The sequence below is a fragment of the Bacillus cereus group sp. BfR-BA-01347 genome (assembly GCF_022663835.1).
Classification (GTDB): Bacteria; Bacillota; Bacilli; order Bacillales; family Bacillaceae_G; genus Bacillus_A; species Bacillus_A thuringiensis_K.
In genome coordinates this window covers 1-115343 of the sequence record NZ_JAKUGG010000013.1, presented here as the reverse complement: position 1 = coordinate 115343, position 115343 = coordinate 1, and the positions used below count along the sequence as shown (strand labels likewise).

Genomic DNA, 115343 nt, shown 5'->3' with positions numbered 1-115343 from the left:
GAACCACTCTTTATATGCGGACTTCTCACCATTCTCTAGTACGTCTTGAAATTTCTCGAAAAAGTATCCACTATGATTAAACACAGCATCGAGCATTACTTTTATACCGTGCTTATGACATTCTTCAACGAGCTCTTTAAAAGTTTCTTTCGTCCCAAATTGTGGGTCAATTTCCATATAGTCAATTGTGTCATATTTATGGTTTGAATGAGCTTTGAAAATAGGTGTGAAATATATTCCGGAAATGCCAAGGTTAACAAGGTAATTAAGGTTTTGAATAACACCAGCAAAATCTCCGCCGAAAAAATTAGTTGTAGTTGGATTCGCACTTCCCCAAGGAAGGGTGTTTTCTGGATTCAGCGTACTATCGCCATTAGCGAATCGTTCAGGAAAAATCTGATACCAAATGGTGTCTTTAATCCAAGATGGTGCTTTGAATACATCATCTGCATGAATAAATGGAAAACAGAAAAAGTTACCAACATCATCATTTGGAATGCTAGAAAAAAATCCTCGCTCTGCATAAATAAGAGTGTCTGTTTCAGATTTTAATTCAAATCCATAACGTAAGCGCTTAAATTTCGGTTCGATTGCAATGGACCAATAATCAAATAATGCAGTAGAACCCGTTTTTTTCATGGGTGTACTTGATGATATCCATTTCCCGTCTTTCCATTCGTAAGGATCACCGTAAATAAGATCGGCGCATTGAACATCATCTCTCTTAGTACGTACTCGGATGTGAATTGTTTGTTCATCATAAGCGTATGCATAATTATCTTTCGGCCTATGATAAATGGCTTCTTTAAACATATAGAAAATCCCCCTTCAATATCTCTATACATAGTATTCCCTTAAGTGTAATAATAAAGCCTATATTGCAAACGATTGCCTTTCTCATAGCTTTAATATTGCTTATAAGAGTAGTATTCATTTCATATAAAGTCAATGTATAAAGAGTATAATGACATAATTTTTAAATTAATATTTGCAAAATGAATAAAAGAATGTATAATGATAGACAAATAGCGCAAACGTTTTCATAGATTGAGATATTGTTTGCGCTTCAATTAAACTATTAAATGCAAACGTTTTCAGTTACTGAGGTACATAGACAATTTAGGGAGGTTTTTGGGATGAAGAAAGCATTATCATTATTAACGGTTTCAGCATTATCTATTGGTATGTTATCTGCATGTGGACCGAAAGATTCAGGGAAAAAAGAGGAAAGTAAAGCGAAAAAAGATTATGATCTTCTTGTTTGGGAAGATGATAAAAAGGGTGTTGGTTTAGAAGCAGCAGTGAAAAGCTTTGAGGAAAAATATAAAGTAAAAGTAAAAGTTGTTGAAATGCAAATGACAGATCAAGTGAAGAAGTTACGCCTTGATGGGCCAGCGGGGACTGGACCAGATGTTGTAACATTGCCACACGATCAAATCGGAAATGCAGTAACAGAAGGTTTACTTTCTGAAGTGAAAGCAGATGATGCTGTAAAGAGTAAATTTACTGATTCATCAATAAAAGCACAGACATATAACGGAAAATTATATGGTTTACCAAAAGCAATTGAGACGCCAGTCTTTATTTACAATAAAAAACTAATGCCAAAAGCGCCAGAAACGATGGACGAGCTGTTTAACTTCTCAAAAGAATTTACGAAAGATGGCAAGTACGGATTTTTAGCATTAGGAGATAACTTCTACTTTGCTAATGCATTCATGGCAGGTATGGGCGGTTATGTATTTGGTGAAAAAGATGGAAAGCCAAATGCAAGTGATGTTGGATTAAATAATAGCGGAGCAGTACAAGGTGCTGAATATCTTCAAAAATGGTACAAAGAAAAATTATTCCCGAAAGGTATTATCGGTGAATCAGGTGGGCCTGCTGCTGATGGGTTATTCAATGAAGGAAAAGCAGCATCTATCATGAATGGCCCATGGGCGTTCCAAGCAATGGAAAAGAACGGAATTGATTATGGCGTTGCTCCAATGCCGAAATTACCAAATGGTCAACCAATGAAAACGTTCGTTGGGGTTAAAGGGTGGCATGTAACTAGTTTCTCTAAACAAAATGATTTAGCTACAAAATTCACTGAGTGGGTAACAAATGAAGAAAACGCAAAAATTCGATTTGAAAAAACAAAAGAAATTCCTCCAGTAAAATCAGTAATGGAAGATCCAATTATTAAAGATAACGAAGCTGCAAAAGCAGTTGCAACGCAATCTGAAAATGGAATTCCAATGCCAAACATTCCAGAAATGCAAGAAGTTTGGAAACCAGCTGGAGATGCGCTTCAATTAGTTGTTACAGATAAAGAGGCACCAAAAGCGGCGCTTGATAGTGCAGTGAAACAAATTAAAGGTAATATTGAGGCAAATCATAACAAGAAAAAATAAGGTGAAATTCGTGCCTCTAATATGAGAGGCACGAATTCTCTCCCTTCCATGTAGGAAGAAAAAAGGGGGAAGGAACATGCAAACATCTATGGAACCAGCAAATGGGTTGAATCATTCTAAGCATAGGAAAATGGCAACCATGTTATCAATCATTCCAGGCGTGGGCCAAATGTATAATAAACAATTTGTAAAAGGTCTTATTTTTCTAGTATTAACAGGTTCATTTATTGTAGCCTTTGCTGATTTATTAAATATGGGATTATGGGGTATTGTAACGCTTGGTACAGAAGTTCCACGTGACCATTCTGTCTTTCTATTAGTAGAAGGAATCTTGGCCCTTATCGTTATCGCTTTTGGACTCGGCATATATGCATTTAACTTATATGATGCATACCAAAATGGAAAGAAACGTGATATCGGAACACCGTTAAATTCTGTAAAAGAGCAATACCGTAATTTGTTAGATCAAGGTTTTCCTTATTTAATGGTTTCACCAGGTTTTCTACTACTTATCTTTGTTGTCGTATTTCCAATCATCTTCGTAGTTTTAATTGGATTTACAAACTATGATTTATATCATTCTCCTCCAGCTAAATTAGTAGATTGGGTGGGCTTTAAAAACTTTATTGATATTTTCACTTTACCGATGTGGAGAGAGACATTTGTAAGTGTATTCTCTTGGACTGTCATTTGGACATTCGTTGCAACAACATTACAAGTTGCGCTTGGTATTTTCTTAGCGATTATCGTAAATCAGCCCGGTATTAAAGGAAAGGCGATTATTCGAACAATCTTTATTTTACCGTGGGCTGTTCCAGCATTCGTATCTATTCTTGTGTTCTCTGGTATGTTTAATGAAACATTCGGAGCGATTAACAATCAAGTATTAGCTTTATTCGGAATTGAAAAGATTGCTTGGATGACAGATCCATTTTGGGCGAAGATTGCTTTAATTATGATTCAAACGTGGCTTGGGTTCCCGTTTATCTTTGCGATGACAACAGGTATACTGCAATCGATTCCGGGAGAATTATATGAAGCGGCTACAGTAGATGGAGCGACAGCTTGGCAACAGTTTCGTAAAATTACATTGCCACTAGTGTTATACGCAACAGCGCCAATATTAATTACGCAATATACGTTTAACTTTAATAACTTTAGTATCATCTATCTATTTAACGGTGGAGGTCCTGCTGTAGCTGGACAAGACGCAGGTGGAACGGATATTTTAATTTCATGGATTTATAAGTTAACGATGACTTCAGCGCAGTACGGAAAAGCAGCAGCTCTTACAATGATATTATCGTTAATCGTTATTACAGTTGCGTTATGGCAATTTAAGAGAACAAAATCATTCCAAGAAGAGGATATGATGTAAATGAATATTAAAAGACAGAAGATGTTACGTCTCTCATTAAGTTATTTAGTTATTTTCGTAATGTGTGCCATCATTTTCTATCCGTTATTATGGATTATTGGCTCATCGTTTAATCCGGGTGATAGTTTATCTGGATCAAGTATTATTCCACAAAATGCAACGTTAGATCATTATCGTAAGTTATTAGATCTAGAGAATAGTAATTACTTACTATGGTATAAAAACACATTAAAAGTAAGTGTTTTAACGATGATTTTCTCAGTGTTAGCAATTAGCTTTACTGCTTATGCATTTTCGAGATATCGTTTTGTTGGAAGAAAAAATGGTTTATTAACATTTTTAATTCTGCAAATGATTCCAAACTTTGCAGCGTTAATTGCTCTATACGTATTAGCTCAATTAACAGGATTAATTGATACACATCTTGCATTAATTTTAATTTATGTAGGCGGGGCCATTCCGATGAATACATGGCTTATGAAAGGGTATTTTGATACGATTCCGAAAGAACTGGATGAATCAGCTCGTATGGATGGAGCAGGACATTTTCGTATTTTTTGGCAAATCATTATGCCACTTGCAAAGCCAATCGTAGCGGTTGTAGCGTTATTTACTTTCATTGGTCCGTTTACAGATTTCATTTTAGCGAGTATTATTTTGCGAACACCAGAAAATTATACTTTAGCAGTTGGATTATATGAAATGGTTGCGAAAAAATTCGGTAATGAATTTACAACGTTTGCAGCGGGTTCTGTGTTAATTGCAATCCCAATTTCAATTTTATTCCTATCACTACAAAAATACTTTATTTCTGGTTTAACAGCTGGAGGTACAAAAGGATGAAAAATGGGACATTACGTCCCATTTCTCTTTTCATCTCCCTATAAATAAGTTTATAGGGAGATGAAAAGAGATTTGACATCACATGTGAAAAGAAGTGAAATAAATAGTATATTATAGTATAGGAAAAAATAGCTATATCCCTTACAATACATGAAGAGGGAGAATAGGATTAGTTTTGCAAGATATAAGAAATGAAAGTTTATGACTTGCAATGAGTGCGAGATAAAATATATGAAAAATGGCAGAGAAATGAGAGGAGGGGATTTTTATGACAGTTACAATTAAAGATGTGGCGAAGCAAGCGAATGTTGCACCATCAACAGTTTCTCGTGTAATTGCTGATAATCCAAGTATAAGTGAAAAGACAAAGCGCCGTGTTAGGAAAGTGATGAGTGAATTAGGGTATCATCCCAATTTAAATGCGAGAAATCTTGCGAACCAAACGACGAAGACACTTGGTCTTGTTATGCCAAGTTCTGCAAGTAAAGCTTTTCAAAATCCATTTTTCCCAGAAGTTATAAGAGGGATTAGTTCATTTGCACACGTAGAAGGTTATGCGCTTTACATGTCGACAGGTGAAACGGAAGAAGAAATTTTTAATGGTGTCGTAAAGATGGTACAGGGACGCCAAATTGGTGGCATTATTCTTTTATATTCAAGAGAGAATGATCGGATTATTCAATATTTACATGAACAAAATTTCCCGTTTGTTTTAATAGGAAAACCATATGATCGAAAAGATGAAATTACATATGTAGATAATGACAATTATACAGCTGCAAGAGAAGTGGCAGAATATTTAATTTCATTAGGGCATAAGCAAATCGCGTTCATTGGTGGTGGATCAGATTTACTTGTAACGAGAGATCGTTTAGCTGGTATGAGTGATGCCTTGAAATTAGCAGACATTGTATTACCAAAAGAATATATTTTACATTTTGATTTTTCGAGGGAAAGTGGTCAACAAGCCGTTGAGGAATTAATGGGACTGCAGGAACCGCCGACGGCAATTATGGCAACGGATGACTTAATTGGACTTGGTGTGTTAAGTGCTCTTTCTAAAAAAGGATTCGTTGTACCGAAGGATGTTTCTATTGTAAGCTTTAATAATGCTTTATTATCAGAAATTGCAAGCCCTCCACTTTCAACAGTTGATGTGAATATTTATCAGCTAGGATATGAGGCAGCAAAAGCATTAGTTGATAAAGTAGAGAATGCAGAATCCACTGCAAAGTGTATCATTATTCCTCATAAATTACTAAAACGTCAAACTTGTGATCATTATGCATAAAAAAAGCTAAGAGTTTAACTCTTAGCTTTTTTCTTTAAAAAGGCTTCTAATCGGTCGCAGCCTTCTTTTAAAGTTTCGATACTATACGCATAGGACAAGCGAAGGTAGCCTTCACCGTATTCAGAGAATGCTGTTCCAGGAACTACAGCTAGTCCTGCTTCTTTAACAAGATTAAGTGCAAAATCAAATGATGAAGATGTCAAATGACCAACATATGGGAATAAATAAAATGCACCTGTTGGCTTTTCAACTGTTAATCCCATTTGAGTGAGTCTATTATATACGTAATCACGGCGTTTTTTATATTGGTGGCGCATCATTTTAGGTGCGTCTTTAGCCGCTGTTAATGCTTCAATTGCAGCGTATTGAGCGATTGAAGTAGCGCACGTTACGTTGTACTGATGAACTTTTAATATGTGTCCTGCTAAATAGCTTGGTGCAAATAAAAGTCCAACACGCCAGCCGGTCATAGAATGTGATTTAGATAAACCGTTAATGACAATTGTCTTTTCACGCATTTCTGGGAAATGGGCGATAGATGTATGCTTTTGTTCATATACAAGCTCGCTATAAATTTCATCTGAAAGGACGAAAATATTTTTATCTTTTAAAACATCTACAATATCTTTTAATTCTTCGGTGGATAAAGTTACACCAGTTGGGTTAGAAGGATACGGTAGTACGATACATCTTGTTTTTTCTGTAATAGCATTTTTAAGCGCTTCAGCTGTTAAACGAAATCCACTTTCACGAACATCTACAAAAATAGGCGTTGCACCGCATAATCGAATAATAGGTTCGTAGCCTGGATAAATAGGAGCAGGTAAAATTACTTCTGTTCCTGGCTCTAAAATCGTTCGGAATGCAACATCAATTGCTTCGCTAGCACCGATTGTAACGATGGTTTCGTTTTCAGGTGAATAATGTAAATCGTAGTTATCTTTTACGAAGTTACAAGCTGCCTTGCGTAATTCTAGTAAACCAGCGTTATGTGTATAGCTTGTATAGTTTTCTGTAATAGCCCGTTTAGCCGCTTCTTTCACGAGAGAAGGTGTAGGGAAATCGGGTTGTCCAATTGTTAAAGAAATCAAATTATCATAGTTTTGAATCATGTTAGAGAATTGACGGATTCCAGAAATTTGGATGTCCTTCACTCTAGGGTTAATGAATTGTTCCATTGTATCTCCCTTTCTTCCGTTTGAAAATTAAGTTCATTTTATCATATTTTCTATGATTACGCTTTGTATATGTTATTTAGAAAGAGAGAGAAAAGAGAAAAAAAGCCGCTATAAGCGACTTTTTAATATCCGTATTCCCAATCTATTTCATCTTCATTCCAGAGTACAGAGGATACCTTGCCAAGGTGAACAACTGATTCGTTCACAGCACATGTGCAGTTTTCTTCTCCCGCTTTATGCTGTAACTCTTCATATACTGATTTTTCAACATTTTCTAGAACAACCAAATTTTCTTCTTTTAAAACAAGCGTAGTACCCGCCATATTTATCTTCCTCCTACTAAAGTAATGATCACTTATTTGTAAACATAGATAGTATGGATTATATGCTGTATTTTGCTATAGTTGTCCGTCTAAAAAAGTATTTTTATATTTTCTTTGTAATCCGTATTCATTGTATACTGCATGAAGGAAATTTGGTACAGGGTTTACAATCATTTCGAAAATCTGTAACAATTATTATGAGCTGTTAACAAAGAATTAACAAATATGTTAAGAAAAATCAAAATTTTAAAACAAATACACCTATAAAATGATATAATCATATCAAAATACATATAGGGGATGAGAGGTTATGGAGCTTATCCGTGATTTGTTGATTCAAATTGCCATCATAATTTTGCCACTATTTTTATATGAAGCGATTCGTTTAAATCGCTATCAAGAAATGCCTCCGAAGCCAAATCGTTACTTTATTATGTTTTTATCTAGCGTTACGCTCATTCTCTCCATGACATACTCTATTTGTTTTGGCAATGTGTGTGGGTATAACTTTCACCCCATTCCAATTGTCAGTGGTTTTTTATATGGTGGGATTGTTGGTTTAATCCCAGCGGTTATTTTTGTTGCATATGAATGGTTACTAAAGGGAATGAGCTTTCTTCCAGTTTTAGAAGTAATATTTCTATTGATAGTTCCGCTATTTTTATCAAAGAAATGGTCTCTTTTTTCAAAGGATAAGAAATTAATTTTAGCATTTATGATTTCATCATTTTATGTGCTTGTTTCTTTAGTATTAGGCATGATTAATGTTCTTTTGGAAACAGGATTTACACCGTATATTTCGCAAATATATAGCGGATTTATATTTGCCTCGCTTATCATGGTCATGACAATGGTATTTCAGGTGTATTTAACTGAATATTTAAATGAAAATGCATTGCTACGTACAGAGATGCAAAAATCAGAAAAACTTAATATTGTAAGTGAATTAGCAGCAAGTGTGGCACATGAAGTTCGCAATCCCCTTACTGTTGTTCGTGGATTTATCCAATTGCTAGAAAGCACGGAAGATGTGAAGAATAAGGATTATATGCGTCTCGTATTAGCTGAATTGGATCGGGCGGAACAAATTATTTCAGATTACTTAAATTTAGCAAGGCCGCAAATTGAGAAAAAAGAACACATTTGTTTATCAGCCCAATTAATAGAAATGACCACTCTTATGTCGTCATTTGCAGCGATGCAAGGTGTATATTTACAAGTTGAAATTTCAGAAAGTCTTTATACGATTGGTGATAAGACAAAATTGAAGCAAGCTATTATGAATGTTGTTAAAAATGGTATTGAAGCAATTCAAGGAAATAAAGGATATTTAAAAGTAACAGCTATTCAAAAAGACGAAACAATCATAATAAGAGTTAAAGATAGTGGTGTTGGTATGACGAAAGAACAGTTAGCAAGGCTGGGGCAACCATATTATTCTTTAAAAGAAAAAGGAACAGGATTAGGGCTTATGGTAACATTTAGTATTTTACAAGCGCATAATGGTACATTGGAATATAAGAGTGAGAGCGGAAAAGGCACTGAAGCAATTATTATATTACCAGCTGTACAAAATAAGGAATAAAAGTTACCGATGGAAGGTAACTTTTTATTTTATATTGTTTATTCGTTTGTTTTTTCTTGTTTTGCTCGGCTAAATAAACTTTTAAATGATTGAAAGAAGCTTTGCTCTTTTGAGGCAGCAACCATTCTTTTTGTTTCTTGAATTTCTCGAATAACTTGCATAAGCTGTGCATCACGGTTACTATCCTTGTTATAAATTTGACTAACAAGTTTATTCATTTTTTCTTCCTGTTTGGATTCTCGTTTATACATATGATTCATTAATAAGTCCATCTTTTCTTTTTGCAATGCATCTGTTTGAGCGGCGTGATCGACTAACTCTTGAAGCATTTTTTCTTGAGAGCCTTCTTTTACATAAACTTGTTGCATCAATTCGTCTAGTTTCTCATCCTTTAAACGATTTTGTGTAATTAGAGTAGAATTTTGATGAATAATTGCTTCATTTAATTGAGCGAGCATTTCAAGTTTTAACATGAACTCCTCAAAGTTACGCCCATCTTCTTTTTCTTTCGGTTGTATTTCTTGTTTATCTTGTATAACTGGTACAGGTGGGGCCTCTTTTTCTTTTAAAATAATTGGTATCGTTTCTGAAATATCTTCTTGCAGTGTAGCAGCTCTTTCATGAATAGATTTCAATAGTTTTAAATCATCCAGCTTATAAATACGAGCATCAGCTGTTTTGGAAATCATATAACCATGTTCCTCTAACAGTTGACTATATTTGCGAACTATATGTTTTGGGATGCCTGTTTTATTCGTGACATCTTTCGTTTTATAGGTAGCTTCCATAATATTTCCTCCCCAAAAAGTATCGTATATATCATTTCAATCTTTTATGAGGACTTCCTTTGAAAAAGAATGTCGGAAGGTTATTAGTTTTCTACAGCATTAGTGAAAAGATGAAGAAAAATGAGAGTTTTTGGCGGAATAGCGAAGAAGAGCTGCAATAATGTCTGAAAACATATACAGAAGAAGTTTGTTATAATAACGGAGGAAAAGAAACTGGTAGAAACATGGAGGTATACATGAAGCAATTAAAAGGTATTATCATTTCAATTATCGCAATTCTGTCTATTTTAGTAGCAGTTTATGAAGTACTTGTGCCAGAGGAAACAAGTGTAAAGAAAACGAATACGTATGATCAAGTGTTAGAATTTCCGAAAGAACGTTATCCAGAGACAGGAAAACATATTACGGATGCTATAAAAGAAGGGCATTCAGAAGTTTGTACAATCGATCGTGGTGGTGCTGCAGATAGAAGGAAATTGTCGTTAGCACCATATCCATCAAAAAAAGGGTATGATCGTGATGAATGGCCAATGGCGATGTGCAAGGAAGGCGGAAAAGGAGCACATATTGAATATATAAGTCCGGCGGATAACCGCGGAGCAGGCTCTTGGGTAGGGAATAAGTTAGATAAATACCCAGATGGTACGCGAGTAAAATTTGAAGTGAAGTAGTAGTTGTATATTTCATAATGAAGGAGAAGGGGAACTATGGAGTTAACGATTTCTTATTCGCAATTAATGTTGATGAACTATGACGGTGAGCAGCCTTATGTAGATTGGACTGATGAAGATTTTGAAAGAGGTTATGCTAAGGCAGATGGAACTGTTATTTTTGAAGCGCTTTCTGATTATACTTGTGAAGTGAAAGTGACCCCAGGGAAACATATTGAAAAAGAAGAAGTAGTTAGAACGATTACGGTTCCTTTTACAGTTGAAAATGAAAGTATCGTTATAACGAGTATTCTTTCTAATAAATTTCAAATACCTATTCCAAATGGTGAGTATACAGTTGTATTACAAGCAATTCCTCTTGAAGAGCCAACGGATGATGAATTATATAAAATACAATACGAATTCTTTTTTGAAAGTAAAGAATAAAAAATGGGTTATCCTGAGAAAAGGATAACCCATTTTTGTTATGCGTTTGTTTTTAAAAGGGAACGAGCATCTTTCGCTGCTTGCACCATATGTTCTAAAGCTGGAATAACTTCTTCTGTTCTTCTCGTTTTTAAACCACAATCAGGATTAATCCAGAAATATTTAGGATCACATACTTGTAAAGATTGTTCTACGATTTTATACATTTCATCTTTACTCGGTACACGTGGGCTATGAATATCATATACACCTAGGCCGATGCCTTTTTCATATGTTGTATGTTTTAAAGTATCAATAAATTCTCCGTGACTTCTTGATGTTTCGATAGAAATTACATCTGCATCTAATGCGCGAATCGCGTCAACAATATCTTCGAAGTTACTGTAACACATATGAGTATGAATTTGTGTTTCATTTGCTACAGAAGAAGTTGCTAAAAGGAAGGATTGTACTGCCCATGTAATATAAGCATCCCAATCTTTTTCTTTTAGTGGCATTCCTTCACGAAGTGCGGGCTCATCGACTTGGATTACTCTAATTCCGGAAGATTCAAGTAGTTCAATTTCGTGACGAAGAGCTAGTGCAATTTGATACGAAACTTCTTTTCTTGGAATATCATTTCGAACGAAGGACCAATTTAAAATTGTAACAGGTCCGGTTAACATTCCTTTTACAACTTTCTCCGTTAAGCTTTGTGCATAAACTGTTTCCTTAATAGTCATGCCGTTAATAAAGGCTACATCACCATAAATAACAGGTGGTTTTACGCAGCGGGAACCGTAAGATTGTACCCAACCGTTTTTAGTGAATGAGAAACCAGCAAGGCGCTCACCAAAATATTCGACCATGTCAGTTCTTTCAAATTCACCATGTACAAGGACATCAAGACCAATTTCTTCTTGGTAACGAATCCATTTTTCTGTCTCTTTTTCAATAAATTGTTCATATTGTTCATTTGAAATAACGCCGTTACGCCATTCTTTTCGCGTTTGACGAACTTCAGTTGTTTGCGGGAAGCTACCAATGGTCGTTGTTGGTAATAGCGGTAACTCCAGGGCAACTTGCTGTAATTCGTATCGTTTTTTAAATGGAAGAGGGCGTGAAAAATCTTCTTCTTTTAGTGCTGTTCGTGCTGCTTTGACATCTTCTCGGTTACGTGCAGCAGATGAACGAATTGTATGATGTACGTTTCGATATGTTTCCAGCTCATTACTAATGCTTTCTGTACCTTGAGTGAGAGCGGAATGAATAAGAACTAACTCTTCTAATTTTTGATTTGCAAATGCTAACGCATCAAACAGCTCAGTCGATAAGTGAGTTTCTTCTGTTTTATCGATTGGTGTATGCAATAAGCTACAAGAAGGCTGAACGATGATATCTTTCGTTTGGACTTGTTTTTGTAACGTTGTAAATAGCTCAAGGACTTCATCAAGGTCAGCTCTCCAAATGTTACGGCCATCTATACAACCGACAGCTAAAGTTTTATCAGCTGGGAATCCATATTTTGAAATAGCATTTAAATTACCTTCTTTACCATGAATGAAATCTAATCCAATACCGGATACCGGGAATGTAATAATTTCTTCATAGTTTTCTTCTACGCTATCAAAATATGTTTGTAAAAGAAGAGTCGCATTTGGAACTTCTTTACGAATAGCTTCATAAATTTCTTTTGCTTGTTGAACTTCTTCTTTCGTTAAAGAAGCAAAAATCGGTTCATCAACTTGAATGGCTGGTGCACCAGCTGCATGTAGTTCTGAAAGCAGTTGTACGTATGGTGCAACTAACTGTTTTAAAATAGTAGCAAATTGCTCTTGTGTATAGCCTTTAGCTAATTTCAAAAAAGTATATGGTCCTAAAATAACAGGTTTGCCATCTACGCCTAATTCTTGTTTTGCCTCTTCGTATAAGCGAAGTGGACGATTATCTTTTAAAGAGATTTGTAATCCCTCTTCATATTCAGGAACGATATAATGATAGTTTGTGTTAAACCATTTTGTCATTTCGGAAGCTACGTGATCTTTAGAGCCACGCGCCATTGCGAAATATACATCAAGGTAAGATGTAAACTCAGAAAAACGTGATGGGATAAATCCTAGCATATAAGCGGTATCCAAAACGTGATCGTAATATGTAAAGTCGCCAATTGGAATGAGTTCAATCCCTTTTTCTTGCTGTACTTTTACGTGTTGAAGGCGGATTTCTTTCATTGTTGTTAAAAATTGTTCTTCATTGATTTTATTGGACCAAAAAGCTTCTAATGTTTTTTTCCACTCTCGTTGTAATCCGATACGTGGATAACCTAAGTTACTTGTTTGAATTGCCATTTCAAATTCCTCCCTAATTAAAAGTAAGCACTTCCGTTTACTAGGAAATACCTATAACAAAAAGTATAAAGGCATAGAAAATAAGCCTTCCTTTTTGTTTTAACACCTCATCATCATCCGTGAATCTATCAGTGTTGTTAAAACAGGCAGGTCTCCTGACTTATGCTTCATATAATTTCTTTCACCTTCCCGTTTTCACAGTGGCACTAAAAAGAAATCTCAGCATTTACAGTGGCGGGACCGTGTTGGAGTTTCACCAAGCTTCCCTTTTAAACACGAAACGAAACTTTCGTGTACCTATTTTCCTTTTGAAAGGAATTTAACAAGCGATATGATATTGAAACAAATTCTAACACAATTTTTGGAATTTTGTCTACTGTTTTAAAATAAGAAAATTCAAAAGTTTTTATTTCTTATTATTATGACTTTTTATTCTGGATTAACTAATAATATTACAGTATAAAAAGAGAAATTGAGCTATGAAAGAAGTAGGATGTCTTCTTTCATAGCTCAATTTTCATCTATAGCAACTTCTGAAAGTCGGCCTGCTATAGCATCTTTAAGGAGGGTGTTTAGCCATTGTAATTCAACTGTAATATGCTCAATTACACTTTGCAGAATATATAGTTGTGCACGTGAAACCTTTCCTTTATTACAATCATATATCGTTTGCATAGTATGTAAATATTGAAGAGTATCGTTTTTCTTTTTTTCTAAAATAGGAACTAATTCGTGATCATTGCTAAAGTGAGCGAAAGATAAGGCTGAATAAATAGGTTTATATATTTGGTTTTTGGCTTCGAATTGTTTTAATAGTAAAGTGTGAAATAGTTTTTTACCTTCTTCTGTTATATGAAAAATCGTTTTGTCAGGTCGATTTGTGTCTTTAATTACATTTGTAATATGAATTGCGCCTTGCTTTTCTAATTGCTCGAAGGCGTAATAAAGTGATCCTTTAGCATATTTAATGTAACAATCCATTTGTCGTTCTTTCATAATATGCTGCACTTCATATGGATGTTTATCTCCTTCGAGTAGCAAGCCGAGAATGACTAATTTCATGCTCATGCTGTCTCAACTCCTGTATATAAAAACTTTATCCCGCATTAACTGCCCGTAAAAGCCCGATTGGTGAGGGCTAATAATCAGTGGGGGGATGCCCCCACTGATTAAAGTTTCACTTTATACATATTATAAACGGCATATCCTTTTTCATAAAGGGATATGCCGCTTCTTTTTTATATTAACTAACTTGCTTTTGTTTTTCTTTCTTTTTAGGACCTGTAAAGAGGCGTTCATTTCCCATAAGTAAAATACAAATAATACTTAGTACAGCCGGGATGAGTGCCCAGAAGAATGTGTTCGCAATAGATGTAGCGAGAGCTTCTTTAATACCCGCTAATATTTCAGCAGGAATTTTGGCGGTAGCGCCTGGTGATAATAAGAAACTTGTGTCTCCGCCTTTTGGAGCTAATTTTGCTAGTTCAGGGGGGAATACAGAGTTTAGTTTATCTGTAAAAATATGATTTTGAATTGTACCGAAAATCGTTACACCAAGAGTCATACCGAGTGATCGGAAGAATGAGTTTGTTGATGTCGCCGAACCACGGTCCCGCATTTCCAACTTGTGAATAGAGGACATACTTAATACTGAGAATGAGAAGCCAACACCAAGCCCAGCGAGAATCATAAATAGTGTTACGAGTAAACGAGGTGTCTCCATTGTTAAAGTACTTAATAAATAAATACCAAGAACGAAGAAGACACCAGATACCATCATAATGTTACGATAGCTTGTTCGAGAAGCTAATTGTCCTCCTGTTTGACTTCCAATTACAGAACCGACCATCATTGGTGTTAAAATTAATCCAGCATTAGAGGCGGAACCTCCAAGAACGCCTTGAATGAAGATTGGAATATAAACTGTACAGATAATAAAAGCGGCACCATAGAAAAAGGCAACTCCTTGACTAGCTGCGAATAAAGGTTTTTTAAATAGATGGAACGAAATAATAGGCTCGGTTGCTTTTCGTTCTACAAAGAAGAAAATAATAAGCGTAATAACTACTGTTGTAAATAAGCCAATAATTACAGTGGAATTCCAGGCATATTCCTTACCACCAAGTTCTAATGCAAACATTAAGCAAACAATACTTATGACAAGTGTAATAGCACCAGCCCAATCAATTTTTTGTTTTCTAAATTCTAGAGACTCACTGTAGTATTTAGTAATGAAGAAAAAGGAGATAAGTCCTAATGGAATATTGATATAGAAGACCCAATGCCAACTTATATAGTCTGTAATATAAGCACCTAATAAAGGACCGAATACACTAGATGTCCCGAAAACAGCACCGAATAGTCCTGTCATCTTCCCGCGTTTTTCTGGTGGGAAGATATCATACATAATTGTGAAGGCGATAGGCATAAGGGCACCACCACCGATACCTTGAATAGCTCTATAAATACTTAATTGCTCAATACTTGAAGCTGTTCCGCAAAGCGCAGAACCGAATAAGAAAAAAATGAGGCCCCCAATATAAAAACGTTTCCGTCCGTACATATCAGAAAGTTTCCCGAAGATAGGCATCCCTGCCATTGTTGCTACCATATAAGCTGATGTGACCCAAACGAACTTATCAAATCCTCCTAGGTCTCCAACAATTGTTGCCATTGCGGTTGCAACGATTGTATTATCCATTGCGGCCATTAATATACCAAGCAGTAAACCAGCAACAACAAATTTTGTCTTGTTGGTGTCTTTTTTTAATGGTTGAGTTTCCAAATATAACCCTCCTTTAGAAATAAGTAAACTATATTAAGTTTTGAGTGCAGTGGATAAAAATTTAAATGTATAGTTGATTTTAATTTCTTTTCCATAAGTGCACTAATATGCCATAAAGAATATTATAGTCAAATTTGACTATAAGGCAAACTTTTTCTTCCGCCAAAATATTCTTTCATATGAGTGGAGAGCAAGTGAGCCATACTGAATATTGCCATAAAGTAAATTGTAAAAAATTTTCATTAAGAACACCTTCTGTTAATAGATGAAAAATGGTTTTTTCTTCATATTGTCGAATAGGATAAAAGGAAGAGAAATATTAAACATTGCTTGTAGCAAACTTTAGTAATCTGGGGAATTCATTGTGTGTATGGTACATCTGAAATGAGGTGAATATATATTATGAAAATATGGGGAAGAATTTCGGATACAGGAAAGTATTCAATACCGCTACAACCAGTATTGTGGATTGACGGATCGAAAAAGGAAAACGAACCTCCTCAAATAGCCGTTACATTACAAATTGGTAGTATGTATACAGAACAATTTTCGTATGAATTGACCTATGATGTAAACGACATACTTATTATGCGAATTGAAGTGGAAAATAAAGGGTTAGAAATGATTTCGAGAGTTGTTGTAAGTCATATGATTCGAGATTACTTTGCTTATATTCCTAATTCTTTAAAAGTTGATAAGGGGATAAGTGAGTTTTTATTCCAGCTTGTAAGATGGCGAATTGATGATTTGTTACCAAATGAGAAGGTGGAACTACGTTGTAAAATAAAAGCTAATAAAGATAAAGCTCTTAAACAAGTATTCTTTCAGGCTACATATACATTTCAAGACAAAGAGGTATCATATGGCCCATTGCAAACAAATGAAGTTGTTGTGCGTCAATGATAAAAAGGAACCTGTACAAAAGGTTCCTTTTTTAGTGAAGGTTGTGTTTTTTGAGTATTTTCTTTTGCTCCACTCCTTTTTTTCCTACATAGTTATTTTTGTAGCCAAAGTATAGAATAAATAAAAATGAAACAACATTAACAATAGCGTCGATTTGATCGTTTGTAATAAAGTGTATGCCGAAAGAGGTAAATAATAATTTTAATGATAATAGAAAACCAGCTAGTAAACGCATAGCATCTGATAGATTCTCTTTTTGTAGCATATAGATTACTCCTTTCTATAAAAGTTATATATTATATATATGAAATAGAGTAGAAAAGGTATACAAGCTTAAGCGGAAATGTACATTGGATATGTACATTTTTTATTTTGTAGAAAAACATTATTGATATAGAAACATATATTGGTATAAAAGGGGGAAAAGTATGAAACATAAAGGGAAAATTAGTGGATTATTGCTTGGTAATACTGTGGCAGTTACAGAATGGATTGCACTTCAGGATGTAATTGCAAAACTAGATTCACGATCATTTTATACCGTCTTTATTATTTATATATTGCAAATGATACTAAGTTATTATTTTGGACATTGGTACGATAAAAGAGCGAGCGAGCGTATGGATGTGGAAGTAGGAGGAATGGCAAGCAACGATTTTGTTGTTGATTTTTTTGGGAAAGTAGCTGCTTTATCTGAAAGAGACTCTCGTAATATTACAGTGTACATTCTTTCTGTAAAAGAATGGGAAGGATTAAAAGACACGTTGCAAGAAAAAAAATTGGGAGTGTTAGTACAAAAATTAGAGAATACCATTGTAAAGACAATTCGGAAGGGCGATGTTGTTACAAAGTGGGATGAAAATAAGTATGTTATTGTAGCAATTGATAATGGTCATGAAACATCAACAATAACAAAACGATTAATGAAAAATATTGAAAGTGAAATAGAAGGGGATTTACTCAGTGTCACTCTTTTATTTGGAGCAGCTAGCTATCCAGTAGAAGGAAAAACGTTTGAAGAACTGTTGAGAAAGTCGCAAAATCAATTGTACCAGTATAGAAATTTGCAAGAAAATGAGTGAAGCTTTGATTTGAAGATATATGATAGGAAGATGTTTTGTTTGTAACATTTTTTTGACTTTTATTACAAAAAAACGCCACGTTTGTAATAAAAGTCTTTAAAAATATATGAAATAAGCATATAATTATGATGGTAATGCCAATGCAATTTGCACAGTGTGTTTTATTTTAAAAGTGTAGAGGAAAGCAAGCTCTACACTTTTCCTTTTTAGGAAATGAAAAGAATATTTGTAAGTTGTTGCGAGACATCGATTGTACTGTGTAAAATGAACAAAGAGATTAATTGATAGAAAGCTGGAAAGGGAATGATAGACGTGAGAGCGGAGTAATCACCTTTTATCAGGTGAATTATTATAGTCTTATTAAGACTGAGGTGAAATTCCGTGGACATTAAAGTAATACATAGTGTGAACAGGCCTTAAAAAACACGAAGTAGTATACTTAAAGATGGATATGGAATTGCTAAATAATTCAAAAAGAAGAATGTAATATCAAGTAATAATTTGTACAAACAATATTAATGATCTTCGTAAAAAAGATGCGAGTGTATAGAACAATTACATATTTTATAACTTTTTTATATTACACGATGGTCGTTTATAAGTAGGAGGAAGAGATGTTGAAATATAGTAAATTAGCAATTGTAACTGCATTATCAATGATTTTATTAGCCGGTTGTTTCGGTCCGAAACCAGAAGAAGAATTATATGTAGCGTTTGAAAACGCTGCTAAACAAGAAAAAACAATGTTTGAAGATGCAAAAAAACTTGAGACTTTAGAGAAAGAAGGACAAGAATTATATAACCAAATTGTGCAAGAAGGAAAAGATAATAATCAAACTGTTAAAGAAAAACTGAATCAAGCAGTGAAAAATACAACTGAACGAGAAAAAGTGCTTACAAAAGAAAAAGAAGTTTTAAATAAAGCGCAAGAAGAAGTGAAGTCAGCTGATAAGTATGTAAAGAAAATTGAAGATAAGAAATTGAAAGATCAAGCTGATAAAGTGAAAAGCACGTATGAGAAACGCCACGATTCATTTAATAAAATGTATGACAGCTATGACAAATCTTTAAAACAAGAAAAAGAGTTATATACAATGTTACAAGATAAAGGTACTAAATTAAAAGATATTAGTGAAAAAGTAAAAGTAGTAAATCAGTCTTATAAGGATATTGAGTCAGAAAAAGATAAATTTAATGAATTCACAAAGTCTTATAATACAGAAAAAGTAGCTTTTTATAAACAAGCAAATATTAAAATTAAAGAAGAGAAAAAATAAAACAGTTTGGCCAAGTGTAGGCCAAACTGTTTTATTTTTTTGTATAAGTACGACTATACCATGGAACAGGTTCACTTAATTTTTTTTCTTGTTTTAATGCTTCAGGACCAATATAATCTTGAAGTGTTTTTTTTGCTACTGTTAATGATAAGGTTGTTTTCGGATTTCGATAGGAGGATTCAAGATGACCAAGATGCGGTAGAATTCGAAAATCTTCTTTCGTAGGAGGGATGTGGAAAAAATAATCGCCTAAACGTATAAGGACATCAGATTGTTGTTGGCTAAAACGTGGGTTTCTAGAAAAATGTAATCCTTCTTTAATTGCTTTTTTTTCAGCAATCAAACGTTCTAAAGCTGTCTTTTTTAACCAGTATAAATATTTAGGATTAGTAGCTGCTTTAGCATGACGATTCACAACGAAAATAGATTGAGCTAGTCGATTAATAGAATGTTGATTTTGTAATTGAGATTGTGGTTGTGAAGGTTTCATATTGAATCTCCTTTCAATTTTTCATTATTATACCATAAATAAAATAGGTATTTATTATACGCAAAAAGTGATTGTATATATTTTCAATATTAAAGCAATATTGTTACAAAAAACAACTATTTTGTATAATAGTAATAGAATATGTTTTTGAAATTTGATAATGAAAGAGTGAGAAGTTTGAAAGAAATATTAAAACAACAGTATGCCATTATAGATATTGGATCTAATACAATGCGTTTAGTTATTTATGAAAAGCAAAATGGAGGTTATTATAAAGAGATTGAAAATACGAAAGTTGTTGCGAGGTTAAGGAATTACTTAATTGATGGTGTGTTGAATGAAGAGGGAATAGAAGTATTATTACAGACATTATTTCAATTTCAAGAAAGTACAAGATTCCATCAGTTGCATCATGTACTTTGTGTTGCAACAGCAACAATTAGACAGTCGGAGAATCAAGAGGAAATTAAAAAGCTTGTTGAAGGACAAACAGACTTTACTCTTAGAGTATTATCAGAGTATGAGGAAGCGCGTTACGGATACTTGGCGGTTATGAATTCTACATCGTTTTCAGAAGGAATAACGGTAGATATTGGTGGGGGAAGTACGGAAGTTACATACTTTAGAAATAGAGAGATTTTAGAGTACCATAGTTTTCCTTTTGGGGCACTTTCTTTAAAGCAACAATTTATTAAAGGTGATATTCCTATTAAAGATGAGTTAGAGGGAATGCAACAGTATTTAGAGTCTCAATTTCGAACGTTACCATGGTTAATCAATAAGAAATTGCCTCTTATTGCAATTGGTGGTAGTGCTAGGAACTTAGTAAAAATCCATCAAAATTTAATATGTTATCCTATAGCAGGATTACATTTATACAAGATGAAAGAAGAAGATATTGAAAGTGTAAAAGAGGAATTAGAAAAATTGTCGTTCATAGAACTTCAGAAATTGGAAGGATTGGCAAAAGATCGAGCAGATACGATTATTCCAGCGGTTGAAGTATTTCATACACTTGTTAATGTTATAGAGGCACCGGCATTTGTATTAAGTAGAAAAGGGTTAAGAGAAGGTGTTTTCTATGAAGAGTTGACAAAAGATTTGGGGATTTCATATTATCCGAACGTAGTTGAAGAAAGTTTGCATTTACTATCATATGAATACGAAATGGACATGGAATTTGTTATTCAACTTATTAAACATGGAAGACTAATTTGCAAACAACTTGAGGAAATAGGGCTTATTTCTATGTCAGTAAAAGACTGGGAAGTGTTCCATCAAGCAGCGAAAGTATTTAATATAGGCAAATATATAGACGAAGAAGCGAGTCGTTTACATACGTTTTATTTATTAGCGAATAAGACAATTGATGGCATGATGCATAAAGATAGAGTGAGGTTAGCACTTATTGCATCTTATAAATCAAAAATGCTATTTAAACAACATTTATCTCCATTTGAAGGTTGGTTTGATAAAAGTGAACAAAAAAAAATCCGCCTATTAGGAGCTGTTTTACAATTTTCAGCTGCTTTAAATGTAAGGCAACGATCGCTTGTTGATACCATATCTATAACAGAAAGCGAAGAGGGATTAACGTTTAAAGTTTTATGTGAACAGTCTGCATTAGCAGAAAAAGTGCAAGCTGAAAAACAAAAAAAACAGTTAGAAAGAGTATTAAAAACGAATATTAATTTATTATTTGAATTAAAACATTAGGTTGTACGGATGTCTTTACGAAAAATTTACACTTTGTAATATTGTAACTTGATAAAATGAAATTAACTAAATTATAGTAAAAAAGTTTCAAGGGGAAGTGTGAAGAGAATGGAATTATCGAAGGGGAATGCAGTAGATTTAAATGATACAGCTTATTACAATAATCGAGAGTTAAGCTGGCTAGCATTTAATGAACGTGTACTACAAGAAGCGCAAGATGGAAATAATCCACTTTTGGAAAGATTGAAATTCATTAGTATTTTTAGTTCGAATTTAGATGAATTCTTTATGGTACGTGTAGCGGGATTAAAGGATCAAGTGAGTGCTGGATTTAATCAGCCAGAAAATAAAGCTGGCTTAACACCAAAAAAGCAATTAAATAAAATTGCGATAAAAGCCCATGCACTAATGACAGTACAATATGATACATTTAAAAATTATGTATTACCAGCGCTTGAGTTAGAGGGAATTGAACGTTTAACATTCAATGATTTGACGAAAGAGCAGCGAGAATTTATAGAAGAGTATTTTGACGAGCAAATTTTCCCGGTGTTAACTCCTGTAGCTATTGATGCATATCGCCCATTTCCAATGTTATTAAACAAAAGTTTGAATTTGGCTACTCTTTTATATGATGAGAAGCAAGCGGAAGAAGAAAACAGGACGAAGTTAGGGATTGTACAAGTTCCTTCATTACTTGAGCGCTTCATAATTTTACCGAGCGAAGGGCAAAAGCATAAATTTATTTTATTAGAAGACGTAATTAGTAGCTTTACTCATAAATTATTTACGGGATATACAGTATCATCTGTTACTCGTTTCCGTATTACACGCAATGCAGATTTAACGATTCATGAAGAAGGTGCGAGAGATTTATTAAAGGTAATTGAAAAAGAATTAAAAAAGCGTAAGTGGGGGGCTGCTGTTCGTTTAGAAGTTGGGAAAGAACACATTGATGAAAGAGTATTAGCGTTATTATATGAGGTTCTGGAAGTAAAAGATGAAGATGTATATATAATGGATGGTCCATTAGATTTAACATGTTTGTTTTCTTTATATAAAAAACTAGCTCCTTTATATGAACATCTTGTATATCCGGCTCTTATTCCGCAACCGCCTCAAGATTTAGGTGATGAAGAAGATGTATTTGAAAAAGCAATTGAGCATGATATTTTATTACATCATCCTTTTGAATCATTTCAGCCGGTAGTTGATTTTGTCCGTGATGCGGCAGACGATCCGAATGTACTTGCGATTAAACAAACGTTATATCGTGTAAGTGGTGATTCACCGATTATTCAGGCGTTAAAAATAGCGGCTGAAAAGGGAAAACAAGTGACGGTATTAGTTGAATTAAAGGCAAGGTTTGATGAAGAAAACAATGTTCATTGGGCTAAAGAATTGGAACAGGCAGGCTGTCATGTTATTTACGGTGTAAGTCACTTGAAAACTCATAGTAAAATTACGTTAGTTGTAAGAAGAAAAAACGGAAAAATCGAAAGGTTCGTACATCTCGGAACTGGAAATTATAATGATGCAACAGCGAAGTTATATACTGATTTTGGATATATTACATCAAGAAAAGATTTTGGGGTTGATGCAACCAATTTCTTTAATTATTTAAGTGGTTATACAACAAAGCCACATTTTCATCATTTATCGGTTGCTCCATTTGATATAAGAGAGCAGTTTATGGATTTAATAGATGAAGAAATCCGTTATCATAGACAATATGGAAATGGATATATTATCGCTAAGATGAATTCATTAACAGATAAACCGTTAATAAAAAAAATGTACGAAGCATCGCAAGCTGGAGTAAAGGTAGAGCTCATTGTTCGAGGAACATGTTGTTTAAGACCTGGTATTCCAAATGTAAGTGAAAATATTCGTGTAGTTAGTGTTGTGGGAAGATATTTAGAACATAGCCGTATTTATTATTTCCATCATAATGGAGAGGAGAAAATATATTTATCTTCAGCTGATTGGATGACGCGAAATATGGAGAAGCGAGTGGAAATATCTTTCCCGATATTAGATATTGAAATGAAGGCACGAATTAAGGCGATTTTACAGCTTACATTAGCTGATAATGTGAAGACACGTGAACAAAATAAAGATGGTGATTACTATTATGTTATTAATGGTAGTACAGAAGAAATTGATAGCCAAGTGAAGTTGTTTAAGATGGCGTATCAAAATACAGACGCTGAATAATGAAAAAAGTAAAAACCTCTTATGTCCATAAGAGGTTTTTACTTTTTTCTACTCATATGCTCCAAAAATGGAAGGATGGGTAGAAACAATAGTTTTATTATAAGCGTGTAATGAGGTGGCTCGTTGAGAGAATAACATTTGAAAGAATCGTTATTTTAACTTAGTAATAGTATGGTTGCTGACATGGTCCACCGTAACAAGGATAAGGTGCTGGCGGCGGGAAAGGTGGTGGATAAGGTGGATAAAATGGTCGAGGGCCGAAAGCTAATGCTCCGCCGAGCAATCCACCAGCAATTCCAGCTAGAAAGGGAACGCCAAAAAACGGGAAGAAGCGTGAGTCGCCTACTGGACCAATAGGTGCTGAACGGACTGGAATTGGTTGATAATATGGATACATGAACATACCTCCTTTATTGGACTCACTTTTATCATATGGTAAACAAAACGTGGATGAGCGCGTACAAGAAAGGATATGTAAGAAAATAGGCGAATTATTACGAATGTTGGAGTGTAAAAATTGTGATTTCAGGTTTTGACATAAAACGAAATGGAACACGTGTTCTTCCGAGGCCTCGATTGACATAGAGGGTTAAATCCTGCATCGTATAGAAGCCTTCAATATAGTCTTTGGCGAGTGATGGTGTAATAATAGCTCCTAAAAAAGGGATTTGTACTTGTCCGCCATGGCTATGACCAGAAAGTTGCAAGTTGATTGGATATTTGGAAATTTGCGGTGCGATATCTGGCTCGTGAACAAGAACGATGTTATAAGTATTTTGCCGTGCATGTTGTAATGTTTTCTCTATTTTTGGTTTGCCTAGTAGTATATCATCGAGACCGAAAATAGAAATTTCACTATTATCCATTAGACGAATTCTTTTTTCACTATTGAGCAATAGTTCAAATTCTGATTCACGCATGATGTGCTCATAGTATTCAGTTCCATATCCACCGTGATCATGGTTACCATAAATAGCGAATTTACCAAAGGGGGCTTGTATATTTTTTAAAATGGATGCGACGAAAGGAGTGTCAGTATACGTTTGATAATTATCAATGAGATCTCCAGTAAAAAGGACAATATCTGGATTTACAGCATTAATTTTAGAAACAACTTGAGATAAATGCTGGAGCGAGAAATAGTATCCGAGATGTAAATCGCTGAATTGAAGAATTTTCATACCATGAAAACTTTTTGGGATGAGTTGTGATTTTAATGTGTGCTGTGTAAAAGAAATGAAATGGGGCTCTATATATTTAGCATAGTAGTATCCGATGCTACTGGTTATAAATGAATAGAGACAAGTACGCATACCAATTTTCAAAAAAGTTCTTCTTGTAATGTGCTTCATAAAAATATGAGTATACCTCAAGGTTTTTATTCCATTTATAGGCTACTCAAATCTCCTTTCAGTTTATTTAAAAATATACTTTACATAATAAAAAATTAGTATAGATTACGAAAAAAAATGAATGAAAAGAAAGTTCTTTACGTTAAAATATCAGAAAACTTTAAAAATATAAAGATTTCTATTAAATAAAGTGATAAAATGAATATGTATTCATTTTTTGGAGGGGATGTATGTGAAAGAAAAGGTAGTTATTATAACAGGTGGATCGAGTGGAATGGGAAAAGGAATGGCGACTCGTTTTACAAAAGAAGGGGCACGAGTTGTTATTACAGGACGTACGAAGGAAAAACTAGAGGAAACGAAGTTGGAAATTGAACAATTTCCAGGGCAAGTATTACCTGTACAAATGGATGTAAGAAATACGGATGACATTCAGAAAATGATTGAACAGATTGATGAGAAGTTTGGTCGAATTGATGTTTTAATAAATAATGCAGCTGGAAACTTTATTTGTCCAGCAGAAGATTTATCCGTGAATGGTTGGAATTCAGTCATTAATATTGTATTAAACGGTACATTTTACTGTAGCCATGCTGTTGGAAAATATTGGATTGAAAAAGGGGTAAAAGGGAATATCATTAACATGGTAGCAACATATGCATGGGATGCTGGTCCAGGAGTTATTCATTCGGCTGCAGCGAAGGCAGGAGTATTAGCGATGACGAAGACGCTCGCTGTTGAGTGGGGACGTAAATATGGAATACGAGTTAACGCTATCGCGCCAGGACCAATTGAACGTACGGGCGGTGCTGATAAATTATGGATTTCAGAAGAAATGGCTAAGCGTACGATACAAAGTGTTCCGCTTGGAAGGCTGGGTACGCCAGAAGAAATTGCTGGTCTAGCTTATTATTTATGTTCAGATGAAGCTGCGTACATAAATGGAACTTGCATGACAATGGATGGAGGACAACATTTACATCAATATCCATTTTAAAAGGGATAAAAAAATGAATGTTTGATTCATTTTTTATGGTTAAATGTGACGGAATTGTGACATATGAAAGAAAAGTGTTTACAAGAGGTCATATATACGTTATATTTAAGACCTCTTTTTTCTTCATAGTAGAATTGCTAATTCCCCTTAGCATTTTACCCCTCTAATCCCTTCAGGAAAACTGAAGGGATTTTTTATTATTTTTCCGTAAATATCATGTTATAATTTTTGAAAAGTAAAGGGAGGGAAGCACGTTGATAGATGCATTAGATGTAATGAGTAACTTGGATAAAGTCCTTCCTTATTATCAAGCTATTTTTAGTGCTGATGAGCATACTGTAATTGGATACGAAGTAGTAGGACGTATTCAAACAGAAGAGGGCATACAAAGTTTAGCTTCTTTCTTTCACGATGATTCAATTCCAAGTGAATTTCAACTGGAAGCGGATAATATTATAGTAGAAAAAGCTTTAAATCGTTATTTAGAAAGCGATCAAAAATTATTATTATTTATACATCGGAATGCTAATGTATTAATGAATGATGATGATGAAAGCTTGCTTCAACTTTTATTGAGGTATGAAGAACAAGGTTTAAATTTAAAACAAATTGTTTTAGAGATTACAGAGCATGAATGTAAAGAAGATATAGAGCAATTTAATCATTTGCTTATGTATTATCGTACATATGGTATTCAAATTTCAATTAATAAAGTCGGAACGGGCACAAGTAATTTAGAGCGTATTAGCGTGTTAGCACCTGATATTTTAAAAGTAGATTTAACGAACTTAAGGCAAACAGCACTTTTACAATCTTATCAAGATATTTTATATTCTTTATCATTACTTGCTAGAAGAATTGGTGCAACTTTGTTATATGAAGAAATAGATGCTTTTTATCAACTGCAATATGCTTGGAAGAACGGCGGAAGATATTATCAAGGTAATTATTTGAAAGAATGTTTACCTGATTTTATTGAAACGAATGTTTTGAAAGAGCGACTTGGTAATGAATGTCATCAGTTTATTCAGCATGAAAAGAAGAAGTTACAAAAAATTTATAATTTAACAGAGATGTTACGCGATCGCATTGGCGATGTTTTATCAAAACAAAAAAAGAATGAAGATATAAATGATTGGTTATTACAATTTAGTCAAAGTGTATCACAGTGTAGTTTTCGTATATTTATTTGTAATGAAGATGGTTTCCAGCAATCAGGAAATGTTATGAAAAAAGATGGAGAATGGATTGTGATGCCGGATTATTATATGAAGAACTGGAGTTGGCGTCCGTATTTTCTCGAGAATATCATGAAAATGCGTTTTGAGAATAAGGCGAGGCTTTCAGATTTATATGCAGATATTGAAACGGGAGAAATGGTACGAACATTTTCTTTCCCGATTGATGATGACAACTTTTTATTTATAGATTTATCTTATGAATATTTATATGAAGAAGATGTTTTATTTTAATGCACGAAGAGATTCGTGCATTTTTTGTTTGTTTTTATCATAAATTGGTAATAGTGAAAATGGTGATGAAAATGCTGTCTATCGTTGTAAAGATTTTACGAACGAAACCTGTCCTTTCTTTGCATAATCATTGTTACAATGAATACTACAAAGACAAGTTCTTTTAAAAGGAAGGTGAAAAAATGAGGAAATATGGAATATGGCTTGTTCTATTTGTATGTGTTGCCTTTCTAGTTGGTTATAGTGTTACGACTGTTTTAGGAAAAGAGGAAGTGGAAGTCGATCGGAAAGAAGTATTTACAACGATACAAAAAGGCTATGAAACCCAATTTTCAATTCGTGGGAAGAATTTGCCGATGAATAAGATGATAGAGATGTTATCACCGTATTTTACAGATAATTTCCTTCAAGTATTTACAGATGAAAATAGCAGAAGTGATAAACAAAGTGGTGAATATTTACTTCCGGCAAAAGAAGCACCGTTTTCTTTTAATTCAGAAACGAAAATGTCGTATGATGAAGAACATAAAAATTTATATGTATATGAGCGGACAAAAAGTGGACAATATCAAATTGTAACATTGAAAAGGGATCAAGATAAATGGAAGTTAGCAGGATATCATGAAAGTCAGGAACTTTTAACTGAAATAAAAAGGTTGCAACAATTATAAAGTGAAACTTTTAATCAGTGGGAGGGATTACTCTTCCATCTAACTTCTTTGCTGTAGCTAAATTTTGGGTGGGAGTTTTATTACCTACAAATAGCGGGATAAGAATAGGAATAGGTATTTACCTATTCCTATTCTATATTGAGTAGTTTTTGTAACTTTTCAATTTGAAAACCTGCAACTACTTCGCCATCAATTACGACTGTTGGAGTTGAATAAGAATCATAGTCGTTTAAAAGACGATTGCGAGCAGCAGCGTCTTTTTTTACGTCAAATTCTTCATATGCAACGTTATTATGCTTCAAAAATTCTTTTACAATAACACATGGCGGACAATCGGGTTGTGTATAAACCTCAATTTTTTTCATTGTAATTCCTCCTTTTTTCTGTTTTTTATTATATTCTTCCAATATAAAAACCGCAATAAAGAAGGGGAAATATGTTCTTTCTGTTTTTTCCTTCGCATTTCGACAAATTTTTAGTTGAGTTTCTGGCCAATAACCTTTATCCTAGAGTGTGGAACATTTTTTCTGTTATGACGGATAGAATGAGTATAGCTGTAAAACCTATTGGTAGGAAGATCAGAGAAAGGAGAGATTTCATGTCTCTACTCCAAGGAATTTTAACTCGACTTGTTAGTCTACAAGAACAAGCTGAAAGCGGTGAAGTAGCACAACGCTATTTTGAAGTGAACGGTGAGCGCAAATGTAGCGTGAAATTTTTCGATAAAAGTGAAATGTATGAGTTAGAAGTGTATCAACAAGGTGAAAAACCTCAAGTGTATCAATTCGATAATATCGACATGGTTGCAATTGAGATTTACGATATCATTTCTTGATACATATAAAAAAGGTACTGCCACATGGCAGTACCTTTTTTAGTTCTATTACTTTCCGGCGTAATGTATAGAAGTTTTTTATTTTTCCTACAATGGTATTAAAATGAAAATTTAATCCGTGCAAGTTTGCTTATCCATGTGGATAATTAGTCCCGTCAACCGGCTGAATATGTGAAGCTAAATTTCTCACAATCGCTGGGTTCTGCAAATAGCGGGGGAAATATAACTAGGAGGTTATCGTATGGAACGTTTACCAGTTGTGATTTGTCCTAATTGTCAAAGTTCTGCTGAGATTATTCATGTATTAACGGCTCAATCTAATCAAAATGTAATTTATACGTGCCAAGTTTGTCACTTTATAATTCGAAATATTGAAACGAATAAAGGATAGGAAGTTATAATTTTAGTTTTTGTCCCATACAATGAGAATACAAAAAGTCTGTCTAATTGAAAGGACGTGACTCTATGGACGGTGCACATAAATTTTACAATGTTTCAGAGAGACATTTAAATTTCGATATGGTTTTTAACCGTATTTGTAGTTTCATTGAAAAGGATCCACGAAATTTATATCGATTATCCATTGGGACAGACTCGCAAGCCCATCAAAAGGATACGAGGTTTATTACAGCAATCCATATTCATCGTGTTGGAAAAGGTGCCTGGGGTTGTTTACACCATAGATCAGTAAAAGATAAGCCAACAACCTTACGTGAGAAAATATATTTAGAAACACAGTTTAGTCAAGAAATCGCATGTCTATTTACGCCTACTCATATACAAACAATATGGGAGTTATTGCACCCTTATGCTCAAGATGGGGCTGGATTCATAATGGAAATTCATTTAGACATTGGGAATGATGGTTTAACAAAAGAATTTATTTTAGATATGACAGAAAAAATTCGAGCGATGGGATTAACTGCAAAAATTAAGCCGGATGCTTATGCGGCATTTAGCTATGCAAATCGATATACGAAATGATTTTTTGTCTATTTACGATTGCTACATATCTTTTAGTAAAAACTGAATATTACATCTATTAAATAGGTTGAATTTTTTATATAATAAGAGTAACGATGCGAGTGTAAGGAGAGGGGTATATGCAAAGGGAAGTTGTTTTAACGAAGGAAGAAGAAAGTTTGCTACTAGATATTTTATTTCAGCAAAATTATGCAAGTGAAATTTTAGCTGTGGAACTTACAGATATTGAGAATGGTTTGAAACAGACAGATGTGATGCAATATAAAAAAATCACAAGGTTATTTTACAGATTAAAAAATAAAGGGTATTAAGCGCTACCGGAATGGTAGTCTTTTTTTTGTACTGTATGCTAAAATAGCTGTGTGATTGTATTTTTATTAAAATAAATTTAGGACAAAATAATAATATGAAAACGCTGTCATAAAATGTGAATAGAGTTGTGAACATAAGCAGGAAAAAGGGAAAATGGGGGATGTAATATGATTAGTATTCCGAAAGACGAATTTCAACAAATTCTTGTGAAGGATTTAATGATTTCATCGGAAAAAGTAGCTCATGTCCAAATTGGAAATAGTTTAGAACATGCTTTACTCGTTCTTGTGAAATCTGGATATTCGGCGATACCTGTCTTAGATCCAATGTATAAACTACATGGTTTGATTAGTACTGCCATGATATTAGATGGTATGTTAGGATTAGAGCGTATTGAGTTTGAAAGACTTGATGATATGAAAGTAGAGCAGGTGATGAAGGAAGATATACCTGTTCTTAAATTAGAAGATTCATTTGCAAAAGCTTTAGAAATGACAATTGATCATCCTTTTATTTGTGCTGTTAATGAAGAAGGCTATTTTGAGGGGATTTTAACACGTCGGGCTATTTTAAAATTGTTGAATAAGAAAGTAAGGCAACATAATCGATAACGTGAGAAAAGTGACTTCATAGAAACGAAGAAGTCACTTTTTTTTCGTGCATATCACTTGTGTATGTATTATATTTAAAAAGACATAAAACATAAGGAAGTTTGCGCTCGGAAATTGTATTTTCTGAATGAAAGCATTCGGCTAAATTAAGGATGAAAAGCTTATTGAAATAAGGTGTATGGAAGCTAAGGAAAGAGGGAGAAAGTTGCAAATTGATGATTTTCAAATGATGGTTGTGTTAGCTCAGGAATCAAATATGAGAAAAGCGGCGGAACGTTTATTTGTTTCCCAACCTGCGCTGAGTCAACGATTACAATCTATGGAGAAACAATGGGGAATGAAGTTTTTTATTCGCTCACAAAAAGGATTGACAATTACACCTGAAGGGGAAAAAGTAGCAAATTATGCTAAAGAAATGTTGCAAAGGGAAGAAGATATAAAAAGTGAGCTAGCTGTTTTTAGAACGGAAACTCATGGAACGTTAAAAATAGCTGTTGCATCAGTTATTGGTCAATATTGGCTCCCTCCTGTTTTGAAAAAGTTTGTGCATAAATATCCTTCTGTAAAGATATCGCTGTTTACTGGATGGAGTAGTGAAGTGCAAAAGCAGTTTTATGAAGGAGACGTTCATGTTGCTATACTGAGGGGAACACAAGAATATAAAGGTCAGAAGCAACAATTATTTGAAGATGAACTGTATTTAGTTGATAAAGAAATAAAAGATATTTCGATGTTAAAAGAAACAAATAGGCCGTTCATTCAATTTAAAAGTGATTCGACTTATTATGGACAAATACAAAATTGGTGGTATGGTTTATTTTCTAATCCGCCTAAGCGAACGATTGTAGTTGACCAAATTGAAACATGTAAACAACTTGTTTTAAATGGTATAGGTTATGCCCTTTTACCTTCTACTGTTTTAAAGGAAGTACAGGAAAATATGTATAAAACACCTGTTCAACTGACGAGAGAAACATGGTTGTTAACAAGTGACTCGGCAAGGCAGTTGAAACAAGTACAAGCATTTTTAGAAATTATAGAAGAAATTCAAAGAGAAAAATAAGATTATTATCTTGCTACTCGCTCTTTCGTTTGGTAGAGTAACATTATAAATGGATTTAGGAGGCAACAAGAATGAAAATGATGGACGCTAACGAAATTATTTCGTTTATTCAAAAAAGTGAAAAGAAAACTCCTGTAAAGGTATACATAAAAGGGGATTTAAAAGAAGTAACATTCCCTGAAACAGTACAAGCATTTGTGAATAAAAAATCAGGTGTATTATTCGGAGAATGGTCTGAAATTAAGACAATTCTTGATGAGAATAATAAGCACATCGTTGACTACGTTGTAGAAAACGATCGTCGTAATTCTGCAATCCCAATGCTTGATTTAAAAGGTATTAAAGCTCGCATCGAGCCAGGTGCTATTATTCGTGACCATGTTGAAATTGGTGACAACGCTGTAATTATGATGAATGCAACAATTAACATTGGTGCTGTAATTGGTGAAGGTTCTATGATCGACATGAACGCAGTACTTGGTGGACGTGCAACAGTCGGTAAAAACTGTCACGTAGGTGCAGGTGCTGTACTTGCAGGTGTTATTGAGCCACCTTCTGCAAAACCAGTTATCGTTGAAGATGATGTAGTAATCGGTGCAAACGTAGTTGTTTTAGAGGGTGTTACAGTAGGTAAAGGTGCAGTTGTGGCAGCGGGAGCTGTTGTAACAGAAGATGTGCCTCCATACACAGTTGTTGCAGGTACTCCAGCACGTGTAATTAAAGAAATTGATGAGAAGACAAAAGCAAAAACAGAAATTAAACAAGAGCTTCGTCAATTAAACCCAGAGAAATAAAAAGTAAAAAAGCGTAAGAGCGTAAATGGGCTCTTACGCTTTTTATAGATAGAGGTGCAAAAATGACAGTAAGCAAATTTGTCCAAATTCGTAGAGATCTACATAGAATTCCAGAAATCGGATTTAAGGAATGGAAAACGCAACAGTATATTTTAGATTATATAGGAACACTTTCTCATGAATTTGTGGAAGTGAAGACATGGAAAACGGGTGTAATCGTTAAAGTAAATGGAAAAAAACCCGAAAAAATAATAGGTTATCGTGCAGATATAGACGGTTTACCAATTACAGAGGAAACTGGATACGAGTTTGCTTCTATTCATGAAGGAATGATGCATGCATGTGGCCATGATGTACATACAGCGATCGGTTTAGGCCTTCTAACGAAAGCTGTGAGCGAAAGAATAGATGATGACCTTGTATTTCTATTCCAGCCAGCAGAAGAAGGACCAGGCGGTGCTCTTCCTATGTTAGAAAGTGAAGAGTTAAAAGAATGGAAACCAAATATAATTCTTGGTCTTCATATTGCACCAGAATACGCTGTAGGGACAATTGCAACGAAAGAAGGACTGTTATTTGCCAATACTTCAGAATTATATATTGATTTAAAAGGAAAAGGTGGCCATGCTGCCTATCCGCATACTGCAAATGACATGATTGTTGCAGCGAGTCATCTTGTTACACAGCTTCAATCTGTTATTAGTCGCAATGTAAATCCTCTTGATAGTGCAGTAATTACAATCGGGAAAATTACAGGTGGTACGGTTCAAAATATTATTGCAGAAAAATCTCGTTTAGAAGGAACGATTCGAACATTATCAGTGGAATCAATGAAGCGTGTGAAAAGCAGAATTGAGGCAATTGTTGCAGGTATCGAAGCTTCTTTCCAGTGTGAGGCGATTATAGATTACGGAGCAATGTATCATCAAGTATATAACCATGAAGAGTTAACGAGAGAGTTTATGCAATTTGTACATAAACAAACTGATATGAATGTTATTACATGTACTGAGGCAATGACAGGTGAAGATTTTGGTTATATGCTTCGAGAAATCCCTGGATTTATGTTTTGGCTTGGAGTAAATTCAGAATATGGTTTACATCATGCAAAATTAAAACCAGACGAAGAAGTGATTGAAAAGGCAATTACATTTCTAAGCCAATATGTAAAGTGGAAAGGGAATAGAAAATAAAACTTCCGCTTTCATGAAGGTTCCAAAAAACTTTTTGTTTTGAGGTGTAAGTAACGCTCGTATAGATTGATTTTAGACATTTACATACAAATAAAAGAATTAAAGTTAATTGTACTGTTTTAATAATGAGCAGGGGGTTTTAGCCACTGCTCATTATTAATTATCTGACTAACTTATATATGTTTACTTTTAGTATGAAAAGTGTGTAAAATCAATGTGAAACATAGAAAAAAGGGTGGGGAATTACGTGCAAATTAGCAGTGCGATTTTATGTTTCGTCTTATATGCGTATGTTATTATTGCGGCGGTTTATTTTGGGATAAGTTTTTATGCCTATCGTCTAGTAGATAATAATGAATATGACGAAACATACAAATGGGTAAAGAGATATTTATCACCTGTACTAGAAATTATGAATGGGTTTGTGCTCTTTTTATTTATTGGATTAATTGCTTTCTCAACGAGTTTAGTAGGGAATAAAACTACGTTATTTGTATTGGGTATCATTATTTTTATGTTGTTAGGAATAAGGATTGGTAATACGGTCTTTTGGAATGAAAGAAAAGTAGATGGTTGGACGGGAATGTTAATTCCGTGCATGTTAGCTGCAATCGTGACAAATATAGAGCATGAATATTATCAATTACATTTTTGGCTCATTATCGTTTTAACAATTCTTTCTGTTTTGTATATAAGCACAGTAGTACTAACATATATTGCACATGAAAAAGGAGACGTTAAAGGCACTCGTTTCTTTAGAGGACGGGCATTATTTTGGAGTGTGCCGACGATGGCAGTTATCGCGCTTATTGCGATATTAGTAAATGGATATCAATTTTTTAATTGGCAACTATTTTTAGAAAACTGGTGGATCTTTATCTTTTCATTTATTGCTTTTTTAGGTGCAACGCATTATTTATTCCATCAACATCATTACATATGGGCATTATTATTTGCCTTCACACAGCTTCTATTTGCCTTTTTTGGTCAAGAAACATTATTATTCGTTTTTGAAACATTTAGTTCGTTTGGAAATATATTTGTATTTGCTATGTTACTTGTTGGTATCGCTTTTTACTTGCAACAATATTTTTATATACAAAAACAAAAATAAGAGCTAATTACAGTTTTTGTGACGCATATAAAGTGTGTTACACTGAAAATAAATAGTACTTGAAGTTATTGGAGGAATTCCTGTGGGTGAGAAAGAAAAAGAATTTGCTGTCATTGGACTTGGTCGCTTTGGTGGAAGTATTTGCCGAGAACTAGCTCAATTAGGTATGGAAGTAATGGCAATCGATTCAGATGAGGATAAAATTAATGAATTTGCAAATATAGCTTCGCATGCTGTAATTGCAGATTCAACAGATGAGATGGTATTAAAAAGCCTCGGTATTCGAAATTTTGATCACGTAGTCGTTGCTATTGGAGATAATTTAAATTCAAGTATTTTAACGACTTTGATTTTGAAAGAGCTGGGTGTAAAAAATATTACTGTAAAAGCTCAAAATGATTATCATGAAAAAGTGTTAAGTAAAATAGGTGCAGATCATATTGTGCATCCAGAACGTGATATGGGAAAAAGGATTGCTAATAATATTGCATCAAGCAATGTGTTAGACTACCTTGAGCTTTCAGATGAGCATAGTATTGTAGAGATTATTGCGAATAAAAAAATTGATGGGCACTCTTTAATTGAATTAGACATTCGTGCGAAGTTTGGATTGAATATTGTAGCAATTAAACGAGGTAAAGAAGTTATCGTATCCCCTCGAGCTACGGAGAGTATTCAAGCAGGAGATATATTAATTGTCATTGGTCATGACGATGAAGTGGATCGATTTAAACACTTTTTAAGATAAGAGAAAAGAAAAGGACAATGCCTTCATGGCATTGTCCTTTTTCTTATATTTCCATAATGATTGGTAAAATCATTGGACGGCGTTTCGTTTTCTCATATAGGAATGGAGCTAATGTGTCTGTAATTTCATTTTTAATTTCAGACCATTGTGTTGTTTTACGCTCCATTACTTTTTCTAAATGAGTTGTAATTAATGTTTGTGCATCATTGATTAAATCGCTGCTTTCACGCATGTAAACGAAACCGCGTGAGATGATATCAGGTCCTGCTGCAACTTTAAATTCTTTCATATCAATGCTTACAACTACAATTACAAGTCCTTCTTCAGAAAGGATACGACGATCTCGTAATACGATATTGCCAATATCTCCAATACCGTTTCCATCAATGTAGACCGAACCAGATGGGATTTTTCCAGCTACGCTAGCTTCATCCGAACGTAAAGCAAGAACATCGCCATTATCCATAATGAAGCAATTTTCTTCAGGGATGCCACAATCATTTGCTATGTTCATGTGCATACGTTGCATACGATATTCACCATGAATTGGCATGAAGTACTTCGGTTTAATTAGACGTAACATTAACTTTTGTTCTTCTTGTCCACCGTGTCCACTTGTATGGATATTTGAAAGTTTACCGTGAATTACATCAGCGCCAGCGCGGTACAACATGTTAATTGTACGACTTACGCTAATTGTATTTCCTGGAATTGGTGAAGAAGAGAAAACAACTGTATCTCCAGGAATAATTTGAATTTGGCGGTGTGTACCGTTTGCAATACGTGAAAGTGCTGCCATCGGTTCACCTTGACTACCTGTACATAAAATAACAACTTTATTAGCTGGTAAGCGGTTTAGTTGAGATGCATCTATGAATGTATCTTTCGGGCAACGAATATAACCAAGGTTTTGTCCAATTTCAATCGCTGCTTCCATACTTCGACCAAACACAGCTACTTTACGGTTGTTTTCAACAGCAGCTTCAACAACTTGTTGTAAGCGGTGAATATTTGATGCAAAGGTTGCGAATATAATCCGTCCTTCTACTTTACGGAAAATGTCTTGAATGCTATCACCAACGCGACGCTCAGACATAGTAAAGTTTGGAACTTCACTGTTCGTACTATCAGATAATAGACATAATACGCCATCTTTACCGATTTCAGCCATTTTCGTTAAATCAGCTGGTTCACCAACTGGTGTGAAGTCAAATTTGAAGTCACCTGTATGAACAACTTGACCTTGAGGTGTTTTCACAACAACGCCGTATGAATCTGGAATACTGTGAGTTGTACGGAAGAAGGATACAGACGTTTTTTTGAATTTAATAACGTCATCTTCTTGAATCTCGTAAAGTTTTGCTTTACGAAGTAAGCCGTGTTCTTCTAATTTGTTTTTGATGAGCGCAATTGCTAATTTTCCACCGTAAATTGGAATGTTCACTTGACGTAATAGGTAAGGGATTCCACCGATATGATCTTCGTGACCATGTGTAATGAATAACCCTTTAATTTTATCTTCGTTTCGCACAAAATAAGTGTAGTCTGGTATTACATAATCGATTCCGAGAAGTTCGTCCTCTGGAAATTTAATTCCAGCATCAATTATAATAATTTCATCCTGAAATTGAACAGCGTATGTATTTTTACCGATTTCACCAAGCCCACCGAGAGCAAATACAGCAACTTGGTCGTTTTTTAGAAATTTCATATCGCTATACGATTTCCGCTAATGTTAAATCAGCGTTTTCTTTTTCATATTCAAGATGAGCGCCAGTAACAGACTGAACAAACTCGATATTATATGCGAACTTATTTAATTTTGTACGAACATCCTTTTCAGACGTAGCCTCTAAATATAAAACTTTTGTATTTTCACGTACTGGAACCTCAGTTAATTTTTCTTGATAAAATACTTTAAAAATCATTTGGAAAACCTCTCCTTGTCTATGTTTTGCATTATCTGTTACTTATTATAAAGCAAACAGTCACGATTTTCATGTTTTTTCGAATGAGAATGAAGAAAAAGCCCTAAATGGGCATAATTTAAGCGATTGTCTTTTTACGGACTAGACCGTTTAAATAACGCTTGAGCTTTTTCTTCAGCTTCTTCAGCATGATTACTCCTTCCTTTCCTTATTTTAAACATGCCTATTACTAGTGAAAACTCTATCTCTGATATAAGAGATAGGACAAAAGTGAATGGTGAATCTTGTCCTTTCCCATACAGTGAAAGTTATTCTATAGTAACGATTAGTAGCCGTTAGTTATAGGTATAGTATGAGGAAGAATGGAAAAGAAAATTCATCCGAACAAGTATCCACATGTTTTACTAATATATATGCAAAGTTTACAAATAAGGTCAGAAAGGGAACGCTTTCTTCACAGATGTTTAATATGTTATACTTTTTTTTAGAATTTGAAAAGTGATATTCAAAATAGGAATATAGAGTGCCAGAAAGGATTTTGACAAATGAATGATAAAATTGTCTTTTTTGATATTGATGGAACGTTATTAGATCATGATAAAAAAATTCCACAATCTACACGAGATGCAGTAAAACAGTTACAAGAGAAAGGTGTACATGTAGCAATTGCGACAGGGCGCGCGCCATTTATGTTCGAAGATATTCGCAAGGAACTTGATATACATAATTATGTTAGTTTTAATGGACAATATGTTGTCTTTGAAGATGAGGTAATATTTGATAATCCGTTACATCCAGATGCTTTACATAAGTTTACTCAGTTTGCAAAACAAGAAGGATATCCACTTGTATACCTTGACCATCAAAATATGAGAGCATCAGTGGAATATCATGATTATGTGAAAGAAGGCTTCGGAAGCTTAAACTTTGAGCATCCAGCATATGAGCCTAATTTTTATGAGGAACGTAATATTTATCAAACACTACTTTTTTGTGAAGTAAATGAAGAGGAAAAGTTTATTAATCATTATCCAGATTTTCATTTTATTCGTTGGCATGCATATTCAATGGACATCATTCCTAATGGTGGTTCTAAGGCAAAAGGAATTGAGAAATATATTGAAAAGTTAGGTTTTAATCGTGATCAAGTGTATGCATTCGGAGATGGCTTAAATGATTTAGAAATGATCGAAGCCGTTGGCACAGGTATTGTGATGGGAAATGGCCATGAAGACTTAAAAAAACTTGCAAATCATGTGACAAAGGATGTTAGTGAAGACGGTATATATCATGGACTAAAGTGGGCTGGATTGCTGTAAGTGAATATGGAACCCATTTCATAATAAAAAGGCGGAAGTTAACTTCCGCCTTTTTATTATCGCTCTAGAGGTTTGGAATCATCAGGAGCGGCAAAAGGATTTTCTTTATTAATATGGTCATAGAACATAACTCCATTTAAATGGTCAATCTCGTGCTGGAATACGATTGCTGGTAAACCTTTTAAACGTAATTTTACTTCTTCTCCGTTAATAGAAGTTGCTTTTACTGTAATTCTTGTATAACGAGGAACATAACCAGGTACTTCGCGGTCTACAGATAGACAGCCTTCACCACCCTGTAAATATGTACGTTCAACAGAATGGCTAATGATTTTTGGATTGAATAATGCATGGCTATATAATGTACCGTCCGCATCGGTTACATGAACTGCAATCATTTTTTTTGAAACACCGATTTGCGGAGCCGCTAATCCGATTCCAGGGCGTAAACTATATTTTTCAGCCATTTCAGGATCTTGGCTATTTATTACGAATTCAATCATTTCTTTTAAGGTAGTTGTATCTTCTTCGCTTGCCGGTAATGACACCTCTTCTGCAACGTTGCGCAAAATAGGATCTCCTTCGCGAATAACATCTTTCATTGTAAGCATATGTAATCTCTCCTTTCCTCTTTAGTCTACCAAAGGAGATGGAAAAAGTCATCGGCAAGAAAGGGAAGGCATTTTGGAAATCGTTCTATTATAGAGTATTTATGTATGTGATAAAAAGAAAAAGACGGCAAAGCCGTCTTTTTCTTTCCATAGTTGTTTCGTTTTACATTAGCGAATGCAAGCAGCACCAACGATAATTAAAAGAATAAACAACACAACGATTAAGGCGAAGCCGCGTCCAGACCCGCCACAAGAACCGCCATAACCGTAGGAAGGATATGAACAAGTTGGATAGCAATATGAGTATCCGTACATGAGATGACCTCCTTTATCATTTCCCGCTAATACTGCGGTTACTATAATGTATGGAAGAGAGGGTGGAAATGTATAGGTATTTACCTAAAAAAGGAAGAGTAGTTTGTATATTTTTGTTACGAAGAGAGAAAAACTAAAGAGAATTAAATCGTTTACATATTATTCTAAGAGAAAAAATAAGTGAAAAAGGGAATAATATAACAGTAGGTCAATGCTTACTAATACAGATGTAAAAAATAAAAACACGTTTGTGTAGTAGAAACCTGCATATTATTTATAAAAAAACGTATTCAAAGTAATTGACATCGTAATTAGAATAGTTGTAAACTAAAAAACGTGATCAAGATTGTATTAATATGTTTCTGAAAAAACATTAGTACAGATTGTTAGGTACACAAAATTATTCTCAACCGACAGACAAACATGTTGGTTTACATCGTTGCGCTTTTTAAACTGGAAAATAGCCAGTGAAAGCGTTTCAGAATATGGTTCAAGAGAGGAAGAGGTGAACGGAATGGGTACTAAAACAAAAAAGACCCTATTTAATGTTGATGAGCAAATGAAAGCTATCGCAGCTCAATTTGAAACATTACAAATTTTAAATGAAAACGGTGAAGTTGTGAATGAAGCAGCTATGCCTGAATTATCTGATGATCAATTAAAAGAATTAATGCGTCGTATGGTGTATACTCGCGTATTAGATCAACGTTCTATTTCTTTAAACCGTCAAGGACGTTTAGGTTTCTACGCACCTACAGCTGGACAAGAAGCTTCTCAATTAGCAAGTCATTTCGCACTTGAAGCAGAAGATTTCATCTTACCAGGATACCGTGATGTACCACAATTAGTATGGCACGGATTACCATTATACCAAGCATTCTTATTCTCTCGTGGACACTTCATGGGTAACCAAATGCCTGAGAATGTAAATGCATTAGCTCCACAAATCATTATCGGTGCGCAAATCATCCAAACTGCTGGTGTTGCGTTAGGTATGAAACTACGTGGTAAAAAATCTGTTGCAATTACTTACACTGGTGACGGTGGTGCTTCACAAGGTGACTTCTACGAAGGTATGAACTTTGCAGGTGCATTTAAAGCTCCAGCAATCTTCGTTGTTCAAAACAACCGTTATGCAATCTCTACTCCAGTAGAAAAGCAATCTGCAGCTAAAACTGTAGCACAAAAAGCAGTAGCAGCAGGTATTTACGGAATTCAAGTAGACGGTATGGATCCACTAGCTGTATACGCAGCGACTGCTTTCGCTCGTGAGCGCGCAGTAAATGGCGAAGGCCCTACTTTAATCGAGACTTTAACATTCCGTTACGGTCCACATACAATGGCTGGTGATGACCCAACTCGTTACCGTACAAAAGATATCGAAAACGAATGGGAACAAAAAGACCCAATCGTACGCTTCCGTAAGTTCTTAGAAGCTAAAGGCCTATGGTCTCAAGAAGTTGAAGAGACAGTAATCGAAGAAGCAAAAGAAGATATCAAACAAGCAATTGCTAAGGCTGACCAAGCTCCAAAACAAAAAGTAACTGATTTAATGGAAATCATGTACGAAAAAATGCCTTACAACTTAGCTGAACAATATGAAATCTACAAAGAAAAGGAGTCGAAGTAAGCCATGGCTCAAATGACAATGATTCAAGCAATCACTGATGCTTTACGCGTTGAAATGAAAAATGACCCTAACGTACTTGTATTTGGTGAAGACGTTGGTGTAAACGGCGGTGTATTCCGTGCTACTGAAGGTTTACAAGCTGAATTTGGTGAAGATCGTGTAATGGATACTCCACTTGCAGAGTCTGGTATTGGTGGACTTGCAGTTGGTCTTGCACTTGAAGGATTCCGTCCAGTTCCAGAAATCCAATTCTTCGGTTTCGTTTATGAAGTAATGGATTCAATTTCTGGTCAATTAGCTCGTATGCGTTACCGTTCTGGTGGACGTTGGACTGCTCCAGTAACAGTTCGTTCTCCATTCGGTGGTGGTGTTCATACTCCTGAACTACATGCTGATAGCTTAGAAGGATTAGTGGCTCAACAACCTGGTCTAAAAGTTGTTATTCCATCTACTCCATACGACGCTAAAGGTCTTTTAATCTCTGCGATTCGTGACAACGATCCAGTTATCTACTTAGAGCATATGAAATTGTACCGTTCATTCCGTCAAGAGGTACCAGAAGGTGATTACACAATTGATTTAGGCAAAGCTGATATCAAACGTGAAGGTACAGATGTATCTGTTATCGCTTATGGCGCTATGGTTCACGCTGCATTAAAAGCTGCTGAAGAACTTGAAAAAGAAGGTATCTCTTTAGAGGTTGTTGACTTACGTACAGTTCAACCATTAGATATCGAAACAATCATCGCTTCTGTTGAAAAAACAGGTCGCGTAGTTGTAGTTCAAGAAGCTCAAAAACAAGCTGGTATTGCAGCTAACGTTGTAGCGGAAATTAACGACCGTGCAATCTTAAACTTAGAAGCTCCAGTTGTACGTGTTGCAGCTGCTGATACAGTATTCCCATTCTCTCAAGCAGAGAGCGTATGGTTACCAAACCACAAAGATATTGTTGAAGCTGTAAACAAAGTAATGAACTTCTAATTTTTAGCTTTTCATGTGCAAAAGAAATCAGCACATGCTGGTTTCTTTTGTACATATTCCATAATAATGAAATGAATCAGGGGGCTGAATTCCGTGGCATTTGAATTTAAACTACCAGATATCGGTGAAGGTATCCACGAAGGTGAAATCGTAAAATGGTTTATTAAACCAGGCGATGAAGTAAACGAAGACGATGTACTTCTTGAAGTACAAAATGATAAAGCAGTAGTAGAAATCCCTTCTCCTGTTAAAGGTAAAGTACTTGAAGTACTTGTAGAAGAAGGAACAGTTGCAATCGTAGGAGATACATTAATTAAATTTGATGCTCCTGGATACGAAAACCTTAAATTTAAAGGTGACGATCATGATGAAGCTCCAAAAGCTGAAGAAGCAGCAGTAGAAGCTCCAGCAGCGGAAGCTACTCCAGCAGCAACTGCAGAAGTAGTAAATGAGCGCGTAATCGCTATGCCATCTGTTCGTAAATACGCTCGTGAAAAAGGTGTAGACATTCATAAAGTATCTGGTACTGGTAAGAATGGCCGTATCGTAAAAGCTGACATCGATGCATTTGCAAATGGTGGACAAACTGTAGCAGCAACTGAGGCTCCAGCAGCAGTAGAAGCTACTCCAGCAGCAGCGAAAGAAGAAGCACCAAAAGCACAACCAATCCCAGCTGGTGAATATCCAGAAACTCGTGAGAAAATGAGTGGTATCCGTAAAGCGATTGCGAAAGCAATGGTTAACTCTAAACACACAGCTCCTCACGTAACATTAATGGACGAAGTAGATGTAACAGAACTTGTTGCTCACCGTAAGAAGTTCAAAGCAGTAGCAGCTGACAAAGGTATTAAATTAACTTACCTTCCGTACGTTGTTAAAGCTTTAACATCTGCATTACGTGAATACCCAATGTTAAACACTTCTTTAGATGATGCATCTCAAGAAGTAGTTCATAAACATTACTTCAACATCGGTATCGCAGCTGATACAGACAAAGGTCTATTAGTACCAGTTGTTAAAGATACAGATCGTAAGTCTATCTTCACAATTTCTAACGAGATCAATGATCTTGCTGGTAAAGCACGTGAAGGTCGTCTAGCTCCAGCTGAAATGAAAGGTGCTTCTTGCACAATTACAAACATTGGTTCTGCAGGTGGACAATGGTTCACTCCAGTTATCAACCACCCAGAAGTAGCAATCCTTGGTATCGGCCGTATCGCTGAAAAACCAGTTGTGAAAAACGGTGAGATTGTTGCAGCTCCAGTATTAGCATTATCTCTAAGCTTTGACCATCGTTTAATTGACGGTGCAACTGCTCAAAAAGCGTTAAACCAAATTAAACGTCTATTGAATGACCCACAATTATTAGTAATGGAGGCGTAATAACAATGGTAGTAGGAGATTTCCCAATTGAATTAGATACAGTCGTTGTTGGTGCAGGTCCTGGTGGATACGTTGCGGCAATTCGTGCAGCACAATTAGGTCAAAAGGTAGCAATCATTGAAAAAGCTAACCTTGGTGGCGTATGCTTAAACGTTGGATGTATTCCTTCAAAAGCGTTAATCAATGCAGGTCATCGTTATGAGAATGCAATGCATTCTGATGACATGGGTATTACTGCAGAAAACGTAAAAGTTGACTTTACAAAAGTTCAAGAATGGAAAAACGGCGTAGTTAAGAAATTAACTGGCGGTGTTGAAGGCCTTCTTAAAGGTAACAAAGTTGAAATCATTCGCGGTGAAGCTTACTTCGTAGATGCTAATACATTACGCGTTATGACTGAAGATGCAGCTCAAACTTATACGTTTAAAAATGCTGTTCTTGCAACTGGTTCTACACCAATCGAAATTCCAGGATTCAAATACTCTAAACGTGTTATCAACTCTACAGGTGCTTTAAGCTTACCTGAAATTCCTAAAAAACTTGTTGTAATCGGCGGCGGTTACATCGGTATGGAATTAGGTACTGCATATGCTAACTTCGGTACAGAAGTTACTGTAGTAGAAGCTGGCGACGAAATCTTAGCTGGTTTCGAAAAAGCTATGAGCTCTGTTGTTAAACGTGCTCTACAGAAAAAAGGTAACGTAAATATCCATACAAAAGCTATGGCTAAAGGCGTTGAAGAAACAGAAACTGGCGTAAAAGTTAGCTTTGAAGTTAACGGTGAAATCCAAACTGTAGAAGCAGATTACGTATTAGTAACTGTAGGTCGTCGTCCAAACACTCAAGAAATCGGTCTTGAGCAAGTTGGAGTTAAAATGACTGACCGCGGCATCATCGAAATCGATGAGCAATGTCGTACAAATGTACCAAACATCTATGCAATCGGTGATATCGTTCCTGGACCACCATTAGCTCACAAAGCTTCTTACGAAGGTAAAGTAGCTGTAGAAGCAATTAGTGGCCATGCATCAGCTATCGATTACATCGGAATTCCTGCAGTATGCTTCACTGATCCAGAATTAGCATCTGTTGGTTACACTAAAAAACAAGCTGAAGAAGCTGGAATGACTGTAACTGTATCTAAGTTCCCATTCGCTGCTAACGGTCGTGCATTATCATTAAACAGCACTGACGGTTTCCTACAACTTGTAACACGTAAAGAAGATGGTCTTCTTGTAGGTGCTCAAGTTGCAGGTGCAGGTGCTTCTGATATTATCTCTGAGATTGGTTTAGCTATCGAAGCTGGAATGACAGCTGAAGATATCGCTCAAACAATCCATGCTCACCCAACATTAGGTGAAATCACAATGGAAGCAGCTGAAGTTGCTCTTGGAATGCCAATTCACATTGTAAAATAATTAAGTAATGTAAATAGCCCCTCTCTTATTGTAAGAGAGGGGCTATTTTTATTTTCATCAAATGACCTGCAAGGTCTTTAAACGTACTTGTCGAATGAATATATAATACTTTAACAAATGATTCAGGCGTAACTTACTTCAAAGGTAATGTATATCATCCTATAATATGTAATTGATTCAAACTTAACCCCATATATTAATAAAATAGAGCATGTCAAAGGAGAAGGTTCCATGAAAATATTACATGTTATATTTTATCATTTACTACTATGGAGTGGCTTTTCCACTGTATTAACATTATCGAATGGTGATAAGTTTCATTATAAAGTTATTCTTTTTTTCGTATTCCTATATCTAGCCTATGTAATAGCATATTTTGTATTGCACGTGAGAAAGCAAGCTTTATTTCTTACATGTTCAAATTGTATACTATTTTTAATCATATTATCTATTTTTTAAATTAGCGTTTATAAAAATACATTGTTCTTCCATTAAATAATTGTAACTCTCCTTCTAATTTCTTCGCTAAAAAACGGCAAAATTCATTTGCTTTCCCTTTGTCACCAAATGTTGCATTAGGTGGTAAAGAAACTTGGATGAAAGATTGTTCATTTTCTATACCAACACCAATATAAATTGAGTCATAGCGGTCGTGATTGGATTGAAGTTTTAATGTTGTTGTAGATGTATCTAAAATTTCATAAGGAAAAGCGGTATTTGTATACGTGTAATTAATTTGGGCACCAGTTTTAGAAGTAACTGTTTTATAATAATGAAAAAGTTGTTTTATATCATCTATTGAAACTGATTGTTGGTTGGATTTAGGTACAAGCGTAATAAAGGCGTGTTGCATATAAGTTCCCCCTAACTTAGTAGAATACTATCATTCTACATCCTACTGAATTTTTTGACAATTAAAAGGAGTATTACATGTTTTGTTTAATATACTAGTAATGAAACGTGATATAGAAAGGTGGAAACCAATGTTTGAAAAATTGTATGATGAGCATGAAAGTGTGAAGGTACGATTTTTAGGGTTTATGACACATGATACACGTTATGATTTTGGTGTTATTTATACAAATATGTTTTTTGGAAAGCCGCTCATTGTTTGTATGCAAACAGGAAGGTCTACTTTACTCGGACGAGATGATGTAGAGAATGTTCAATATATACAGGAGATTTTTAAATTAGGATCAGAAGAGGAAGCAAAGGAGTTAGCTCAGTTTTTCAAATTTCTAGTTCCGTCAACTTCTTTACATGCGGAATATGAAGAATAATTAATGTGAAACAGTCGTACTTATAAATATGGCTGTTTTTTCATTTGAATATTGCATACTAATTTAAATTTAAAATATTTAATGTGTTATACTAAAAACCTATTGACGTAAAAAGTATAACATATTAAAATAAAGACAGAAAGTTAAGCGGTTACAAAAAGTTTTTGGGATTATAAACTTAGGGGGAAATGAAAAATGGGAACAATCGTATGTCAAGATTGTGAAGGTACAATTGCACACTTCGAAGATGAGAAAGTAACAGTACTTTACGGGAAATGTGGATCTTGCGGATGTGATCACACAGAGCATACAAAAGCCCAATAATTGATAGGAAATGGACAGCTAAAAGTTTTTAGGACCATAAACTTAGGGGGAAATGAAAATGGGAACAATCGTATGCCAAGTATGTGAAGGAACAATCGGACATTTTGAAGATGAGAAAACGACAGTACTTTACGGAAAATGTGGAACAAATTGTGACTGTGCTAGAAAAGATAATGCGAAAGCTTAATGATAAATAAATAGATTACTATTAAAACTCAGGGGGAAATGAAAATGGGAACAATCGTATGCCAAGTATGTGAAGGAACAATTGGACATTTTGAAGATGAAAAATCAACAGTACTATACGGGAAATGTGGATCTCATTGCGAATGTGACCATAAAGAACATACAAAAGCTTAATAATAAGAAAAAGCGCCTACATGTGTAGGCGCTTTTTTAATAAATTGTAGTTGTATGACCAACTGTTGCAACGATTGCATCATCCCTAATCGGAATAAAGCTTATGGAGGTCTGTGGTGTACTAGAAGAAGCGTATTGGCTCATTATACGACTATCGATACGGGTAATAGTATCGGTCAAGAAAGCTGAAATAAAAGCGTAAGGAACTCGTCGTTCATTTAATGAATAAATAATTTCTTCTTTTGTTTTTACACCTACGCCATGTCCGTAAAAAAAGAAATTTCCTAAATAGATTGTGTTTTCTCCTTGCCACTCAATCGTAGCTGGATTCACTTGTGGGTTTTTAAAGTAAACGAGGTCACCTGGAACAAGATCGCCACCGTTTTTTGTTATGAGTCTTAGATCTTGATCGTAGTCCCATGTGTAAAGTAAAAGGTTTGCAAATAGACGATTGAAAGTTTCTTCCTCATACAATGATAGTAAAGCTTTATAAAAAATAATGATCATAGCGGTTGCGCATTCAGTTCCATATAGTTTTCCGTTTTTGAAAATATCTTGTATGGCAATAGAAGGTGGTATGTTTGGAAGAAGCTCGAATCCTCCAAGGGATGTTCTTTTCCAATACTGGGGGTTGCAAAAGGATTGTTGAAATGTACGAAACTGAAAACCACTTTGAAAAAGCTCTAGTGAAGAGATAATAATATTAACTCGTAAATTGAGATCAAAGCTGAGTTCATTAGCTGTTCGGAAGGAATAGACTTCTTGATTTCCTGCCATTATTGATAAAATTTGTTGTTTCTCTGCTGCAAATGGCTCATATTCATTTGTAATATAAGGATGTACAATAGAACGGCCTATTACAATCATAATAGTATCCCCACCTATACGTTACATTCTTTAGTATCGTATGAAGAAAAGGAGAAAAGGTGAAAAAAAAGCCTATCAACTGATAGGCTTGTACTCTTTAATAACACGTAATGTTTGTAATGTCATATCTTCAGGACCTTGTACAGGTAAACCTGCTTCTAAGTTTTTACGAATATACTCTAAGTTTTCTTGTGTAATAATTTCCCCCGGAGTAAAGATTGGAATCCCTGGCGGATAAACCATAACAAAATCAGCTATAATACGCCCCGCTGCATTTTCAAATGGAATGACTTCTGTTTCCGAATAAAAAGCATCTCGGGGAGAAAGTGCTAGCACTGGAATTTCTGGAATCTCTACTTGTACTTGAACACCTTTATCTGCCCTATTTCTAAATGTTGCTGCTAAATCTTGTAATGCTGCAATAAGTGTATTTGTATCACTTTCTGTATCTCCCAAAGTGATAAGACATAGTATGTTGTATAGATCTGAGAGTTCTACTTCAATGTTATATTGCTCTCTAAGCCATACTTCAGCTTGGTGGCCGGTAATACCTAAATCTTTTACAGATACAATTATCTTTGTAGGATCATAGTTAAAGGTAGCATCTGTACCTAACATTTCTTTTCCAGGACAGTAAAGATGCTCAATAGAATTTATAGCATCACGAACATGTTCAGCTAATTGTATTGTTTGTTCTATGAGTGCTGTTCCTTCTGTAGCAAGACGTTTTCTCGCAACATCAAGGGATGCTAACAAGATGTAAGAAGTTGATGTAGTCGTAAGCATGCTAATAATAGATTGGACATGTTTTACATTCACCAAGCCTTCTTTCACATTAAGAATAGAACTTTGAGTTAAAGAGCCTCCTAATTTGTGAACACTTGTTGCTGCCATATCTGCCCCAGCTTGCATCGCTGACATCGGCAATTCATCGTGAAAATGAATATGAACACCATGAGCCTCGTCAACTAGTACAGGGATGTCATAAGAATGTGCTAATTGTACAATCTGTTCTAAGTCTGCAGCAAACCCAAAGTACGTTGGGTTAATAACAAGTAAGCCCTTTGCATCTGAGTGCTCTTCAAGTGCTTTTTTGACAGATTGAATTGTGATTCCATGAGAAATACCGAGCTTCGGATCGATTTCAGGATGCATGAAAATTGGTTTTGCACCTGAGAAAATAATAGCTGACATTACTGATTTATGCACGTTTCGTGGTACTAGGATTTTGTCACCAGGACCGCAAACGCTCATCACCATTGTCATAATAGCGCCACTTGTACCTTGAATAGAAAAGAAAGTATGATCTGCACCGAATGCAGCGGCTGCTAAATCCTGTGCTTCTTTAATCATACCTTTTGGATGATGTAAATCATCGAGTGGCGCAATATTAATTAAATCAATTGCTAATGCATTATGCCCAATAAATTCGCGAAATGTAGGATCCATGCCCTGTCCTTTTTTATGACCAGGAATATGGAATTGAATTGGATTTCGCTTACTGTGCTCAACTAAAGCGGTAAACAATGGTGTTTCGTATTGGGACAATCTATACACCCCTTCTTCTTCATAATATTTAGTGTAATTTGTTTTATATAATCCTGCTCTAAAAAAGTTTAGTCTTTTTTAGAATAAGGCTTGTTTTTCTGCCATTCAAAAAATCGTTTTTGAGATGGTAGCTTCACTTTATTTTCTATAAAACAAAAGCATTATATCACCAATAATTATAGATGTATAGAAAAAAATGTTTTTAAGGTGAGTATGTTTAATAGTTAGCCTCAACTAATGAATAGAGGAAGACAATTCCATTAAAATGAATAAATAGTGTATAATGCAGAGTGGCTATAATGAAGAATAAAATATTCTCTTTAAGATAGCATAATGAAACAAGAAGAAATGATAAATGAGGTGCGAAATGGAATATCAATATCCGTTAGATTATGATTGGTCAAATGAGGAAATGGTTACAATTGTTAAGTTTTATGAAGCGATTGAGAAAGCTTATGAAAAAGGGATTGTAAGAGAAGAATTAATGGGTTTATATCGTCGTTTTAAAGAGATTGTTCCATCGAAAGCAGAAGAAAAGAAAATTGATAAAGAATTTCAAGAAGTAAGTGGATACTCTATATATCGTGCTATTCAAAGGGCAAAAGAAGTCGAAGAACAAAAGCTTGTAAAAATGTAAAAAATATTTTGAAAAATAAAAACTGAAGTGATATAATGTGATAACAACTAAAAACGGACAATATAAATTGTCCGTTTTCTACTATCGATTACAAAGTGCATATAAAGGAAGGAGTGATTGCATCGTAGATTCAATCTTAGCAAGGAATTGTTCGTTGGTCATTGCTGAAAACTCCTCTGGTGATATATGAATACCAACTAATAATTCTGCTTTTTTTACAGTAGCTAGTCGTTCAATCATCTTTTGTAAGTCTTCGGTTTCAAGTGTTTTATGTAATTTCACACTTGGTTTAGTATGGTCAATGGACCAAACGAAGTCATTTGGAATATTTGTTTTTAAATCATTTAAATGTTCTAAGAAGGCATGAGCCGTCTCAACTTTTTGTGGACACTCATAGATTAAACCAAAGTATATGAAGGCATGAGTACCCCATAAGCCGATTTGGAAATGCGGTAGCATTTTATATCCTCGTTTATTTGTTGAAAAAGCAACCCAAGTATCGTTTGGTGGATTGACTTTGCGGCGTGCGTGTTTTGCAACATGATAAAAAAAGTTCTCATCAGTTTGTTTGGATAAGTATTCTGCAAATTGTTCCCCTAAAGCTTCTAGCTTAGGATGAATGTTCGTTTTAATTGCACTCATTCGTTCTTCGAGACCATCAACTGTAAAGACATCAAAATCAGTTGACTTGAATGTTTGTATTGTCATGATTGTTCCTCCAACTCCTATTTTGCTTTTATTTTAGCATAGCTTGTACTATTCATAAAAAAAACAGCACAAAAAAATTTAAATAAAAAAATATAATTTTGTTGCATAGATGATTTATCCAACATAGTATAGTATAAAACGAAAAATCAGAAAATTGAATTAATTCTAGTCCGAGGGCAGACGAATATTGGGAGGAGGCAAATAATATGAGACAGGTGATTAATGCGTTAAAGAGAACAGATGCTGAAAAGAGAATACCGGTGCTACGTTTGGAGCTAGATTATGAATTAGCAACTTTATATGATGCGATGATGGAAGATGATAAACAGAAAAAAGAAGAGTGTGTACAAAAGTTAGAAGTGTTAAGACTTGAAATGATTCGTTTAGAAGCGTAATAATAGTATATGTATAAAAAATTAGTTGGTGCGAACCTTATAAAGGGTTCGTTTTTTCTGTGAACAGTATAGATCGGAGTGTTTAAACATGCAAGAAGTATGGAAAGACATTGATGCACACGCCAAACGGTGGATTCGGGATGCAGGAGAGCATTTAATGGCATCAATGAAAAAAGCACTTATTATAGAAACAAAATCAAATGCAGCTGACTTAGTTACAAATATGGACCGAGAGATAGAACAGTTTTTAATTGGGAAAATTAAAGAAACATTCCCGAATCATAGTATTTTAGGAGAAGAGGGTTATGGAGACGAGATAACGTCTTCTGACGGGGTTGTTTGGTTAATTGATCCAATTGACGGCACGATGAACTTTGTTCATCAAAAAAGAAATTTTGCGATTTCAATTGGGATTTATGAGAACGGTATCGGAAAGATTGGACTTATATATGATCCAGTGCATGATGAACTATATCATGCAGTCAAGGGATCTGGAGCTTTTTGTAATGATATATCAATTCCTCCATTGAAAAAAGGAACTGTAGAGGAAGGTATTGTAGCTTTAAATGCGATATGGCTTACAGATAATCCATTGCTTAATATGGAAAGTATGATGGCACTTGTTAAGAAAGCAAGGGGCACAAGATCATATGGCTGTGCAGCGTTAGAGATGGTATACGTTGCAACAGGAAGAATAGATGCATATATAACGCCGAGATTATCACCATGGGATTTTGGCGGAGGACAGATAATTGTAGAAGAAGTTGGAGGTAAGGTGACGACATTCTCTGGAGCGCCACTTTCTATCATAGAGAAGAGCAGTGTGTTAGTTGCAAAACCAGGAGTGTATGAAGAAGTGTTATCGTTTATATGAGAGCAACAAAAAAAGTAAGAGGCTGTGTATAAGCTTCTTACTTTTTAGCGTTATTGTGATTTGCGCATTTTTCTTTTTGTTACAAAACCGTATCCAACTGTAACAAATGTGCCGATAATGCAAATAATAATACCGATTGGACTATTTTCAGCAATCATAATGCCGATACCGATTAAGAAAATAACACCGATAATTGCAGTTAATAAAAAGCGATATTGAATGTGTTCCATTTCTTCACCCTCCAATCTCATTTTACTTTCACAAAAGTAAGAATACAACTATATTTTCATTCTTGCTTTTATTTTAATTGCTATTGTATCCCCTTCGCTCTTATAATAGAGAAGGATTAAAAAGACATTAGGAGTTGGACATGTTGAAAAAACGACAAGATTTACGTAATATAGCAATTATTGCCCACGTTGACCATGGTAAAACAACACTTGTTGACCAGTTATTACGTCAAGCGGGGACTTTCCGTGCGAACGAACACGTTGAAGAACGCGCAATGGATTCAAATGATCTAGAAAGAGAACGCGGTATTACAATTTTAGCGAAAAATACAGCGATTCACTATGAAGATAAAAGAATTAACATTTTAGATACACCTGGTCACGCTGACTTCGGTGGAGAAGTAGAACGTATCATGAAAATGGTTGATGGTGTTTTACTTGTTGTTGATGCATATGAAGGTTGTATGCCACAAACACGATTTGTTTTAAAGAAAGCTCTTGAGCAAAACTTAACTCCAATCGTAGTTGTAAACAAAATTGACCGTGACTTCGCTCGTCCAGATGAAGTAGTTGATGAAGTAATCGACTTATTCATTGAGCTTGGTGCAAACGAAGATCAATTAGAGTTCCCAGTTGTATTTGCATCAGCAATGAACGGAACAGCAAGCTTAGATTCAAACCCAGCAAATCAAGAAGAGAATATGAAATCATTATTTGATACAATTATCGAACATATTCCAGCACCAATTGATAACAGCGAAGAGCCACTTCAATTCCAAGTAGCACTTCTTGATTACAACGACTACGTTGGACGTATTGGAGTTGGTCGCGTATTCCGCGGTACAATGAAGGTTGGACAACAAGTTGCTTTAATGAAAGTAGACGGAAGCGTGAAGCAATTCCGCGTAACGAAATTATTCGGTTACATGGGATTAAAACGACAAGAAATTGAAGAAGCAAAAGCAGGGGACTTAGTAGCCGTTTCTGGTATGGAAGACATTAACGTAGGTGAAACAGTATGTCCAGTTGAACATCAAGATGCGTTACCATTATTACGTATTGATGAGCCAACACTACAAATGACGTTCCTTGTAAATAATAGCCCATTTGCAGGTCGTGAAGGTAAATACATTACATCTCGTAAAATTGAAGAGCGTCTTCGTTCACAATTAGAAACAGATGTAAGTTTACGTGTAGATAATACAGATTCTCCTGATGCGTGGATCGTATCTGGACGTGGGGAACTACATTTATCTATCTTAATTGAAAACATGCGTCGTGAAGGTTATGAATTACAAGTATCTAAGCCAGAAGTAATCATTAAAGAAGTTGATGGCGTAAGATGTGAGCCTGTAGAGCGTGTACAAATCGATGTACCTGAAGAATACACTGGTTCTATTATGGAATCTATGGGTGCACGTAAAGGTGAAATGTTAGATATGGTGAATAACGGAAACGGTCAAGTTCGCCTTACTTTCATGGTTCCAGCACGTGGTTTAATTGGTTACACAACAGAATTCTTAACATTAACTCGTGGTTACGGTATTTTAAACCATACATTCGATTGCTACCAACCAGTACACGCTGGACAAGTTGGTGGACGTCGTCAAGGTGTTCTAGTTTCACTTGAAACAGGAAAAGCATCACAATACGGTATTATGCAAGTTGAAGACCGTGGTGTAATCTTCGTTGAACCAGGTACAGAAGTATATGCTGGTATGATTGTAGGAGAACACACTCGTGAGAACGACTTAACAGTTAACGTTGTGAAAATGAAACAACAAACTAACATTCGTTCTGCGACGAAAGATCAAACTTCAACAATGAAGAAACCACGCCTAATGACTTTAGAAGAATCATTAGAGTACTTAAACGATGACGAGTTCTGTGAAGTAACTCCAGAATCAATTCGTCTACGTAAAAAGATTCTTGATAAGAGTGAGCGCGAAAGAGCTGCTAAGAAAAAGAAATCTGTTGAAGCGTAAAAATAAAAAAACAACGACCTTTATAAAGGTCGTTGTTTTTTTATTTTGTTTATTTTTTTAGAATATTTACTCATTTTTGTGGACAGTATTTTTTTTGCGAGTTACTCTTGTATTAAGTATATAAAGAAAATTGCATTTTACTGCTAGGGGGGAAGAGTGTGTTAGAAAGGATGTCTTTTTTTGCAAAATTGTGTAAGGTAGATGAAAATCCAGAGTTAGGAATGTGGTTACTTTATGGGACGATTATTATATTAAGTGGTCTCGTTTATAATTTAGGATTTGCTAGAAAGTTGTCTGTACTAAAAAATATTGTGATATACATATCATTAGCAATTGGATGTACAGTATTAACCTTTTTTGCTGTGTTTTTACCTGTTGGAGAAGGACTAGTTGTAGCGGCAATTGTACTTGGAATTTATAGATTGCGTTTGCGTCAAGCGAAACAACAAAAAGCAGGCTGAGGAAGGGGAGTTTTCATGCGTTCAGTACAAGATGCACTATATAATTGGTTAACAATTAAAACAGTTGCGGAAGCACGTCCAAATGATAGTGCTGCAAAAGAAACATATTTGTTATTTCAAAATATGATATATGAAGAACATAAATTAAGAAATGTGGAAGTCGAAAAGAACGAGGAAATGTATTTAATTACATATGAAATAAATGGAGAACGGAAATCTGCAAGGTTTCCGTTAGAAGCCATTGATTGTTTTTTGGATCAGATGAATCGTGAACCAGAAAAATATAAATAAGTCCTTATCTATATGAGTAAGGACTTATTTACATTTTACCAATCATCTTCGATTTTTTTATCACGATATAATCGGAAATTACCACTTGCATGACGTTCCATTGTACGCTCTGCAATTCGTTCCGAACATTCCATGCACATATATGTATGAATAGGGCGATTACGCAGTTTTTTTGCCATAGGATTTTCATCATCTAACATATCTTTTTTATCACAAATCATACATTTGACTCTCATTTCGTCACCTCAATACGAATTCTATCAGTATAAGTATATCATGGAAGTATAATGTTTTTGAATAATAGCGGGAAAAAATAATATTTTCGCAATTCAAAAAATAAGTTATGATAAGGATATACCAAGTATGTTTGGAGGTGAAAATATGGCGAATGTAGTAGAGCCTACCTTAACAGAGGATTTAGTACAAACGTTGCGTAAAGAGTGTATTGTTATGATAGCAACGACAGATTTCGAAAAACAAGTTCCTAACGTAAGTGCTATTTCTTGGGTGTATGCAGTGAGTAAAACTAGTATTCGATTTGCAGTAGATCAACGTTCACGTATTGTGGAAAATATACGTCATAATACAGGTGTGGTATTGACTATAATGGCGAATGAATCCGTATTTTCTATAAGTGGTGCAAGTGAAATTTTGACAGATAGAATGGAAGGTATTTCTCTAAAATTAACTGTAATAGAAGTAAATGTGCAAGAAGTGCGTGATGTTATGTTTTATGGAGCGAAACTTGCAATTGAACCAACATATGAAAAAACATATGATCTTCGGGCAGCGAAAAAGCTGGATAATGAAGTGTTAGTAGGGATAAGAGAATTATAAAGATGCTAAATAGGAAATTCGTTTATTCACTTTTGTAATCGGTTATTGTGATTTAACGTTAATAATTATAATAAAAAGTAATATATTGAATAGAAATGAATAAAGAATAAATAAAAGGTTTAATGACTATGATTTTCGATTCTACCTCGTTTACACGGTACATATAATTATAACAATGGTTCGTCCATATTTTATGGATGAAACCCTTGTTCTACAAATTTAAAAGTGGAGTCAGGGGGTAACAGGTTGGATAAAATTTATGTGTTAGATACGAATGTACTTTTGCAGGATCCTTTATCTATTTTTTCATTTGAAACCAATGAAGTAGTGATTCCAGCAGTTGTATTAGAAGAGGTTGATTCGAAAAAACGTTATATGGATGAAGTAGGACGAAACGCTCGTTATGTATCTAAGTTAATAGATAAATTTCGTGAAATAGGAAAGCTGCATGAAAGTATCCCGCTAGAAAACGGCGGAACATTTCGTATTGAATTGAACCATCGTTCATTTGTGCAACTACAAGATATTTTTGTAGAAAAAACAAATGATAATCGAATTTTAGCTGTAGCAAAAAATCTATCTTTAGAAGAACAGGAAAAAGAGGACGGGAAGTCTGTTATTTTAGTAAGTAAAGATGTACTCGTAAGGGTAAAAGCTGATGCAATTGGTTTGAAGGCTGAAGATTATTTAAGTGATCGCGTAATTGAAGTAGAAAATATATATTCTGGCTTTTTAGAAGGATATATATCAAAAGAACAATTGGATTATTTTTATGAGAAAGGTGAATTGCCTCTATCTGAAATTGCGAATCATCCTTTTTACCCAAATCAATTTGTAGTAATGAAAGATGCATTGGGAGGCTCTAGTTCTGCGCTTGGCATTGTGGATCACTTAGGTAAAAAGGTAAAGAAACTTATTTTTCACAATGAACAAGTGTGGGGGATACGACCACGAAACGTGCAGCAAATTATGGGATTAGAATTGTTGCTTCGTGAAGATATTCCGCTTGTAACGTTAACGGGGAAAGCCGGCACAGGAAAAACGTTACTTGCGTTAGCTTCGGGACTTATGCAAACAGAAGACTTAGGATTATATAAAAAATTACTTGTGGCAAGACCAATTGTTCCAGTCGGAAAAGATATCGGTTATTTACCAGGAGAAAAAGAAGAAAAGTTAAGACCATGGATGCAGCCAATTTTTGATAACCTAGAGTATTTATTTAATACGAAAAAGCCAGGAGAGTTAGATGCTATTTTAGCTGGAATGGGTTCGATTGAAGTAGAAGCCCTTACTTATATACGCGGGAGAAGTATTCCAGATCAGTTCATTATCATTGACGAAGCACAAAATTTAACAAAGCATGAAGTGAAAACGATATTAACTAGGGTAGGGGAAAAGAGTAAGATTGTATTGATGGGAGATCCTCAGCAAATTGATCACCCATATTTAGATGAATATAATAATGGCTTAACGTATGTTGTAGAGAAGTTTAAAGAACAGCGTATTAGTGGTCATGTGAAGTTTGTTAAAGGGGAGCGATCTAATTTAGCTCAACTAGCAGCAGATTTATTGTAAAAAGGAGTGAGCTTAAGCTCACTCCTTTTCTTTAAATAATTGTAAATTTACGGATGTTACGGATTGGATTTTGTCTATTAGATCCATCATTGTAATATAGATGAACAGGTCCATCCTCTTTTAATGGCTTCCCTTCTTTTGAAAAACCAAGAATAGCATTTTCGACAGTTTCTAATGGAAGTATTAATGTTTGTTCTACTGTTTCAATTTCAACTTGCGTAGCGTCCTCTAAAATTTCAGCGTTAGCAAGGAATGGATGAAGTGGTATACCAAATGTTCCAGTAATCAGCTGTTCTTTTTTATATTTCTTCACACTTTGCTGTATTGGGGGAAAAGCGGCACCATCACGGATTTCGCGATCCCAATGTTCTGAAGTGTTTTTTAAATAAGTTTCTAGTTCAGACGTGTTTTCTCTAGTTTCATCAAAGTAAGTTGTCAAATCTACTTTTCGATCATCAAAGATCCAAACAGTTGGATCAATAGTAATTGGAAAACGTACTTTTCCGTTAATAAATAAAATTTCGCTCATTGTTGTTCCCCCATTTGTGTTATACTCCCACTTTTCAGTATAATAGTATTAGACACTGTTGTCACAAAAAATGTTTCTATTGCAATTTATTAAAACTATCGCTAATATTAATAGATAGGATATAGGAGAGTAGGACGGAAACGGAGGGAATCAATTTGGCGTCTGAGACAGTAGCAAATCATCAGGAAAAGGCACTAGCCCTTCTACAAGCGGATGCAGAGAAGATTTTAAGACTTATTAAGGTGCAAATGGACCATCTTACAATGCCGCAATGTCCATTATATGAAGAAGTGTTAGACACACAAATGTTTGGACTATCCCGCGAGGTCGATTTTGCAGTTCGCCTTGGTCTTATTGCAGAAGAACAAGGGAAAGCAATGTTAGGTGAGCTCGAACGTGAGTTATCTGCACTTCATGAAGCGTTTACAAACAAACAACAATAACGGGTTCAAATAAGGGGGCTCAAACTAAATTAGTTTGAGCTTTTTATTTGTATAATAAAGCAGGAAGAATCAATGTACATATGGAATACAACAATAATTAAATTGAAACAGAAAGAGGAAATGAAATGAAAAAAGTATGGAAATCAATGGATTATTCATTATTACTTCCTCTTGTTATCTTATGTGTACTGGGAGTAATAATGGTATATAGTTCTAGTTCCATTGTTGCGATTTCGAGGCATAACTGGCCGGCAAATTACTTTTTTAAAAAACAATTAATAACTTTAGCTATCGGAACGGTATTGTTAGTGATTGTAGCTTCGTTACCTTATAAGTTTTGGAGGAAACGAATAATTTTATCGGCGATGGGGCTAGGGAGTATTGCTTTACTAGCAGCAGCCTTGATTTTTGGTAAGGAAATAAATGGTGCAAAAGGTTGGATATTAGGTATACAGCCCGCTGAATTTGTTAAACTATCGATTATTATTATATTAGCTCGCTTTTTTGCAAGGAGACAAGAGACAAATACACCTGTTTTTAAAGGGTCGGGACTTACACTTGGTTTTGTTGGAATGGCAATGTTTTTAATTTTAAAGCAAAATGATTTAGGTACCGATTTGTTAATTGCAGCAACAGTAGGGATTATGTTTCTTTGTTCAGGAGTACGGATTAATTTATGGATTAAACGAATTGTTTTAACTTCTATAGTATGGATTCCAGCTCTATATTTTTTGGCTAATTATAAATTAAGTGGATACCAAAAGGCACGTTTTTCAGTTTTCCTTGATCCATTCAATGATCCTCAAAATGATGGATTCCAATTAGTAAATTCTTTTATTGGAATTGCTTCAGGAGGGCTTAATGGTAGAGGATTAGGAAATAGTGTGCAAAAATATGGATATTTACCAGAACCGCAAACAGATTTTATTATGGCTATTATATCTGAAGAATTAGGTTTTATTGGTGTAGCTATTATTTTAATTTGCTTGCTACTTATTATTATTCGTTCATTCAGGATTGCTCAAAAATGTAACGATCCTTTTGGAAGTTTAATTGCAATCGGAATTGCAAGTTTAATAGGAGTACAAACTTTTGTTAATGTTGGTGGTATGTCTGGATTAATACCGCTTACGGGAGTACCTTTACCGTTTATTAGTTATGGCGGGAGTTCCTTAATAGCTAATCTACTTGCAATGGGAATACTACTCAATATTGCTAGTCACGTGAAACGACAAGAGAAACAACAGAATGGTGTAATGAAAGAAAGAGAACAAAATGGACCACATCTTGTAGTTGTAAAATAAAAACACATTGTGCTTAGAGCATGATGTGTTTTTTATTTTTAAGTAGTTTTAAATGTGATGTATTAATATATCTTTCAGTTAAAAAATATATCACATTAAATTTAATGTGATATACAATTAAGTTGTTAGAAAAGGAGGAGGTATGCTATACTATTTTTGTGAAACAAATTGTACAGAAAACTTATCATTTGTTAAAAAATAAGGTATGATGGATAAAAATAAAGTGAAGCTTTCTAAGTATAATATAATGTGGAAAGTGAAGAACTTCACGCTTTTTAAGGTGTGTATATATTTTATCTCTAGAGTGGTAGGAAAGTAGAGGGGGAAAATCATGACAAAGCTGCAACGTATTCAAAAAGTATTGGTAGCTAACCGTGGAGAGATTGCAATTCGTGTGTTTCGAGCTTGTTCGGAACTAGGATTAAAAACAGTTGCAATCTATTCTAAAGAGGATAGTGGTTCTTATCATCGCTATAAAGCCGATGAGTCCTATTTAGTTGGGGAAGGAAAAAAACCAATTGATGCTTATCTAGATATTGAAGGCATTATTGAGATTGCAAAAAGTAATCATGTAGATGCAATCCACCCTGGATATGGTTTCTTGTCAGAAAATATTCAATTCGCGAAACGTTGCGAAGAAGAAGGAATTATCTTTATCGGTCCAAAAAGTAAGCATTTAGATATGTTTGGAGATAAAGTGAAAGCAAGAACACAAGCGCAGCTAGCACAAATTCCAGTTATACCTGGTAGTGATGGTCCAGTAGATTCATTAGAAGAAGTCGAAAAATTTGCTGAAAAGTATGATTACCCGATTATTATTAAAGCGTCCCTTGGTGGTGGCGGTCGTGGTATGCGTATTGTGCGTACTAGTGAGGAATTAGGAGAATCATATAATCGAGCGAAATCAGAAGCGAAAGCAGCCTTTGGTAATGATGAAGTTTACGTCGAAAAATTCGTTGAAAAACCTAAACATATAGAAGTACAAATTTTAGCAGATGAAGAAGGTAATGTTGTTCATTTATACGAGCGTGACTGTTCTGTACAACGTCGTCATCAAAAAGTTGTAGAAATAGCACCGAGTGTATCACTTTCAGATGATTTGCGTCAGTGTATTTGTGATGCTGCTGTGAAGTTAACGAAAAATGTAAACTATTTAAATGCAGGAACAGTAGAATTCCTTGTAAAAGATGATGAGTTTTACTTTATTGAAGTAAATCCACGTGTTCAAGTAGAACATACGATTACAGAAATGATTACAGGAGTAGATATCGTTCAATCACAAATTTTAATAGCTGATGGACATTCATTACATAGCAAAATGGTAGGTGTGCCGAAGCAAGAGGAAGTAGTTGTGCATGGATTTGCAATTCAATCTCGTGTAACAACTGAAGATCCGCTAAATAATTTTATGCCGGATACAGGAAAAATTATGGCGTATCGATCAGGCGGTGGTTTTGGTGTGCGTCTTGATACAGGAAATAGCTTCCAAGGTGCAGTTATTACACCGTACTACGATTCTTTACTTGTAAAAGTTACAACTTGGGCACTTACTTTTGAGCAAGCTGCTGCAAAAATGGAACGTAACTTAAAAGAATTCCGTATTCGTGGTATTAAAACAAATATTCCATTCTTAGAGAATGTAGTAAAACATAAAAACTTCTTATCAGGGGAATATGATACGTCGTTTATTGACGCGTCACCGGAACTGTTCTTGTTCCCGAAACGTAAAGACCGTGGAACAAAAATGTTAAATTATATTGGCACAGTAACAGTAAATGGTTTCCCAGGAGTAGGGAAAAAAGAAAAACCAATATTCCCAGATGCTCGTATTCCATGTTTAAAACATTCAGAGCCAATTCAAAATGGAACGAAACAAATTTTGGACGAGCGTGGAGCAGACGGATTAGTAAAATGGGTACAGGATCAAAAACGTGTACTTTTAACGGATACAACATTCCGTGATGCACACCAGTCATTACTTGCAACTCGTATTCGTACAAAAGATTTACATCAAATTGCGGAGCCAACAGCGAGAATGTTACCGAACCTATTCTCAGCGGAAATGTGGGGCGGTGCAACGTTTGATGTTGCGTATCGTTTCTTAAAAGAAGATCCATGGGAACGATTACTAGATCTTCGTGAAAAAATGCCGAACGTGTTATTCCAAATGTTACTTCGTTCTTCAAACGCAGTTGGATACAAAAACTATCCAGATAATTTAATCCAAAAATTTGTGGAATGTTCTGCTCAAGCTGGCATTGATGTATTCCGTATTTTTGATAGCTTAAACTGGGTGGAAGGCATGAGAGTTGCAATTGATGCTGTACGAGACACTGGTAAAATTGCAGAAGCAACAATGTGCTACACAGGAGATATTCATGATCCACTGCGTAGTAAATATGATTTAAATTACTATAAAAATTTAGCAAAAGAGTTAGAAGCATCAGGAGCTCATATTTTAGGTATTAAAGATATGGCGGGCTTACTAAAACCAAATGCAGCATATGATTTAGTTTCTGCATTAAAAGAGACAGTGTCGATTCCAATTCATCTGCACACGCACGATACGAGTGGAAATGGTATATTAACGTATACGAAGGCAATTGAAGCAGGTGTTGATATCGTCGATGTAGCAGTGAGTTCTATGGCTGGTCAAACGTCACAACCAAGTGCCAACACGCTATACTATGCGTTAGGCGGAAACGAAAGACAACCAGATGTTAATATAGATTCTTTAGAAAAACTATCTCATTATTGGGAAGATGTACGCAAATACTATGCACCGTTTGAAAGTGGTATGAATGCGCCTCATACAGAGGTATATATGCATGAAATGCCGGGTGGGCAGTATAGTAATCTTCAGCAACAAGCGAAAGCGGTTGGTTTAGGAGATCGTTTCGATGAAGTGAAAGTAATGTACCGCCGTGTGAATGACATGTTTGGAGATATTGTAAAAGTAACGCCATCATCAAAAGTTGTTGGTGATATGGCATTATTTATGGTTCAAAACCATCTGACAGAACAGGATGTTTTAGAGCGTGGGCATGCGATGGACTTCCCAGGGTCTGTTGTTGAAATGTTCTCGGGTGATTTAGGTCAACCGTACGGTGGTTTCCCGAAAGAATTACAAAAGATTATTTTAAAAGGAAAAGAGCCATTAACAGTAAGACCAGGTGAATTACTAGAGCCAGTAGACTTTGAAGCGTTAAAAGAAGAATTATTCCATAAAATTGGACGCGAAGTAACGATTTTTGATGTAGTTGCATATGCTTTATATCCAAAAGTATTTATGGACTATGAAAAAGTTGCTGAGCTTTATGGAAATGTATCTGTACTTGATACACCGACGTTCTTCTATGGTATGAGACTAGGTGAAGAAATTGATGTAGAAATTGAACAGGGTAAGACATTGATGGTTAAACTTGTATCAATTGGAGAACCACAGCCGGATGGACACCGTGTTCTTTACTTGGAATTTAACGGTCAACCACGTGAAATTATCGTGAAAGACGAGAGTGTAAAAGCAACAGTTGCACAACGTGTGAAAGGAAACCGTGAGAATCCAAATCATATTAGTGCAACGATGCCAGGAACGGTAATTAAAGTAGTTGTAAAAGAAGGCGATGAAGTGAAAAAAGGCGATTCTATGGCAATTACAGAAGCGATGAAAATGGAAACGACAGTTCAAGCGCCGTTTAATGGTAAAGTGAAAAAAGTATATGTTAACGATGGTGATGCAATTCAAACAGGTGATTTACTTATTGAATTAGATCACTAAAATAAGAAAAGAGCTGTGTAAATACAGCTCTTTTCTTATTGCAAAAAATCCCTTGCCGAATTGGCAAGGGATTTTAGTTTTAAATTATTTTGTTTGTTTAGAAGTTGATTCGGCTTCTTTTGCATTCACTTTACTTCTTGTTCCTAACATAACTAAATAGCATAGTACGGCAAACAAGCAAGAAATGAATAGAGAATGTAACAATGCCATTGCTAAACTAGCGTTTGTAAATACAACTAAAACTCCTACTACAGCTTGAAGTGTAACAAGGATAAATGAAATGATCCATCCCCAATATACTACAGGTTGCTGTTTGTAATGGCGGATAGCGAGAATCATCGCGTATAGTATCCAAGCGAAAATTAACATCGCTGCAACTCTATGGCCCATTTGAACCCATTCATGTAGTTGAGTTGGCATAGGTCTGTTTTTGCTACATAAAGGAAAGTCTGGACAGGCTAAGCTAGCTCGTTCGTGACGTACTAAAGCGCCTGTGTAGACGACGATATAACTGTAAATTGTTACACCATAAATATGAAATTTCATTTTTTTGTCCATAATAAGTGAACGTGCATCAAATTTTTGGTCAATTTCAAAGATAAGACACGTTAATAAAATGACAGAAGCAAATGAAATTAAGGAAATACCGAAATGGATAGCAAGTACAGCTGGCATTTGTCCCCAAACAACTGCTGCTGCTCCCATTAATGCTTGTGCAACTAAAAATACGAAGGATAAAATTGCTAACGTTTTTGTTTCACGCACATGTTTATAATATTTCCAGGACAAAATACAAAGGAGTGTGACAAGAATTCCAGCTGATCCGGATGTTAATCGGTGGCTAAGTTCAATAATAGTTTCCATTGATAAATTAGATGGAACAAATTCACCGTTACAAAGTGGCCATGATTTACCACAACCTTGACCAGAACCTGTTTTTGTAACTAAAGCGCCTCCTAATAAAACTATTAATAAATCAAGGCTTGTAATGACTGCTAACCATTTAATAAAGCGTTGCAATCTCTTTCACCATCTTTCTGCTATGAAGTTATTGCGAAATATTTTCATTCCATTATGTATAGAATAAAACGCGCTAGTTCCTATGATATATAAAAAATAATAAAATAGCAAAGAAATGGAGGGGGAAGGAAAGGGAGAGAAAATAGGTGTAAAAACAGGGTTCACAAGGAAAAAATTGGTTGGAAAATAGGCTATTTTGAAAAGAAATGGGGAGAATACGTGTTAAATAGGACAAAATAGTTTATTATAGAAGGTAACATCATGTTATGATAAGGACAAGTCAGAATGAAGTTTTTTATATTCGACACAAAAAGTTCATGTTTTCTTCACAAAATGTTCGGGAAATATGATTTAATATATTGGAGTATGGGCGTAGATTAGTAGTAGAATGGGTTAACAATGTTTCTACTGTAATAATATTGCTATATAGAAGCGAATTATTTCATTTGAAATAGGCGCAAAAAGAAAGATGAAAGTTTTAAGAGGGGGTTAGAGTGATGAACCATGCAACAAGTGAGCTGCATGATGAGTCCGCTGTTACAAGTGTACCGGAAACAACTCGGTTACAAGATTTATCAGCACTCGTTAAAATGGGGATTGTAAACTCAAATACACTTACTGTATTTACAGGATTTTGGTTGGCATTACACTTTAATGGATTAAGTGTGATGGACAATCTGGATAAGCTATTTTTTACAATCGTTGGTTCAGGATTAATTATGGCGGGGGTATGTTGTTTAAATAACTACATCGATAGAGACATCGATCCGTTAATGGAAAGAACAAAGACACGTCCAACGGTTACTGGAAAGTATAAACCAGGATTTGCACTTACATTTGGACTAGTTATATTACTTCTTGGATTTGTATTCTTATTATTAACAACACCAATGGCAGTTTTAATGGGATTTATTGGTGCTTTCACATATGTTGTCCTATATACTTTATGGACAAAGAGAAAGTATACACTAAATACTGTTGTAGGTAGTATATCTGGAGCAGTTCCACCTTTAATTGGATGGGCAGCAATCGATCCATCTTTAGGTCATCCAATTGCTTGGATGTTATTTTTAATTATGTTTATTTGGCAAATCCCACATTTCCTTGCATTAGCGATGAAACGTGTTGATGAATATCGAAATGCAGGAATTCCAATGCTTCCTGTAGTTCATGGATTTGAAATTACGAAACGCCAAATTATGATTTGGACAGTATGTTTATTACCACTACCATTTTATATGAGTGGACTAGGGATAACATTTATGGTAATTGCAACACTGCTTAACATCGGATGGATCGTTTTAGGATTTTATGGCTTCCGTAAGAAAGATGACATCAAATGGTCCGTGCAAATGTTTGTTTATTCCCTAAATTATTTAACAATCTTATTTGTATCAATGATTGTAGTTACATTCTTCTAAGACAACGACATAATTGGATTTCTTTACGTTGAGATTTACTTTACTTAACTATAAAGTACAATCTAATTCACAAGGAAAGTGGGGGTTGTTTGTATGAAGAAACAGTGGCGACTGCTTTCGTTCGTTTCACTGCTGGCTTTACTGTTAGGGGGATGCGGTAAAGCCTTTCAATCTACTTTAATTCCGCAAGGAGAAGTAGCAAAAATGCAATATGATTTACTTCTACTGGCGAGTGCAATCATGGTAGGAGTAGTGCTAGTAGTTACTATTATTTTCTTGTATGTAATTGTGCGTTTCCGCCAAAAGAAAGGCCAGGAAGATCATATTCCAGAGCAAGTTGAAGGGAATCACAAGCTAGAAATTATATGGACAGTTATTCCGATTATTCTTTTACTAATCTTAGCTGTTCCAACGGTTACATATACATTCAAACTTGCTGATGTAAGTGCGATGGAGAAAAAGAATATTGATAAAGATACTATCGTTGTTGATGTAACAGCGAATCTTTATTGGTGGGAATTTTCTTACAAATCAGAAAAGATAGTAACTTCGCAAGATTTGGTCATCCCCACAGGTAAGAAAGTGTATTTAAATTTGAAGGGTGCCGATATTAAACACTCATTTTGGGTTCCATCTTTAGCAGGGAAAATGGATACAAATACAGACAATGTGAACAAAATGTGGTTAAAGGCAGATAAATCGGGCACTTATAATGGTTTTTGTACCGAATTTTGCGGTCCATCACATTCTTTAATGCAATTTAAAGTGAAAGCTTTAGATGAAAGCGAGTACAAAAAATGGCTTGCTGATATGAAGAAGATTGATGGGAAGAAAGAAGTAGCTTCAACAAAGGCGCAAGAGGGCCAAGAAATATTTAATAAAAGCTGTATTGGTTGTCACGCAGTTGGATCTAATGATAGTAGACCACCTTCCGCTCGTATCGCACCAAACTTAGCAAACTTTGCGGATCGCGATATGGTTGCCGGTATTGCCGAAAACAATGAAGAAAACTTAAAAAAATGGCTGAAAGATCCTGAAAATATGAAGCCAGGAAACAAAATGACTGGCAAATATGGCAACTTAACAGATGATCAAATTGATGCATTAAATGCATACTTACAAACGTTAAAAGTTGAAAAGTAAAGAGGGATTATTCGCGAAGGGGAGGTTGAAAACGTGAGTTCTGTAGCAAAAAAACAGGGGATGGGTGCTGTCATATGGGATTATTTAACGACAGTAGACCATAAAAAGATTGCCATTCTCTATTTAATTGCAGGTGGATTGTTTTTTGTAATAGGCGGAATAGAAGCTCTATTTATTCGCCTTCAATTAGCGATTCCTAACAACGCTTTTCTTGTTGGGGATGCTTATAATCAAGTATTAACGATGCACGGTACAACAATGATTTTCCTCGCAGCTATGCCACTCGTGTTTGCATTTATGAACGCCGCTGTACCACTTCAAATTGGTGCACGTGATGTTGCGTTCCCGTTTTTGAATTCACTCGGATTTTGGTTATTTTTCTTTGGTGGAGTATTTTTAAATTTAAGTTGGTTTTTAGGTGGAGCACCTGATGCAGGATGGACATCTTATGCATCTTTAGCTTTAGCCTCTAAAGGTCATGGGGTTGATTTCTATGTACTTGGCTTGCAAATTTCAGGTATTGGTACATTAATTGGAGGTATCAACTTCCTTGTAACCATTATTAATATGCGTGCGCCAGGGATGACGTATATGCGTATGCCGATGTTTACATGGACGACATTTGTAACATCTTCGCTTATATTATTTGCTTTTCCGCCGTTAACTGTAGGATTAGGACTTTTAATGTTAGATCGCTTATTTGGAACAAGTTTCTTTAATCCAGCGCTGGGCGGGAATACAATTATATGGGAGCATTTATTCTGGATTTTTGGTCATCCAGAGGTATACATTCTTATACTTCCAGCTTTCGGAATATTCTCGGAAATCTTCGCGACATTTTCGAAAAAACGATTATTCGGTTATTCGTCGATGGTGTTTGCGACAGTATTAATTGGATTTTTAGGATTTATGGTATGGGCTCACCATATGTTTACAGTTGGGCTTGGTCCAGTTGCAAATGCTATTTTCTCAGTTGCAACAATGGCGATTGCAGTTCCGACCGGTATTAAAATATTCAACTGGCTCTTTACAATGTGGGGCGGAAGTATTCGCTTCACGACACCAATGATGTGGGCAGTAGCTTTCATTCCATCATTCGTAATGGGTGGAGTTACAGGGGTTATGCTAGCATCTGCACCAGCTGATTATCAATTTCATGATAACTATTTCGTAGTAGCGCATTTTCATTATGTAATCGTTGGCGGTGTTGTATTTGGTTTACTTGCAGGAGCTCATTATTATTGGCCACTGATGTTTAATAAAGTATTAAATGAAACATTAGGAAAGATAACGTTTTGGCTATTCTTTATCGGCTTCCATTTAACGTTCTTTATTCAGCATTTCCTTGGCTTGATTGGTATGCCGCGTCGTTACTACACATATCTTGAAGGGCAAGGGTTGGAAATGGGGAATATGATTAGTTCTATCGGAGCGGTATTTATGGCTCTTGGAACGATTGTTCTTTTATTCAATGTAATTAAAACGACAGTATCAAAAGAAAAAGCTGGTCGTGATCCGTGGGATGCACGTACATTAGAATGGACAATGCCGGCACCGACACCAGAATATAACTTTAAACAATTACCATTTGTTCGCGGATTAGATCCGTTTTGGATTGAAAAACGTGAAGGTAATAAAGAGATGACAGCAGCGGAACCAGTTGGTGATATTCATATGCCAAATCCTTCGTTTTCACCATTTGTCATTTCTTTCGGATTGTTTATAGCGGCATTTGGTGCGATGTATATGCAGGGCGGAAAAGATAAGTTTTGGTTATTAGTAGCAATTATTGGTTTAATCATTACATTTGGCGCAATGTTCCTACGTTCAGTAATCGATGATCATGGATATCATATTCATAAAGAAGATTTAGATGATAAGGGGGGCAAGGCATAATGCATGTAGATGAAAAATTAACGAATGAAACATTTCCAGCAGAGCCTGAAAAAGCAACCCTTGAAGGGAAAAATAAGTTTGTCGGTTTTTGGTTATTTCTTGGAGGCGAAACAGTGTTGTTCGCTTCCTTATTTGGCACATATTTAGCGTTAAAGAATTCTACAAATGGTGGACCAACATCTCAAGAGATGTTCCAAATGCCACTCGTTTTTATTATGACGATGCTTTTATTAACGAGTAGCTTAACGAGTGTATATGCGATGTATCACATGAAAAACTTTAACTTTAAGAAAATGCAACTTTGGTTACTAGTAACTGTATTGCTAGGTTTAGGGTTTTTAGGGTTTGAGATATATGAGTTTTATCATTATACACATGAATTTAAGCATACTATGAGAAGTAGTGCCTTTGGCTCTGCGTTTTATGCTCTTGTTGGTACACATGGACTCCACGTATTGTTTGGGTTATGTTGGATTTTAACATTAATCTTTAGAAATGCGAAGAGAGGTCTAAATTTATACAATGCACCGAAGTTTTATGTTGCATCGATTTATTGGCACTTTATTGACGTAGTTTGGGTGTTTATTTTCACTGTAGTATATTTAATGGGAATGGTGGGATAAACAATGGCGATAAAGCAAACGAATAATCCTAAAGTTGATCTTGTTTATCGGAAGAGAAAAAGTGCGGAGGAAATGAGGCATCAAGTTATTACGTTTGCATTAATGATTTTTTTAACATTAGTTGCATTTGTAGCAGTGGCGTATCCAAAAACTTTTAGTCCGACTTTCTCTGTACCGTTTATTTTACTATTAGCAGTGGTACAAGTAATTTTTCAATTGTATTATTTTATGCATATGAGTCATAAAGGACATGAAGCAGCAAGTTTCTTTCTTTACTCTGGTTTGCTAATAGGGTTAATTACAATTTTAGCTTTTATGACAATCGTGTGGATTTGAAAAGTGAAAAATAAGGGAGCTTGTGTTGTCACAGCTCCCTCTTCATATTATGAGATAACCTTACGAAGGTCGGTGTGAAAATGAGTAACTTGTGGATATTTGGTTTTCAGGCTTTATGGAGTCCAATCTTTTTATTATTTATGCTTTCGATTCTTATTGGGTACTTCTTAATTATTGGGCCATATAGAATGCGATTTGAAAATGCGACGAAGGTAAGTAAGAAGCAAATTTTTTATTTTACGACTGGTATTGTTCTTTTGTATTTTGTAAAGGGAGGGCCTATTGATTTAATTGGCCATATTATATTTAGTGCTCATATGTTTGAAATGGCAGTCATGTATATTGCGGTTCCACCGTTACTGTTGCTTGGTATACCAATTTGGTTATATCGTTATATTACTTCTTTTAAGTTCGTTCAAGTTATATTAAAGGTATTTGCTAAACCACTTATTGCGTTGTTTGTATTTAACGGCCTGTTTTCTTTTTATCATTTACCAGTTGTTTTTGATACAGTAAAACAAAGTCAAATAGCTCATCCTATTTGTCTCGCTATATTGTTTTTTACAGCAATCATGATGTGGTGGCCGATGTTAAATCCATTACCAGAATATCAAACGTTAAGTGATATAAAGAAACTTGGTTATATGTTTGCTAACGGCATATTATTAACGCCTGCTTGTGCGTTAATCATTTTTGCAACAGCCCCGCTATTTGCAACGTATACGGATCCGGCTGCTTGGATGAAAGCGATGGAACTATGTGTACCAGCGGGTACTTTATCTGATTTAAATATAACGGGACCAGAATTTTTGCACTGGATGCCAGTCGTACAAGACCAGCAAACTGGTGGTATCATAATGAAAATTGTCCAGGAAATAGTGTACGGTACAATTATAGGTTATGTATTCTTTAGATGGGCACGTAGAGAACGTGAAAAGGATAAGGAGCAGTTGCAACAATTGCCGCCATATTTACAGACTAAGTAAAAAAGTGTATGGGATTCCATACGCTTTTTTACTTAGTCACTTTAAAAAGATTGAATTTTCTAACTATTTGTGTTAAGTTAGTGTAGGCGTGTACTAAAAGTGGATATAAAATTTACTACTAGTTTTCATGCGTAATAATTCCATGTGTAGTGCAAGTTTTTTAGAGAGTTACAAATATATATTGTTATATTTAATAAATACGAACTATTTTAAGGGGGAGTTTAAATGGGTAGTAGTGGAAGTATGGTAAAGCCGATTAGTGGTTTTTTGACAGCACTAATTCAATATCCAGTACCAGTAGTAGAGTCACGTGCAGACATTGATAAACAAATTCAACAAATCATAAAAACAATTCATTCGACCAAATCAGGTTACCCTGGATTAGAATTGATAGTATTTCCTGAATATAGTACACAAGGGCTAAATACAAAAAAATGGACTACAGAAGAATTTTTATGTACAGTGCCTGGGCCGGAAACAGACTTATTTGCTGAGGCATGTAAAGAATCTAAAGTATATGGTGTTTTTTCAATAATGGAGAAAAATCCTGATGGTGGAGAGCCATATAATACCGCAGTTATTATTGATCCACAAGGTGAGATGATTTTGAAGTATCGTAAGCTAAATCCTTGGGTGCCAGTCGAGCCTTGGAAAGCTGGAGATTTAGGCTTACCTGTTTGTGATGGACCTGGAGGAAGTAAATTAGCTGTTTGTATTTGTCATGATGGTATGTTCCCTGAAGTAGCTCGTGAAGCGGCCTATAAAGGTGCAAATGTCTTAATTCGTATTTCTGGATATAGTACACAAGTTAGTGAACAATGGATGCTAACCAATCGTTCAAATGCATGGCAGAATTTAATGTATACATTGTCGGTAAACTTAGCGGGTTATGATGGTGTATTTTATTACTTTGGTGAAGGACAAGTATGTAATTTTGATGGGACTACTTTAGTACAGGGACATCGAAATCCTTGGGAGATTGTTACTGCTGAAGTATATCCAGAACTAGCAGATCAAGCTAGATTAGGATGGGGATTGGAAAATAATATATATAATCTAGGTTCAAGAGGATATGTAGCAACTCCTGGTGGGGTGAAAGAAAATCCATATACGTTTGTAAAAGATTTAGCTGAAGGTAAATATAAGGTTCCTTGGGAAGAGGAGATTAAAGTAAAAGATGGATCTATTTATGGATATCCAGTAAAAAAACGATTCATTCTTAGGGAAGGGAAATAAAACAAGCGCATCATATTGATGCGCTTATTTTTGTTAATCAATAATTTGAAATTCTTTTAACTCTTTTTCGACATTTTGTAGGAGTTGTTCGCTTTTTTGAAGTACATTCGTTGGGAAAGTCTCATCATCACCATATTCAACGCCGTGAGGATAATAATGTTTTCCTAATAAGGGGGGAAGTAGTTTTACTTCAGCATGTCTACTGCCAATGTCACCTTCAATAGCAACTCCTTGTACTCGTAAATAATAAATATCCTTTAATATTTCAAATTTATAATCGTATGTAACCCGTTCATAATCCCACTGTCCAGCAAGTACGAAGTGGTTGTTTTCCATGATTTCAGTTAAAAGAGTTAATTCAACGACGGCTCCATTAAATTTCGTATTTGTAAATTGCATATAATACCTCCTTTTTTAATGTTACACCATTATTTTTATAATAGTATGAATAATAAGAAAGTGCAATTCATATTGAGAGAAAAGGGATAATCCAGACTTTTTTCACAAAAATATGATATAGTGAAAAGAGTACGGTACACACAAAAAGAAAGAAATGGATTTGTGTATATCTCAATTTTATGTTTTGTTCAGGAGGTATATCGTTTGAAGAAATTATTGCGTATCGTAATGATTACATTTTTAATTTTAGCTGTTGATTTATACGGGAAATTACTCGTTTCACAATATATATTAACCCCATCTCAATCAAAGCAAGAAAATAAAATTGTGAAAAAGAAAAAGCAAATGAAGGAAGACTCCCCAGATACTGTTTTAAATATGATTGGTGAAGACTCTGAAAACTTATTAGCGAAGTGGGGAGAACCCTCTCGAATAGAGCCATCTGCATACGGATATGAATGGTGGGTATACAACCAGGATTTAACTCAGTATGTTCAATTTGGAGTTTCTGAACGTAAAGTTGTAACGGCGTACGCAGCTGGTGAACAAGTTAAGGTTCTACCTTATTATATAAATGAAAAATATGAAGAAGTATATAAAAAAAGTCCGCTTTCGCATGAAATTTCATTAAAAAGAGGGAAAAATAGTTATCAATTTGAGCTATCTGATACCGAAGTCATGGAACAACCGTTAATACCTGTAGAAGATGGATGGGCGCAATTGTATTTTGATCAATTTACACATGAGCTTGTTGGTGTTCGTTATATGGATGATGAAACTTTATTACGCCAAAGACCGTATCAGCTCGTTTATTCAGGTGAATTAATAGCAGAACAACCATTGACTCCGGAAAAAATAAAACAAGTAGAAAATGGGAATATGCAACAAATTTTTGATTTAACAAATATCATTCGAAGTCGTCATAAATTACCATTACTAACATGGGATCAGGAAACAGCAGATGTTGCTGTTGGTCACAGTAAAGATATGAAAGACAATAATTATTTTTCTCATGACTCACCTACATTAGGTACGCTAGGAGATCGTTTGCAGCGCGGGAAAGTAGGATTTCAACTTGCTGGTGAGAACATAGCGGCGCAACATAGTGATGGAATTGCGGCAGTGCAAGGGTGGTTAAATAGTGAGGGGCATAGAAAGAATTTATTAAATGAACAATTTACAGGATTAGGTGTTGGTGTATACGATAAATTTTATACACAAAACTTTATTCGAAAATAAAGCGAAACTGTAAGCGGTGGGGTGTTACATCACCAAATTAGTTACTTCGTATTCACTGAATTGTAGGTGGGAATCTGACCGTATGCAAATAGGAGAAAAAAAGGTGCATGAATCGTCTAAAAATAGGCGAACCATGCGCCTTTTTTTTCTTACTATATAGTAGATATACATGGAGAGGTGAGGATTATGCCAACAACAAAAGGACCGTTACATCCATCGGTTCAACAGTTTAAAGAATTTGTAAACCATCACCCTAAAATGGTTCATGAGGTTAGAAGTGGTCACAAAACATGGCAACAATTTTATGAAGAATGGTACTTACTTGGTGAAGAGGACCCAATATGGGCAACGTATAGACCGGATGGAGCGCCTGCGTTTTCTTCGGTAAAAGAAAATAAAAAAGAAAAAGATAATCGAACTGAAGAGGAAAAAACTGCTGATGTGATGGGGCAAATGCTTTCTTTTTTTAAAAAGTTGGACGTGGAACAAATGCAGAACCATTTAGCTAATGTGACGAGTGCAATTGGGAGCGTGCAACAAGTTATTCAGCAATTTCAAGGTAACCGTACGCAGCAAGAGCAAAGTACTTCAGAAAATAACCCGTTTTTCTTTCAAAAGGATTAGGGGGAAAGATGATGAGAGCAGAAATTATGGAGTTTATAAAGGCTGATGAGGATTTATCTCGCTATATTAGAGAACAACCATACTGGTATAGAAAATTAACACGAAATCCTGAAGAAAAAGAGGCTTTTGAGTTAGCGGCGATGCAACATTTCAAAAAAACAATACCAGATAAAGTGGAAAAGTTTCAAAATCAATTGGCCGTTGCTTCGATTATGATTGATATGTTTCAGTATATGAAGCAACAAAATGCAACCTAATTGGAAGTGAAAAATATGTCCGTCATGCAGAACTTTTGTTACAATAGAGATTGATTATTTAAAAAGGAGTTGCAGCATGACGGAAATTTGTTTAGTACGACATGGACAAACTGATTGGAATTTTCAAGAAATTATTCAGGGACGAGAAGATATTCCGCTTAATGAAGTTGGTAAGAAGCAAGCGAGTCAAAGTGCAGCTGCTTTACAAAAAGAAACGTGGGATATCATTATAAGTAGCCCGTTAATTAGAGCGCAAGAAACGGCTAATGAAATTGCAAAGGCAGCTGGATTACAATCGATTTTATTAGATGAGCGATTTGTTGAACGGAATTTTGGGGAAGCTTCAGGGAAGCCGGTTGCGGCTGTTAGAGAGTTGATTGCTGAAGGTAAAGTAGAAGGTATGGAGCGAGATGAAGAGATTGTAGCTCGTTGCTTTGCTGCTTTAGAAGATGTTGCGACAACTCATTTTGGCAAACGTATTATTATTGTTGCTCACTCACACGCGATAAAAGCGATTTTACATGCCATTGAACCAGATGAAATTACATTTAAGACACCATTAAAAAATGCGTGCATTAGTTATGTGAAACAAAATAGTGGAAAATGGGATGTTCTTAAATATAATATAGCGGAACATATTAATGTATAAGTGTGTACGGATATAGTGTAAAAATAGTTTCATTATATCTTTCTTTTGAGTAAGTCACTTCAATTAGTAGTTCTAATCTAAATGTGGTATGATGGATACTCGGAGGTGTCTCTCATGATTGTAGCGACGCTAGAAAGCGTATTAATATTAGATAAGGCAGAGCAGCTTGCAAAAGCGATTATCTGTTCAGATATAGCAGAAGATTATCGTAAGTATTATAGAGAATTACATGAAGATATGGAACTTCAGAAGCTAATTCAGCAATTTACAGCGATGAAAGAACGGTATGAGGAAGTACAGCGTTTTGGAAAATACCATCCTGACTATACTACCGTTTCGATGAAAATGAGAGAATTAAAGCGTTCTGTGGACTTACATGATAAGGTTGCAGCTTTTAAAAGAGCAGAAACTGCTTTGCAGAAGTTATTAGACGAAGTTAGTGTAGCAATCGGTTCGGAAGTGTCTGCTTCCATTAAAGTGCCAACAGGAAATCCATTCTTTGATGCTGGTGGCTGTGGTGGAGGTTGTGGTACTGGCGGAGGTTGTGGTTGTAAAAAAACGGGGTGATGTACCCCGTTTTTTAGAAGTTGGAAGAAAACGTATACAGAGTTTGTCCTGTAATGTTATAAATTTCTGATCGGTTTTCATAGAATATAAAATATATGTTTTTAAAAGGAGAAGATGGAGAAGATTATGTTCGGGCAACGACAAAGTATGATTGTTTATTTACATTCATTGAAACATGCCAAGATTTTAAGGAAATATGGTAACATACATTACATATCAAAACGATTAAAATATGCTGTAGTATATTGTGATATGGAACAAATTGAGCATATGATGCATAAGTTGAACAAACTTCCTTTTGTGAAAAAGATAGAACAGTCGTATCGCCCGTATTTAAAAACGGAATTTGAAAATTCCCGTCCTGATCGAGCAAAAGAATACGATTATAGCTAATAGAAAAAATCCCCTGCTAAATTTAGCGGGGGATTTTTCACTTGAAATAACGTGTTATTTCATCGGAGGAATGAAATTGTTCATTCGTAAAATACCAATTAAATGATTAAAAAATAGTTCTTTTTCTGGGAAAGTTGTAGATGGTTTTACAGTAAAGGTAGCCACTTTTTTCCCAAGTTGTTCTGCCGCTTCTTCAAATAAAATGACACGTTTACTTTTTTTATTTTCAAATACAGGAATGCCTTCACGACATATGTATAATGGTTGGAAATCACCAGTAGTAGTTGGTTTTAATATTACAACAAGCGAACACACTTTTTTATCGTTTTTTATCGTTTCAAATTGTAACATATGTGCTATACGTTCTTGATTTGTTTTGGCAATTTCAAGTAATTCATATAAATCAGAGTAGCCTTCTCCAAGTTCTATAAAGCGTTGAATCATATCTTTTCCTCCTCTTTCTTTTACTGTACCATTTCACTTTTTAAATGAAAAGCACACAAAGAAAAAAAACCCTGCATAGCAGGGCCCTTCTTATACTAGCATGTACTAGTAAGAAGGCAAAGGGAGAGGAGAAACCGGAGGAAGAACTTATGGGGAAACGTAAGTCTTCTCCGCGGTTGGCAACAACATCGAAGGTGATGTTGTTATAATTATTTATGTCCAATCTAAATGAAGATATACATAATGAAATTGAATTTTATGTTGGGCTTTTTATTTTTCTTTTTTTTATTTTGTGATAGGATAAAAAAGATAAAGTGGAACTAATATACATATTGGGTTCATATTAGTGAATGATGAGATGAATATATATAAATAACGAGAGGTTATTTAAGGCCGAGTTTTCCTATAGTTAGGTGAATGTGGTTTGTTAGCGGTTACCGAAGTGGAAATGGCTTTCAATAATCCCTCGATAGATTGAAATAAAGGTAGTGACAACAGATGAGAGTAGTTTCAGGAAAATGTAAAGGACACCCACTTAAAGCGGTTCCTGGTAATACAACACGTCCAACGACAGATAAAGTAAAAGAATCTATTTTTAATATGATAGGTCCTTATTTTGATGGTGGTATCGCCCTTGATTTATTTGGTGGTAGCGGTGGTCTTGGAATTGAAGCTTTGAGCAGAGGGATCGATAAAGCAATTTTTGTTGATCGGGATAGTAAAGCGATAAAAGTAATTCATCAAAATTTAGAAAGTTGTAGAATACAGGAACAAGCTGAAGTATATCGAAATGATGCGGAACGTGCAGTAAAGGCGTTAATAAAACGTGAAATGTCATTCGATCTTATATTAATAGATCCTCCATATAAAGAGCAAAAAATTGTATCTTTAATTAGTGTAATGGATCAACATGGATTGCTGCATAGTGATGGATTAATTATGGCAGAGCATGGTAATGATGTGGTTTTACCTAATTCAATAGGTAGGCTTGTAAAAGTACGAGCTGAGAATTATGGGATTACTGCAATATCGATTTATAAGTATGAAGGTGAGGGGACAGAATGACAAGTATAGCTATTTCTTCAGGAAGTTTTGATCCAATTACCCTTGGGCATCTGGATATTATTAAAAGGGGAGCAAAAGTATTTGATGAAGTGTACGTAGTCGTTTTAAACAATTCATCAAAAAAACCATTCTTCTCAGTTGAAGAGCGATTAGAACTAATTCGAGAAGCGACAAAAGATATCCCGAATGTAAAAGTAGATTCGCATAGTGGGCTATTAGTAGAGTATGCAAAGATGCGTAATGCAAATGCAATATTACGTGGTTTACGAGCAGTTTCTGATTTTGAATATGAGATGCAAATTACTTCTATGAATCGAAAATTAGATGAAAATATTGAAACATTTTTTATTATGACAAACAACCAATATTCATTTTTAAGTTCGAGTATTGTGAAAGAAGTTGCGAGGTATGGAGGAAGTGTAGTAGATCTTGTACCTCCTATTGTAGAGCGTGCTTTAAAAGAAAAGTTTCAAACCCCGTTAAAGTGAACGGGGTTTTTCTTTATACGTGCGCAAAAATAATAAAATTACATATAAGTATAGACAAAATAATGTGAAAATTGGTCCGTAATGTATAAAAGATGTCCAAATTTCATGTAGTATAGAAGGGTGCTTGGATAAAAATACAGGAATATCTTGTGGCATAGGTGAGAAAGAACTCACTTTCTCATAAAACGGTGTCCAAAATACAAATGTAAAAATAGGGGCAAGGATACTTTGAATAATTCGTGCGAAAAAATAGGGTTTAAATCTGATATCTGTTTCAGCTAATATGCTAGCAATTTGTGCCTGAATAGAAAGACCGCTAAATGCTAAAATGAAGCTTGTTACCATAGCTTGTTGTAAGAGCGGTGTTTCATTTATTTGACTAATCATTTGGCTTCCGAGTGTCATTTCGAAAATACCTGATAATATAGGTATACTAAAATCTGTACTTAGTTGGAAGAATGATAAAATATATTGCATAATAAAAGAAAGAGCTGCTGTAATGTGGAATACAGTAATCATTTTATTTAACACAGAGAATAAAATAATAAATCCACCAATCATAAGTAATGTTTGAATAGAAGAAACAATAGCATCCCCAAGTAATTTACCAATTGGTCTTTTTTCTTGTAAGCGCGTCTCGTGGAGAATTAAAAAAGGGTTTTGAAAACGACGTTTTTTTGTAGTGTGTGTATTATTTTTGTAAGCGGTATTATCGCCGTGAAAACGCATAATTAATCCGACAGCAAAGTTACTGAAATAATGGGCAGCGGCTAATATAATTCCTAATTTCGGATTATTAAAAAAACCGATAGAAACAGCACCGAAAATAAAAAGTGGATTAGAAGAATTTGTGAAAGAAACGAGGCGCTCCGCTTCAATCTGAGTTAAAAGATTGCTTTTTCGTAGTCTAGCGCTTAATTTGGCGCCTGCAGGGAAACCAGAAGCCATTCCCATCGCCCAAACAAATCCGCCTATCCCTGGAACGCGAAAAAGTGGGCGCATGAGTGGTTCTAATATAACGCCAATAAATTTTACAACACCGATACTAATTAGAAGTTCCGCAATGATGAAAAACGGTAGTAGTGAAGGGAATACAACTTCCCACCATATATTTAACCCGCGAATAGAAGCTTGCAAAGCGGCTTGGGGGTGGAGTACAAGAGAAAAGGTTAAAAATAGCGTTGATATGGTAAGGAAAGCGGTTTTCCATTTTTCATACATGTAAGTAAATCCCCCTTTGTCCCAAAAAACGTTCATTTCAGTATACGTGGATACGTAGTGAATTTAGACCATAAGTATGAAAAAGGAATGAAAAAAATTAAAGGGTGAGAAAAATGAAAGAACCAAAGATTGGTTTAGCACTTGGGTCTGGAGGAGCGAAAGGGTTTGCTCATATTGGTGTAATAAAGGTTTTAAGGGAAGCGGGTATCCCTATTCACATGATTGCAGGAAGTAGTATGGGGGCGTTAATAGGTACGTTTTATGCGGCGAGTAGTAACGTTGAAAGATTGTATAAATTGGCATCTGTTTTTAAGCGGAAGTATTATTTAGATTTCACGGTACCGAAAATGGGATTTATTGCTGGAAAACGTGTCAAAGATATGATTAAAATGTTTACATATAATAAAAATTTAGAAGAGTTAGATATCCCGACGGCTGTTGTGGCTACTGACATATTGAAGGGGGAAAAAGTGGTTTTTACAAGTGGGCCAGTTGCAGATGCGGTGAGGGCTAGCATATCTGTTCCTGGAGTGTTTGTACCAGAAAAAATAGATGGACGATTATTAGTGGATGGTGGAGTCATTGATCGCATCCCAGTATCGGTTGTGAAAGAGTTAGGGGCCGATATTGTTATCGCTGTTGATGTATCTCCAATTAAGGTGAATGGCGATGTTACGTCCATTTATGACGTAATCATGCAAAGTATTGAAATTATGCAGCATGAGCTTGTAATGAATCGGCAAATTGCATCGGATTTAATGATGCGACCAGCTGTAGAGCAATTTAGTTCACGTGCTTTTACAAACATTGAAGATATTATTCGAGTTGGAGAAGTAGAAGCAGAAAAACATGTTTCAAATATTTATTTATTAATTGAGCAGTGGAAGGAGAAACATAATGTTTAAGCGTTTTCGGTTTATATATGCAATCTTAATAGGGGTTATATTGGCGATGTTACTTGTTTACGTACGTTTACCGTATTATGTAACAAAACCAGGAATGGCTGCCAAATTAGAGCCTTACGTTCAAGTTGAGGGTGGAACGAAAGAATCTGGTGATTTTATGCTTGTTACGGTTTCAATGGGACCAGCAAATGTGGTGAATTTAATAGCGGCACAGTTTAATAAATATACACATATTTCGAAAGCGGAAGAAATATTGCAAAAAGGTGAGAGTGATGAAGAATATCAATTTCGCCAAAATTATGCGATGAAAGATTCACAAAATGCAGCAATTTATAATGCATATAAACGTGCAAATCGCTCAGTATCTTTTGAAAATAAAGGTGTATTAGTTGCTGGTGTGGCAAAAGGAATGCCGTCAGAAGGAAAGCTTAAGCTTGGTGATGTTATTATAGCTGTTGATGGAAAAACATTTGAAAAGACGGAGCAATTTATTGAATATATGACTGGAAAAAAAGAAAGCGATGCTGTAAGTATTGAGTACATGAGAAATGGAAAACAATTGAAAGAGAATTTAAATGTAAAGACGATTCCTAATGGGAATGGACGTGTCGGTATAGGTGTTTCTATCGTTACGGAAAGAGAATTAGTGGTCGATCCGAAAGTGAAAATTAATTCTCATGAAATTGGTGGACCATCTGCAGGTTTAATGTTCACATTAGAAATATATAATCAACTTGTGGAAGAAGACTTAACCAAAGGACATGAAATAGCTGGAACAGGTACAATTAATGAAAAAGGAGAAGTGGGCCCGATTGGTGGTATAAATCAAAAAGTGGTGGCTGCTAGCGATGCCGGGGCTGAAGTGTTCTTTGCGCCAAATGAAAAAGGTGCGGAGAAATCGAACTATAAAGATGCACTTGAGACTGCAAAGGATATTAAAACAAAAATGAAAATTGTACCAGTAGATACGCTGGATGATGCGTTAACATATTTAGAAAAGATGGATAAGGAAAAACCTCTCTGAAATAGAGAGGTTTTTTTATAGGAATTTTGTAGATGTTTCATCATAGCGAATAGGATGGTGTGTTATATCCTGTTTTAATAGTTGCGTGCGTAACGGTTCGTGCATGATGGAGAAATATACAGAGTTTGCTTTTTTCTCTATATCTAAAGCGGCATGGTCAAATGTTTTTGTATGAGTAAGGATTGGAAGTTCGATTCTTTTCTTGTTTTTTGAAAGATAAGTTTGTCCTTTTTGTGACATGCCTAGCAGGCGAATATATGGTGCGTGTTGTTCTATATTTGCGCTACGTATTTCCTCTTTTGTTGTGTTTGTTAAAATGTGTGTACAAGCTCTTTGTAATCTAGTCCATGTATAACGTTTTGTTTTTAATGCTTCCATGAATGAATAGAAGGAGGAACTGTTTTGTATTTTTGATAAAATACGATGCTCTAAACCTTCTTCTATTTCATATATATGTCGTAAGTCCCCTGGAGACATCGTCATGAGTTTATATTTGAAAAATGAAAAGTATTGTTCCCAATTATGTAATATCCCGTAGTTTTGTTTGTAATTTGCTAAAAGCGAAGTGGTTGCCTGTGGGAGAAAAGGTTCAATTGCTGTAAATGATCCTTCTTCGCTAAAGAGTTGTTTTCGGATGCTTGTCGCGCTTGCAATATGTTGGTCACTAAATGTTTCATCATGATAATGAGCGGCAAATCTTTTTATAGTTTGAGCTTGTATAGAGCTATTTTGTGACAGGATTGCTTTCATATATTGGAAGCCTAAAATATTATTTGGTTGTGACATATCTATGTTTTTTTCGGATGTTAAAATGTGTGAGAAAGCATCCGATGTTGCTTTTGCATAACTATTACCAGTGCCCATGAATTGTTTTACAAGGCAGTTAAAAGTCTCTTCTTCGTTTTTTTGTACGGAGATGGTATTATAAAAATTTTCGATTTGTCCATCCTCACTACCGAAACAAATTTCAGAAACACGTAGAGCATTTAAAATGGAAATAGCACCATTTGCGAAGGTTTCAGCCTTTTGTGTTGCAAAGACGTATGGAAGCTCTACAACAAGGTCTACGCCGTTTGCTAAGGCCATTTTAGTGCGATACCATTTGGAAATGAGTGAGGGCTCACCACGCTGTAAAAAAGGACCACTCATAACGGCAATTATTATATCGGATTGTGTTAACTTTTTTGTCTGTTGCACATGATAAAGATGACCGTTATGAAAAGGGTTATATTCAACAACAATACCACCAGCTTTTATGGTAATCTCTCCTTTCGATGTAGCATCTTTTTGAAAAACGTGATACTCTATATATTATTTACTATGATGACTTCATTATAGTGTAAAGAAAAAACATTGACAAATATAAAATGGCTAGCTATAATTTTGTTTGTTGCCTTGAGGTGATATGATATGAAATGGTCCATCCATCAATTGAATAAATTGAGAAATAAAGGATTGACATTGGATGAGATGGTAGATGTAAGTGAGCTAAAAGAGGTCGAGAAAGATATTCGTGAAATTAATCCTGTTCATGTAACGGGAAGAGTTGATTTTGGCTCCGGTAAGTTTACGTTTCATCTACATATAACTGGAAGCATGGTTTTACCATGTTCTCGCTCTTTAGTAGATGTGACATTACCATTTGACATTAAAACAACTGAGGTGTTCCAAACTTCACAAGAAGAATTTGAAACTGAAGCTGAAATTCACTCTTTAGAAGGAGAAGTACTTGACTTACTGCCCGTAATCAAGGAAAATATACTTTTGGAGATTCCAATGCAAATTTTCAGTGATGATGTTTCTGGTGGAGCACCGACGCAAGGTCAAGACTGGCAAGTGATTTCGGAAGAAGACAAAGAAAAGACTGTTGATCCAAGATTGGCAGGACTTGCAAAGTTTTTTGACAAATAATCGGAAGACTGGTTCAGGCCTTCATATGAAAATAACTATTTCTTTTAAGGAGGTGGGAAGAATGGCTGTACCTTTTAGAAGAACTTCTAAAACAGTAAAAAGAAAGCGTCGTACGCATTTCAAATTATCAGTACCTGGTATGGTAGAGTGCCCAAGCTGTGGTGAAGCGAAATTAGCTCACCGTGTATGTAAAGCATGCGGTACTTACAAAGGTAAAGAAGTAATCAGCAAGTAATTGCGGGAAAATAAACGCAGAAGATATCTTCTGCGTTTATTTTTTTTGTCTTAATCTTTAGTTGTTGTATTCTATCTTTTCTAGTAACTGCATATGCTTAATAAAAAATGCATAGGGAGGACTAGAGAGATGGCGACAACAAGACAAGATGCTTGGACTGATGATGAAGATTTGCTTCTGGCAGAAGTAGTACTCCGGCATATTCGAGAAGGTGGAACACAACTTTCTGCCTTTAAGGAAGTGGGAAAAAATTTATCTCGTACACCAGCAGCATGTGGGTTTAGATGGAATTCTTACGTAAGAAAGCAATTTAAAGAACGTATTGAGGAAGCAAAGCAACTTCGTAAAGTAGAAAATTATGAAGTGAAAGAGACAAAGGTGTTAGAACCTATGTCAATTACGTTGAATGATGTTATTGATTTCTTGCAAAATTATAAAGATGAAAACTCTTTAACGGTGTTGCAACAACAAGTTGAATCATTACAAACAGAAAGAGAGCGTCTTCTGGAGCGGTTATCAGTATATGAAGAAGAGTATAGAACATTACTTGATTATATCGATCAAAAAAGAAGTGTAATGGTAGCGGAAAGAAACAATGCTCGCTCGAATGAGAAGTTAGAGAAGCTTAAGAAATAAAAAACAGCTGTTATACAGCTGTTTTTTTATTTCTTAAGCTGATTCTTCATTTGTAACCGCATTCAAATTTGCTTCTGGATGCCAAATATAAAAATCTCCATCAGTTACTGATACGGGATTGAAATTTAATTTATCCCAAAAACCAGCTGAATGAATACGTGCTATCGTTTTAATAGGGAATTGCATTTGTTTCGCATGATTTACAAGCATTTGCCCGAATCCTTGTTTTTGAAAAGTTGGTAATACTTCAAGTTTATAAAGTTCGAGGTAGGGACCTGTAATTTCGAATGGTTCTCCGCCATTTCTTTTCATATATAGACTCATACGTGCAATTAGTGATCCACCGTAATAAATACCGTAAAATGGAGATTCACTGTCGTTTTCAATAATGTTTGCTTGTAATTCTTCCAGCATAGATAGTTCCTGGGCTCCGCACCCTTTAAATTTTTTGAATTCATCTAACGTTTTATAATTGATGAGCAAGCGCTCAACTTTTGGGAATCCCATTACATCACATCCTTTTCTTGTCTCGTTGAATGCAGAAAAGTAAAAATATTTACAATAATATTATAACTCATTTTTTTATTTTTATGAAGAAGATAGTATATTTCTTTTTTTATTTTTTTGAGGATTTGCTAAACTAAGAGTAGAAGCGTATTAATAGGTAGTACATACATAGTGAAAAATGAGAGTGTATTTGTTGGGCAAAGGACAGCGGAATTATAGGGCGTGCTCATGTGCTTTAAAAAGATATAAAGGGGGGAAGGCAAGGGCACTTAATGTGAATTCCTTGTGTGAAAATGAAAATTGGAATTGTCGGACCAGGTGCTATTGGTCTATTGTATACATTTTATTTACAAAAAAATAACCAAGATGTTACGTTGTTTACTAGGACGGCTAAGCAGGCGGAAGAATTGAAGGAAACAGGTGTAACTTGTATTAGAGATGGAAGATGTGAAACAGTATATCCATCTGTTTTACCGATAGAAAGTATGGTAGCGCAAAATTTAGATTATATATTTGTTGCTGTGAAGCAATATCATATAGATGACATACTACCGTTTGTGGAAGGGGCATCATCATTAATCTTTTTGCAAAACGGAATGTCGCATCTTCAAAAGATGCTGAACATAGGGAGTGAAAATATAGCTGTTGGTATTGTAGAACATGGTGCGAAAAAAGAGGGAGGGCATATCGTTCATCATACTGGGATAGGGGTAACAAAATTTGGAGTGGTTTGTGGTCAATCTATACATTTTAAAAAAATATTCAATTATTTTCCTGTTGCTTATTTTCCAGTTCAAATAGAAACGGATTGGGAAGAGATTATGCACAAAAAATTAGTAGTAAATGTATGTATCAATCCGTTGACAGCATTATTGGGAGTTAAGAATGGTGAATTAATCACGAATCGTTTTTTTTATCAAATGATGGAGCAAGTGTTTCAGGAGGTCACATTTCTTATTAAAGGAGAAAAAGAAATGATATGGCAAATGGTACGAAATGTGTGTGAAGGAACGTCTCGTAATACATCCTCTATGTTAGCGGATGTAAGAGCGAATAGACAGACGGAAATTAATGCGATTGTTGGATATGTATTAGAAGAAGCTAAGAAACAGCAACGAACAGCTCCGATACTTCAATTTTTGTTCGATGCAATAAAAGGTTTAGAAACAAGAGTATAAGTGTTATTCTTTGCTTTTACGTGAAACATTGACTACAATGTGGATTGGTGAGAGAACTGGATACGAAAGGAAGAATTATATGGAGATAAAAGAAATCTCTGTTCCGCAACAAGGTGTTGTAGCGGACTATATGAACGGTAAAAAAGAGATACAGTCATGTTTTGATTATGTGTTAACAGAAGATGCTTTTAAACAACGTTTACATGATTTGCGTGAAAGGGAGTTTTTCCGCCAAGATTTAGTAGCGCATTTATTAGAATATAATACAAAATTACAAGCGGGAGAATCTACAATTCAAAATGTAAAAGCGCTTGGAGATGAAAATACATATGTTGTTATAGCTGGACAACAAGCGGGGTTATTAACTGGACCGCTTTATACAATTCATAAAGTTATTTCAATTTTACAGCTTGCAAAGGAAAAGGAAGTAAGTTTAGGAGTTAAAGTTGTCCCTGTCTTCTGGATTGCGGGTGAAGACCATGATATGGATGAGATTAACCATACTTTCGTAGCAAAAAATAAAAAGTTGAAAAAAACAATTTTTTATGACCGTAATCCGAAAAAGGCGAGTGCTTCTGAGTCTGAACTTTCTGTTGAAGATTGTAGAAATTGGATTGAAGAGATTTTTAAAACATACCCAGAAACAAATTTTACGAAGGATGTATTAAAATTTGTTGATGATGCTTTGAAAAAATCGAATACGTATGTAGATTTCTTTGCTCATCTTATTACGAAAATCTTTGCTAATTCTGGTTTAATCCTTGTTGATTCACATCATCCTGAATTAAGAAAGTTAGAAATTCCATTTTTTAAGCGAGTTATAAGTAAGTATAAAGAGGTACAAGAGGGCCTTCGAAATCAGCAGGAAGTAATTAAAGAACTAGGATACAAACCGATTATTGAAACGAAGTCTCATGCAGTGCATATATTCATGGAAATAAATAATGAACGAGTATTGCTTGAAGAGCATCAAGGTAAGTTTGTTGGAAAGGATGGGGCGCATTCCTTTTCATACGAAGAGTTGATTGAAGAGATGGAGAGAAATCCGGCGCATTTTAGTAATAACGTTGTAACACGTCCTCTTATGCAAGAGTATGTATTTCCTACGCTCGCATTTATTGGAGGTCCAGGAGAATTAGCTTATTGGAGTGAATTACAACAAGTATTCCATACTGTCGGTTTTCAAATGCCACCTGTCGTTCCTCGTCTTACAATTACTTATATGGAGAGAGATATAGCGACAGATTTATTTGATTTGCAATTGAGAGAAAGTGATCCATTTTTAAATGATGTCGATAAATTGCGTGAAAACTGGTTGTCCAATCAAATAGAGGAACCGATTGATGATCATTTTGAAAAGGCGAAAAAAGAAATTGCTGATATTCATACATCTTTACAGCAATTTGTAAAGAAAATAGAGCCAGGGTTAGGTGCGTTTGCAGGGAAAAACGAATTGAAAATTAATGAACAAATTGAACTGCTGGAAAGAATGTTGAAAAGAAATGTTGAGAAAAAGTATGAGGTTCAGCTAAATAAATTCCGTCGTATACAATTCGCACTTCGTCCATTAGGTGCACCACAAGAACGTGTGTGGAATGTATGTTATTATTTAAATCAGTTTGGTTTGGATTTCGTTGATCGTGTAATGGAAAACCCTTTTTCTTGGGACGGAAAACATCATGTTATAAAACTATAAAATCTTGCTCTTTGGAGCAGGATTTTATTTTTATTCCGTTGAATTTACTGTGAAGTGATTTTTTTCTGAATTATCAATCAAAAAATGTTGGATATGGTAATTGTGCTGGATACTTAAATATATGACAAAATAGCACAAAATGTAAACGTATTATTCGCTTTTTCGACAGTTTTTTATTTAAATTCCCGCAAAAGATGATAAAATTTAGTATATAATAAAAGAAAATAGCGATTTGTATAGTATGTTGCCTTTGTTGGTAAGTTAAATGAGTCGTTCTTTCGTATTATTTCATTCTCTAAGCGTGAAATATGTGTTTAGAGGAAGGGATACATTCAACATAATTAATTGGAAAAAGAGTAGGTGCAACAATGTTTAAACACGTAACAGTGCTTTTAAAGGAAACAGTAGACGGCTTAGATATAAAGCCAGATGGTACATATGTAGATTGTACACTGGGGGGAGGAGGACATAGTTCTTATTTATTATCCCAATTAACTGAAGGTGGAAAATTAATAGCGTTTGATCAAGATGAGATAGCGATTCAAAACGCGAAAGAAAAGTTCTCTTCATACGGTGAACAGTTTATAACAGTAAAGAGTAACTTCCGTTATTTAGCTGAAAAACTGCAGGAAATAGGTATAACAGAAGTAGACGGTATTTTATTTGATTTAGGTGTTTCATCCCCACAATTAGATACACCAGAACGAGGCTTTAGTTATCATCATGATGCACCGCTAGATATGCGGATGGATCAAGATGCCCCATTAACAGCGTATGATGTTGTAAATAGCTGGTCATATGAACAACTTGTAAGGATTTTCTTCCAATACGGTGAAGAAAAATTTTCAAAACAAATTGCAAGAAAAATTGAAGCTTATCGTGAGAATAAAGCTATTGAAACGACAGGAGAATTAGTAGAGCTAATTAAAGAAGGTATTCCGGCTCCAGCTCGTAGAACGGGTGGGCATCCTGCTAAGCGAGTGTTTCAGGCAATTCGTATAGCTGTAAATGATGAATTAAAAGTATTTGAAGAAGCATTGGAATCTGCTATTGAGATGGTTAAGCCAGGTGGAAGGGTTAGTGTTATAACATTCCATTCATTAGAAGATCGTATTTGTAAAACAACGTTTAAGCGAAATAGTACAACGCCACAATTGCCGCCAGGATTACCGATTATTCCTGATGAATTTAAGCCGAAATTAAAGCTTATTACAAGAAAACCGATTTTACCTTCTGATATAGAGCTAGAAGAAAATAATCGTGCGCGTTCTGCGAAGTTGAGAATCGCTGAAAAACGATAAAAGGGAGAGAGAGGTATGACTAATTTAGCTGTAAAGTACAAACAACAAGCGCAAGAAGAGGTGCAAATTCAAACGCCCCCACAGCAGATGGCTAAGCCGAAGGTTAAAGCGAAAATTACAAGAATCGAAAAATTGTTGTATGTAGCGTTTATTGGCTTTTTATTGTATGCCTGTGTCGCGTTTATTGGAAATAAAGCAGGCCTTTATCAAGTTAATGTAGAAGCAGCGACGATAGAAGAAAAAATTGTACAGCAGCAAAAAGAAAATCAAGAATTACAAGCTGAAGTAGAGAAGTTAAGTCGCTATGAACGAATCGCTGAAGTTGCAAAAAAACACGGGCTAGAAATTAATGCGAATAATGTGAAAGGCCTCAAATAAGGCAATAGGTGTGAAGGAACGATGAAGAAGAATATGACTAAATTTCATACCAATAAGGGAGCAGGTTATTTTATGATATTTTTCCTCCTGCTCTTTTTGCTGTTATTAGCCCGATTTTTTTACATACAATCAACAGGAACAGTTCATAATCAGGATTTAGATGCACTTGCTAAACAAAAGCATAGTAAAAAAGGAGTTCTTGAAGCGAACCGAGGAACTATTTATGATCAAAACGGTCATGTGTTAGCGCAAGACGCAAACTCTTATAAAATAGTAGCTGCGCTAAAAGGAGCTAACTCTGTTGAGAATAAAGAAGATACTGCAAAGAAAATTGCAGGAGTACTTGGAAAAGGCGAAGAGGATATTTTAGCTTCTTTAAATAAGGAAGGTAGAAGTCAAGTCGAATTTGGAACGTTAGGTAAGGATTTGACGAAAGAAAAGAAGGAACAAATAGAAGCGTTGAAGTTGCCAGGAATATCTTTTATTACAGAAAATGCAAGGGTGTATCCAAACGGTGATTTTGCATCTTACGTTATAGGTCATGCAAAACCAAATGAGAATGGAACCTCGGTAGGTCAATTTGGCATAGAGAAAAGCTTGGATAAATACTTAAGTGCTTCCAATGGAGAAGTAGCATATACAGGTGATCGTAAAGGTGTGTCCCTTGATGGTGGAAAAGTTAATGTAAAGGCACCTAAAAATGGAGATAACGCGTATTTGACAATTGATCAACGTGTCCAAAGTTATTTAGAAGATGCGATGAAAGCAGCAAGTAAGCAATATGAGCCAGAAAGTTTAATAGGGATTGTTGCAGATCCGAAAACCGGAAAAATATTAGCGATGTCTACTAAACCTAGTTATGACCCTAATGATCGCCAAATTAAATATTTCTTCAATGACGCAATTGCCAATGCATTTGAACCTGGATCAACAATGAAAATTTTCACGTTAGCGGCAGCTATTAATGAAGGTGTGTACAAAGGACAAGATTATTATCAATCTGGGACATATCAAGTCGGAAATAGGAAAATAAAAGATCATAACGGCGGTGCTGGTTGGGGCTCTATCACGTTTGATGAAGGGGTAGAGCGTTCTTCAAACGTAGCGTTTGCAATTTTAGGAGATCAAAAACTTGGTCCAGAACGTTTCCGAAAATATATTCATAGTTTTGGATTAGATGAAAAAACGAACATTGATTTATCAGGTGAAGGATCGAATACAATTTTATTTGATCAGCAAATACAACAAGTGACAACAGCTTTTGGACAAGGTTCCACTGTAACACCAATTCAGCTTGTACAAGCTGCAACGGCCATTGCAAATGATGGAAAAATGATGAAACCTTATGCAATTGATAAAATTGTAGACCCAATAACAGACAAAGTAAAATTAGAACATAAGCCAGAAGAAGTAGGAAAACCTGTTACAAAGGAAACAGCAGCGCAAGTAAGACAGTTATTAGAACGTGTTGTTACATCTCCGAAAGGTACAGGGACAGCTTATAAAATTGATGGATATTCAGTTGGTGGTAAAACAGGTACAGCGCAAATTCCGGATGGAAAAGGGGGCTATATGACAGGAAGACAGAATTATATATTCTCATTCTTAGGTATGGCACCAATGGACGATCCACAACTTGTTGTGTATGTAGCTGTTAAACAGCCGAAATTAAAAGATGATGAGAACGGTGCACAACCTTTAGCTGATATTTTTAAATATGTAACAAAAAATAGTTTAGAGTATTTAAAGATTAAGCCAAATGAAGTGAAAGATCCGAAAAAACATCTGAAAGAACAACAAACTACTGTTCCAGATGTAACTGGTAAAACGATGGCTGAAGCGGGGAAAGCGATTGATAAAGCAAAACTTCGTCCAATCGTACTAGGTGAAGGGAAAGTACAGCAACAAGTACCAAAAGCGACTGAACAAACATTAAAAGGCGACCGAGTCTTCTTGGTAGGAGATAAGCCTACAATGCCAAATATACAAGGATGGGCACTGCGTGATGTTATGAATTTAGCGAAGACATTACAGCTTAACTTGAAACCTTCTGGTACAGGATACGTAACAGAACAAAGTGTGGCGGAAGGAACATTATTACAACCTGGTACAGAATTAGGTGTCACACTCGTACCGCCACTCGAACCACAGCAAGAAGCAGAAAAGCCGTAATGGTAAAAGAGAATAAGTTCTAATTAAATAAGTACAAGCATATATTGGAACAAGCTAGGCGTAAGGGAGGCTTGTTCCGATATGCGTGTATCAAATGTAACAGTTAGAAAACGACTTATTTTTATACTTATATCAGGTATACTTATTTTCACTATTATCGATATTCGTCTTGGATATGTGCAATTTTTTCTTGGGAATATGTTAACGGATCGTGCGAAAGATTCATGGAGTCGTAATATTACTTTTGAACCCGAACGTGGGAAAATTTTAGACCGAAATGGTGTGGAACTTGCCACGAATAAAAGTGCTCCAACTGTCTTTGTTGTACCGAGGCAAATTGAAAAACCAGCAGAGACTGCAGAGAAGTTAGCTGCAGTATTAGGTGTGGAAAAAGATGAGATTTATAAAAGGATTACAAAAAAAGAATCAATTGTAAGGTTAGATAAAGGCGGAAGGAAAATATCACATGACAAAGCGAAAGAAGTACGAGGATTAAGTTTGAAGGGCGTGTATATCGCAGAGGATTCTATCCGGTACTATCCATTTGGAAACTTTTTATCACATGTATTAGGTTTTGCAGGTAGCGATAACCAAGGTCTTATGGGACTAGAGAAATATTATGATAAAGAGCTAAATGGGGACAAAGGTCATGTGCGTTTTTTTGCAGATGCGAAAGGACAAAGGATGCCTAATGTTGGTGATGATTTCAAAAAACCAGAAGCTGGTTTAAATTTAGGATTAACAATCGATGCGCGTATTACAAGGATTATGGAAAGAGAAATGAATATTGCGGAGTCAACTTATAATCCTGACGGTATGATTGCGATTGCAATGAATCCTAAAAATGGTGAAATTTTAGGCATGTCTAGTCGACCGAGTTTTGACCCAGCGGATTTTCAAAGTGTCTCTCCAGAAGTGTATAACAGAAATCTACCTGTATGGAGTACGTATGAGCCTGGTTCAACATTTAAGATCATTACATTAGCTGCAGCATTGAATGAAAATTTAGTAGACTTAGAGAAGGATACGTTTTATGATGATGGAGCAGCTGAAGTAGGTGGAGCTAGATTGAAATGCTGGAAAGCAGGAGGTCATGGCAGTCAAACGTTTTTAGAAGTCGTTCAAAACTCATGTAACCCGGGATTTATTGAACTTGGTGATCGCCTTGGTAAAGACCGATTATTTAAATACATTCGTAATTTTGGTTTTGGGCAGAAGACTGGAATTGACTTGCAAGGTGAAGGCAGTGGGATTTTATTTAATTTAGATAAAGTTGGTCCAGTAGAGCAAGCAACAACTTCATTCGGCCAAGGGGTTTCTGTTACACCGATTCAACAAGTAGCAGCTGTAGCGGCGGCTGTAAATGGTGGAACATTGTATCAGCCGTATATAGCTAAGGAGTTTATTGATCCGAAAAATAATCAAGTTGTTAGTAAAAAGACACCTGTTGAGAAAAGAAAAGTTATTTCCAAGGAAACTTCAGAAAAAGTTCGTTATGCATTAGAGAATGTTGTAGCGAAAGGTTCTGGTAAAGGTGCTTATATTGATGGGTATCGTGTAGGTGGAAAAACGGGTACTGCTCAAAAGGTGAAAGATGGTAAATATTTAGAGAATAATTATATAGTATCTTTTATCGGATTTGCTCCAGCGGATGATCCAGAGATTGTTGTGTATGTAGCTGTTGATAATCCAAAAGGGGTTACACAGTTTGGTGGAGTGGTAGCAGCTCCAATTGTCGGGAATATCCTTCGAGATGCGCTTCCTGTTATGGGAGTGAAACCGAGAAAAGAACAAGTTGAGAAAGAATATAAATGGGGCGATACACCAACTGTAGAAGTTCCGAATTTAATTGGAATGAAAAAGAAAGACTTACAAACACAACTCGTCGATTTGAAGCTTGATATAAGTGGAGATGGAGAGAAAGTAATTAAACAATCACCAGAAGCCGGAGCTAAAGTAAAAGAAGGCTCAAAAATTAGAATTTACTTCGGGAATTAAAGGTAACATAGTACGTTTTATGGTACAATTGGTGGAAGTGAGTTCTTTATAGAACAGTTACTTAATTTGAGACAGTAAGTGTCTCATTCATAAATAGGTCAGTAGCACTTACCTCCTTATATAGGAGGTAATGTGTTGCTTACTGAAAAAAGATAAATAAACAATGTAGAGAGGGTTTAGTGAAATGAAGTTGCATACACTTGTATCATGTTTGCATGATTTTCCAGTTGTTCCAAAAGAAAATCCAGAAATCACATCTATAGAAGCTGATTCACGTAAAGTGAAAGAGGGAAGCTTATTTGTATGTATGAAAGGATATACGGTTGATAGCCATGATTTTGCTAAGCAAGCAGCGGCACAAGGAGCGGCTGCTATTGTTGCGGAAAGACCAATTGATGTTGACGTTCCAGTTGTACTTGTGAAAAATACTTTTCGTTCGTTAGCGGTTTTAGCTGATTATTTTTATGGTCAACCGACACACAAGTTACATTTAATCGGAATTACAGGTACAAATGGAAAGACAACAACATCGCATATTATGGATGAGATTATGCGAGCACATGGTCATAAAACAGGGCTAATTGGAACGATTAATATGAAAATCGGTGATGAAACATTTGAGGTGAAAAATACAACACCAGATGCACTAACACTTCAACAGACGTTTTCAAAAATGGTTGAACAAGGTGTGGACAGCACGGTAATGGAGGTCTCGTCACATGCGTTAGATCTTGGTCGTGTACACGGATGTGATTACGATGTAGCGGTGTTTACGAATTTAACACAAGATCATTTAGACTATCATAAAACGATGGAAGAATATAAACATGCAAAAGGGTTACTATTTGCACAGCTTGGCAATAGTTATAATCATAATCGTGAAAAGTACGCTGTGCTGAATAGCGATGATAATGTAACAGAAGAGTATATGAGAAGTACTGCAGCAACAGTTGTAACATATGGTATTGATACAACAAGTGACATTATGGCAAAAAATATCGTTATGACGAGTGGCGGGACTACATTTACGCTTGTCACACCGTATGAAAGTGTAAATGTTACGATGAAATTAATAGGTAAATTTAATGTATATAACGTACTTGCAGCAACAGCAGCAGGACTTGTTTCGGGTGTGAAATTAGAAACAATCATTGCTGTTATAAAGGAACTAGCTGGGGTTCCAGGGCGTTTTGAAGTTGTTGATGGAGGGCAAAATTATACAGTTATTGTTGATTACGCACATACGCCGGATAGTTTAGAAAATGTATTAAAAACTGCGAAACAATTTGCAAAAGGTGATGTGTATTGTATCGTTGGTTGTGGCGGCGATAGGGACCGGACGAAGAGACCGATAATGGCAAGTGTTGCAACAAAATATGCAACTCATGCAATTTACACATCAGATAATCCAAGAAGTGAAGATCCAGCGGTTATTTTAGATGATATGGTACATGGTGCACGTGGAAATAATTATGAAGTGATTATTGATAGAAAAGAAGCGATACACCATGCAATCGCTAAAGCGAAAGCAGATGATATCATTATTATTGCTGGTAAGGGTCATGAAACGTATCAAATTATTGGTAAAGAAGTTCATCATTTTGATGATCGTGAAGTTGCAAAAGAAGCAATTACAGGGCGTTTAAACAACGAAGAGTAACAACGTGAGAGGAGGACTACATGTGCTTGAGCAAGGTTTATTAGTAACGGCTGGGGTAGCATTCTTAATTTCTGTTGCCCTTTCGCCATTGTTTATTCCATTTTTAAGAAAATTAAAGTTCGGACAGAGTATTCGTGATGAGGGACCGAAGTCACATCAAAAAAAATCAGGGACACCGACAATGGGTGGTATCGTCATATACGTATCTATGATGGTAACTTCACTTATTATGGCGATTAAGTTTAATCATTTAGGTGCAGAGGTTTCGTTATTACTATTAGTGACATTTGGTTACGGATTGATCGGATTTTTAGATGACTACATAAAGGTAGTTAAGAAGAGAAATCTTGGTTTAACATCAAAACAAAAATTAGTAGGTCAGCTTGTTATTGCTATTGCATTCTTTTTAATTGGAAAAGGGCAAGCGTTCCACACATACATCATGATTCCAGGAACGGATGTTAAGTTTGAATTAGGTTGGGCGTATTTTGTACTTGTACTATTTATGCTTATTGGTGGATCGAATGCAGTTAACTTAACTGACGGTTTAGATGGTTTATTATCAGGAACAGCTGCTATTGCATTTGGAGCATTTAGTATTATTGCTGTGGCACAAGAGCAATTTGGAGTAGCGATATTCTGTATGGCAGTTGTAGGAGCTGTACTTGGATTTTTAGTATTCAATGCGAATCCAGCAAAAGTGTTTATGGGAGATACAGGTTCATTAGCTTTAGGTGGAGCCATTGCAGCTGTAGCGATTTTATTAAAACAAGAATTGCTACTTGTAATTATTGGCGGAGTATTCGTAATGGAAACTTTATCGGTTATCATTCAGGTCATTTCATTTAAAACAACAGGAAAACGTGTCTTTAAAATGAGTCCATTACACCATCATTATGAATTATGTGGTTGGTCAGAGTGGCGTGTTGTTGTGACGTTTTGGTCTGCAGGATTTTTATTAGCTGTGTTAGGAATTTATATCGGGGTGTGGATGTAATTGAAAACTGTAACTGAATTTCAAAATAAGAATATTCTTGTATTAGGCATTGCAAAAAGTGGTTATGCAGCAGCTACATTGTTACAAAAGTTAGGGGCAAATGTTATTGTAAATGACGGAAAGCCTTTAGCAGAGAATGTACTTGCTGCAGAATTACAAGCAAAAGGAATGGACGTTGTATGCGGTGGACATCCTTTAGAATTATTAGAGAGAAATATTTCTCTTGTAGTAAAAAATCCAGGAATCCCGTATTCTAATCAAATACTAGTTGCTGCGAAAGAAAAGCAAATTCCGATTGTTACGGAAGTTGAATTAGCATATCGTATTTCAGAAGCACCATTTGTTGGGATTACGGGGTCTAACGGTAAAACGACGACGACAATGCTGACATTTGAAATGCTAAAAGAAGGACAAAAGCATCCTGTAATTGCAGGGAACATTGGAACTGTAGCGTGTGAAGTAGCACAGGATGCAAAAGAAAATGAAGTTGTAGTTACAGAACTTTCATCGTTTCAATTGATGGGAGTAGAATTGTTCCAACCTAAAATTGCTGCGTTTTTAAATTTATTTGAGGCCCACTTAGATTATCATGGGACGAAGAAAGAATATGGTTTAGCGAAAGCAAATATTTTTAAAAATCAAACAGAAAATGATTATAGTGTAATAAATGCGGATGATGCAGATGTGATGGCTTTGTCTGCGTATTCTAAAGGTCAAAAAATCCTGTTTTCGACAACGAAAGAAATTGAAGATGGCGCGTGTATAAAAGATAACGCTCTTTATTTCAAAGGTGAAAAAGTTGTTGAAGTAAGCGATATCGTTTTACCTGGTCAACATAATCTAGAAAATATTTTAGCTGCGATGAGTATTGCGAAATTATTAGGTACTTCTAATGAAGCAATTACGGTCGTGTTAAAACGTTTTACGGGTGTAAAACATCGTTTGGAATATGTAACAACGATTAACAACCGTAAGTTTTATAATGATTCAAAAGCAACGAATATGTTAGCGACTGAGAAAGCACTATCTGCGTTTACACAACCGATTGTGTTACTAGCAGGTGGGCTTGATCGAGGAAATGAATTCGATGATTTAATTCCGTATTTCAAAAATGTAAAAGCGATTGTAACATTTGGACAAACAGCTCCTAAACTAGTAAGAGCGGCAGAAAAAGCGGGATTAGATATAATTGAAAGTGTCGATACTTTAGATGAAGCAGTGGTGAAAGCTTATGCTCATTCTAAAGATGGTGATGTCGTTCTTCTTTCTCCAGCGTGTGCAAGCTGGGATCAATTTAAAACATTTGAAGAAAGAGGAGACATTTTTATACAAGCTGTGCATAAACTTATATAAAGTAAATCAAAACATCAGTAGGCTAACACCTACTGATGTTTTGTTACATAGGGCAAAAGGTTCTGCCTAAAGAGGTGGTGTTTGTGGGTAATGAAGAAAACGCCTGATTTTATTCTCATCATCGTAACACTTTCATTGTTGACAATCGGAATGATTATGGTTTATAGTGCGAGTGCAGTTTGGGCCTCTTATAAAATGGGGGACTCATTCTTTTTTGCAAAAAGACAATTACTGTTTGCGGGTCTTGGTGTAGTAGCTATGTTTTTTATTATGAAAATTGATTATTGGGTGTGGCGTACGTATTCAAAAGTGATTTTGCTAGTTTGCTTCATTCTTCTTATTCTCGTTCTTATTCCTGGAGTAGGTCTTGTTCGAGGAGGAGCACGAAGTTGGATTGGAATCGGTGCATTTTCGATTCAACCGTCAGAATTTATGAAGTTTGCGATGATTATTTTCTTGGCAAAGTTTTTAGCAGAACGGCAAAAATTGATTACATCTTTTAAACGTGGTTTATTACCGGCACTTAGTTTTGTGTTTCTTGCTTTTGGGATGATTATGTTACAACCAGACCTTGGGACAGGAACGGTAATGGTTGGGACATGTATCATTATGATATTTATTTCGGGAGCGAGGGTCTTTCACTTTGCAATGTTTGGTTTGATTGGTGTAGCAGGATTTATAGGGTTAATTGCATCAGCACCGTATCGAATGAAACGCATTACATCATATTTAGATCCGTGGTCAGATCCGCTCGGAAGTGGATTTCAAATTATCCAATCATTACTCGCAATTGGACCTGGTGGATTATTTGGGCTTGGACTTGGACAAAGTAGACAAAAATTCCTTTATTTACCTGAACCACAAACTGACTTTATATTTGCAATCTTATCCGAGGAATTAGGTTTTATTGGCGGTTCATTTGTGTTATTATTATTTAGTCTATTATTATGGCGCGGGATTCGTATCGCATTAGGAGCGCCAGATTTATATGGTACGTTTTTAGCAGTAGGTATTGTGGCGATGATTGCGATTCAAGTAATGATTAATGTTGGTGTTGTAACAGGACTGATGCCTGTTACGGGTATTACCTTGCCGTTTTTAAGTTATGGTGGATCAAGTTTGACATTAATGTTAATGGCAGTAGGTGTATTATTAAATATAAGTCGCCATTCTCGCTACTAAACCCTGTTTATAAGACAGGGTTTTTCGTATGTGTGTAAAAATGCAATATGTATATAGAAATAAATATAATGGAAATAAGAAGCGGAGGAGTTAGTAGTGCGTGTATTAGTGAGTGGTGGGGGTACTGGTGGTCATATTTATCCAGCTCTTGCTTTAATTAGAGAAATAAAAAAGTTAAATCCAGAAGCAAGATTTTTATATATTGGTACGGAAAATGGACTAGAGAGTACAATCGTTCCAAAAGCAGGTGTACCATTTCAATCTATTGTTATAAGTGGATTTAAACGAAAAATATCATTAGATAATGTGAAAACAGTAATGCGTTTTCTAAAAGGTGTACAGGATAGTAAACGATATATCCGTCGTTTTAATCCTGATATCGTAATTGGAACGGGTGGCTATGTATGTGGGCCAGTTGTATACGCTGCAGCCAAATTAGGTATTCCAACTATTGTACACGAACAAAATAGTGTACCAGGTGTAACGAATAAATTTTTAAGCCGTTATGTAAATAAAGTTGCTGTTTGTTTTGAAGCAGCTATAGAGCATTTTCCAGAGTCAAAAGTGGTAATGACAGGTAATCCGCGGGCATCAGAGGTAATGGATCAAAATGGAATGAAAGGGAAACGTTCAGTTGGGCTTTCTCTTCCTAAAAAGTCTGTACTTATATTTGGTGGAAGTCGTGGGGCTAGACCGATTAACGATGCCTTCGTTGAAGCAATTGAACAGTTTGGGAACAAAAGCTACGAAATACTATATGTAACAGGTGAAGTACATTATGACAAAGTGATGGAAGCCGTTAAGCAAAAAGGGAACCCAAGCAATGTTATTATTAAGCCGTTCATTCATAATATGCCAGAGGTACTAACTGGTGTAGACCTTGTTGTTTCAAGGGCTGGGGCAACAACACTTGCAGAATTAACAGCGTTAGGAAAACCAAGTGTGTTAATACCGAGTCCGTATGTAACCAATAATCATCAGGAAAAGAATGCACGTTCAGTTGTTGATAAAGGAGCGGCAAAAATGTTACTTGAAAAAGATTTAACAGCTGAAACACTTATTCGTGATATTGATGAGATTTTATTAGATGCACAAACATTACAAAATATGAAGCTAGCTGCTAAGCAACTAGGTATTCCAGATGCAGCAAATAAGCTGTATGAAGTAATGAATAAGCTTGTAAAAAAATAAAGTGAGGCTTTAATCAGTGGGGAGTGATTCTCTCTCATTGATTATTACCCTTCACTAATCGGATATTTACGGGCATCCCGATTCCGCCTACTTTCTTTGTTTCTACCGAATTTTGATTTAGGAGTCGTACTGCCCGTAAATAGAGGGATAACGTTAGGTGAACGCCCTGCATATTATTGTCATAAGGAGACTTAATATGGGGGAGATTGTCTATGGAACAATTAGTAAATGAGCTTATAGAAGCAGACGTTGGTCGTGTTTTAGTTAACGAGTCGTTAGCACGTTATACAACTATGAAAATAGGTGGACCAGCGGATATTTTAATTGTGCCAAAGCATGTAGCCGGTATTGAAAAAACATTACAGTTAGTAAAGCAATACAAAACGAAGTGGACTGTAATTGGGCGCGGTTCAAACCTTCTTGTATCTGATCAAGGCATAGAAGGTGTTGTTATTCGTTTAGGAGAAGGATTAGATCACTTAGAGGTCGAAAAACATAAGGTAAGAGTTGGTAGTGGATATCCTCTTATTAAATTGTCAACTTTACTTAGTCGTCAAGGGTTAGCTGGATTGGAGTTTGCAAGCGGTATTCCAGGAAGTGTCGGTGGTGCAGTATATATGAATGCAGGTGCACATAAATCAGATATATCGAGTGTATTATCGAAGGCTCTCATTCTGTTTGAAGACGGTACAATTGACTGGTTAACGAATAGAGAACTGGAGTTTTCTTATCGGGCATCTGTATTGCAAACGAAACGTCCTGGTATTGTTTTAGAGGCGGAGTTTCAATTACAGGCGGGAAAACGTGAAGAAATTGTACGTAGCATGCAAAATAATAAAGATTACCGCCGTGAAACGCAACCATGGAATTATCCGTGTGCAGGAAGTGTATTTCGGAATCCAATCCCACATTTTGCAGGAGATTTAGTAGAAAAAGCAGGGCTTCGTGGTTATAGGATTGGTGGAGCTCAAATTTCTGAAATGCATGGCAATTTTATTGTTAATACCGGGGGAGCTTCAGCGCAAGATGTATTGTCCTTAATTGAATTAATAAAACATACAATTAAGGATAAATTTGATGTAGATATGCACACAGAAGTAGAAATCATTGGAAGATAACGGTTATTCATTCCGCTCATTATCATTTATGTTATAATAAGAAGATAAGAACGGCATGAGGAACATGCCGTTCTTTATGTTACATAGGGGGATCGTACATGAATAATAGTAAAGTGATTAAACTACAAGATCGTGTACCAAAATTGAAAAATCAAAAGAAAAAAAACAAAAAAAATGTTAATCATCGATTGATTTTATACATATCAATTTTATTTTTATTAGTGCTCTTTTTAATTTATTTTCGGTCTCCGCTTAGTAATATAAAAAAGATTAGTGTGTTTGGAAATCACTATATGACGGATGAACAAGTAATGAAGGATTCGGGCGTGACATATGATACAAGTTATTTCCGAGTGACAGCACATAAAGCTGAAGAAAACTTAACGAAGCGAAAAGAAATTAAAGCAGTAAATGTAAAAAAACGTTTTCCAAACAAGATTGATATTCATATCGAAGAATATTTAACGATTGGTTATATAAATAAAGAGGGAAAATTACAACCGTTATTAGAGAATGGAAAAACGCTTGATGTACTACCTAATGGAAAACTTCCTGTTGCAGCACCGATTTTTGAACCTTTTAAAGAAGAGAAAATGAAGGAGTTAATCACTGAACTAGAAAAATTAACACCAGCTATTTTAAAATCTATTTCGGAAATTCGCTATTCACCAACGAATGCGAATGAAGATCATCTTACTTTATATATGAATGAGGGTTATGAAGTGAGCACTACGATTCGAAATTTCGCAAAACGTATGGAAACCTATCCGCTTATTTTAAAAACAATTGAGCCAGGTAAGAAGGTATTAATTGACTTAGAAGTAGGTGCATATACGAAAGAATTAGGTGTGGAAGAAAAAAAAGAATAGAATGGTAGTTTTCGTTGGTTATAGCAGAAAAAAACAGAACGAATGTTCTGTTATATGTATATGAATTTAGAAGAATGGTTCATTTGATGAAAAATATGTAAAAATTCTTAGATTCATACTAGTATTGGTACAAGTTTCACTTTTCTATGAGTACATCTTAGTGTAGACTTATACTTGGCGGTAAACTTTACACTCGAAATAGAATTATTTCAAGATAAGCAGTTATTCATAGTTTACTGCGATATTCTTAATTGAATGCTAAATAAAAATAAGAAAAATATAGGGTTAAAAAAGGGAAACGTATAAAGACGTTGAATATTTTTCTTATAAATAGTAAAGTTGCGATTGTTGTTCCATATATTGAGTTGTATGGTATAAATAAAGAAGGAGGTGCCAAAGAATGAACAGCAATGAAATATATGTTAGTCTTGACATCGGTACATCCAATGTTAAAGTCATCATTGGTGAAATGGTTAATGACAGCTTAAACATTATTGGTGTTGGAAATGTAAAATCAAATGGTTTAAAGAAGGGATCGATAGTTGATATAGATGAGACTGTTCGATCAATTAAAAAAGCAATTGAACAAGCTGAGCGCATGGTGGGAATCCACATTGAGCAAGTTGTAGTAGGTGTCAATGCAAACCAGGTACAGCTACTTCCTTGTCACGGAGTAGTCGCTGTTTCAAATGAAGATCGTGAAATCGGGAATGAAGATGTCTTACGCGTTCTAGATGCAGCACAAGTTGTGTCAATTGCTCCAGAACGTGAGTTTATTGATGTGGTACCTCGACAGTTCATCGTAGACGGTCTTGACGAGATTAACGATCCACGCGGGATGATCGGTGTAAGATTAGAAATGGAAGGTACACTTATTACAGGCTCGAGAACTTTACTACATAACCTACTTCGTTGTGTAGAAAAAGCAGGTCTTGAAATTGTTGATATTTGTCTTCAACCTTTAGCGGCTGCAACAGTTGCTATATCTTCAGATGAAAAAAATAGAGGAGTAGCCCTTGTTGATATGGGGGGAGGATCTACAACTTTATCTATTTTTAAAGATGGAGAGTTACAAGCGACGAGCGTATTACCATTAGGTGGAGACCATATAACGAAAGATATTGCGATTGGGTTGAAAACTTCAACAGAAAATGCAGATCAAATTAAGTTGAAATATGGACATGCTTTTTATGATACAGCATCTGAAGAAGAGATGTTTACGGTTCCTATTATGGGAAGCGACCAAACAGAACAATATTCTCAGTTGGAATTATCGGATATAATAGAGGCTCGTGTAGAGGAAATTTTAATGTTTGTTCAAGATGAAGTGCGTAAGTTAGGAGTAAAGCAAGTGGCTTCTGGTTATGTACTAACTGGCGGAATTGCTTCTATGCCAGGTGTTCTTGATCTTGCATATGATATTTTACATGAAAATGTTCGTGTAGCAACTCCTGATTATATTGGTGTGCGTGAGCCCCAATATACAAGTGGAGTTGGATTAATTAAACATTCTTATCAAAAAGCTAAATTACGTGGGAAAAATGTGCAGGAAAAGCAAGAGCATTTTGAACCAGTACCAGCACCAGCACCAACGCCGGTACAACAGCAACCCGCGAAACAAAAAACTCGTAATCAAAACAATAATAATCAAAATGATGACCGCATGATGTCAAAAGTAAAACGTGTATTCCGTTATTTATGGGATTAAAATTGGACACGAAAAATGAGGTTCTAGGGGGATTTCGACATGTTAGAGTTTGATACTACTCAAGATCAATTAGCGAATATAAAAGTTATCGGTGTCGGCGGTGGCGGAAACAATGCTGTAAACCGTATGATTGAACACGGTGTACAAGGTGTAGACTTTATCGCTGTGAACACTGATGCACAAGCATTAAATCTATCAAAAGCTGAAACAAAAATGCAAATTGGTGGAAAATTAACGCGTGGACTTGGTGCAGGTGCAAACCCTGAAGTAGGGAAAAAAGCTGCAGAAGAAAGTAAAGAACAGATCCAAGAAGCACTTCGTGGTGCGGATATGGTCTTCGTAACTGCTGGTATGGGCGGTGGAACTGGAACTGGTGCAGCTCCAGTTGTTGCTCAAGTTGCAAAAGAATTAGGTGCTTTAACAGTTGGTGTTGTAACACGTCCATTTACTTTTGAAGGACGTAAGCGTGCGACGCAAGCAGCATCTGGTATTGCAGCATTTAAAGAAAATGTAGATACTCTTATTGTAATTCCAAATGATCGCTTATTAGAGATTGTTGATAAAAATACGCCAATGTTAGAAGCATTCCGTGAAGCTGATAACGTATTACGTCAAGGTGTTCAAGGTATTTCGGATTTAATTGCAACGCCAGGTTTAATTAACTTAGACTTTGCAGACGTAAAGACAATTATGTCTAATAGAGGTTCTGCTTTAATGGGTATTGGTTCTGGTAACGGGGAAAATCGTGCTGCAGAAGCTGCGAAAAAAGCGATTTCAAGTCCATTACTAGAAACATCTATTGATGGAGCTCAAGGTGTTATCATGAACATTACGGGTGGCGCTAACTTAAGCTTATATGAAGTACAAGAAGCGGCAGATATCGTAGCTTCAGCTTCAGATCCAGAAGTAAATATGATCTTCGGTTCTGTTATTAACGAAGGATTAAAAGATGATATCGTTGTAACTGTAATTGCAACTGGTTTTGATGATAGCATTGCAACTCAACCACCAAAACCAATTATCCGTCCGAATGCGAACCACACGCAACAACAGCAACAACCAGTAGCTCAACCTTCAAAACAGCGTGAAGTAAAACGCGAAATGAAGCGTGAAGAGCCAGTTGTACATGAGCGTCATTCAGATTCAGATGATATCGATATTCCAGCATTTTTACGTAACCGTCGTAGACGATAAAAAAAGGAGCTTTCATGCTCCTTTTTTGTTTTTTAAATGGAAAAGACCTGCTAAGCAGGTCTTTTTTTATTTCGTATATTTCAATATATTTTGTTGGTGAAAATAAGAGTATATCATTCTATGAATTTGTACTTTTATTTTTTACCGACAGATTATGTCTAGAAATCACAAAATAACAAAAAAACACCTCCGCAAATTGACACACTTTCCTATTGGATATGCATTATACTAGTCTCAACTTGAAAAAAGAGGTGAATTGTTTGGTTGTTTACGCCGACGTTGTTTGGTTGTTAAACGCCTGCATTGATTTTCTTTTGCTTTTATTAACAGCTACCGTGTTAAAAAAGAAAATCAAAAGATGGAGGCTTGTGCTAGGGGCATTTATAGGTTCAACTATTGTTATTTTTGCCTTTACTCCTTTTGCTTCTATGATGACACATCCAATTATGAAACTACTGTACTCGTTACTTATTGTGTATACAGCATTTGGGTTTACAACATTTAGAGATTATGCACAAACTGTTTTTACTTTTTACTTTGTAACCTTTATGGTTGGCGGAGGATTAATTGGAACTCATTTCTTTTTGCAAACGAATGAAATGGTAAATGGATTGGTTCAATCTCAGTCAATTTCTTACGGTGATCCAATTAGTTGGTTATTTGTTATTTTTGGTTTTCCAGTAATTTATTATTTTTCTAAAAAGCGTATTGAAAGCGTAGAGGTCACGAAAATACACTATGATCAAATTGTGAAAGTAAAAATTCAATTAGCCGAAGAAGAACTAGAACTGGCAGGCCTTATTGACAGTGGGAACCAACTTTACGACCCATTAACCAAAACACCCGTTATGATTATGCATGTTTCATCATTAGAACATTGCTTACCATCTTGGTTAACAGAGCAAATTTATTCCAAAACAGAAATTCCTCAAATACCAGAAAATGATTCTGGTTGGGCGACCAAATTACGCTTAATTCCTTTCCGTGCAGTAGGAGTAGAGAGTCAATTTTTGTGGGCAATTAAGCCTGACAGTGTGCAAGTTGACCATGAAGGTAGTTCTATTGTTGTAAACAAAGTATTAATTGGATTAAATACACAACAGCTGTCTACTAATGGGGAGTATCAATGTATTGTGCATCCAAAAATGTTGATTTCACAAAAAATGGTGATCGCTTAATAATGAGAGGCGGGATAATATGATGAAATTAAAATTTTATTTAGTATACCTTTGGTATAAAGTATTGCTGAAATTAGGAATTAAGACCGATGAAATTTATTATATTGGTGGAAGCGAAGCGTTGCCACCACCGTTAACAAAAGAAGAAGAGGAAGTTCTTTTGAATAAATTGCCAAAAGGAGATCAGGCAGCAAGGTCATTACTCATTGAACGTAACTTAAGGCTCGTTGTATATATAGCAAGAAAGTTTGAAAATACAGGGATAAATATTGAAGATTTGATTAGTATAGGAACAATCGGCCTTATTAAAGCTGTAAATACATTTAATCCGGAAAAGAAAATAAAATTAGCAACATATGCATCTCGTTGTATAGAAAATGAAATTTTAATGCATTTACGTCGAAATAACAAAAATCGTTCGGAAGTTTCTTTTGATGAACCGCTAAACATTGATTGGGATGGGAATGAACTGTTATTGTCTGACGTGTTAGGTACAGATGATGATATTATTACAAAAGATTTAGAAGCTACTGTAGATCGTCACCTTTTAATGAAAGCATTACACCAATTAAATGATCGTGAAAAACAAATTATGGAACTTCGGTTTGGGCTTGCTGGAGGAGAGGAAAAGACGCAAAAAGATGTGGCTGATATGCTTGGGATTTCACAGTCATACATTTCGCGTTTAGAAAAAAGAATTATAAAAAGATTACGAAAAGAATTTAATAAAATGGTGTAAAGAATAAGACCAGCCGTTATGTAGGCTGGTCTTATTCTATTTAGTTGTATTAGGAAAGATAATTTAAATAACAAATCGTGAAAAAACCACATGCATAAAATCCCCTTCAAAGGAAATACTTTACACTGTACAGCAACTCCCGATAGGAGGGAACACTTTGACGAGAAACAAAGTAGAAATTTGCGGTGTTGATACAGCTAAACTTCCAGTATTAAAAAATGAAGAGATGCGTAAATTATTTCGTGAAATGCAAAGTGGAGAGATAAGCGCAAGAGAAAAATTAGTGAATGGAAACTTACGTCTTGTACTGAGCGTCATCCAAAGATTTAATAACAGAGGAGAATATGTTGACGATTTATTTCAAGTTGGTTGCATCGGACTTATGAAATCAATTGATAATTTTGATTTAGGCCAAAATGTAAAATTTTCAACGTATGCTGTGCCGATGATTATTGGGGAAATACGCAGATATTTGCGTGATAATAATCCGATTCGCGTATCGCGCTCATTGCGAGATATTGCGTATAAAGCTTTGCAAGTAAGAGAAAAGTTGATTGCAGAAAATTCAAAAGAACCAACAGCAATGGATATTGCAAAAGTGCTAGAAGTAACTCATGAAGAGATAGTATTTGCTTTAGATGCGATTCAAGACCCAGTTTCATTATTTGAACCAATTTATAATGATGGAGGAGATCCTATCTTTGTTATGGATCAGTTAAGTGATGAAAAACAAAAGGACGAGCAGTGGGTTGAAGAATTAGCATTGAAAGAAGGAATGAAGCGTTTAAATGATAGAGAGAAAATGATTATTAGAAAACGTTTCTTCCAAGGAAAGACACAGATGGAAGTTGCAGAAGAAATTGGGATTTCGCAAGCGCAAGTATCACGTTTAGAGAAGTCAGCCATTAAACAAATGAATAAAACGATTCAAGGATAAGGTCTCACCAATTATGGTGAGACCTTTTTATATGTAATATAGTTTGTGCTCATAGTAGGGGATTAGTGTTCATATAATGAAACTAGTATGGTGTTTCGTATAGGTGGCTTCCTGTAAATATGAGAAACAGTTTCCAATTCGTCATATAAGGGAGAGGATAAAAATGGTGATACGAATTTCAGAGTTACAGATGAAGGATGTTATAAATATTTCAGATGGAAAAAGGATTGGGAATATTGGAGATATTGAAATTGATATGAACACAGGGAAAGTTTGTTCTGTTATTATTTCCAAACAGACACGTATGCTAGGTATTTTTGGAAAAGATGTTGAGATTGTAATTCCTTGGAAGGAAATTGTGAAGATTGGAGAGGATGTCATACTTGTAAGAGTAAATCCTGTTAATACTGTAACAGAATCAATACAAACACCGACAATTTCATAAAGAATATTACAAATTCCTCTTTTTTTTCTGTTAGGATTATGAAAAAATAAAAGTATGGTAAAATAGACAGGAAGTACCATGCTTTTTTCTGTTATTTTAATTAAAAGGAGCCGCTTTATTATGAGAGAACCATTTAAATATGTGGACGGTATACTGTATTTACAAGCGTGGAAAGAACTTGGAAACATTACTGCTGGATTTACGACAAAAGATGGTGGGATAAGTACGGGCTCCTTTCATACGATGAATTTAGGATTACATGTGAATGATATCGTGGAGAACGTTCATGAAAACAGACGCATTTTAGCAAATAAGTTACAAAAACCATTAGAAAACTGGATTTGCTCTGAACAAGTTCATGCTCATCATGTTGAAAAAGTAGGGCAACAGGAAAAGGGAAGTGGCGTCTATTCATATGAGGACGGCATTTCAAAAACAGATGGCATTTATACGAGTAATGAAGATGTTCTGTTAACGTCTTGTTACGCGGATTGTGTTCCGCTCTATTTTTATGCACCATCACATGGTATGATAGGACTTGCGCATGCTGGATGGAAAGGCACTGTACAAGAGATTGCAAAGGAAATGATTCAAAAGTGGGATGCAGAAGGTATTTCAAGTGATGAAATTCATGTTGCAATTGGGCCGTCGATCGGATCTTGTTGTTATGTTGTGGATGATCGTGTATTAACAGCAGCACAGGAAGTAGTTAGCGGTGCTGTTCCTCATCAAAAAATTTCTGACGGGCAGTACGCAATTAATTTAAAAGAAATTAATCGTATATTATGTGTACAAGCAGGCATAAAAGAAGAGCATATTGTAATGTCATCTCTTTGTACAAGCTGTGAAGAGCAACTATTTTTCTCTCATCGTCGTGATCAAGGTAAGACAGGAAGAATGTTGAGTTTCATAGGTTTTAAGGAGGAAGGAAGCAAGTGACAGTACAAGAAAATTTAGTAATTGTAAACGAAGCTATTAAAGAATCTTGCGCTCGAGCTGGACGTTCGTTGCAAGATATTAAACTTGTTGCAGTTACAAAAACTGTAGGGATTGAAAAAACAAACGAAGTAATTGAAGCTGGAATTATCGATTTAGGTGAAAATAGAAATGAAGGTTTCTTACAGAAATACGAGCATTTCGGTTCAAAAGTTAATTGGCACTTTATTGGCTCATTACAAACGAGAAAAGTAAAAGAAATTATTAATGAAATTGATTATTTACATTCGTTAGATCGTCTTTCCCTGGCGAAAGAAATTCAGAAACGTGCTGATAAGAAAGTAAAATGCTTTATTCAAGTGAAAACCTCATCTGAAGAATCGAAGCAAGGATTGGCAATAGAAGAGGTTGTTTCTTTTATTCAAAGTTTGCAAGAATTCGATAAAATTGAAGTGGTTGGACTAATGACGATGGCTCCATTTACAGAAGAAGAGGAAGAAATCAGACGCTGTTTTAAGGAATTACGTATGCTGCAAACAGAGGTGCAGGAGCTAGAGTTATTACATGCGCCATGTAAAGAATTATCAATGGGAATGTCCAACGATTACACGATTGCAATTGAAGAAGGGGCTACATATATTCGTTTGGGAACGATTTTAGTAGGAAAAGCGTAAAAGGAAGGAGAATCTTATTATGAGTTGGTCAAAAGTAAAATACTTCTTTTTTGATACACCGGAAGAAAAAGAAGCAGCTCAATATGGTTATGAAAAGGAGCAAACAGACATGAAAAAGCAGCAAGATCCACCAGAACAACAAGACGTTACGTTTCCGAAAGCACAACCGAAGCAAAATGTTGTTAGTATTGAAACAGCAAAACAATCTTCAAAAGTTGTTTTATTAGAACCACGCACATATTCGGAAGCGCAAGGGATTGCGGACCACTTAAAAGGTAGACGAGCTGTTGTAATTAATTTGCAGAGAATGTCTACTGATCAAGCGGTGCGTATCGTTGACTTTTTAAGTGGTACTGTATACGCTATAGGCGGGGACATTCAAAAAATAGGACCGAAAACATTTATGTGTACACCTGAAAATGTAGATATTGTTGGTGCAATTTCAGAGTTATTCGGTGAAGAAGAAGAAACAAATATAAAGAGGTGGTAATACGCCATGACAACAGTTTTTATAGTGTTAAGTTATGCTATCGAGATTTACTCGTGGGCACTTATTATTTACATTCTCCTATCATGGTTTCCTGGTGCAAAGGAATCATCTTTTGGAGAGTTCCTGGCACGTATTTGTGAACCGTATTTAGAACCATTCCGCCGCTTTATTCCGCCGCTTGGAATGATTGATATTTCTCCAATCGTTGCAATCTTTGCGTTGAAACTTGCTAAAACTGGTTTGTTCAGTTTATTAAGCTATTTCTTATAGTAAGAAGGTAAATACATGAGCATCTACGAACATTTTAGGCCTGATGAGGAGGTCTTTGTGGATAAAGTGCTAGAGTGGAAGCGAGCGGCGGAGTACCATCAAGTGAAGTTAACGGATTTTCTTGATCCTAGGCAACAACAAATTGTTTCTATGGTAATAGGACAAGGTGATGTTGCTGTGCAATTTGGTGGTGCAACGCCTAATGCAGAGCGTAAAAGAGCACTTATTTATCCAGACTATCTAGAATTAAATGAAGAAGAATTTCAAGTAGAAGTATTAGAAATTGACTATCCTTCCAAGTTTTATACGCTAGAACATAGGCAAATATTAGGTACATTTATGTCTCTTGGTTTAACAAGAGAAAAATGTGGTGATATTTTGCTGCAAGAAAATCGTGCCCAAATTGTAGTTGCGAAAGAAATTGTATCGTATATTGAGATGAACTTACAATCAATAGGGAAAGTAAAAGTCTCTTTAGCGTCAGTGCAAGGAGAAAAAATTCTACAGATACATGAAACGTGGGGAGAGAAATCTGGAACGGTTTCTTCACTTCGTTTAGATGTTATGTTAGCTGAAATGTTACATTTATCTAGACAGAAAGTACAACCTTTCATAAAAAATGGTTTAGTAAAAGTCAATTGGAAAACAGTGGAGCAAACTTCGTATGAATGTTATCCAGGAGATGTTTTTTCTGTTAGAGGATATGGCCGAAGTAAATTATTTTCTGTAGAAGGTAGAACAAAACGCGACAAATGGAGAATTTTGTATGGTATACTAAAATGATTGGTTTTTTAGAAGGAAATCCTCCTATTTTGTCGAAGAAAAGATATAATTGAAAGAGGAAATTTAGATAACTACTTGGAGGTGGCGTTGTGCCGTTAACACCATTAGATATTCATAACAAAGAATTTGGTCGCGGATTCCGTGGCTATGATGAAGATCAAGTAAATGAGTTTCTTGATCAAATTATCAAAGATTATGAATTGGTCATTCGTGAGAAAAAAGCTTTAGAAGAAAAAGTTGCGCAGTTAGAAGGGAAGTTAGATCATTTCTCTAATATTGAAGATACGTTAAACAAATCTATCGTTGTTGCACAAGAAGCAGCGGAAGAAGTAAAACGTAATGCGCAAAAAGAAGCGAAATTAATTGTGCGTGAAGCTGAAAAGAATGCTGATCGTATTATTAACGAAGCATTAGTAAAATCAAGAAAAGTTGCTTTTGATATTGAAGAGCTAAAGAAACAAGCGAAAGTATTCCGAACTCGTTTCCGTATGTTATTAGAAACACAGCTTGAGATGTTAAACAACGATGATTGGGATAAACTAATTGAATTAGAAGACGAAGTAGATGAACTGTTGAAAAAAGAAGAAACAGTGTAAGCTTGACGTTTTTCTCATTATTACATATAATTTTAAACAACATATTTATTAAGAAAAACGAAGATAGGGATAAGTACCTTTTCAAACCTTATATAGCGAACTGAGGATGGTGTAAGCTCAGGATAAGGAGATAGTGGGAATATCACCCTGGAGTTCCGCGCTGAACAAATAGAGTAAGCGTAGGCGTGTATTCGCGTTAAGAATATAAAGAGGATTCTATACATATGTATATGATCTACTAGGGTGGTACCGCGGGAGACTTTCTCGTCCCTTTTTGGGATGAGAAGGTCTCTTTTTTATTCTGTTTTTTAAGTATTTCTTTTATACATGTAAGGAGGAATTGAGCATGGAGTACAAAAATACATTACTGATGCCAAAAACTGAGTTCCCAATGCGTGGGAATTTACCAAAACGTGAGCCTGCAATGCAAGAAAAATGGGCTGAAATGAATATTTACGAAAAAGTACAAGAACATACAAAAGGTCGTCCTTTATTTGTATTGCATGATGGACCTCCATATGCGAATGGTGACATTCATATGGGACATGCATTAAATAAAGTATTAAAAGACTTTATTGTTCGTTATAAATCAATGACTGGTTTTAGTGCACCATATGTTCCAGGATGGGATACGCACGGTTTACCAATTGAACAAGCTTTAACAAATAAAGGTGTAAAACGTAAAGAAATGACAGTTGCTGAGTTCCGTAAGTTATGTGCAGAGTATGCATATGAACAAGTAGAACGTCAACGTGAACAATTTAAGCGTCTAGGTGTACGTGCAGATTGGGATAATCCATATATTACTTTAGAGCCAGCTTATGAAGCACAACAAATTAAAGTGTTTGGTGACATGGCGAAAAAAGGTTATATCTATAAAGGTCAAAAACCAGTTTACTGGTCTCCAACGAGTGAATCTGCTTTAGCGGAAGCTGAAATTGAATATCAAGATAAAAAATCAGCATCTATTTACGTAGCATTCCCTGTAAAAGATGGAAAGAACGTATTAGAAGGTGATGAAAAGTACATCATTTGGACAACAACACCTTGGACATTACCTGCAAACTTAGGTATTTCTGTTCACCCAGAGCTTGAATATAGCATTGTAAAAGTAAATGATGAGAAATATATCATTGCTTCTGAGCTGTTTGAGACAGTTGCAAAAACGTTAGAGTGGGAAAATGCTGAAGTTGTGAAAACAGTAAAAGGTAGCGAACTTGAGTACACAGTTGCAAAACACCCATTCTACGATCGTGATTCATTAGTTATGCTAGGAGATCACGTAACAACAGATGCAGGTACAGGTTGTGTTCATACAGCACCAGGACACGGGGAAGATGACTTCGTTGTTGGTAAAAAGTATGGATTAGAAGTACTTTGCCCAGTCGATGATAAAGGTGTGTTAACAAATGAAGCACCTGGATTTGAAGGCTTATTCTATGATAAAGCTAACAAACCAATTACAGAAAAATTAGAAGAAGTAGGCGCGTTACTGAAACTAACATTCATTACACATTCATACCCACATGATTGGAGAACGAAAAAACCAATTATTTTCCGTGCGACAGCACAGTGGTTTGCGTCTATTGAAGCATTCCGTAAAGAATTAATAGAAGCTGTAGCGGAAACAAAATGGGTACCAGCATGGGGAGAAACTCGTCTTCATAATATGGTTCGTGACCGTGGTGACTGGTGTATTTCTCGTCAGCGTGCATGGGGTGTGCCAATTCCGGTATTCTATGCTGAGAATGGTGATCCAATTATTACGGATGAAACAATTAACCATGTAGCAGATTTATTCCGTGAACACGGTTCTAACGTATGGTTCGAGCGTGAAGCGAAAGATCTATTACCAGAAGGGTTTACACATCCGGGTAGCCCAAATGGCGAATTCCGTAAAGAAACAGACATCATGGATGTATGGTTCGATTCAGGTTCTTCTCACCAAGCGGTATTAGAAGAGCGCGAAGATTTACAGCGTCCAGCTGATTTATATTTAGAAGGATCTGACCAGTATCGTGGTTGGTTTAACTCTTCATTATCAACAGCAGTTGCTGTAACAGGTAAAGCACCATATAAAGGCGTATTAAGCCACGGTTTCGTACTAGACGGTGAAGGACGTAAAATGAGTAAGTCGATTGGAAACATCGTCGTACCGAAGAAAATTATGGATCAATTAGGTGGAGACATTTTACGCTTATGGGTATCTTCTGTTGACTATCAATCTGACGTACGTATTTCAGATGATATTTTAAAACAAGTAGCAGAAGTGTATCGTAAAATCCGTAACACATTCCGTTTCTTATTAGGAAACTTAGACGACTTTAATCCAAGTGAAAATGCAGTAGCTGTAGCTGAACTTCGTGAAGTAGATCGTTACATGTTAGTGAAATTAAATGACTTAATTACAAAAGTTAAAGAAGCATATGAGACATACGACTTCGCTGCTGTGTATCATGCAATTCATAACTTCTGTACAATTGATTTAAGTTCATTCTATTTAGACTTTGCAAAAGACATTTTATACATTGAAGGTGCAAACCACGAAGATCGTCGTGCAATTCAAACTGTATTATATGATGTTCTTGTTGCGTTAACGAAACTTGTAACACCAATCTTACCGCATACAGCTGATGAAGTATGGCCATATATTCCAGGCGTAACAGAAGAAAGTGTACAATTAACTGATATGCCAGAAGCTGTACAATTAGATGACGCGGAAGCGTTAAAAACAAAATGGGATGCATTTATGACATTACGTGATGACGTGTTAAAAGCACTAGAAGTAGCTCGTAATGAAAAAGTAATCGGTAAGTCATTAAATGCAAGCATTACACTATATCCAACTGCAGAAATGAAAGTTATGTTGGAGTCTATTAGCGAAGACTTAAAGCAATTATTCATCGTTTCTGAGTATAAACTTGGTGGTATGATGGATGAAGCGCCAGCAGATGCACCGAAGTATGAACATACAGCGGTTGTTGTTGCCCAAGCAACTGGTGAAATATGTGAACGTTGTTGGGTAGTTTCAGAAACAATTGGTAAAGATACTGAACATGAAACATTATGTGAGCGTTGTGCAACAGTTGTTAAAGAAAACTATGTAAAATAATAAAAAAGCTGACTGCTATTGAAGTGACCCCCGAAAAGGGGACACCAATCAAAACACCTAAACCACTTGTTCCCTAAATTCTTTAGGGGATAGGTGGTTTAATTTTTCTTGAATTCGCACACAATTGTAG

At 35.4% G+C, this 115343-nt stretch carries 122 protein-coding genes, 1 riboswitch and 1 other annotated feature (1 of these 124 running past the window's edge); of the genes, 92 read left to right on the top strand and 30 right to left on the bottom strand.

Annotation, left to right across the window (positions count from 1 at the left end):
- Positions 1–813 carry the start of an alpha-glycosidase gene (locus MR143_RS19220; RefSeq protein WP_000471790.1) on the bottom strand. 948 nt of this gene lie to the left of the window's left edge, so the window shows 813 of its 1761 coding nt (coding positions 1–813); it begins with the start codon at positions 811–813; its stop codon lies beyond the left edge, outside the window.
- A gap of 323 nt (positions 814–1136) precedes the next feature.
- Here MR143_RS19220 and MR143_RS19215 point away from each other — a divergent pair, with 323 nt between their 5' ends.
- The 4 genes from MR143_RS19215 to malR all read left to right on the top strand — a co-directional run bounded on the left by MR143_RS19215 (position 1137) and on the right by malR (position 5908).
- The gene (locus MR143_RS19215; RefSeq protein WP_000709912.1) at positions 1137–2396 is read left to right on the top strand and encodes an extracellular solute-binding protein; all 1260 of its coding nucleotides are present in this window, start codon (positions 1137–1139) and stop codon (positions 2394–2396) included.
- A gap of 76 nt (positions 2397–2472) precedes the next feature.
- Positions 2473–3774 (top strand): maltosaccharide ABC transporter permease MalC, encoded by a 1302-nt coding sequence (malC, locus tag MR143_RS19210; RefSeq protein WP_001194994.1) that lies wholly within the window; start codon positions 2473–2475, stop codon positions 3772–3774.
- Complete coding sequence (gene malD, locus MR143_RS19205) at positions 3775–4617, top strand: maltosaccharide ABC transporter permease MalD (RefSeq protein ID WP_001022608.1); 843 nt, start codon at positions 3775–3777, stop codon at positions 4615–4617.
- 268 nt (positions 4618–4885) lie between these two features.
- On the top strand, positions 4886–5908 hold the full coding sequence (malR, locus tag MR143_RS19200; RefSeq protein ID WP_000219050.1) for a maltose operon transcriptional repressor MalR: 1023 nt from the start codon (positions 4886–4888) through the stop codon (positions 5906–5908).
- 14 nt (positions 5909–5922) lie between these two features.
- Here the strand turns inward: malR and MR143_RS19195 are convergent, their stop codons facing one another.
- Together MR143_RS19195 and MR143_RS19190 are read right to left on the bottom strand one after the other, a co-directional pair.
- Positions 5923–7086 (bottom strand): aminotransferase A, encoded by a 1164-nt coding sequence (locus tag MR143_RS19195; protein ID WP_242280891.1) that lies wholly within the window; start codon positions 7084–7086, stop codon positions 5923–5925.
- A 122-nt stretch (positions 7087–7208) separates the two neighbouring features.
- Positions 7209–7409, bottom strand: a complete 201-nt coding sequence (locus MR143_RS19190) for a hypothetical protein (protein WP_000929280.1) — start codon at positions 7407–7409, stop codon at positions 7209–7211.
- A 310-nt stretch (positions 7410–7719) separates the two neighbouring features.
- Between MR143_RS19190 and kinB the strand changes: the two genes are divergently transcribed.
- Positions 7720–8994: a sporulation sensor histidine kinase KinB gene (gene kinB, locus MR143_RS19185; RefSeq protein WP_000420360.1), complete on the top strand. Its 1275-nt coding sequence runs from the start codon at positions 7720–7722 to the stop codon at positions 8992–8994.
- Positions 8995–9032: 38 nt separating this feature from the next.
- On the opposite strand, the gene MR143_RS19180 is transcribed toward kinB, so the two are convergent.
- Positions 9033–9782 carry a DUF3967 domain-containing protein gene (locus tag MR143_RS19180; protein ID WP_000388466.1) on the bottom strand — a complete coding sequence of 250 codons (750 nt, stop codon included), beginning with the start codon at positions 9780–9782 and terminating at the stop codon, positions 9033–9035.
- 236 nt (positions 9783–10018) lie between these two features.
- Between MR143_RS19180 and nucA the strand changes: the two genes are divergently transcribed.
- Both nucA and comJ read left to right on the top strand, forming a co-directional pair.
- Positions 10019–10453: a DNA-entry nuclease gene (nucA, locus tag MR143_RS19175; protein ID WP_000811494.1), complete on the top strand. Its 435-nt coding sequence runs from the start codon at positions 10019–10021 to the stop codon at positions 10451–10453.
- A 36-nt stretch (positions 10454–10489) separates the two neighbouring features.
- Entirely contained in the window at positions 10490–10879 is a 390-nt protein-coding gene (gene comJ / locus MR143_RS19170; RefSeq protein WP_000424030.1) for a competence protein ComJ, read from the top strand.
- 38 nt (positions 10880–10917) lie between these two features.
- Here the strand turns inward: comJ and metE are convergent, their stop codons facing one another.
- From metE to MR143_RS19155, 3 genes are all read right to left on the bottom strand, one after another.
- Entirely contained in the window at positions 10918–13206 is a 2289-nt protein-coding gene (metE, locus tag MR143_RS19165; protein ID WP_001007627.1) for a 5-methyltetrahydropteroyltriglutamate--homocysteine S-methyltransferase, read from the bottom strand.
- 128 nt (positions 13207–13334) lie between these two features.
- Positions 13335–13522, bottom strand: a riboswitch (cobalamin riboswitch).
- A 194-nt stretch (positions 13523–13716) separates the two neighbouring features.
- Positions 13717–14274, bottom strand: a complete 558-nt coding sequence (locus MR143_RS19160; RefSeq protein WP_000062058.1) for a PadR family transcriptional regulator — start codon at positions 14272–14274, stop codon at positions 13717–13719.
- A 175-nt stretch (positions 14275–14449) separates the two neighbouring features.
- The gene (locus MR143_RS19155) at positions 14450–15991 is read right to left on the bottom strand and encodes an MDR family MFS transporter (RefSeq protein WP_000449904.1); all 1542 of its coding nucleotides are present in this window, start codon (positions 15989–15991) and stop codon (positions 14450–14452) included.
- A 402-nt stretch (positions 15992–16393) separates the two neighbouring features.
- Here MR143_RS19155 and MR143_RS19150 point away from each other — a divergent pair, with 402 nt between their 5' ends.
- On the top strand, positions 16394–16894 hold the full coding sequence (locus MR143_RS19150; RefSeq protein ID WP_000708124.1) for a hypothetical protein: 501 nt from the start codon (positions 16394–16396) through the stop codon (positions 16892–16894).
- 31 nt (positions 16895–16925) lie between these two features.
- Here MR143_RS19150 and MR143_RS19145 read toward each other — a convergent pair whose 3' ends face one another.
- Entirely contained in the window at positions 16926–17159 is a 234-nt protein-coding gene (locus MR143_RS19145) for an SPP1 phage holin family protein (RefSeq protein ID WP_000939449.1), read from the bottom strand.
- A 163-nt stretch (positions 17160–17322) separates the two neighbouring features.
- Between MR143_RS19145 and MR143_RS19140 the strand changes: the two genes are divergently transcribed.
- Both MR143_RS19140 and MR143_RS19135 read left to right on the top strand, forming a co-directional pair.
- Positions 17323–17976 carry a diguanylate cyclase domain-containing protein gene (locus tag MR143_RS19140; protein WP_000680819.1) on the top strand — a complete coding sequence of 218 codons (654 nt, stop codon included), beginning with the start codon at positions 17323–17325 and terminating at the stop codon, positions 17974–17976.
- A gap of 614 nt (positions 17977–18590) precedes the next feature.
- Positions 18591–19253 carry a YkyA family protein gene (locus MR143_RS19135; protein ID WP_000922485.1) on the top strand — a complete coding sequence of 221 codons (663 nt, stop codon included), beginning with the start codon at positions 18591–18593 and terminating at the stop codon, positions 19251–19253.
- Positions 19254–19284: 31 nt separating this feature from the next.
- Here MR143_RS19135 and MR143_RS19130 read toward each other — a convergent pair whose 3' ends face one another.
- On the bottom strand, positions 19285–19743 hold the full coding sequence (locus MR143_RS19130) for a YkyB family protein (protein ID WP_000804864.1): 459 nt from the start codon (positions 19741–19743) through the stop codon (positions 19285–19287).
- A 141-nt stretch (positions 19744–19884) separates the two neighbouring features.
- Between MR143_RS19130 and ppx the strand changes: the two genes are divergently transcribed.
- Both ppx and MR143_RS19120 read left to right on the top strand, forming a co-directional pair.
- Complete coding sequence (gene ppx / locus MR143_RS19125) at positions 19885–21459, top strand: exopolyphosphatase (RefSeq protein WP_003302605.1); 1575 nt, start codon at positions 19885–19887, stop codon at positions 21457–21459.
- Between the two features lie 108 nt (positions 21460–21567).
- Positions 21568–23676: a polyphosphate kinase gene (locus tag MR143_RS19120; RefSeq protein ID WP_000423549.1), complete on the top strand. Its 2109-nt coding sequence runs from the start codon at positions 21568–21570 to the stop codon at positions 23674–23676.
- A 160-nt stretch (positions 23677–23836) separates the two neighbouring features.
- On the opposite strand, the gene MR143_RS19115 is transcribed toward MR143_RS19120, so the two are convergent.
- Entirely contained in the window at positions 23837–24073 is a 237-nt protein-coding gene (locus MR143_RS19115) for a hypothetical protein (RefSeq protein ID WP_000283738.1), read from the bottom strand.
- A gap of 97 nt (positions 24074–24170) precedes the next feature.
- Positions 24171–25028, bottom strand: a complete 858-nt coding sequence (locus tag MR143_RS19110; RefSeq protein ID WP_002164159.1) for a metallophosphoesterase — start codon at positions 25026–25028, stop codon at positions 24171–24173.
- 232 nt (positions 25029–25260) lie between these two features.
- Here MR143_RS19110 and fadH point away from each other — a divergent pair, with 232 nt between their 5' ends.
- The 3 genes from fadH to MR143_RS19095 all read left to right on the top strand — a co-directional run bounded on the left by fadH (position 25261) and on the right by MR143_RS19095 (position 28168).
- Positions 25261–26025 carry a 2,4-dienoyl-CoA reductase gene (fadH, locus tag MR143_RS19105; protein ID WP_089148311.1) on the top strand — a complete coding sequence of 255 codons (765 nt, stop codon included), beginning with the start codon at positions 25261–25263 and terminating at the stop codon, positions 26023–26025.
- Positions 26026–26279: 254 nt separating this feature from the next.
- Positions 26280–27497 (top strand): EAL domain-containing protein, encoded by a 1218-nt coding sequence (locus MR143_RS19100; protein ID WP_000564306.1) that lies wholly within the window; start codon positions 26280–26282, stop codon positions 27495–27497.
- A 182-nt stretch (positions 27498–27679) separates the two neighbouring features.
- Positions 27680–28168: a DUF3993 domain-containing protein gene (locus MR143_RS19095; protein ID WP_001233807.1), complete on the top strand. Its 489-nt coding sequence runs from the start codon at positions 27680–27682 to the stop codon at positions 28166–28168.
- Between the two features lie 128 nt (positions 28169–28296).
- Here the strand turns inward: MR143_RS19095 and MR143_RS19090 are convergent, their stop codons facing one another.
- Complete coding sequence (locus MR143_RS19090) at positions 28297–28533, bottom strand: glutaredoxin family protein (RefSeq protein WP_000717872.1); 237 nt, start codon at positions 28531–28533, stop codon at positions 28297–28299.
- Positions 28534–28766: 233 nt separating this feature from the next.
- Here MR143_RS19090 and MR143_RS19085 point away from each other — a divergent pair, with 233 nt between their 5' ends.
- The 10 genes from MR143_RS19085 to MR143_RS19040 all read left to right on the top strand — a co-directional run bounded on the left by MR143_RS19085 (position 28767) and on the right by MR143_RS19040 (position 35822).
- A complete protein-coding gene (locus MR143_RS19085) occupies positions 28767–29003 on the top strand; it encodes a YkuJ family protein (protein WP_000055151.1) in 237 nt (78 codons plus the stop codon).
- Positions 29004–29244: 241 nt separating this feature from the next.
- A complete protein-coding gene (locus tag MR143_RS19080) occupies positions 29245–29394 on the top strand; it encodes a hypothetical protein (protein WP_000440539.1) in 150 nt (49 codons plus the stop codon).
- 74 nt (positions 29395–29468) lie between these two features.
- Positions 29469–29987, top strand: a complete 519-nt coding sequence (locus MR143_RS19075; protein ID WP_000348491.1) for a ribonuclease H-like YkuK family protein — start codon at positions 29469–29471, stop codon at positions 29985–29987.
- Positions 29988–30106: 119 nt separating this feature from the next.
- The gene (abbA, locus tag MR143_RS19070) at positions 30107–30298 is read left to right on the top strand and encodes an antirepressor AbbA (protein WP_001188692.1); all 192 of its coding nucleotides are present in this window, start codon (positions 30107–30109) and stop codon (positions 30296–30298) included.
- A 168-nt stretch (positions 30299–30466) separates the two neighbouring features.
- Complete coding sequence (gene cbpB / locus MR143_RS19065) at positions 30467–30910, top strand: cyclic-di-AMP-binding protein CbpB (RefSeq protein ID WP_000623581.1); 444 nt, start codon at positions 30467–30469, stop codon at positions 30908–30910.
- Between the two features lie 178 nt (positions 30911–31088).
- Positions 31089–31973 carry a LysR family transcriptional regulator gene (locus MR143_RS19060; protein WP_001987174.1) on the top strand — a complete coding sequence of 295 codons (885 nt, stop codon included), beginning with the start codon at positions 31089–31091 and terminating at the stop codon, positions 31971–31973.
- A 71-nt stretch (positions 31974–32044) separates the two neighbouring features.
- Complete coding sequence (gene dapD / locus MR143_RS19055; protein WP_000783241.1) at positions 32045–32767, top strand: 2,3,4,5-tetrahydropyridine-2,6-dicarboxylate N-acetyltransferase; 723 nt, start codon at positions 32045–32047, stop codon at positions 32765–32767.
- A 62-nt stretch (positions 32768–32829) separates the two neighbouring features.
- The gene (locus MR143_RS19050; protein WP_000218668.1) at positions 32830–33960 is read left to right on the top strand and encodes an N-acetyldiaminopimelate deacetylase; all 1131 of its coding nucleotides are present in this window, start codon (positions 32830–32832) and stop codon (positions 33958–33960) included.
- Between the two features lie 247 nt (positions 33961–34207).
- Positions 34208–35074 carry a hypothetical protein gene (locus MR143_RS19045; protein ID WP_001167319.1) on the top strand — a complete coding sequence of 289 codons (867 nt, stop codon included), beginning with the start codon at positions 34208–34210 and terminating at the stop codon, positions 35072–35074.
- Positions 35075–35156: 82 nt separating this feature from the next.
- Positions 35157–35822, top strand: coding sequence for a potassium channel family protein (locus MR143_RS19040; RefSeq protein ID WP_000504034.1), 666 nt, complete (start codon positions 35157–35159; stop codon positions 35820–35822).
- A 43-nt stretch (positions 35823–35865) separates the two neighbouring features.
- Here MR143_RS19040 and rnjA read toward each other — a convergent pair whose 3' ends face one another.
- Positions 35866–37533 (bottom strand): ribonuclease J1, encoded by a 1668-nt coding sequence (gene rnjA, locus MR143_RS19035; RefSeq protein ID WP_000670377.1) that lies wholly within the window; start codon positions 37531–37533, stop codon positions 35866–35868.
- A 4-nt stretch (positions 37534–37537) separates the two neighbouring features.
- On the bottom strand, positions 37538–37750 hold the full coding sequence (locus tag MR143_RS19030; protein WP_000576435.1) for a DNA-dependent RNA polymerase subunit epsilon: 213 nt from the start codon (positions 37748–37750) through the stop codon (positions 37538–37540).
- Positions 37751–38295: 545 nt separating this feature from the next.
- On the opposite strand from MR143_RS19030, the gene MR143_RS19025 reads away from it, so the two are divergent.
- A complete protein-coding gene (locus MR143_RS19025; protein ID WP_000998267.1) occupies positions 38296–39069 on the top strand; it encodes a Cof-type HAD-IIB family hydrolase in 774 nt (257 codons plus the stop codon).
- Between the two features lie 56 nt (positions 39070–39125).
- On the opposite strand, the gene def is transcribed toward MR143_RS19025, so the two are convergent.
- Complete coding sequence (gene def, locus MR143_RS19020) at positions 39126–39680, bottom strand: peptide deformylase (protein WP_000957048.1); 555 nt, start codon at positions 39678–39680, stop codon at positions 39126–39128.
- A 168-nt stretch (positions 39681–39848) separates the two neighbouring features.
- Positions 39849–39995: a YjcZ family sporulation protein gene (locus MR143_RS19015; protein WP_000274562.1), complete on the bottom strand. Its 147-nt coding sequence runs from the start codon at positions 39993–39995 to the stop codon at positions 39849–39851.
- Positions 39996–40509: 514 nt separating this feature from the next.
- Between MR143_RS19015 and pdhA the strand changes: the two genes are divergently transcribed.
- The 5 genes from pdhA to MR143_RS18990 all read left to right on the top strand — a co-directional run bounded on the left by pdhA (position 40510) and on the right by MR143_RS18990 (position 45866).
- Complete coding sequence (gene pdhA / locus MR143_RS19010) at positions 40510–41625, top strand: pyruvate dehydrogenase E1 component subunit alpha (RefSeq protein WP_000536895.1); 1116 nt, start codon at positions 40510–40512, stop codon at positions 41623–41625.
- 3 nt (positions 41626–41628) lie between these two features.
- The gene (pdhB, locus tag MR143_RS19005) at positions 41629–42606 is read left to right on the top strand and encodes a pyruvate dehydrogenase complex E1 component subunit beta (protein ID WP_000068168.1); all 978 of its coding nucleotides are present in this window, start codon (positions 41629–41631) and stop codon (positions 42604–42606) included.
- Between the two features lie 93 nt (positions 42607–42699).
- Positions 42700–43989, top strand: a complete 1290-nt coding sequence (gene pdhC / locus MR143_RS19000; RefSeq protein WP_000863422.1) for a pyruvate dehydrogenase complex dihydrolipoyllysine-residue acetyltransferase — start codon at positions 42700–42702, stop codon at positions 43987–43989.
- Positions 43990–43994: 5 nt separating this feature from the next.
- Positions 43995–45407 carry a dihydrolipoyl dehydrogenase gene (gene lpdA, locus MR143_RS18995; RefSeq protein WP_000260108.1) on the top strand — a complete coding sequence of 471 codons (1413 nt, stop codon included), beginning with the start codon at positions 43995–43997 and terminating at the stop codon, positions 45405–45407.
- A gap of 231 nt (positions 45408–45638) precedes the next feature.
- Positions 45639–45866 carry a hypothetical protein gene (locus MR143_RS18990; protein ID WP_000697469.1) on the top strand — a complete coding sequence of 76 codons (228 nt, stop codon included), beginning with the start codon at positions 45639–45641 and terminating at the stop codon, positions 45864–45866.
- A 1-nt stretch (position 45867) separates the two neighbouring features.
- On the opposite strand, the gene MR143_RS18985 is transcribed toward MR143_RS18990, so the two are convergent.
- Positions 45868–46260: a DUF1885 family protein gene (locus tag MR143_RS18985; protein WP_001163299.1), complete on the bottom strand. Its 393-nt coding sequence runs from the start codon at positions 46258–46260 to the stop codon at positions 45868–45870.
- A 130-nt stretch (positions 46261–46390) separates the two neighbouring features.
- On the opposite strand from MR143_RS18985, the gene MR143_RS18980 reads away from it, so the two are divergent.
- The 4 genes from MR143_RS18980 (at position 46391) to MR143_RS18965 (ending at position 47371) form a co-directional block, all read left to right on the top strand.
- The gene (locus tag MR143_RS18980) at positions 46391–46687 is read left to right on the top strand and encodes a DUF3055 domain-containing protein (RefSeq protein WP_000462038.1); all 297 of its coding nucleotides are present in this window, start codon (positions 46391–46393) and stop codon (positions 46685–46687) included.
- Positions 46688–46882: 195 nt separating this feature from the next.
- Entirely contained in the window at positions 46883–47011 is a 129-nt protein-coding gene (locus MR143_RS18975; RefSeq protein ID WP_000536778.1) for a GapA-binding peptide SR1P, read from the top strand.
- 58 nt (positions 47012–47069) lie between these two features.
- A complete protein-coding gene (locus MR143_RS18970; protein WP_000536803.1) occupies positions 47070–47198 on the top strand; it encodes a GapA-binding peptide SR1P in 129 nt (42 codons plus the stop codon).
- Between the two features lie 44 nt (positions 47199–47242).
- Complete coding sequence (locus MR143_RS18965; protein WP_000536796.1) at positions 47243–47371, top strand: GapA-binding peptide SR1P; 129 nt, start codon at positions 47243–47245, stop codon at positions 47369–47371.
- Between the two features lie 36 nt (positions 47372–47407).
- On the opposite strand, the gene MR143_RS18960 is transcribed toward MR143_RS18965, so the two are convergent.
- Positions 47408–48238: a protein-glutamine gamma-glutamyltransferase gene (locus MR143_RS18960; RefSeq protein ID WP_000635348.1), complete on the bottom strand. Its 831-nt coding sequence runs from the start codon at positions 48236–48238 to the stop codon at positions 47408–47410.
- Positions 48239–48313: 75 nt separating this feature from the next.
- Entirely contained in the window at positions 48314–49786 is a 1473-nt protein-coding gene (gene speA / locus MR143_RS18955; protein ID WP_000084899.1) for an arginine decarboxylase, read from the bottom strand.
- Positions 49787–50153: 367 nt separating this feature from the next.
- Here speA and MR143_RS18950 point away from each other — a divergent pair, with 367 nt between their 5' ends.
- Positions 50154–50423 carry a UPF0223 family protein gene (locus MR143_RS18950; protein ID WP_000456557.1) on the top strand — a complete coding sequence of 90 codons (270 nt, stop codon included), beginning with the start codon at positions 50154–50156 and terminating at the stop codon, positions 50421–50423.
- 81 nt (positions 50424–50504) lie between these two features.
- Here MR143_RS18950 and MR143_RS18945 read toward each other — a convergent pair whose 3' ends face one another.
- Positions 50505–51131, bottom strand: coding sequence for a YktB family protein (locus tag MR143_RS18945; RefSeq protein WP_000155317.1), 627 nt, complete (start codon positions 51129–51131; stop codon positions 50505–50507).
- Between the two features lie 206 nt (positions 51132–51337).
- Between MR143_RS18945 and MR143_RS18940 the strand changes: the two genes are divergently transcribed.
- Together MR143_RS18940 and MR143_RS18935 are read left to right on the top strand one after the other, a co-directional pair.
- On the top strand, positions 51338–51526 hold the full coding sequence (locus MR143_RS18940) for a hypothetical protein (RefSeq protein WP_001250164.1): 189 nt from the start codon (positions 51338–51340) through the stop codon (positions 51524–51526).
- 88 nt (positions 51527–51614) lie between these two features.
- Entirely contained in the window at positions 51615–52400 is a 786-nt protein-coding gene (locus MR143_RS18935) for an inositol monophosphatase family protein (RefSeq protein ID WP_001158708.1), read from the top strand.
- Positions 52401–52450: 50 nt separating this feature from the next.
- On the opposite strand, the gene MR143_RS18930 is transcribed toward MR143_RS18935, so the two are convergent.
- Entirely contained in the window at positions 52451–52630 is a 180-nt protein-coding gene (locus MR143_RS18930; protein ID WP_000400127.1) for a DUF5325 family protein, read from the bottom strand.
- Positions 52631–52770: 140 nt separating this feature from the next.
- Between MR143_RS18930 and typA the strand changes: the two genes are divergently transcribed.
- The 3 genes from typA to MR143_RS18915 all read left to right on the top strand — a co-directional run bounded on the left by typA (position 52771) and on the right by MR143_RS18915 (position 55367).
- The gene (gene typA / locus MR143_RS18925) at positions 52771–54615 is read left to right on the top strand and encodes a translational GTPase TypA (protein WP_000914762.1); all 1845 of its coding nucleotides are present in this window, start codon (positions 52771–52773) and stop codon (positions 54613–54615) included.
- A gap of 158 nt (positions 54616–54773) precedes the next feature.
- A complete protein-coding gene (locus MR143_RS18920) occupies positions 54774–55076 on the top strand; it encodes a YlaH-like family protein (protein WP_000893665.1) in 303 nt (100 codons plus the stop codon).
- A 15-nt stretch (positions 55077–55091) separates the two neighbouring features.
- A complete protein-coding gene (locus MR143_RS18915) occupies positions 55092–55367 on the top strand; it encodes a hypothetical protein (protein ID WP_001258154.1) in 276 nt (91 codons plus the stop codon).
- A 35-nt stretch (positions 55368–55402) separates the two neighbouring features.
- Here the strand turns inward: MR143_RS18915 and MR143_RS18910 are convergent, their stop codons facing one another.
- Positions 55403–55603, bottom strand: a complete 201-nt coding sequence (locus tag MR143_RS18910; RefSeq protein WP_002082250.1) for a YlaI family protein — start codon at positions 55601–55603, stop codon at positions 55403–55405.
- Between the two features lie 145 nt (positions 55604–55748).
- On the opposite strand from MR143_RS18910, the gene MR143_RS18905 reads away from it, so the two are divergent.
- Complete coding sequence (locus MR143_RS18905; RefSeq protein WP_000024598.1) at positions 55749–56204, top strand: pyridoxamine 5'-phosphate oxidase family protein; 456 nt, start codon at positions 55749–55751, stop codon at positions 56202–56204.
- A gap of 246 nt (positions 56205–56450) precedes the next feature.
- Positions 56451–57779 carry a PhoH family protein gene (locus tag MR143_RS18900; RefSeq protein ID WP_000358083.1) on the top strand — a complete coding sequence of 443 codons (1329 nt, stop codon included), beginning with the start codon at positions 56451–56453 and terminating at the stop codon, positions 57777–57779.
- A gap of 31 nt (positions 57780–57810) precedes the next feature.
- On the opposite strand, the gene MR143_RS18895 is transcribed toward MR143_RS18900, so the two are convergent.
- Positions 57811–58308 carry a hypothetical protein gene (locus MR143_RS18895; RefSeq protein WP_001289812.1) on the bottom strand — a complete coding sequence of 166 codons (498 nt, stop codon included), beginning with the start codon at positions 58306–58308 and terminating at the stop codon, positions 57811–57813.
- A gap of 155 nt (positions 58309–58463) precedes the next feature.
- Between MR143_RS18895 and MR143_RS18890 the strand changes: the two genes are divergently transcribed.
- The 3 genes from MR143_RS18890 to pyc all read left to right on the top strand — a co-directional run bounded on the left by MR143_RS18890 (position 58464) and on the right by pyc (position 63833).
- On the top strand, positions 58464–58751 hold the full coding sequence (locus MR143_RS18890; protein ID WP_000135694.1) for an Fpa/YlaN family protein: 288 nt from the start codon (positions 58464–58466) through the stop codon (positions 58749–58751).
- Between the two features lie 125 nt (positions 58752–58876).
- Positions 58877–60055, top strand: a complete 1179-nt coding sequence (locus MR143_RS18885) for an FtsW/RodA/SpoVE family cell cycle protein (protein ID WP_000758409.1) — start codon at positions 58877–58879, stop codon at positions 60053–60055.
- A 331-nt stretch (positions 60056–60386) separates the two neighbouring features.
- Positions 60387–63833: a pyruvate carboxylase gene (pyc, locus tag MR143_RS18880; protein WP_000164053.1), complete on the top strand. Its 3447-nt coding sequence runs from the start codon at positions 60387–60389 to the stop codon at positions 63831–63833.
- A gap of 84 nt (positions 63834–63917) precedes the next feature.
- Here the strand turns inward: pyc and ctaA are convergent, their stop codons facing one another.
- Positions 63918–64853, bottom strand: coding sequence for a heme A synthase (gene ctaA, locus MR143_RS18875; protein WP_001188744.1), 936 nt, complete (start codon positions 64851–64853; stop codon positions 63918–63920).
- A gap of 497 nt (positions 64854–65350) precedes the next feature.
- On the opposite strand from ctaA, the gene ctaB reads away from it, so the two are divergent.
- The 7 genes from ctaB (at position 65351) to MR143_RS18840 (ending at position 72494) form a co-directional block, all read left to right on the top strand.
- Positions 65351–66274 carry a protoheme IX farnesyltransferase gene (gene ctaB / locus MR143_RS18870; RefSeq protein WP_001015061.1) on the top strand — a complete coding sequence of 308 codons (924 nt, stop codon included), beginning with the start codon at positions 65351–65353 and terminating at the stop codon, positions 66272–66274.
- A gap of 93 nt (positions 66275–66367) precedes the next feature.
- The gene (gene coxB / locus MR143_RS18865) at positions 66368–67417 is read left to right on the top strand and encodes a cytochrome c oxidase subunit II (RefSeq protein ID WP_000745265.1); all 1050 of its coding nucleotides are present in this window, start codon (positions 66368–66370) and stop codon (positions 67415–67417) included.
- A 60-nt stretch (positions 67418–67477) separates the two neighbouring features.
- Positions 67478–69313, top strand: coding sequence for a cytochrome c oxidase subunit I (gene ctaD, locus MR143_RS18860; protein ID WP_153577875.1), 1836 nt, complete (start codon positions 67478–67480; stop codon positions 69311–69313).
- A complete protein-coding gene (ctaE, locus tag MR143_RS18855) occupies positions 69313–69936 on the top strand; it encodes a cytochrome c oxidase subunit III (RefSeq protein WP_000557861.1) in 624 nt (207 codons plus the stop codon). The genes ctaD and ctaE overlap by 1 nt, the downstream gene beginning before the upstream one ends.
- 3 nt (positions 69937–69939) lie before the next feature.
- On the top strand, positions 69940–70272 hold the full coding sequence (gene ctaF, locus MR143_RS18850; RefSeq protein WP_000985708.1) for a cytochrome c oxidase subunit IVB: 333 nt from the start codon (positions 69940–69942) through the stop codon (positions 70270–70272).
- An 80-nt stretch (positions 70273–70352) separates the two neighbouring features.
- Positions 70353–71258, top strand: coding sequence for a cytochrome c oxidase assembly factor CtaG (gene ctaG, locus MR143_RS18845; protein ID WP_000069030.1), 906 nt, complete (start codon positions 70353–70355; stop codon positions 71256–71258).
- Positions 71259–71483: 225 nt separating this feature from the next.
- A complete protein-coding gene (locus MR143_RS18840; protein ID WP_199717796.1) occupies positions 71484–72494 on the top strand; it encodes a formamidase in 1011 nt (336 codons plus the stop codon).
- 33 nt (positions 72495–72527) lie between these two features.
- Here the strand turns inward: MR143_RS18840 and MR143_RS18835 are convergent, their stop codons facing one another.
- Complete coding sequence (locus MR143_RS18835; protein WP_001160943.1) at positions 72528–72893, bottom strand: YugN family protein; 366 nt, start codon at positions 72891–72893, stop codon at positions 72528–72530.
- Positions 72894–73097: 204 nt separating this feature from the next.
- On the opposite strand from MR143_RS18835, the gene MR143_RS18830 reads away from it, so the two are divergent.
- The 6 genes from MR143_RS18830 to MR143_RS18805 all read left to right on the top strand — a co-directional run bounded on the left by MR143_RS18830 (position 73098) and on the right by MR143_RS18805 (position 76622).
- Positions 73098–74132: a CAP domain-containing protein gene (locus MR143_RS18830; protein WP_000735380.1), complete on the top strand. Its 1035-nt coding sequence runs from the start codon at positions 73098–73100 to the stop codon at positions 74130–74132.
- Between the two features lie 186 nt (positions 74133–74318).
- On the top strand, positions 74319–74756 hold the full coding sequence (locus MR143_RS18825; protein WP_001143346.1) for a YlbD family protein: 438 nt from the start codon (positions 74319–74321) through the stop codon (positions 74754–74756).
- An 11-nt stretch (positions 74757–74767) separates the two neighbouring features.
- Positions 74768–75013: a YlbE-like family protein gene (locus MR143_RS18820; RefSeq protein WP_001200990.1), complete on the top strand. Its 246-nt coding sequence runs from the start codon at positions 74768–74770 to the stop codon at positions 75011–75013.
- Positions 75014–75089: 76 nt separating this feature from the next.
- Entirely contained in the window at positions 75090–75662 is a 573-nt protein-coding gene (locus MR143_RS18815; RefSeq protein WP_000134949.1) for a histidine phosphatase family protein, read from the top strand.
- Positions 75663–75776: 114 nt separating this feature from the next.
- Entirely contained in the window at positions 75777–76229 is a 453-nt protein-coding gene (locus tag MR143_RS18810) for a YlbF/YmcA family competence regulator (RefSeq protein WP_000634363.1), read from the top strand.
- A gap of 126 nt (positions 76230–76355) precedes the next feature.
- Positions 76356–76622, top strand: coding sequence for a YlbG family protein (locus MR143_RS18805; protein ID WP_002082261.1), 267 nt, complete (start codon positions 76356–76358; stop codon positions 76620–76622).
- Between the two features lie 54 nt (positions 76623–76676).
- On the opposite strand, the gene MR143_RS18800 is transcribed toward MR143_RS18805, so the two are convergent.
- Positions 76677–77066, bottom strand: a complete 390-nt coding sequence (locus MR143_RS18800) for a DUF7147 family protein (RefSeq protein ID WP_000616015.1) — start codon at positions 77064–77066, stop codon at positions 76677–76679.
- 498 nt (positions 77067–77564) lie between these two features.
- Between MR143_RS18800 and rsmD the strand changes: the two genes are divergently transcribed.
- Both rsmD and coaD read left to right on the top strand, forming a co-directional pair.
- The gene (gene rsmD / locus MR143_RS18795; RefSeq protein WP_001266977.1) at positions 77565–78131 is read left to right on the top strand and encodes a 16S rRNA (guanine(966)-N(2))-methyltransferase RsmD; all 567 of its coding nucleotides are present in this window, start codon (positions 77565–77567) and stop codon (positions 78129–78131) included.
- Entirely contained in the window at positions 78128–78619 is a 492-nt protein-coding gene (coaD, locus tag MR143_RS18790) for a pantetheine-phosphate adenylyltransferase (protein ID WP_000200601.1), read from the top strand. Before rsmD ends, coaD begins: the two co-directional genes overlap by 4 nt.
- On the opposite strand, the gene ylbJ is transcribed toward coaD, so the two are convergent.
- Entirely contained in the window at positions 78611–79840 is a 1230-nt protein-coding gene (gene ylbJ / locus MR143_RS18785; RefSeq protein ID WP_000273081.1) for a sporulation integral membrane protein YlbJ, read from the bottom strand. The two genes, coaD and ylbJ, sit on opposite strands and share 9 nt — an antisense overlap.
- 113 nt (positions 79841–79953) lie before the next feature.
- Between ylbJ and MR143_RS18780 the strand changes: the two genes are divergently transcribed.
- A complete protein-coding gene (locus tag MR143_RS18780) occupies positions 79954–80745 on the top strand; it encodes a patatin-like phospholipase family protein (protein ID WP_000662590.1) in 792 nt (263 codons plus the stop codon).
- Entirely contained in the window at positions 80738–81769 is a 1032-nt protein-coding gene (locus MR143_RS18775) for a SepM family pheromone-processing serine protease (protein WP_000476298.1), read from the top strand. Before MR143_RS18780 ends, MR143_RS18775 begins: the two co-directional genes overlap by 8 nt.
- A gap of 15 nt (positions 81770–81784) precedes the next feature.
- Here MR143_RS18775 and MR143_RS18770 read toward each other — a convergent pair whose 3' ends face one another.
- On the bottom strand, positions 81785–82966 hold the full coding sequence (locus MR143_RS18770; protein ID WP_242280890.1) for a nucleotidyltransferase: 1182 nt from the start codon (positions 82964–82966) through the stop codon (positions 81785–81787).
- A gap of 213 nt (positions 82967–83179) precedes the next feature.
- Between MR143_RS18770 and MR143_RS18765 the strand changes: the two genes are divergently transcribed.
- The 3 genes from MR143_RS18765 to MR143_RS18755 all read left to right on the top strand — a co-directional run bounded on the left by MR143_RS18765 (position 83180) and on the right by MR143_RS18755 (position 84551).
- Positions 83180–83680 (top strand): YceD family protein, encoded by a 501-nt coding sequence (locus MR143_RS18765; protein ID WP_000872149.1) that lies wholly within the window; start codon positions 83180–83182, stop codon positions 83678–83680.
- A gap of 61 nt (positions 83681–83741) precedes the next feature.
- Positions 83742–83915 (top strand): 50S ribosomal protein L32, encoded by a 174-nt coding sequence (gene rpmF / locus MR143_RS18760; RefSeq protein ID WP_001984764.1) that lies wholly within the window; start codon positions 83742–83744, stop codon positions 83913–83915.
- Between the two features lie 129 nt (positions 83916–84044).
- The gene (locus MR143_RS18755) at positions 84045–84551 is read left to right on the top strand and encodes an RsfA family transcriptional regulator (protein WP_000246464.1); all 507 of its coding nucleotides are present in this window, start codon (positions 84045–84047) and stop codon (positions 84549–84551) included.
- Positions 84552–84584: 33 nt separating this feature from the next.
- On the opposite strand, the gene MR143_RS18750 is transcribed toward MR143_RS18755, so the two are convergent.
- Positions 84585–85058, bottom strand: a complete 474-nt coding sequence (locus tag MR143_RS18750; RefSeq protein ID WP_000506692.1) for an N-acetyltransferase — start codon at positions 85056–85058, stop codon at positions 84585–84587.
- Between the two features lie 293 nt (positions 85059–85351).
- On the opposite strand from MR143_RS18750, the gene panE reads away from it, so the two are divergent.
- The 26 genes from panE (at position 85352) to ileS2 (ending at position 115213) form a co-directional block, all read left to right on the top strand.
- The gene (panE, locus tag MR143_RS18745) at positions 85352–86236 is read left to right on the top strand and encodes a 2-dehydropantoate 2-reductase (RefSeq protein ID WP_242280893.1); all 885 of its coding nucleotides are present in this window, start codon (positions 85352–85354) and stop codon (positions 86234–86236) included.
- Between the two features lie 79 nt (positions 86237–86315).
- Entirely contained in the window at positions 86316–87932 is a 1617-nt protein-coding gene (gene bshC / locus MR143_RS18740; protein WP_000403069.1) for a bacillithiol biosynthesis cysteine-adding enzyme BshC, read from the top strand.
- A gap of 368 nt (positions 87933–88300) precedes the next feature.
- Positions 88301–89233: a 16S rRNA (cytosine(1402)-N(4))-methyltransferase RsmH gene (gene rsmH, locus MR143_RS18735; RefSeq protein ID WP_000472508.1), complete on the top strand. Its 933-nt coding sequence runs from the start codon at positions 88301–88303 to the stop codon at positions 89231–89233.
- A gap of 15 nt (positions 89234–89248) precedes the next feature.
- Entirely contained in the window at positions 89249–89611 is a 363-nt protein-coding gene (ftsL, locus tag MR143_RS18730; protein ID WP_000182804.1) for a cell division protein FtsL, read from the top strand.
- 21 nt (positions 89612–89632) lie between these two features.
- Positions 89633–91783, top strand: coding sequence for a penicillin-binding protein (locus MR143_RS18725; protein WP_000739955.1), 2151 nt, complete (start codon positions 89633–89635; stop codon positions 91781–91783).
- Between the two features lie 81 nt (positions 91784–91864).
- On the top strand, positions 91865–93781 hold the full coding sequence (locus tag MR143_RS18720) for a stage V sporulation protein D (protein WP_001266234.1): 1917 nt from the start codon (positions 91865–91867) through the stop codon (positions 93779–93781).
- Positions 93782–93965: 184 nt separating this feature from the next.
- Complete coding sequence (gene murE / locus MR143_RS18715) at positions 93966–95441, top strand: UDP-N-acetylmuramoyl-L-alanyl-D-glutamate--2,6-diaminopimelate ligase (protein WP_000766317.1); 1476 nt, start codon at positions 93966–93968, stop codon at positions 95439–95441.
- Between the two features lie 22 nt (positions 95442–95463).
- A complete protein-coding gene (mraY, locus tag MR143_RS18710) occupies positions 95464–96438 on the top strand; it encodes a phospho-N-acetylmuramoyl-pentapeptide-transferase (RefSeq protein WP_000893057.1) in 975 nt (324 codons plus the stop codon).
- Positions 96439–97791, top strand: a complete 1353-nt coding sequence (murD, locus tag MR143_RS18705; RefSeq protein WP_000860130.1) for a UDP-N-acetylmuramoyl-L-alanine--D-glutamate ligase — start codon at positions 96439–96441, stop codon at positions 97789–97791.
- Between the two features lie 90 nt (positions 97792–97881).
- Positions 97882–98973, top strand: coding sequence for a stage V sporulation protein E (gene spoVE, locus MR143_RS18700; protein WP_000753519.1), 1092 nt, complete (start codon positions 97882–97884; stop codon positions 98971–98973).
- Between the two features lie 96 nt (positions 98974–99069).
- Positions 99070–100164, top strand: coding sequence for an undecaprenyldiphospho-muramoylpentapeptide beta-N-acetylglucosaminyltransferase (murG, locus tag MR143_RS18695; protein WP_001265422.1), 1095 nt, complete (start codon positions 99070–99072; stop codon positions 100162–100164).
- 212 nt (positions 100165–100376) lie between these two features.
- Complete coding sequence (gene murB, locus MR143_RS18690; RefSeq protein WP_000437029.1) at positions 100377–101282, top strand: UDP-N-acetylmuramate dehydrogenase; 906 nt, start codon at positions 100377–100379, stop codon at positions 101280–101282.
- Between the two features lie 98 nt (positions 101283–101380).
- Positions 101381–102151 (top strand): cell division protein DivIB, encoded by a 771-nt coding sequence (gene divIB / locus MR143_RS18685; RefSeq protein ID WP_001065790.1) that lies wholly within the window; start codon positions 101381–101383, stop codon positions 102149–102151.
- Between the two features lie 400 nt (positions 102152–102551).
- Positions 102552–103859, top strand: coding sequence for a cell division protein FtsA (gene ftsA, locus MR143_RS18680; protein ID WP_001087557.1), 1308 nt, complete (start codon positions 102552–102554; stop codon positions 103857–103859).
- A gap of 39 nt (positions 103860–103898) precedes the next feature.
- Positions 103899–105053: a cell division protein FtsZ gene (gene ftsZ, locus MR143_RS18675; protein WP_000888984.1), complete on the top strand. Its 1155-nt coding sequence runs from the start codon at positions 103899–103901 to the stop codon at positions 105051–105053.
- Between the two features lie 260 nt (positions 105054–105313).
- Positions 105314–106231 carry a sigma-E processing peptidase SpoIIGA gene (gene spoIIGA / locus MR143_RS18670; RefSeq protein ID WP_000261972.1) on the top strand — a complete coding sequence of 306 codons (918 nt, stop codon included), beginning with the start codon at positions 105314–105316 and terminating at the stop codon, positions 106229–106231.
- Positions 106232–106250: 19 nt separating this feature from the next.
- Complete coding sequence (gene sigE / locus MR143_RS18665; RefSeq protein WP_000976948.1) at positions 106251–106970, top strand: RNA polymerase sporulation sigma factor SigE; 720 nt, start codon at positions 106251–106253, stop codon at positions 106968–106970.
- 157 nt (positions 106971–107127) lie between these two features.
- Positions 107128–107907 (top strand): RNA polymerase sporulation sigma factor SigG, encoded by a 780-nt coding sequence (gene sigG, locus MR143_RS18660; protein WP_000197755.1) that lies wholly within the window; start codon positions 107128–107130, stop codon positions 107905–107907.
- Between the two features lie 163 nt (positions 107908–108070).
- Positions 108071–108352, top strand: coding sequence for a YlmC/YmxH family sporulation protein (locus MR143_RS18655; protein WP_000236748.1), 282 nt, complete (start codon positions 108071–108073; stop codon positions 108350–108352).
- A gap of 120 nt (positions 108353–108472) precedes the next feature.
- Entirely contained in the window at positions 108473–109291 is an 819-nt protein-coding gene (gene pgeF, locus MR143_RS18650) for a peptidoglycan editing factor PgeF (RefSeq protein ID WP_001209016.1), read from the top strand.
- Positions 109288–109962 carry a YggS family pyridoxal phosphate-dependent enzyme gene (locus tag MR143_RS18645; RefSeq protein ID WP_000218005.1) on the top strand — a complete coding sequence of 225 codons (675 nt, stop codon included), beginning with the start codon at positions 109288–109290 and terminating at the stop codon, positions 109960–109962. Before pgeF ends, MR143_RS18645 begins: the two co-directional genes overlap by 4 nt.
- A gap of 19 nt (positions 109963–109981) precedes the next feature.
- Positions 109982–110452, top strand: a complete 471-nt coding sequence (locus tag MR143_RS18640) for a cell division protein SepF (protein WP_000119129.1) — start codon at positions 109982–109984, stop codon at positions 110450–110452.
- A 6-nt stretch (positions 110453–110458) separates the two neighbouring features.
- Complete coding sequence (locus MR143_RS18635) at positions 110459–110722, top strand: YggT family protein (protein ID WP_000214233.1); 264 nt, start codon at positions 110459–110461, stop codon at positions 110720–110722.
- Positions 110723–110737: 15 nt separating this feature from the next.
- Positions 110738–111505 carry a YlmH family RNA-binding protein gene (locus tag MR143_RS18630; RefSeq protein WP_002164155.1) on the top strand — a complete coding sequence of 256 codons (768 nt, stop codon included), beginning with the start codon at positions 110738–110740 and terminating at the stop codon, positions 111503–111505.
- Positions 111506–111594: 89 nt separating this feature from the next.
- Positions 111595–112101, top strand: a complete 507-nt coding sequence (gene divIVA, locus MR143_RS18625; RefSeq protein WP_001131611.1) for a septum site-determining protein DivIVA — start codon at positions 111595–111597, stop codon at positions 112099–112101.
- A 51-nt stretch (positions 112102–112152) separates the two neighbouring features.
- Positions 112153–112376 (top strand) — a binding site (T-box leader).
- 71 nt (positions 112377–112447) lie between these two features.
- Complete coding sequence (gene ileS2 / locus MR143_RS18620) at positions 112448–115213, top strand: isoleucine--tRNA ligase (RefSeq protein ID WP_000455955.1); 2766 nt, start codon at positions 112448–112450, stop codon at positions 115211–115213.
- 57 nt (positions 115214–115270) lie between these two features.
- Here the strand turns inward: ileS2 and MR143_RS33470 are convergent.
- Positions 115271–115343: IS3 family transposase (locus tag MR143_RS33470; protein ID WP_326245104.1), on the bottom strand; the 73-nt coding region annotated here is incomplete at its 5' end.

Bases quoted from the DNA above. Each gene is read 5' to 3' on its own strand.
- MR143_RS19215 (WP_000709912.1), top strand. From the start codon at position 1,137: ATGAAGAAAGCATTATCATTATTAACGGTTTCAGCATTATCTATTGGT.
- malC (WP_001194994.1), top strand. From the start codon at position 2,473: ATGCAAACATCTATGGAACCAGCAAATGGGTTGAATCATTCTAAGCAT.
- malD (WP_001022608.1), top strand. From the start codon at position 3,775: ATGAATATTAAAAGACAGAAGATGTTACGTCTCTCATTAAGTTATTTA.
- malR (WP_000219050.1), top strand. From the start codon at position 4,886: ATGACAGTTACAATTAAAGATGTGGCGAAGCAAGCGAATGTTGCACCA.
- MR143_RS19195 (WP_242280891.1), bottom strand. From the start codon at position 7,086: ATGGAACAATTCATTAACCCTAGAGTGAAGGACATCCAAATTTCTGGA.
- MR143_RS19190 (WP_000929280.1), bottom strand. From the start codon at position 7,409: ATGGCGGGTACTACGCTTGTTTTAAAAGAAGAAAATTTGGTTGTTCTA.
- kinB (WP_000420360.1), top strand. From the start codon at position 7,720: ATGGAGCTTATCCGTGATTTGTTGATTCAAATTGCCATCATAATTTTG.
- MR143_RS19180 (WP_000388466.1), bottom strand. From the start codon at position 9,782: ATGGAAGCTACCTATAAAACGAAAGATGTCACGAATAAAACAGGCATC.
- nucA (WP_000811494.1), top strand. From the start codon at position 10,019: ATGAAGCAATTAAAAGGTATTATCATTTCAATTATCGCAATTCTGTCT.
- comJ (WP_000424030.1), top strand. From the start codon at position 10,490: ATGGAGTTAACGATTTCTTATTCGCAATTAATGTTGATGAACTATGAC.
- metE (WP_001007627.1), bottom strand. From the start codon at position 13,206: ATGGCAATTCAAACAAGTAACTTAGGTTATCCACGTATCGGATTACAA.
- MR143_RS19160 (WP_000062058.1), bottom strand. From the start codon at position 14,274: ATGAGCATGAAATTAGTCATTCTCGGCTTGCTACTCGAAGGAGATAAA.
- MR143_RS19150 (WP_000708124.1), top strand. From the start codon at position 16,394: ATGAAAATATGGGGAAGAATTTCGGATACAGGAAAGTATTCAATACCG.
- MR143_RS19145 (WP_000939449.1), bottom strand. From the start codon at position 17,159: ATGCTACAAAAAGAGAATCTATCAGATGCTATGCGTTTACTAGCTGGT.
- MR143_RS19140 (WP_000680819.1), top strand. From the start codon at position 17,323: ATGAAACATAAAGGGAAAATTAGTGGATTATTGCTTGGTAATACTGTG.
- MR143_RS19135 (WP_000922485.1), top strand. From the start codon at position 18,591: ATGTTGAAATATAGTAAATTAGCAATTGTAACTGCATTATCAATGATT.
- MR143_RS19130 (WP_000804864.1), bottom strand. From the start codon at position 19,743: ATGAAACCTTCACAACCACAATCTCAATTACAAAATCAACATTCTATT.
- ppx (WP_003302605.1), top strand. From the start codon at position 19,885: ATGTTTTTGAAATTTGATAATGAAAGAGTGAGAAGTTTGAAAGAAATA.
- MR143_RS19120 (WP_000423549.1), top strand. From the start codon at position 21,568: ATGGAATTATCGAAGGGGAATGCAGTAGATTTAAATGATACAGCTTAT.
- MR143_RS19115 (WP_000283738.1), bottom strand. From the start codon at position 24,073: ATGTATCCATATTATCAACCAATTCCAGTCCGTTCAGCACCTATTGGT.
- MR143_RS19110 (WP_002164159.1), bottom strand. From the start codon at position 25,028: ATGAAGCACATTACAAGAAGAACTTTTTTGAAAATTGGTATGCGTACT.
- MR143_RS19095 (WP_001233807.1), top strand. From the start codon at position 27,680: ATGAGGAAATATGGAATATGGCTTGTTCTATTTGTATGTGTTGCCTTT.
- MR143_RS19090 (WP_000717872.1), bottom strand. From the start codon at position 28,533: ATGAAAAAAATTGAGGTTTATACACAACCCGATTGTCCGCCATGTGTT.
- MR143_RS19085 (WP_000055151.1), top strand. From the start codon at position 28,767: ATGTCTCTACTCCAAGGAATTTTAACTCGACTTGTTAGTCTACAAGAA.
- MR143_RS19080 (WP_000440539.1), top strand. From the start codon at position 29,245: ATGGAACGTTTACCAGTTGTGATTTGTCCTAATTGTCAAAGTTCTGCT.
- MR143_RS19075 (WP_000348491.1), top strand. From the start codon at position 29,469: ATGGACGGTGCACATAAATTTTACAATGTTTCAGAGAGACATTTAAAT.
- abbA (WP_001188692.1), top strand. From the start codon at position 30,107: ATGCAAAGGGAAGTTGTTTTAACGAAGGAAGAAGAAAGTTTGCTACTA.
- cbpB (WP_000623581.1), top strand. From the start codon at position 30,467: ATGATTAGTATTCCGAAAGACGAATTTCAACAAATTCTTGTGAAGGAT.
- MR143_RS19060 (WP_001987174.1), top strand. From the start codon at position 31,089: ATGGAAGCTAAGGAAAGAGGGAGAAAGTTGCAAATTGATGATTTTCAA.
- dapD (WP_000783241.1), top strand. From the start codon at position 32,045: ATGAAAATGATGGACGCTAACGAAATTATTTCGTTTATTCAAAAAAGT.
- MR143_RS19050 (WP_000218668.1), top strand. From the start codon at position 32,830: ATGACAGTAAGCAAATTTGTCCAAATTCGTAGAGATCTACATAGAATT.
- rnjA (WP_000670377.1), bottom strand. From the start codon at position 37,533: ATGAAATTTCTAAAAAACGACCAAGTTGCTGTATTTGCTCTCGGTGGG.
- MR143_RS19030 (WP_000576435.1), bottom strand. From the start codon at position 37,750: ATGATTTTTAAAGTATTTTATCAAGAAAAATTAACTGAGGTTCCAGTA.
- MR143_RS19025 (WP_000998267.1), top strand. From the start codon at position 38,296: ATGAATGATAAAATTGTCTTTTTTGATATTGATGGAACGTTATTAGAT.
- def (WP_000957048.1), bottom strand. From the start codon at position 39,680: ATGCTTACAATGAAAGATGTTATTCGCGAAGGAGATCCTATTTTGCGC.
- MR143_RS19015 (WP_000274562.1), bottom strand. From the start codon at position 39,995: ATGTACGGATACTCATATTGCTATCCAACTTGTTCATATCCTTCCTAC.
- pdhA (WP_000536895.1), top strand. From the start codon at position 40,510: ATGGGTACTAAAACAAAAAAGACCCTATTTAATGTTGATGAGCAAATG.
- pdhB (WP_000068168.1), top strand. From the start codon at position 41,629: ATGGCTCAAATGACAATGATTCAAGCAATCACTGATGCTTTACGCGTT.
- lpdA (WP_000260108.1), top strand. From the start codon at position 43,995: ATGGTAGTAGGAGATTTCCCAATTGAATTAGATACAGTCGTTGTTGGT.
- MR143_RS18990 (WP_000697469.1), top strand. From the start codon at position 45,639: ATGAAAATATTACATGTTATATTTTATCATTTACTACTATGGAGTGGC.
- MR143_RS18985 (WP_001163299.1), bottom strand. From the start codon at position 46,260: ATGCAACACGCCTTTATTACGCTTGTACCTAAATCCAACCAACAATCA.
- MR143_RS18980 (WP_000462038.1), top strand. From the start codon at position 46,391: ATGTTTGAAAAATTGTATGATGAGCATGAAAGTGTGAAGGTACGATTT.
- MR143_RS18975 (WP_000536778.1), top strand. From the start codon at position 46,883: ATGGGAACAATCGTATGTCAAGATTGTGAAGGTACAATTGCACACTTC.
- MR143_RS18970 (WP_000536803.1), top strand. From the start codon at position 47,070: ATGGGAACAATCGTATGCCAAGTATGTGAAGGAACAATCGGACATTTT.
- MR143_RS18965 (WP_000536796.1), top strand. From the start codon at position 47,243: ATGGGAACAATCGTATGCCAAGTATGTGAAGGAACAATTGGACATTTT.
- MR143_RS18960 (WP_000635348.1), bottom strand. From the start codon at position 48,238: ATGATTGTAATAGGCCGTTCTATTGTACATCCTTATATTACAAATGAA.
- MR143_RS18950 (WP_000456557.1), top strand. From the start codon at position 50,154: ATGGAATATCAATATCCGTTAGATTATGATTGGTCAAATGAGGAAATG.
- MR143_RS18945 (WP_000155317.1), bottom strand. From the start codon at position 51,131: ATGACAATACAAACATTCAAGTCAACTGATTTTGATGTCTTTACAGTT.
- MR143_RS18940 (WP_001250164.1), top strand. From the start codon at position 51,338: ATGAGACAGGTGATTAATGCGTTAAAGAGAACAGATGCTGAAAAGAGA.
- MR143_RS18935 (WP_001158708.1), top strand. From the start codon at position 51,615: ATGCAAGAAGTATGGAAAGACATTGATGCACACGCCAAACGGTGGATT.
- MR143_RS18930 (WP_000400127.1), bottom strand. From the start codon at position 52,630: ATGGAACACATTCAATATCGCTTTTTATTAACTGCAATTATCGGTGTT.
- typA (WP_000914762.1), top strand. From the start codon at position 52,771: ATGTTGAAAAAACGACAAGATTTACGTAATATAGCAATTATTGCCCAC.
- MR143_RS18915 (WP_001258154.1), top strand. From the start codon at position 55,092: ATGCGTTCAGTACAAGATGCACTATATAATTGGTTAACAATTAAAACA.
- MR143_RS18910 (WP_002082250.1), bottom strand. From the start codon at position 55,603: ATGAGAGTCAAATGTATGATTTGTGATAAAAAAGATATGTTAGATGAT.
- MR143_RS18905 (WP_000024598.1), top strand. From the start codon at position 55,749: ATGGCGAATGTAGTAGAGCCTACCTTAACAGAGGATTTAGTACAAACG.
- MR143_RS18895 (WP_001289812.1), bottom strand. From the start codon at position 58,308: ATGAGCGAAATTTTATTTATTAACGGAAAAGTACGTTTTCCAATTACT.
- MR143_RS18885 (WP_000758409.1), top strand. From the start codon at position 58,877: ATGAAAAAAGTATGGAAATCAATGGATTATTCATTATTACTTCCTCTT.
- pyc (WP_000164053.1), top strand. From the start codon at position 60,387: ATGACAAAGCTGCAACGTATTCAAAAAGTATTGGTAGCTAACCGTGGA.
- ctaB (WP_001015061.1), top strand. From the start codon at position 65,351: ATGAACCATGCAACAAGTGAGCTGCATGATGAGTCCGCTGTTACAAGT.
- coxB (WP_000745265.1), top strand. From the start codon at position 66,368: ATGAAGAAACAGTGGCGACTGCTTTCGTTCGTTTCACTGCTGGCTTTA.
- ctaD (WP_153577875.1), top strand. From the start codon at position 67,478: ATGGGTGCTGTCATATGGGATTATTTAACGACAGTAGACCATAAAAAG.
- ctaE (WP_000557861.1), top strand. From the start codon at position 69,313: ATGCATGTAGATGAAAAATTAACGAATGAAACATTTCCAGCAGAGCCT.
- ctaF (WP_000985708.1), top strand. From the start codon at position 69,940: ATGGCGATAAAGCAAACGAATAATCCTAAAGTTGATCTTGTTTATCGG.
- ctaG (WP_000069030.1), top strand. From the start codon at position 70,353: ATGAGTAACTTGTGGATATTTGGTTTTCAGGCTTTATGGAGTCCAATC.
- MR143_RS18840 (WP_199717796.1), top strand. From the start codon at position 71,484: ATGGGTAGTAGTGGAAGTATGGTAAAGCCGATTAGTGGTTTTTTGACA.
- MR143_RS18835 (WP_001160943.1), bottom strand. From the start codon at position 72,893: ATGCAATTTACAAATACGAAATTTAATGGAGCCGTCGTTGAATTAACT.
- MR143_RS18825 (WP_001143346.1), top strand. From the start codon at position 74,319: ATGCCAACAACAAAAGGACCGTTACATCCATCGGTTCAACAGTTTAAA.
- MR143_RS18820 (WP_001200990.1), top strand. From the start codon at position 74,768: ATGAGAGCAGAAATTATGGAGTTTATAAAGGCTGATGAGGATTTATCT.
- MR143_RS18815 (WP_000134949.1), top strand. From the start codon at position 75,090: ATGACGGAAATTTGTTTAGTACGACATGGACAAACTGATTGGAATTTT.
- MR143_RS18810 (WP_000634363.1), top strand. From the start codon at position 75,777: ATGATTGTAGCGACGCTAGAAAGCGTATTAATATTAGATAAGGCAGAG.
- MR143_RS18805 (WP_002082261.1), top strand. From the start codon at position 76,356: ATGTTCGGGCAACGACAAAGTATGATTGTTTATTTACATTCATTGAAA.
- MR143_RS18800 (WP_000616015.1), bottom strand. From the start codon at position 77,066: ATGATTCAACGCTTTATAGAACTTGGAGAAGGCTACTCTGATTTATAT.
- rsmD (WP_001266977.1), top strand. From the start codon at position 77,565: ATGAGAGTAGTTTCAGGAAAATGTAAAGGACACCCACTTAAAGCGGTT.
- coaD (WP_000200601.1), top strand. From the start codon at position 78,128: ATGACAAGTATAGCTATTTCTTCAGGAAGTTTTGATCCAATTACCCTT.
- ylbJ (WP_000273081.1), bottom strand. From the start codon at position 79,840: ATGTATGAAAAATGGAAAACCGCTTTCCTTACCATATCAACGCTATTT.
- MR143_RS18780 (WP_000662590.1), top strand. From the start codon at position 79,954: ATGAAAGAACCAAAGATTGGTTTAGCACTTGGGTCTGGAGGAGCGAAA.
- MR143_RS18775 (WP_000476298.1), top strand. From the start codon at position 80,738: ATGTTTAAGCGTTTTCGGTTTATATATGCAATCTTAATAGGGGTTATA.
- MR143_RS18765 (WP_000872149.1), top strand. From the start codon at position 83,180: ATGAAATGGTCCATCCATCAATTGAATAAATTGAGAAATAAAGGATTG.
- rpmF (WP_001984764.1), top strand. From the start codon at position 83,742: ATGGCTGTACCTTTTAGAAGAACTTCTAAAACAGTAAAAAGAAAGCGT.
- MR143_RS18755 (WP_000246464.1), top strand. From the start codon at position 84,045: ATGGCGACAACAAGACAAGATGCTTGGACTGATGATGAAGATTTGCTT.
- MR143_RS18750 (WP_000506692.1), bottom strand. From the start codon at position 85,058: ATGGGATTCCCAAAAGTTGAGCGCTTGCTCATCAATTATAAAACGTTA.
- panE (WP_242280893.1), top strand. From the start codon at position 85,352: ATGAAAATTGGAATTGTCGGACCAGGTGCTATTGGTCTATTGTATACA.
- bshC (WP_000403069.1), top strand. From the start codon at position 86,316: ATGGAGATAAAAGAAATCTCTGTTCCGCAACAAGGTGTTGTAGCGGAC.
- rsmH (WP_000472508.1), top strand. From the start codon at position 88,301: ATGTTTAAACACGTAACAGTGCTTTTAAAGGAAACAGTAGACGGCTTA.
- ftsL (WP_000182804.1), top strand. From the start codon at position 89,249: ATGACTAATTTAGCTGTAAAGTACAAACAACAAGCGCAAGAAGAGGTG.
- MR143_RS18725 (WP_000739955.1), top strand. From the start codon at position 89,633: ATGAAGAAGAATATGACTAAATTTCATACCAATAAGGGAGCAGGTTAT.
- MR143_RS18720 (WP_001266234.1), top strand. From the start codon at position 91,865: ATGCGTGTATCAAATGTAACAGTTAGAAAACGACTTATTTTTATACTT.
- murE (WP_000766317.1), top strand. From the start codon at position 93,966: ATGAAGTTGCATACACTTGTATCATGTTTGCATGATTTTCCAGTTGTT.
- spoVE (WP_000753519.1), top strand. From the start codon at position 97,882: ATGAAGAAAACGCCTGATTTTATTCTCATCATCGTAACACTTTCATTG.
- murB (WP_000437029.1), top strand. From the start codon at position 100,377: ATGGAACAATTAGTAAATGAGCTTATAGAAGCAGACGTTGGTCGTGTT.
- divIB (WP_001065790.1), top strand. From the start codon at position 101,381: ATGAATAATAGTAAAGTGATTAAACTACAAGATCGTGTACCAAAATTG.
- ftsA (WP_001087557.1), top strand. From the start codon at position 102,552: ATGAACAGCAATGAAATATATGTTAGTCTTGACATCGGTACATCCAAT.
- ftsZ (WP_000888984.1), top strand. From the start codon at position 103,899: ATGTTAGAGTTTGATACTACTCAAGATCAATTAGCGAATATAAAAGTT.
- sigE (WP_000976948.1), top strand. From the start codon at position 106,251: ATGATGAAATTAAAATTTTATTTAGTATACCTTTGGTATAAAGTATTG.
- MR143_RS18655 (WP_000236748.1), top strand. From the start codon at position 108,071: ATGGTGATACGAATTTCAGAGTTACAGATGAAGGATGTTATAAATATT.
- pgeF (WP_001209016.1), top strand. From the start codon at position 108,473: ATGAGAGAACCATTTAAATATGTGGACGGTATACTGTATTTACAAGCG.
- MR143_RS18640 (WP_000119129.1), top strand. From the start codon at position 109,982: ATGAGTTGGTCAAAAGTAAAATACTTCTTTTTTGATACACCGGAAGAA.
- MR143_RS18635 (WP_000214233.1), top strand. From the start codon at position 110,459: ATGACAACAGTTTTTATAGTGTTAAGTTATGCTATCGAGATTTACTCG.
- MR143_RS18630 (WP_002164155.1), top strand. From the start codon at position 110,738: ATGAGCATCTACGAACATTTTAGGCCTGATGAGGAGGTCTTTGTGGAT.
- ileS2 (WP_000455955.1), top strand. From the start codon at position 112,448: ATGGAGTACAAAAATACATTACTGATGCCAAAAACTGAGTTCCCAATG.